This window comes from Pseudonocardia nantongensis (genome assembly GCF_046546495.1).
GTDB lineage: Bacteria > Actinomycetota > Actinomycetes > Mycobacteriales > Pseudonocardiaceae > Pseudonocardia > Pseudonocardia nantongensis.
The window spans coordinates 57,672-169,827 of record NZ_JBKGXT010000009.1 but is presented as its reverse complement, the minus strand read 5'-3'; the positions used below and the strand labels follow the sequence as shown (position 1 = coordinate 169,827).

The 112,156-nt window shown below is 74.7% G+C and carries 111 protein-coding genes, 2 pseudogenes and 1 riboswitch (2 of these 114 only partly in view); of the genes and pseudogenes, 62 read left to right on the top strand and 51 right to left on the bottom strand.

Annotated features, from left to right (window positions below):
- Positions 1–29: the 3' end of an LLM class flavin-dependent oxidoreductase gene (locus tag ACLFMI_RS12225; protein ID WP_410947920.1), read on the top strand. Its footprint begins 1,348 nt before the window's first position; 29 of the gene's 1,377 nt are visible here — the last part of the coding sequence; its start codon lies off the left edge, out of view; its stop codon occupies positions 27–29.
- A 232-nt stretch (positions 30–261) separates the two neighbouring features.
- Entirely contained in the window at positions 262–1,599 is a 1,338-nt protein-coding gene (locus ACLFMI_RS12220; RefSeq protein WP_410947919.1) for a phosphodiester glycosidase family protein, read from the top strand.
- On the opposite strand, the gene ACLFMI_RS12215 is transcribed toward ACLFMI_RS12220, so the two are convergent.
- From ACLFMI_RS12215 to ACLFMI_RS12200, 4 genes are read right to left on the bottom strand one after another with little or no spacing between them, the layout of a single operon-like run.
- The gene (locus ACLFMI_RS12215) at positions 1,580–2,236 is read right to left on the bottom strand and encodes a TetR/AcrR family transcriptional regulator (protein ID WP_410947918.1); all 657 of its coding nucleotides are present in this window, start codon (positions 2,234–2,236) and stop codon (positions 1,580–1,582) included. The two genes, ACLFMI_RS12220 and ACLFMI_RS12215, sit on opposite strands and share 20 nt — an antisense overlap.
- 28 nt (positions 2,237–2,264) lie before the next feature.
- A complete protein-coding gene (locus tag ACLFMI_RS12210) occupies positions 2,265–3,287 on the bottom strand; it encodes a PDR/VanB family oxidoreductase (protein WP_410947917.1) in 1,023 nt (340 codons plus the stop codon).
- Positions 3,284–4,195, bottom strand: coding sequence for a metal-dependent hydrolase (locus ACLFMI_RS12205; RefSeq protein WP_410947916.1), 912 nt, complete (start codon positions 4,193–4,195; stop codon positions 3,284–3,286). The genes ACLFMI_RS12210 and ACLFMI_RS12205 overlap by 4 nt, the downstream gene beginning before the upstream one ends.
- A gap of 55 nt (positions 4,196–4,250) precedes the next feature.
- Entirely contained in the window at positions 4,251–6,080 is a 1,830-nt protein-coding gene (locus ACLFMI_RS12200; protein ID WP_410947915.1) for an SDR family oxidoreductase, read from the bottom strand.
- An 89-nt stretch (positions 6,081–6,169) separates the two neighbouring features.
- On the opposite strand from ACLFMI_RS12200, the gene ACLFMI_RS12195 reads away from it, so the two are divergent.
- Positions 6,170–6,502, top strand: coding sequence for a PASTA domain-containing protein (locus tag ACLFMI_RS12195; RefSeq protein WP_410947914.1), 333 nt, complete (start codon positions 6,170–6,172; stop codon positions 6,500–6,502).
- 12 nt (positions 6,503–6,514) lie between these two features.
- Here the strand turns inward: ACLFMI_RS12195 and ACLFMI_RS12190 are convergent, their stop codons facing one another.
- Together ACLFMI_RS12190 and ACLFMI_RS12185 are read right to left on the bottom strand one after the other, a co-directional pair.
- Positions 6,515–7,801 (bottom strand): ArsB/NhaD family transporter, encoded by a 1,287-nt coding sequence (locus tag ACLFMI_RS12190; protein ID WP_410947913.1) that lies wholly within the window; start codon positions 7,799–7,801, stop codon positions 6,515–6,517.
- Positions 7,802–7,832: 31 nt separating this feature from the next.
- Positions 7,833–8,291, bottom strand: coding sequence for a CBS domain-containing protein (locus ACLFMI_RS12185; protein ID WP_410947912.1), 459 nt, complete (start codon positions 8,289–8,291; stop codon positions 7,833–7,835).
- A 492-nt stretch (positions 8,292–8,783) separates the two neighbouring features.
- Between ACLFMI_RS12185 and ACLFMI_RS12180 the strand changes: the two genes are divergently transcribed.
- From ACLFMI_RS12180 to ACLFMI_RS12170, 3 genes are all read left to right on the top strand, one after another.
- Entirely contained in the window at positions 8,784–9,365 is a 582-nt protein-coding gene (locus tag ACLFMI_RS12180) for a hypothetical protein (protein WP_410947911.1), read from the top strand.
- 101 nt (positions 9,366–9,466) lie between these two features.
- A complete protein-coding gene (locus tag ACLFMI_RS12175) occupies positions 9,467–10,369 on the top strand; it encodes an alpha/beta fold hydrolase (RefSeq protein ID WP_410947910.1) in 903 nt (300 codons plus the stop codon).
- Between the two features lie 26 nt (positions 10,370–10,395).
- On the top strand, positions 10,396–11,172 hold the full coding sequence (locus ACLFMI_RS12170) for a crotonase/enoyl-CoA hydratase family protein (protein WP_410947909.1): 777 nt from the start codon (positions 10,396–10,398) through the stop codon (positions 11,170–11,172).
- Positions 11,173–11,224: 52 nt separating this feature from the next.
- Here ACLFMI_RS12170 and ACLFMI_RS12165 read toward each other — a convergent pair whose 3' ends face one another.
- The 5 genes from ACLFMI_RS12165 to ACLFMI_RS12145 all read right to left on the bottom strand — a co-directional run bounded on the left by ACLFMI_RS12165 (position 11,225) and on the right by ACLFMI_RS12145 (position 15,814).
- The gene (locus ACLFMI_RS12165; protein WP_410947908.1) at positions 11,225–12,487 is read right to left on the bottom strand and encodes an Nramp family divalent metal transporter; all 1,263 of its coding nucleotides are present in this window, start codon (positions 12,485–12,487) and stop codon (positions 11,225–11,227) included.
- Between the two features lie 147 nt (positions 12,488–12,634).
- A complete protein-coding gene (locus ACLFMI_RS12160) occupies positions 12,635–13,135 on the bottom strand; it encodes a GNAT family N-acetyltransferase (protein ID WP_410947907.1) in 501 nt (166 codons plus the stop codon).
- 6 nt (positions 13,136–13,141) lie between these two features.
- Positions 13,142–13,768 carry an IMPACT family protein gene (locus ACLFMI_RS12155; RefSeq protein ID WP_410947906.1) on the bottom strand — a complete coding sequence of 209 codons (627 nt, stop codon included), beginning with the start codon at positions 13,766–13,768 and terminating at the stop codon, positions 13,142–13,144.
- Between the two features lie 28 nt (positions 13,769–13,796).
- Positions 13,797–14,108, bottom strand: a complete 312-nt coding sequence (locus tag ACLFMI_RS12150; protein ID WP_410947905.1) for a hypothetical protein — start codon at positions 14,106–14,108, stop codon at positions 13,797–13,799.
- Positions 14,109–14,128: 20 nt separating this feature from the next.
- On the bottom strand, positions 14,129–15,814 hold the full coding sequence (locus ACLFMI_RS12145) for a sodium:solute symporter family protein (RefSeq protein ID WP_410947904.1): 1,686 nt from the start codon (positions 15,812–15,814) through the stop codon (positions 14,129–14,131).
- A 331-nt stretch (positions 15,815–16,145) separates the two neighbouring features.
- Between ACLFMI_RS12145 and ACLFMI_RS12140 the strand changes: the two genes are divergently transcribed.
- Together ACLFMI_RS12140 and galT are read left to right on the top strand one after the other, a co-directional pair.
- Positions 16,146–16,937, top strand: coding sequence for a DeoR/GlpR family DNA-binding transcription regulator (locus ACLFMI_RS12140; RefSeq protein WP_410947903.1), 792 nt, complete (start codon positions 16,146–16,148; stop codon positions 16,935–16,937).
- A 23-nt stretch (positions 16,938–16,960) separates the two neighbouring features.
- On the top strand, positions 16,961–18,115 hold the full coding sequence (gene galT, locus ACLFMI_RS12135) for a galactose-1-phosphate uridylyltransferase (protein WP_410947902.1): 1,155 nt from the start codon (positions 16,961–16,963) through the stop codon (positions 18,113–18,115).
- A 78-nt stretch (positions 18,116–18,193) separates the two neighbouring features.
- Here the strand turns inward: galT and ACLFMI_RS12130 are convergent, their stop codons facing one another.
- On the bottom strand, positions 18,194–19,327 hold the full coding sequence (locus tag ACLFMI_RS12130) for an NlpC/P60 family protein (protein ID WP_410947901.1): 1,134 nt from the start codon (positions 19,325–19,327) through the stop codon (positions 18,194–18,196).
- A gap of 628 nt (positions 19,328–19,955) precedes the next feature.
- On the opposite strand from ACLFMI_RS12130, the gene ACLFMI_RS12125 reads away from it, so the two are divergent.
- The gene (locus ACLFMI_RS12125) at positions 19,956–21,140 is read left to right on the top strand and encodes a glycosyltransferase family 2 protein (protein ID WP_410947900.1); all 1,185 of its coding nucleotides are present in this window, start codon (positions 19,956–19,958) and stop codon (positions 21,138–21,140) included.
- Positions 21,141–21,162: 22 nt separating this feature from the next.
- On the opposite strand, the gene ACLFMI_RS12120 is transcribed toward ACLFMI_RS12125, so the two are convergent.
- Complete coding sequence (locus tag ACLFMI_RS12120; protein WP_410947899.1) at positions 21,163–22,329, bottom strand: glycosyltransferase family 4 protein; 1,167 nt, start codon at positions 22,327–22,329, stop codon at positions 21,163–21,165.
- A 211-nt stretch (positions 22,330–22,540) separates the two neighbouring features.
- On the opposite strand from ACLFMI_RS12120, the gene cobF reads away from it, so the two are divergent.
- Positions 22,541–23,335: a precorrin-6A synthase (deacetylating) gene (cobF, locus tag ACLFMI_RS12115; protein WP_410947898.1), complete on the top strand. Its 795-nt coding sequence runs from the start codon at positions 22,541–22,543 to the stop codon at positions 23,333–23,335.
- A gap of 59 nt (positions 23,336–23,394) precedes the next feature.
- Entirely contained in the window at positions 23,395–24,378 is a 984-nt protein-coding gene (locus ACLFMI_RS12110) for an SDR family NAD(P)-dependent oxidoreductase (RefSeq protein WP_410947897.1), read from the top strand.
- On the opposite strand, the gene ACLFMI_RS12105 is transcribed toward ACLFMI_RS12110, so the two are convergent.
- Positions 24,368–24,955: a TetR/AcrR family transcriptional regulator gene (locus tag ACLFMI_RS12105; protein WP_410947896.1), complete on the bottom strand. Its 588-nt coding sequence runs from the start codon at positions 24,953–24,955 to the stop codon at positions 24,368–24,370. The genes ACLFMI_RS12110 and ACLFMI_RS12105 overlap by 11 nt on opposite strands.
- A gap of 192 nt (positions 24,956–25,147) precedes the next feature.
- On the opposite strand from ACLFMI_RS12105, the gene ACLFMI_RS12100 reads away from it, so the two are divergent.
- On the top strand, positions 25,148–25,675 hold the full coding sequence (locus ACLFMI_RS12100) for a DUF5709 domain-containing protein (protein ID WP_410947895.1): 528 nt from the start codon (positions 25,148–25,150) through the stop codon (positions 25,673–25,675).
- 21 nt (positions 25,676–25,696) lie between these two features.
- Here ACLFMI_RS12100 and ACLFMI_RS12095 read toward each other — a convergent pair whose 3' ends face one another.
- Complete coding sequence (locus ACLFMI_RS12095) at positions 25,697–26,104, bottom strand: SsgA family sporulation/cell division regulator (protein ID WP_410947894.1); 408 nt, start codon at positions 26,102–26,104, stop codon at positions 25,697–25,699.
- A gap of 180 nt (positions 26,105–26,284) precedes the next feature.
- Positions 26,285–26,965: a hypothetical protein gene (locus ACLFMI_RS12090; protein WP_410947893.1), complete on the bottom strand. Its 681-nt coding sequence runs from the start codon at positions 26,963–26,965 to the stop codon at positions 26,285–26,287.
- 174 nt (positions 26,966–27,139) lie between these two features.
- On the opposite strand from ACLFMI_RS12090, the gene ACLFMI_RS12085 reads away from it, so the two are divergent.
- Positions 27,140–28,843: an AMP-binding protein gene (locus ACLFMI_RS12085; RefSeq protein ID WP_410947892.1), complete on the top strand. Its 1,704-nt coding sequence runs from the start codon at positions 27,140–27,142 to the stop codon at positions 28,841–28,843.
- Positions 28,844–28,892: 49 nt separating this feature from the next.
- Here the strand turns inward: ACLFMI_RS12085 and ACLFMI_RS12080 are convergent, their stop codons facing one another.
- Complete coding sequence (locus ACLFMI_RS12080; protein WP_410947891.1) at positions 28,893–29,522, bottom strand: flavin reductase family protein; 630 nt, start codon at positions 29,520–29,522, stop codon at positions 28,893–28,895.
- Between the two features lie 50 nt (positions 29,523–29,572).
- Here ACLFMI_RS12080 and ACLFMI_RS12075 point away from each other — a divergent pair, with 50 nt between their 5' ends.
- Positions 29,573–30,595: a cobalamin biosynthesis protein gene (locus tag ACLFMI_RS12075; RefSeq protein WP_410947890.1), complete on the top strand. Its 1,023-nt coding sequence runs from the start codon at positions 29,573–29,575 to the stop codon at positions 30,593–30,595.
- Between the two features lie 5 nt (positions 30,596–30,600).
- Here the strand turns inward: ACLFMI_RS12075 and ACLFMI_RS12070 are convergent, their stop codons facing one another.
- Positions 30,601–31,449: an SURF1 family cytochrome oxidase biogenesis protein gene (locus ACLFMI_RS12070; protein WP_410947889.1), complete on the bottom strand. Its 849-nt coding sequence runs from the start codon at positions 31,447–31,449 to the stop codon at positions 30,601–30,603.
- Positions 31,450–31,499: 50 nt separating this feature from the next.
- On the opposite strand from ACLFMI_RS12070, the gene ACLFMI_RS12065 reads away from it, so the two are divergent.
- The 8 genes from ACLFMI_RS12065 to ACLFMI_RS12030 all read left to right on the top strand — a co-directional run bounded on the left by ACLFMI_RS12065 (position 31,500) and on the right by ACLFMI_RS12030 (position 41,599).
- Positions 31,500–33,026 carry a cobyric acid synthase gene (locus ACLFMI_RS12065; RefSeq protein ID WP_410947973.1) on the top strand — a complete coding sequence of 509 codons (1,527 nt, stop codon included), beginning with the start codon at positions 31,500–31,502 and terminating at the stop codon, positions 33,024–33,026.
- Positions 33,023–35,263 (top strand): VWA domain-containing protein, encoded by a 2,241-nt coding sequence (locus ACLFMI_RS12060; RefSeq protein ID WP_410947888.1) that lies wholly within the window; start codon positions 33,023–33,025, stop codon positions 35,261–35,263. Before ACLFMI_RS12065 ends, ACLFMI_RS12060 begins: the two co-directional genes overlap by 4 nt.
- Before the next feature lie 35 nt (positions 35,264–35,298).
- Complete coding sequence (gene cobO, locus ACLFMI_RS12055) at positions 35,299–35,913, top strand: cob(I)yrinic acid a,c-diamide adenosyltransferase (protein WP_410947887.1); 615 nt, start codon at positions 35,299–35,301, stop codon at positions 35,911–35,913.
- A gap of 4 nt (positions 35,914–35,917) precedes the next feature.
- Entirely contained in the window at positions 35,918–37,330 is a 1,413-nt protein-coding gene (locus ACLFMI_RS12050; protein WP_410947886.1) for a cobyrinate a,c-diamide synthase, read from the top strand.
- A gap of 10 nt (positions 37,331–37,340) precedes the next feature.
- Entirely contained in the window at positions 37,341–37,763 is a 423-nt protein-coding gene (locus ACLFMI_RS12045) for a cobalamin biosynthesis protein (RefSeq protein ID WP_410947885.1), read from the top strand.
- A 216-nt stretch (positions 37,764–37,979) separates the two neighbouring features.
- Positions 37,980–39,200, top strand: a complete 1,221-nt coding sequence (gene cobA, locus ACLFMI_RS12040; RefSeq protein WP_410947884.1) for a uroporphyrinogen-III C-methyltransferase — start codon at positions 37,980–37,982, stop codon at positions 39,198–39,200.
- 28 nt (positions 39,201–39,228) lie between these two features.
- A complete protein-coding gene (locus tag ACLFMI_RS12035; protein WP_410947883.1) occupies positions 39,229–40,998 on the top strand; it encodes a chloride channel protein in 1,770 nt (589 codons plus the stop codon).
- A gap of 19 nt (positions 40,999–41,017) precedes the next feature.
- A riboswitch (cobalamin riboswitch) is annotated at positions 41,018–41,191 on the top strand.
- A 36-nt stretch (positions 41,192–41,227) separates the two neighbouring features.
- Complete coding sequence (locus ACLFMI_RS12030; protein ID WP_410947882.1) at positions 41,228–41,599, top strand: hypothetical protein; 372 nt, start codon at positions 41,228–41,230, stop codon at positions 41,597–41,599.
- Between the two features lie 92 nt (positions 41,600–41,691).
- On the opposite strand, the gene ACLFMI_RS12025 is transcribed toward ACLFMI_RS12030, so the two are convergent.
- Entirely contained in the window at positions 41,692–43,161 is a 1,470-nt protein-coding gene (locus ACLFMI_RS12025) for a DNA polymerase IV (RefSeq protein ID WP_410947881.1), read from the bottom strand.
- Positions 43,158–43,865: a 4'-phosphopantetheinyl transferase family protein gene (locus ACLFMI_RS12020; RefSeq protein WP_410947880.1), complete on the bottom strand. Its 708-nt coding sequence runs from the start codon at positions 43,863–43,865 to the stop codon at positions 43,158–43,160. The genes ACLFMI_RS12025 and ACLFMI_RS12020 overlap by 4 nt, the downstream gene beginning before the upstream one ends.
- A gap of 682 nt (positions 43,866–44,547) precedes the next feature.
- Here ACLFMI_RS12020 and ACLFMI_RS12015 point away from each other — a divergent pair.
- On the top strand, positions 44,548–45,699 hold the full coding sequence (locus tag ACLFMI_RS12015) for an NAD(P)/FAD-dependent oxidoreductase (protein WP_410947879.1): 1,152 nt from the start codon (positions 44,548–44,550) through the stop codon (positions 45,697–45,699).
- Positions 45,700–45,733: 34 nt separating this feature from the next.
- Entirely contained in the window at positions 45,734–46,942 is a 1,209-nt protein-coding gene (locus ACLFMI_RS12010) for a cytochrome P450 family protein (protein ID WP_410947878.1), read from the top strand.
- A gap of 16 nt (positions 46,943–46,958) precedes the next feature.
- Here ACLFMI_RS12010 and ACLFMI_RS12005 read toward each other — a convergent pair whose 3' ends face one another.
- The 4 genes from ACLFMI_RS12005 to ACLFMI_RS11990 form a co-directional block, all read right to left on the bottom strand.
- On the bottom strand, positions 46,959–47,585 hold the full coding sequence (locus ACLFMI_RS12005) for a 3-oxoacid CoA-transferase subunit B (RefSeq protein ID WP_410947877.1): 627 nt from the start codon (positions 47,583–47,585) through the stop codon (positions 46,959–46,961).
- A complete protein-coding gene (locus tag ACLFMI_RS12000; protein ID WP_410947876.1) occupies positions 47,586–48,332 on the bottom strand; it encodes a CoA transferase subunit A in 747 nt (248 codons plus the stop codon).
- Between the two features lie 223 nt (positions 48,333–48,555).
- Positions 48,556–49,461: an MOSC domain-containing protein gene (locus tag ACLFMI_RS11995; RefSeq protein ID WP_410947875.1), complete on the bottom strand. Its 906-nt coding sequence runs from the start codon at positions 49,459–49,461 to the stop codon at positions 48,556–48,558.
- 46 nt (positions 49,462–49,507) lie between these two features.
- Positions 49,508–50,155, bottom strand: a complete 648-nt coding sequence (locus ACLFMI_RS11990) for an HAD hydrolase-like protein (protein ID WP_410947874.1) — start codon at positions 50,153–50,155, stop codon at positions 49,508–49,510.
- Positions 50,156–50,195: 40 nt separating this feature from the next.
- On the opposite strand from ACLFMI_RS11990, the gene ACLFMI_RS11985 reads away from it, so the two are divergent.
- The 3 genes from ACLFMI_RS11985 (at position 50,196) to ACLFMI_RS11975 (ending at position 52,719) form a co-directional block, all read left to right on the top strand.
- Complete coding sequence (locus ACLFMI_RS11985) at positions 50,196–51,359, top strand: lyase family protein (RefSeq protein ID WP_410947873.1); 1,164 nt, start codon at positions 50,196–50,198, stop codon at positions 51,357–51,359.
- Positions 51,356–52,162: an IclR family transcriptional regulator domain-containing protein gene (locus ACLFMI_RS11980; RefSeq protein ID WP_410947872.1), complete on the top strand. Its 807-nt coding sequence runs from the start codon at positions 51,356–51,358 to the stop codon at positions 52,160–52,162. The genes ACLFMI_RS11985 and ACLFMI_RS11980 overlap by 4 nt, the downstream gene beginning before the upstream one ends.
- Before the next feature lie 98 nt (positions 52,163–52,260).
- On the top strand, positions 52,261–52,719 hold the full coding sequence (locus tag ACLFMI_RS11975; protein WP_410947871.1) for a pyridoxamine 5'-phosphate oxidase family protein: 459 nt from the start codon (positions 52,261–52,263) through the stop codon (positions 52,717–52,719).
- Between the two features lie 108 nt (positions 52,720–52,827).
- On the opposite strand, the gene ACLFMI_RS11970 is transcribed toward ACLFMI_RS11975, so the two are convergent.
- Positions 52,828–53,262, bottom strand: coding sequence for a hypothetical protein (locus ACLFMI_RS11970; RefSeq protein WP_410947870.1), 435 nt, complete (start codon positions 53,260–53,262; stop codon positions 52,828–52,830).
- A 683-nt stretch (positions 53,263–53,945) separates the two neighbouring features.
- Here ACLFMI_RS11970 and ACLFMI_RS11965 point away from each other — a divergent pair.
- The 3 genes and pseudogenes from ACLFMI_RS11965 to ACLFMI_RS11955 form a co-directional block, all read left to right on the top strand.
- Positions 53,946–54,023, top strand: a pseudogene (locus tag ACLFMI_RS11965) (FAD-dependent monooxygenase); the annotation flags it as partial.
- Positions 54,024–54,060: 37 nt separating this feature from the next.
- Positions 54,061–54,330 carry a type II toxin-antitoxin system Phd/YefM family antitoxin gene (locus tag ACLFMI_RS11960; RefSeq protein ID WP_410947869.1) on the top strand — a complete coding sequence of 90 codons (270 nt, stop codon included), beginning with the start codon at positions 54,061–54,063 and terminating at the stop codon, positions 54,328–54,330.
- Entirely contained in the window at positions 54,327–54,596 is a 270-nt protein-coding gene (locus tag ACLFMI_RS11955) for a type II toxin-antitoxin system RelE family toxin (protein ID WP_410947868.1), read from the top strand. The genes ACLFMI_RS11960 and ACLFMI_RS11955 overlap by 4 nt, the downstream gene beginning before the upstream one ends.
- 507 nt (positions 54,597–55,103) lie before the next feature.
- Here the strand turns inward: ACLFMI_RS11955 and ACLFMI_RS11950 are convergent.
- The 5 genes from ACLFMI_RS11950 to ACLFMI_RS11930 all read right to left on the bottom strand — a co-directional run bounded on the left by ACLFMI_RS11950 (position 55,104) and on the right by ACLFMI_RS11930 (position 59,564).
- Positions 55,104–55,511: a VOC family protein gene (locus ACLFMI_RS11950; protein ID WP_410947867.1), complete on the bottom strand. Its 408-nt coding sequence runs from the start codon at positions 55,509–55,511 to the stop codon at positions 55,104–55,106.
- 11 nt (positions 55,512–55,522) lie between these two features.
- Positions 55,523–56,899: an NAD-dependent succinate-semialdehyde dehydrogenase gene (locus tag ACLFMI_RS11945; RefSeq protein WP_410947866.1), complete on the bottom strand. Its 1,377-nt coding sequence runs from the start codon at positions 56,897–56,899 to the stop codon at positions 55,523–55,525.
- 88 nt (positions 56,900–56,987) lie between these two features.
- On the bottom strand, positions 56,988–57,866 hold the full coding sequence (locus ACLFMI_RS11940; protein ID WP_410947865.1) for an ABC transporter substrate-binding protein: 879 nt from the start codon (positions 57,864–57,866) through the stop codon (positions 56,988–56,990).
- A 49-nt stretch (positions 57,867–57,915) separates the two neighbouring features.
- Positions 57,916–58,662 carry an SDR family NAD(P)-dependent oxidoreductase gene (locus ACLFMI_RS11935; protein ID WP_410947864.1) on the bottom strand — a complete coding sequence of 249 codons (747 nt, stop codon included), beginning with the start codon at positions 58,660–58,662 and terminating at the stop codon, positions 57,916–57,918.
- Between the two features lie 431 nt (positions 58,663–59,093).
- Positions 59,094–59,564: a GbsR/MarR family transcriptional regulator gene (locus ACLFMI_RS11930; protein ID WP_410947863.1), complete on the bottom strand. Its 471-nt coding sequence runs from the start codon at positions 59,562–59,564 to the stop codon at positions 59,094–59,096.
- A gap of 120 nt (positions 59,565–59,684) precedes the next feature.
- Between ACLFMI_RS11930 and ACLFMI_RS11925 the strand changes: the two genes are divergently transcribed.
- Both ACLFMI_RS11925 and ACLFMI_RS11920 read left to right on the top strand, forming a co-directional pair.
- Positions 59,685–61,262 (top strand): GMC family oxidoreductase, encoded by a 1,578-nt coding sequence (locus tag ACLFMI_RS11925; protein WP_410947862.1) that lies wholly within the window; start codon positions 59,685–59,687, stop codon positions 61,260–61,262.
- Positions 61,259–62,221, top strand: a pseudogene (locus ACLFMI_RS11920) (amidohydrolase); the annotation flags it as partial. The gene ACLFMI_RS11925 and the pseudogene ACLFMI_RS11920, both read left to right, overlap by 4 nt.
- Positions 62,222–62,745: 524 nt before the next feature.
- Here the strand turns inward: ACLFMI_RS11920 and ACLFMI_RS11915 are convergent.
- The gene (locus tag ACLFMI_RS11915; RefSeq protein WP_410947861.1) at positions 62,746–63,486 is read right to left on the bottom strand and encodes a DUF1990 family protein; all 741 of its coding nucleotides are present in this window, start codon (positions 63,484–63,486) and stop codon (positions 62,746–62,748) included.
- Between the two features lie 51 nt (positions 63,487–63,537).
- Here ACLFMI_RS11915 and ACLFMI_RS11910 point away from each other — a divergent pair, with 51 nt between their 5' ends.
- The 3 genes from ACLFMI_RS11910 to ACLFMI_RS11900 all read left to right on the top strand — a co-directional run bounded on the left by ACLFMI_RS11910 (position 63,538) and on the right by ACLFMI_RS11900 (position 65,146).
- A complete protein-coding gene (locus tag ACLFMI_RS11910; protein ID WP_410947860.1) occupies positions 63,538–63,759 on the top strand; it encodes a hypothetical protein in 222 nt (73 codons plus the stop codon).
- A 38-nt stretch (positions 63,760–63,797) separates the two neighbouring features.
- Complete coding sequence (locus tag ACLFMI_RS11905; protein WP_410947859.1) at positions 63,798–64,556, top strand: DUF1990 family protein; 759 nt, start codon at positions 63,798–63,800, stop codon at positions 64,554–64,556.
- Between the two features lie 191 nt (positions 64,557–64,747).
- Positions 64,748–65,146 carry an SRPBCC family protein gene (locus ACLFMI_RS11900; RefSeq protein ID WP_410947858.1) on the top strand — a complete coding sequence of 133 codons (399 nt, stop codon included), beginning with the start codon at positions 64,748–64,750 and terminating at the stop codon, positions 65,144–65,146.
- Positions 65,147–65,219: 73 nt separating this feature from the next.
- On the opposite strand, the gene ACLFMI_RS11895 is transcribed toward ACLFMI_RS11900, so the two are convergent.
- The 4 genes from ACLFMI_RS11895 to ACLFMI_RS11880 all read right to left on the bottom strand — a co-directional run bounded on the left by ACLFMI_RS11895 (position 65,220) and on the right by ACLFMI_RS11880 (position 68,399).
- Positions 65,220–65,993, bottom strand: coding sequence for a tryptophan-rich sensory protein (locus ACLFMI_RS11895; RefSeq protein ID WP_410947857.1), 774 nt, complete (start codon positions 65,991–65,993; stop codon positions 65,220–65,222).
- 117 nt (positions 65,994–66,110) lie between these two features.
- On the bottom strand, positions 66,111–66,959 hold the full coding sequence (locus ACLFMI_RS11890) for a formate/nitrite transporter family protein (protein WP_410947856.1): 849 nt from the start codon (positions 66,957–66,959) through the stop codon (positions 66,111–66,113).
- 353 nt (positions 66,960–67,312) lie between these two features.
- Complete coding sequence (locus tag ACLFMI_RS11885) at positions 67,313–67,492, bottom strand: CsbD family protein (protein WP_410947855.1); 180 nt, start codon at positions 67,490–67,492, stop codon at positions 67,313–67,315.
- 130 nt (positions 67,493–67,622) lie between these two features.
- Complete coding sequence (locus tag ACLFMI_RS11880) at positions 67,623–68,399, bottom strand: IclR family transcriptional regulator (RefSeq protein ID WP_410947854.1); 777 nt, start codon at positions 68,397–68,399, stop codon at positions 67,623–67,625.
- A gap of 266 nt (positions 68,400–68,665) precedes the next feature.
- Between ACLFMI_RS11880 and ACLFMI_RS11875 the strand changes: the two genes are divergently transcribed.
- The 4 genes from ACLFMI_RS11875 (at position 68,666) to ACLFMI_RS11860 (ending at position 73,447) form a co-directional block, all read left to right on the top strand.
- Positions 68,666–69,787: an LLM class flavin-dependent oxidoreductase gene (locus ACLFMI_RS11875; RefSeq protein ID WP_410947853.1), complete on the top strand. Its 1,122-nt coding sequence runs from the start codon at positions 68,666–68,668 to the stop codon at positions 69,785–69,787.
- Between the two features lie 86 nt (positions 69,788–69,873).
- Positions 69,874–70,857 carry a helix-turn-helix domain-containing protein gene (locus ACLFMI_RS11870; protein WP_410947852.1) on the top strand — a complete coding sequence of 328 codons (984 nt, stop codon included), beginning with the start codon at positions 69,874–69,876 and terminating at the stop codon, positions 70,855–70,857.
- Positions 70,858–70,953: 96 nt separating this feature from the next.
- Entirely contained in the window at positions 70,954–71,973 is a 1,020-nt protein-coding gene (locus ACLFMI_RS11865; protein ID WP_410947851.1) for a PaaI family thioesterase, read from the top strand.
- A gap of 55 nt (positions 71,974–72,028) precedes the next feature.
- The gene (locus tag ACLFMI_RS11860; protein WP_410947850.1) at positions 72,029–73,447 is read left to right on the top strand and encodes an FAD-dependent oxidoreductase; all 1,419 of its coding nucleotides are present in this window, start codon (positions 72,029–72,031) and stop codon (positions 73,445–73,447) included.
- Positions 73,448–73,472: 25 nt separating this feature from the next.
- Here the strand turns inward: ACLFMI_RS11860 and ACLFMI_RS11855 are convergent, their stop codons facing one another.
- On the bottom strand, positions 73,473–73,781 hold the full coding sequence (locus ACLFMI_RS11855; protein ID WP_410947849.1) for a hypothetical protein: 309 nt from the start codon (positions 73,779–73,781) through the stop codon (positions 73,473–73,475).
- A gap of 323 nt (positions 73,782–74,104) precedes the next feature.
- Here ACLFMI_RS11855 and ACLFMI_RS11850 point away from each other — a divergent pair, with 323 nt between their 5' ends.
- Positions 74,105–74,383, top strand: coding sequence for an Lrp/AsnC family transcriptional regulator (locus ACLFMI_RS11850; RefSeq protein WP_410947848.1), 279 nt, complete (start codon positions 74,105–74,107; stop codon positions 74,381–74,383).
- 89 nt (positions 74,384–74,472) lie between these two features.
- Here the strand turns inward: ACLFMI_RS11850 and trpD are convergent, their stop codons facing one another.
- Together trpD and ACLFMI_RS11840 are read right to left on the bottom strand one after the other, a co-directional pair.
- Complete coding sequence (gene trpD, locus ACLFMI_RS11845; protein ID WP_410947847.1) at positions 74,473–75,528, bottom strand: anthranilate phosphoribosyltransferase; 1,056 nt, start codon at positions 75,526–75,528, stop codon at positions 74,473–74,475.
- A gap of 3 nt (positions 75,529–75,531) precedes the next feature.
- Entirely contained in the window at positions 75,532–75,924 is a 393-nt protein-coding gene (locus ACLFMI_RS11840; RefSeq protein WP_410947972.1) for a response regulator, read from the bottom strand.
- A 309-nt stretch (positions 75,925–76,233) separates the two neighbouring features.
- Between ACLFMI_RS11840 and ctaE the strand changes: the two genes are divergently transcribed.
- The 4 genes from ctaE to qcrB are packed head-to-tail and all read left to right on the top strand — an operon-like array spanning position 76,234 to position 80,632.
- Positions 76,234–76,836 carry an aa3-type cytochrome oxidase subunit III gene (gene ctaE / locus ACLFMI_RS11835; RefSeq protein WP_458788582.1) on the top strand — a complete coding sequence of 201 codons (603 nt, stop codon included), beginning with the start codon at positions 76,234–76,236 and terminating at the stop codon, positions 76,834–76,836.
- Positions 76,837–76,896: 60 nt separating this feature from the next.
- Positions 76,897–77,772, top strand: a complete 876-nt coding sequence (gene qcrC / locus ACLFMI_RS11830; RefSeq protein ID WP_410947846.1) for a cytochrome bc1 complex diheme cytochrome c subunit — start codon at positions 76,897–76,899, stop codon at positions 77,770–77,772.
- Entirely contained in the window at positions 77,769–78,905 is a 1,137-nt protein-coding gene (gene qcrA, locus ACLFMI_RS11825; protein WP_410947845.1) for a cytochrome bc1 complex Rieske iron-sulfur subunit, read from the top strand. Before qcrC ends, qcrA begins: the two co-directional genes overlap by 4 nt.
- Entirely contained in the window at positions 78,902–80,632 is a 1,731-nt protein-coding gene (qcrB, locus tag ACLFMI_RS11820; RefSeq protein WP_410947844.1) for a cytochrome bc1 complex cytochrome b subunit, read from the top strand. Before qcrA ends, qcrB begins: the two co-directional genes overlap by 4 nt.
- 152 nt (positions 80,633–80,784) lie before the next feature.
- Here the strand turns inward: qcrB and ACLFMI_RS11815 are convergent, their stop codons facing one another.
- Positions 80,785–82,560: a DEDD exonuclease domain-containing protein gene (locus ACLFMI_RS11815; protein ID WP_410947843.1), complete on the bottom strand. Its 1,776-nt coding sequence runs from the start codon at positions 82,558–82,560 to the stop codon at positions 80,785–80,787.
- A 128-nt stretch (positions 82,561–82,688) separates the two neighbouring features.
- On the opposite strand from ACLFMI_RS11815, the gene ACLFMI_RS11810 reads away from it, so the two are divergent.
- Complete coding sequence (locus ACLFMI_RS11810) at positions 82,689–84,455, top strand: NYN domain-containing protein (RefSeq protein WP_410947842.1); 1,767 nt, start codon at positions 82,689–82,691, stop codon at positions 84,453–84,455.
- 26 nt (positions 84,456–84,481) lie between these two features.
- On the opposite strand, the gene ACLFMI_RS11805 is transcribed toward ACLFMI_RS11810, so the two are convergent.
- Positions 84,482–84,892, bottom strand: a complete 411-nt coding sequence (locus ACLFMI_RS11805) for a hypothetical protein (protein WP_410947841.1) — start codon at positions 84,890–84,892, stop codon at positions 84,482–84,484.
- 415 nt (positions 84,893–85,307) lie between these two features.
- Between ACLFMI_RS11805 and ACLFMI_RS11800 the strand changes: the two genes are divergently transcribed.
- Entirely contained in the window at positions 85,308–86,501 is a 1,194-nt protein-coding gene (locus ACLFMI_RS11800; RefSeq protein ID WP_410947840.1) for a glycosyltransferase family 4 protein, read from the top strand.
- Here the strand turns inward: ACLFMI_RS11800 and ACLFMI_RS11795 are convergent.
- On the bottom strand, positions 86,471–88,312 hold the full coding sequence (locus ACLFMI_RS11795; protein WP_410947839.1) for an AMP-dependent synthetase/ligase: 1,842 nt from the start codon (positions 88,310–88,312) through the stop codon (positions 86,471–86,473). The two genes, ACLFMI_RS11800 and ACLFMI_RS11795, sit on opposite strands and share 31 nt — an antisense overlap.
- Positions 88,313–88,570: 258 nt before the next feature.
- Between ACLFMI_RS11795 and ACLFMI_RS11790 the strand changes: the two genes are divergently transcribed.
- Genes ACLFMI_RS11790 through ACLFMI_RS11765 form a run of 6 tightly spaced genes read left to right on the top strand, consistent with a single transcriptional unit; the run spans position 88,571 to position 92,929 of the window.
- Positions 88,571–88,972, top strand: coding sequence for a polyketide cyclase / dehydrase and lipid transport (locus tag ACLFMI_RS11790; RefSeq protein ID WP_410947838.1), 402 nt, complete (start codon positions 88,571–88,573; stop codon positions 88,970–88,972).
- Entirely contained in the window at positions 88,973–89,767 is a 795-nt protein-coding gene (locus tag ACLFMI_RS11785; protein ID WP_410947837.1) for a metallophosphoesterase family protein, read from the top strand.
- 45 nt (positions 89,768–89,812) lie between these two features.
- Positions 89,813–90,250, top strand: a complete 438-nt coding sequence (locus ACLFMI_RS11780; protein ID WP_410947836.1) for an SRPBCC family protein — start codon at positions 89,813–89,815, stop codon at positions 90,248–90,250.
- Between the two features lie 59 nt (positions 90,251–90,309).
- Complete coding sequence (locus tag ACLFMI_RS11775; protein ID WP_410947835.1) at positions 90,310–91,557, top strand: ArsA family ATPase; 1,248 nt, start codon at positions 90,310–90,312, stop codon at positions 91,555–91,557.
- A complete protein-coding gene (locus ACLFMI_RS11770; RefSeq protein WP_410947834.1) occupies positions 91,554–91,967 on the top strand; it encodes a hypothetical protein in 414 nt (137 codons plus the stop codon). The genes ACLFMI_RS11775 and ACLFMI_RS11770 overlap by 4 nt, the downstream gene beginning before the upstream one ends.
- The gene (locus ACLFMI_RS11765; RefSeq protein ID WP_410947833.1) at positions 91,964–92,929 is read left to right on the top strand and encodes an ROK family protein; all 966 of its coding nucleotides are present in this window, start codon (positions 91,964–91,966) and stop codon (positions 92,927–92,929) included. The genes ACLFMI_RS11770 and ACLFMI_RS11765 overlap by 4 nt, the downstream gene beginning before the upstream one ends.
- 10 nt (positions 92,930–92,939) lie before the next feature.
- Here the strand turns inward: ACLFMI_RS11765 and ACLFMI_RS11760 are convergent, their stop codons facing one another.
- The gene (locus tag ACLFMI_RS11760; RefSeq protein ID WP_410947832.1) at positions 92,940–93,386 is read right to left on the bottom strand and encodes a DUF308 domain-containing protein; all 447 of its coding nucleotides are present in this window, start codon (positions 93,384–93,386) and stop codon (positions 92,940–92,942) included.
- Between the two features lie 177 nt (positions 93,387–93,563).
- On the opposite strand from ACLFMI_RS11760, the gene ACLFMI_RS11755 reads away from it, so the two are divergent.
- The 4 genes from ACLFMI_RS11755 to ACLFMI_RS11740 are packed head-to-tail and all read left to right on the top strand — an operon-like array spanning position 93,564 to position 97,127.
- On the top strand, positions 93,564–94,319 hold the full coding sequence (locus tag ACLFMI_RS11755; protein ID WP_410947831.1) for a lysophospholipid acyltransferase family protein: 756 nt from the start codon (positions 93,564–93,566) through the stop codon (positions 94,317–94,319).
- 25 nt (positions 94,320–94,344) lie between these two features.
- On the top strand, positions 94,345–94,863 hold the full coding sequence (locus tag ACLFMI_RS11750; RefSeq protein WP_410947830.1) for a polyadenylate-specific 3'-exoribonuclease AS: 519 nt from the start codon (positions 94,345–94,347) through the stop codon (positions 94,861–94,863).
- Positions 94,864–94,873: 10 nt separating this feature from the next.
- A complete protein-coding gene (locus tag ACLFMI_RS11745) occupies positions 94,874–96,271 on the top strand; it encodes a class II 3-deoxy-7-phosphoheptulonate synthase (protein WP_410947829.1) in 1,398 nt (465 codons plus the stop codon).
- Positions 96,272–96,281: 10 nt separating this feature from the next.
- The gene (locus tag ACLFMI_RS11740) at positions 96,282–97,127 is read left to right on the top strand and encodes a ribokinase (RefSeq protein ID WP_410947828.1); all 846 of its coding nucleotides are present in this window, start codon (positions 96,282–96,284) and stop codon (positions 97,125–97,127) included.
- Between the two features lie 83 nt (positions 97,128–97,210).
- Here the strand turns inward: ACLFMI_RS11740 and pknB are convergent, their stop codons facing one another.
- Positions 97,211–99,073 carry a Stk1 family PASTA domain-containing Ser/Thr kinase gene (pknB, locus tag ACLFMI_RS11735; protein ID WP_410947827.1) on the bottom strand — a complete coding sequence of 621 codons (1,863 nt, stop codon included), beginning with the start codon at positions 99,071–99,073 and terminating at the stop codon, positions 97,211–97,213.
- 93 nt (positions 99,074–99,166) lie between these two features.
- Here pknB and ACLFMI_RS11730 point away from each other — a divergent pair, with 93 nt between their 5' ends.
- Complete coding sequence (locus ACLFMI_RS11730) at positions 99,167–99,520, top strand: Rv2175c family DNA-binding protein (RefSeq protein WP_410947826.1); 354 nt, start codon at positions 99,167–99,169, stop codon at positions 99,518–99,520.
- Positions 99,521–99,741: 221 nt separating this feature from the next.
- On the opposite strand, the gene ACLFMI_RS11725 is transcribed toward ACLFMI_RS11730, so the two are convergent.
- From ACLFMI_RS11725 to ACLFMI_RS11710, 4 genes are read right to left on the bottom strand one after another with little or no spacing between them, the layout of a single operon-like run.
- Positions 99,742–100,728 (bottom strand): phytoene/squalene synthase family protein, encoded by a 987-nt coding sequence (locus ACLFMI_RS11725; protein WP_410947825.1) that lies wholly within the window; start codon positions 100,726–100,728, stop codon positions 99,742–99,744.
- 4 nt (positions 100,729–100,732) lie between these two features.
- On the bottom strand, positions 100,733–102,415 hold the full coding sequence (gene mptB, locus ACLFMI_RS11720) for a polyprenol phosphomannose-dependent alpha 1,6 mannosyltransferase MptB (RefSeq protein WP_410947824.1): 1,683 nt from the start codon (positions 102,413–102,415) through the stop codon (positions 100,733–100,735).
- Between the two features lie 11 nt (positions 102,416–102,426).
- Positions 102,427–104,052, bottom strand: coding sequence for a phytoene desaturase family protein (gene crtI, locus ACLFMI_RS11715; RefSeq protein ID WP_410947823.1), 1,626 nt, complete (start codon positions 104,050–104,052; stop codon positions 102,427–102,429).
- Entirely contained in the window at positions 104,049–105,149 is a 1,101-nt protein-coding gene (locus ACLFMI_RS11710; RefSeq protein ID WP_410947970.1) for a polyprenyl synthetase family protein, read from the bottom strand. The genes crtI and ACLFMI_RS11710 overlap by 4 nt, the downstream gene beginning before the upstream one ends.
- Positions 105,150–105,332: 183 nt before the next feature.
- On the opposite strand from ACLFMI_RS11710, the gene metF reads away from it, so the two are divergent.
- Positions 105,333–106,283, top strand: coding sequence for a methylenetetrahydrofolate reductase [NAD(P)H] (metF, locus tag ACLFMI_RS11705; protein ID WP_410947822.1), 951 nt, complete (start codon positions 105,333–105,335; stop codon positions 106,281–106,283).
- A gap of 84 nt (positions 106,284–106,367) precedes the next feature.
- Here the strand turns inward: metF and ACLFMI_RS11700 are convergent, their stop codons facing one another.
- Together ACLFMI_RS11700 and ACLFMI_RS11695 are read right to left on the bottom strand one after the other, a co-directional pair.
- Positions 106,368–107,111 carry an LppM family (lipo)protein gene (locus tag ACLFMI_RS11700; protein WP_410947821.1) on the bottom strand — a complete coding sequence of 248 codons (744 nt, stop codon included), beginning with the start codon at positions 107,109–107,111 and terminating at the stop codon, positions 106,368–106,370.
- 29 nt (positions 107,112–107,140) lie between these two features.
- Positions 107,141–107,770, bottom strand: a complete 630-nt coding sequence (locus ACLFMI_RS11695) for a GNAT family N-acetyltransferase (RefSeq protein ID WP_410947820.1) — start codon at positions 107,768–107,770, stop codon at positions 107,141–107,143.
- 267 nt (positions 107,771–108,037) lie between these two features.
- Here ACLFMI_RS11695 and ACLFMI_RS11690 point away from each other — a divergent pair, with 267 nt between their 5' ends.
- Both ACLFMI_RS11690 and ACLFMI_RS11685 read left to right on the top strand, forming a co-directional pair.
- Positions 108,038–108,364: a hypothetical protein gene (locus ACLFMI_RS11690; RefSeq protein WP_410947969.1), complete on the top strand. Its 327-nt coding sequence runs from the start codon at positions 108,038–108,040 to the stop codon at positions 108,362–108,364.
- 59 nt (positions 108,365–108,423) lie between these two features.
- Positions 108,424–108,936, top strand: coding sequence for an SAV_6107 family HEPN domain-containing protein (locus ACLFMI_RS11685; RefSeq protein WP_410947819.1), 513 nt, complete (start codon positions 108,424–108,426; stop codon positions 108,934–108,936).
- Between the two features lie 30 nt (positions 108,937–108,966).
- Here the strand turns inward: ACLFMI_RS11685 and ACLFMI_RS11680 are convergent, their stop codons facing one another.
- Entirely contained in the window at positions 108,967–109,800 is an 834-nt protein-coding gene (locus ACLFMI_RS11680) for a ParA family protein (RefSeq protein ID WP_410947818.1), read from the bottom strand.
- A 126-nt stretch (positions 109,801–109,926) separates the two neighbouring features.
- Between ACLFMI_RS11680 and ACLFMI_RS11675 the strand changes: the two genes are divergently transcribed.
- Positions 109,927–110,688, top strand: a complete 762-nt coding sequence (locus tag ACLFMI_RS11675) for a class I SAM-dependent methyltransferase (protein ID WP_410947817.1) — start codon at positions 109,927–109,929, stop codon at positions 110,686–110,688.
- Positions 110,689–111,019: 331 nt separating this feature from the next.
- Positions 111,020–111,427, top strand: coding sequence for a DUF3040 domain-containing protein (locus ACLFMI_RS11670; protein ID WP_410947816.1), 408 nt, complete (start codon positions 111,020–111,022; stop codon positions 111,425–111,427).
- A 196-nt stretch (positions 111,428–111,623) separates the two neighbouring features.
- On the opposite strand, the gene ACLFMI_RS11665 is transcribed toward ACLFMI_RS11670, so the two are convergent.
- A protein-coding gene (locus tag ACLFMI_RS11665; protein WP_410947815.1) for a transglutaminase TgpA family protein crosses the window boundary here: on the bottom strand, positions 111,624–112,156 show its end. The gene runs 1,825 nt beyond the window's last position; only the last 533 of its 2,358 coding nucleotides appear in the window; its start codon lies off the right edge, out of view; its stop codon occupies positions 111,624–111,626.

The following is a 112,156-nucleotide window of genomic DNA, read 5'->3' as shown; positions in this document are numbered from 1 at the left end:
GCGATCCGGGAGCCCGCGCCCCGCACTGACTCCCGTCCCGCACTGATTCCGGTCCCGCACTGACCCGGTCCCGCACTGCCCCCTGTGCCGAGGTGCGCACCCGGGGCACCGCCGGTCCGGCCGGTGAGCGCGGTCTCGGGTGGCCGCGGCCGGATGACACACGGCCGGGTGAGGTCCCGCACCGGCCGCGCTGCGGACCCGCGGTCCGGCCCCCCGACATGATCGTCTCGTCCCCGTCCGGAATCGGCGGGAGGAGCGGACGTGACGGGTACGGGACCGGGGCTGCGGCTCGCCGCGCTCCTCGCGACCGTCATCCTCGCCGGGCTGACCCCGGCCGTCCCGGTCCCGGGGACGGTCCACCCGGCCGACTCCGCGGTGACGCAGTCGGCCCCGGTGCGTCCGGCCGTGTACCGCGCCCCGGGCTCGGCCACCCCCGGCTCCACCGTGCACGGCGCCTCCGCGCGGATCCCGGCGGTCGCGTCGCGCGCTCCGGCCACCGGGGCCCGGGAGCCGGCCGTCACGCACCGCGAGGAGCGGATCGACACCCCTGCGGGCCCGGTGACCACCGACGTCGTCGTCGCCGACCTCACCGCGCCCGGCGTGCGGGCCACCCTGCTCACCGGCGCCGCCGTGGGGGAGCGGGCCACCGTCGCCGAGCACGCCGACCGGGCCGGGGCTGCGGCCGCGGTGAACGGCGACTTCTTCGACCTCGGCCGCAGCAACGCCCCGGCCGGCCCGTCGGTGCGCGACGGTCGCGCGCTCACCTCCGCCGTCCCGCCCGGACGGCGGCTCGCCCCGGCCGTCCCGGGAGCGCTGCCCGGGGACGTGCTCGCCGTCGACGCGGGCGGCACCGCTCGGCTGGACCGGCTCACCCTGGACGCCGCGGTCCGCGGGCCGATCGGGACGCTGCCGGTCGACACCCTCAACGCCTACGCCGTCCCGCAGGACGGGATCGGCCTGATCACCCCGGACTGGGGCGGCACCGACCGCAACGCCACGCTCTGCGGCAGCGACACAGACCGGGATGCGCCGTGCGCCGCCGACCGGATCGAGGTCGCCGTCGTCGACGGGCGGGTCACGGCGGTCCGGCCACCCGGGGCGGGGCCGGTCGGCCCGGGCGAGTCGATCCTGGTCGGGCGGGACCGCGGGGCCGCCGCGCTGCGGGAGCTCGCCCCCGGCGACCCGCTGCGGGTCCGGTACCGGCTCGCCGCCGGCTCCGGCGTCGCCCCGCGGACGGCGGTCGGCGGCAGCCCGATCCTGCGCGACGGCGCACCGGTACCCGGCCTGGACGACGCCGCCCGCGACCCGCGCAGCGCCGCCGGCGTGACCGCGGACGGACGGCTGGTGCTCGCCACCGCGGACGGCCGCGAGTCCACCAGCGCCGGCGCCACCCTGGCCGAGACCGCGCAGCTGCTGCGCCGGGCCGGTGCCGTCGACGGCGTCAACCTGGACGGCGGCGGGTCCTCCACGCTGGCCTTCCGCCCGCCCGGCGCGGACCGGGTCCAGGTGGTGAACGCCCCCTCGGAGGACGCCTACCGGCTGGTGCCGAACGCGCTGGGCGTGCTCAGCTCCGGCGGGCTCAGCTCCGGCGATCGGTGACCTCGAGCATCGCCAGCAGCTGGTCGACCAGCCAGTCGCGCAAGGTCTCCCGGTCCGGTCCGGGTCCGGTCCCGCGCTCGCCACCGGCCTCCAGCCAGGACAGCGTCGACCCCTCCACCAGCGCCACCCAGCCGCGCAGCGTCATCAGCTGCAGCGGCGACGGGTCGGGCAGGTCGCCGCGCTCGCACAGCAGCGCCACGATGTGGTCGCGGACCCCGTCCACCAGCGCGTCGGTCGCCCCGGTGGACACCACCGACCCGCTGCGCAGCAACCCGACGTAGGCCCGCGCGTGCCGCTGCGCGACGTCCAGGAAGGCGTCCAGCGCCCCCACCAGCTGCTCGTCCAGCGGGCCGTCGCCGACCAGCGCGACCCGGTCGACCAGCTCGTCGGCGACGCTGCCCAGCGCCGCGACGTGCAGGGCCTCCACGTTAGGGAAGTACCGGTAGAACAGCGCCCGGGAGACGTCCGCGATCCGGGTGACGTCCTCGACCGTCACCTCCTCCGGCGAGCGGGTGCCATAGAGGTCCATCGCGGCCGACACCAGGTGGGCGCGCCGGGCCTGCGGGGTCATCCGCCGTGCGGGCCGGGCCGTGCTGCCGGTGTGGGCGGTGCTGCCGGGGCGGGCGGGCGACGTCATCACCGCAGAGGGTACGAGGCCCATCCGGTCACCCGCCGAGATCGACCACGAGGTCCGCGCCCGCGGACCGGCCCACGCAGAGCGCGGTCCGGCCGGGCCCGGCGGTGTCGGCCACCGTCGTCCCGGACAGCAGCCGCACGTGGCACGTCCCGCAGAACCCCTGCCGGCACGAGTACGGCACGTCCGGGCGTACCGCGCGGACCGCATCCAGCGCCGTCCGGTCGGCGGGCACCGCGACCTCCGGTCCGCCGTCGATCCGCACCGTGAACGGCCGGCCGTCCCGGATCGGAGGCGGGGAGAACCGCTCGGAGTGCAGCCGCTGCCCTGCCGGCAGCGCCCGGCGCACGGCGTCGATCATCGGCGGTGGCCCGCAGCAGTACACCGCCGCCGACGACGACGTTCCGGCCAGCAGCTCCGCGGCGTCCGGCGGCCCGTCCCGGTCGTCGGGACGGCGGCGCACCCGGTCCGGGGCGAGCGCGGCCAGCTCGCCCGACAGCGGCATCGACGCGAGGTCGTGGCCGGTGTGCACCAGCCGCCACGGCCGGCCCGCGGCGTGCACCGCGCGCACCATCGGCGCGATCGGGGTGATCCCGATGCCGCCGGCCAGGAACAGGTACTCCGGCGCCGCGGCCAGCGGGAACGCGTTGCGCGGGCCGCGCAGGATCAGCCGGGTCCCCGGCGTCACGGCGTGCACCTGCGCAGACCCGGTGCCGCCGGGCACCGCGCGCACCGCGATCCGGTAGCACGACCGGTCCGCCGGGTCCCCGCACAGCGAGTACTGCCGCCACAGCCCGGACGGCAGCCGGACGTCGACGTGCGCACCCGGCCGCCAGCGCGGCAGCGGCTCGGCACCGGCCGGGACCAGGACGACCTCGGCGACGTCCGGGCAGGGCCGGTGCACCGCGCGCACCTCGACGGCGAGCGACCGGTCCACCGGCGGCGCCGGGCTGCGCCGGCGGCCGCTGCGCTCGGAGACCCGCTGGGCCAGACCGGTGACCGCCGCCAGGGCGCGGGCGCGGGCGTTCGGGAACGGCGGCGGGGCGATGCTCACGCCGGCTCCCCGGTGCCGTCCGCCGCCCGGGCTGCGGGGGAGAGGGCCAGGTAGGCGACCGCGGCGTCGGTGTCGCCGTGCCGTGCCGGGTGGAACCGCGGGTTCAGGTAGGTCAGCACCGCCTTCGCGATCAGCAGCGGCCCCGGCGTCAGGCCTCGCCGGGACGCCCGCAGCCAGTCCCGCAGCCGCACCCGGGCCCCCGGCGTCCCGGCGAGGCGCGGATCGCGGGCGCACAGCGCGACCACCCCGTCCGCCCACAGCTTGACCAGGATCGGCCCGGCGATCGCCAGCGACCGGATCCGGCGCAGGTAGCGGCCGTCCAGGTGCAGGTAGAGATCGTGCGCGACGGACCGGTGCTCCACCTCCTCGGCGCCGTGCCAGCGCAGCAGGTCCAGCATCACCGGGTCGGCGCCGGCGGCGTCCAGCGCGGGGGAGTGCAGCACCCAGTGCCCGAGCAGCGCGGTCAGGTGCTCGATCGCGGCGACCAGCCCGACCCGCTCCACCAGCCACTCGGCGGCCCGGTCGCCGGACAGCCCCCGCTCGCCCAGCAGCTCACCGAAGATCCACTCGACCTGCTGCACGTACCGGGTGACGTCCACCCCGGCCTCGATCAGGCGGTCCAGCGCCCCCTGGTGTGACGACGCGTGCATCGCCTCCTGCCCGATGAACCCGCGCACGTCCTCGGCCAGCGCCTCGTCGTGCACCAGCGGCAGCGCCCGGGAGAACACGTCGACGAACCAGCGCTCGCCCTCGGGCAGCAGCAGGTGCAGCACGTCGATCAGGTGCGACGCGAACGGCTCGGTCGGGATCCAGTCCGCGGGCAGCTCGGCGAAGTCGAACCGGACGTCGCGGGCCTGCAGGGCCAGCCGGTCGGCGTCCTGGGCTGTGGGGTGGTCGGCGGTACTCATCGGCGGTGTTCCTCTCCTCGAGGCGACGCGGGGTGCGAGACGCGGTGCGGGACGGTCAGCGGGGGCCGAGCTTCAGGCGGGCCAGGGCACGCAGCAGGCCGGGGGACAGCCGGGACGCCAGCAGCGCGGCGTGCGCTTCGGCGGTCACCGGGGCGAGCGGGAGGTCCCGCTCCACCGCCCGGACCAGCCGTGCGGCCACCCGCTCCGGGGTGTAGCCGCGGCGGGCGTAACCGGCGGTCAGGGCGGTGCGGCGGGCCTCCTGGGCGGTGTCGTCCAGCCCGGCGAACCGGGTGCTGCCGGTGATCGGGGTGTGCACCAGGCCGGGGCACAGCGCGGTGACGCCGACGCCGTCGTCGGCCAGCTCGGCGCGCAGGCACTCGGACAGCATCAGCACCGCGGCCTTGGTGGTGGCGTAGGCCGGCAGCACCCGCGAGGGCAGGAACGCCGCCGCCGACGCGGTGTTGACGATGTGCCCGCCCTCGCCGTGCGCGGCCAGCAACGCCCCGAAGTGCCGGCAGCCGTGCACCACGCCCCAGAGGTTCACGTCGACGATCCGCCGCCACTCCTCGCCGGTGGTGTCGGCGAACGGGCCCGCGACGGCGATCCCGGCGTTGTTCACGACCAGGTCCGGGACACCGTGCTCGGCGGCCACCCGGGCGGCCAGGTCGGCCACCGCGGCCTCGTCAGCCACGTCGAGCACCGCGGCGCTCGCCCGGCCGGGACCGTGCCGGCGCTCGATCCGCGCCACGGTCTCCGCGGCGCCGTCGGCCGAGGAGTCCGCGACGACGACCCGGGTGCCCCGGTCGGCGAGCGCGGCCGCGGTGGCCCGGCCGATGCCGCTGCCCGCGCCGGTGACCACGGCCAGGGCGCCCGACCAGCGGACGTCGGGTCCCGGACGGCCGCCGGTGGCGACCAGCGCGCGGCCACGGTCCCGGGCCCGCCGCTCCGCGGGCGCGCCGGTGGCACCGCCGGCACCCGGATCGGTCGCCCCGACCAGCTCGGCCACGCACCGCGCGATCACCCCCGGCCGGTGCCGGACTGTCCAGTGCCCGCCCGGCAGGTATCGCACCCGCAGGTCCGGGGCGAGCCCGGCGGCACTCGTCGAGAGCGCCGGCGTGACGTAGGCGTCGCCGCGCAGCGACAGCACCTGCACCGGTACGTCGGTACGCCGCGGCCGCGGGTCCCCGAGCCGGCGCGGCAGGTTGCGGCGGTACAGCTCCAGGCCGTTCACCGCGTCCCGCACCGCCGGCCGCGGGATCCCCTCCCGCCGGGCCAGCAGGGCCCCGAGGGCCCCGCTGCGGCACGCCAGCTCGGGCAGCACCGGCAGCCGGAACGCCAGCGTGTACCAGGAGTGCAGTGCCTGCCGGACGACGGCGGGCAGGTCCCGCGGCGCGCGGCGGCGCAGGAACAGCCCGACGTGGTCCAGGCACGGCCCGGAGATCGAGGTGAAGGACGCGACCCGGCCGTGCAGCGCGGCCGTGCCGGGTTCCTCGGCGGTCACCGCGTGCCAGGTCTGGATCCCGCCCCAGTCGTGTGCGAGCAGGTGCACCGGGGCGTCCGGGGAGGTCGCGTCGCAGACCGCTCGCAAGTCCGCGGCCAGCAGCTCCAGGTCGTAACCGGCCCGGTCCCGGGGTGCGGCCGACCCGCCGTGCCCGCGGACGTCGTAGGTCACCACCCGGTGCCCGGAGGCGACGAGGGCGTCCGCGACGCCGTCCCAGACGTGCCGGTCGTCGGGGTAGCCGTGCACCGCCACGACGGTCGGCCCGGCGCCGCGTTCCTGCACCGCCAGCGTCAGGCCGTCCGGCGTCCGCACCTCCCGGGTGCCGGCGTGGCCCGCGCCGGAGTGTTGCACCACCTCGTGTTCCTCCACCTCACTGTGAGACACGGTGTCATCGTAGAAAACGTGTCAACAAAGGGGTCGGCCGATCCGCCGCGGCACGCGCGGGCGCGCCCACGAGGTACTAGCCTGCGGGCATGGACGGCAGGTCACAGGTGCCCGAGCTGGTGGGGTTGAGCGTCGAGGACGCGCACGACACGGCCCTGGACGCCGGGCTGCTCGCCGTGGAACAGGACGACGCCGACCCCGACGCGGGGGAGTGGGGCTCCACGGGCGGGCTGACGCCGGTGCGCCGCGTGTACCGGCAGGAGCCCTCGCCCGGCAAGGCGGTGGCGACCGGCGCCCGGGTGGGGATCTGGGCCCGCCGTCCCGACGACCCGGGGCCGGACGACGGCGGCGGCGGCGGGGGCGGCGGCTCCGACCTGACCCCGACCGGTCCGGCGCCCCAGTCCGGGCGGGGCACCAAGTAGGCCCCTCCGGCGTCACACGAAGTAGCGCAGCACGACGTAGACCCAGGCCATGACGGTGCTCAGCAGCGTGACCACGATGCCGTACCTGGTGAACTGCCAGAACGAGATCCGGTGCCCGGTGCGCGCGGCCATCCCGATCGCCACCACGTTCGCGCTGGCGGCCACCGCGGTGCCGTTCCCGCCGAAGTCGGCGCCGAGCGCGAACGCCCACCAGAGCGCCTGGCCGGTCTCCGGGTCCGGGACGCCGGCCACCAGCTCCTCGACGATCGGGGCCATCGTGGCGGCGTAGGGGATGTTGTCGAAGAACGCGCCCAGCACCGCCGAACCGAAGATCAGCGCGGTCGCCGCGGCGACGTAGTCGTTCCCGACGACCTGCACCAGCCAGGTGCCGATCGTGTCGATCACCCCGGTGTTGCCCAGCCCGGCCACCATCACGAACAGGCCGATGAAGAACACCAGCGTGGGCCACTCGACGTCGGCCAGCGTGTCGTACACGTCGGCGCGGGTGACCAGCAGCATCAGTCCGGCCCCGAGCAGGGCGACGATCGAGGGCTCCAGGTGCAGCACGGTGTGCAGGGCGAACCCGGCGACGACCAGGCCCAGCACGCACAGGCAGCGCACCAGCAGCCGCGGGTCGGTGATGGCCCGGCGCTCGTTGAGCGTCATCACCTCGGCGACCCGGTCCGCGTTGTACTCGAAGTCCCTGCGGAACAGCACCCGGGTCAGCAGCACGAAGACCACGAAGACCAGCGTCACGATCGGCGCCATGTGCACGAGGAAGTCGTTGAACGACAGCCCGGCCCGGCTGGCGATGATGATGTTCGGTGGGTCCCCGATCAGGGTGGCCGCGCCGCCGATGTTCGAGGCGAGCACCTCGGCGATGATGTAGGGCTGGGCCCGGACCCGCAGCCGGTCGCACACCACGACGGTGACCGGGACGATCAGCATGATGATCGTGACGTTGTCCAGGACCGGCGAGGCGACCGCGGTGATGATCATCAGCATCACCATGAGCCGGTAGGGCCGGCCCTGGGAACGCTTGGCGGCCCAGATGGCCAGGAAGTCGAACAGCCCGGTCTGCTTGATCACGCCGACGATGATCATCATGCCGAGCAGCAGGAAGATGACGTTCCAGTCGATGCCGTCCTGTTCGGAGAAGAACACGGCCGCGCCGGGGGCCAGCCCGAGCGCCGTCATCACCGCGGCCGCGATCAGGACGGTGCGGACCTTGTCGGCCTTCTCGGTGGCGATGAAGAAGAACGCGACCGCGAAGACGCCCAGCGCGAGCAGCGCGCTCATCGCGGGTGTCCCGGCCCGCGTCCGGCGGGGGTCAGCCCTCGGGGTACGCGCGGGCGAGCGCGCCGAGCAACCGCTCCAGGACGACGCCGCCGACCAGGCGCCCGTCCGCGCCGACGACCGCGAGCAGCGGGCTGCGCACCCGGGCCATCAGGGCCGCGGCCTCCAGCAGGGTCGCGTCGAGGGCGATGACCCCCATCCGCTCCGGGCGCTGCGGCAGGCACTCGCCGACCGTGCGGTCGCCCAGCTCCTCCCAGAACAGGTCCGCGTGCGACTCGTCGATGGTCCGCACCAGCGACGGTTGTGCCTGGTGGGCACGGGGCACCGTCATCCGCAGGACCTGGGTGCCCGGTAGCACGGACGTCGGCACCGACCGCTCGTCGACGACGATCAGGCCCGGCAGCCGGGTGCGGGCCATCAGCCGTACCGCGGCCGCGACCGGCTCGTCCTCGGTGACCGTCGGCACGTCCTCGACGATGTCGTGGGTTCTCATGGCCGCGTTCCCTCGCGCATGTCGGGCCCCCCACGCTCCCGGCGCCGCCGGGCATCGGCGTGCCGGTCGCCGGAAGCATCCTCCCTCCGGGCGTCGCGGTCACCCCCTGGCCGCCTGCCCGCGTGCCCCGGTGCGGCGGCGGGCGCGGCCGGTGCCGGTCGGGGGTCGGGCCACCGGGCGACCGCGGGCCGGGGCCCGGGCCGGGACAGGCGGTCCCGGGAGAGGGTGGAGGTGCCGGCGCGATCGGCCGATTCGGGCGGCTCGCCATGGAGCGACGATACCGGTGTGATCCCGACTTTCCGGTCGGATCCGGCGACCGGATCGGTCCTCGACCGGATGCCTGCCGATCCGTTCGGGCCCCGCCGGGATGCGATGTCCGGCGACGTCGGTCCGCACAATTGGGGAATTCCCGTGGAGTCGGAGGAGCGCCGCTACCGGTCCCGGGGTGTCGTTCCTACCGTTCCGGTTGCACGGCGGACGAGGGGTGCGGCCATGACGGGGACGGGAACGGTGATCCGGGTGCTGCCCCGGATCGGCGCGGGATGGACGACGCCGGCCGGCCGGATCTCGGCGCTGCTGCTCGAGGCCCTGGAGGAACCGCAGCTCGGACCGCTGTGGATCTGCCGCCCGGCGCTGCGGGCGTGGGGCCGGATCGGTGCCCGGGCGCGCGCCGAGCAGGCCCGGCCCGGCTACCCGGCGGGACCGTGCCCGCGGCTGTGCCTGCTCCCGGTCGATCCGGACGACCTGGTCGCGCTCGGCGCCGCGGCTGCGGCGCTCGGAGCGGGGCTGCTGCCCGGCGCCGATCCCCGGATCGCCGCGGTGTCGGCCCGTGCGGCGGCCGGGTGCGGGACGGACCCGGTGACCCCGGTCCGCGAGCTGGCCAGGATGCACGGGACGCTGGATCTGGACCACGGGCCGGACGCCGAGCTGCTCTACGTGCTGGCCGGGGTCGCCGTCGACGACGAGGCGGTCCGGGCGGCCCGGGACCGGATCGCCGTCCGGGTGACGACGATGTGGGCGGCCGGCGCGGACCGGCCCGCGCCGCACCGGGTGGGTCCGCCCGCCGCGGCCTGAGCGTCGGCCGGGCAGGCCGGAGGCCGCCCCGGGCGCGGGCCGTGGCCGGGAGCCGGTAGCGGGTAGGTTCGGCGGTTCCCCGCGGACGAACGGAGACCTGCGTGTCCGAGCATCCACCTGCCTGGTTCACCGACGCGCTCGCCGCCCCGGCCGGGACCGGCAGCACCGAGGTCGACGGCGTGCCGATCGCCTATCGGACCTGGGGCGAGCCGGGCGGGCCGGGCGTGCTCCTGGTGCACGGCGGTGCCGCGCACAGCCGGTGGTGGGACCACGTGGCCCCGCTGCTGGTCGAGGCCGGCCGCCGGGTGGTGGCGCTCGACCTGTCCGGGCACGGCGACTCCGGCCGCGCGCCCGGCTACGACCTGCACCGCTGGGCCGGTGAGGTGCTGGCGGTCGCCCGGCACGCCGGCGTCGGGCCGCGGCCCACCGTGGTCGGGCACAGCATGGGCGGGTTCGTCACGCTCACCGCTGCCCTGCAGCACGGCGACGAGCTGGCCGGCGCCGTCGTCGTCGACTCCCCGGTCCGGGACCGCTCGCCGGAGGAGATCGCGGCCCGGCAGCAGCGGGCGTTCGGCCCGACCCGGGTCTACCCGGACCGGCCGACCGCGCTGGCCCGGTTCCGCACGGTGCCCGAGCAGGACGGGGACCTGCCCTACGTGCGCGCGCACATCGCCGAACACAGCCTGCGCCCGGTCGACGGCGGCTGGAGCTGGAAGTTCGATCGGCGGATCTTCGGTGGGATCGGGCTGACCCCCGGCGAACTGACCCGGCCCGGCTGCCGGGTGGCGCTGCTGCGCGCCGAGCACGGGCTCGTCCCGGCGGACATGGGGGAGATGGTGGTGGACCGGATGGGCCGCGCCGCGCCGGTCGTCGAGATCCCCGGCGCGGGTCACCACGTGATGATCGACCAGCCGCTCGCGCTGGTGACGGCGCTGCGCACGCTGCTCGCCGACTGGGAGTACTCGCTGCCGGTACGCCCACGGGAACCGCTCGGCGTCGAGTGAGGACGTTCCGGTCGTAGGGTGCGGGTATGACTGACGAGGCGACCCACGACGAGGTGCTGGTCGAGCGGCGCGACGGCGTCGCGCTGATCACGATCAACCGGCCGGCCGCGAAGAACGCGCTGAACGAGAACGTCGCCCGGCGGATCGCGCACGCCGTCGACGAGCTCGACGCCGACGACGACTTGCGGGTCGGCGTGCTGACCGGCGCCGGCGGGGTGTTCTCCGCCGGGATGGACCTCAAGGCGTTCCTGCGCGGCGAGCGTCCGTCGCTGGAGAACCGCGGGCTCTGCGGGATCACCCGGACCCCGCCGCGCAAGCCCATGGTGGCGGCCGTCGAGGGCTGGGCGCTGGCCGGCGGGTTCGAGCTGGTGCTCGCCTGCGACCTGGTCGTCGCCGGCCGCGGCGCCCGGTTCGGGGTGCCCGAGGCGAAGCGCTCGCTGGTCGCCGCGGCCGGCGGCGCGCTGGAGCTGCCGCGCCGGGTGCCGCGCGCGCTGGCGCTGGAGATGCTGCTGACCGGCGACCCGGTCGACGCCGCCCGCGCCGAGGCCGCCGGCCTGGTCAACCGGATCGTGGACGACGGCGGCGCGGTGGACGCGGCGCTGGCGCTGGCCGCGCGGATCGCGCCCAACGGGCCGCTCGCGGTCGCCGCCACCAAGCGGGTCGTCGTGGAGGGCGCGGACTGGGGCAGCGACCGCTGGGACCGGCACGACGAGGTCGTCGGGCCGGTGATGACCTCGGACGACGCCAAGGAGGGTGCCCGGGCGTTCGCCGAGAAGCGGGACCCGGTCTGGCGCGGGCGCTGAGCGGCCTCAGCGTCGATGTGAGCTCCGCAAGCTCCGCTCAGATGCCTGCCGCTCAGATACCTGTGGTGAAGGTCTGCCAGAGCAGCACGCCGTTGAGCGCCACCACCACCGCCGTGACGCCGATCGCGGCGGCGGTGGTGGCCCGGCTGTTGGCCAGGTCGCCCATCACGTCGCGGCGTGCGGTCAGCCAGACCAGCGGCGCCAGCGCGAACGGGATGCCGAACGAGAGCACCACCTGGGACAGCACCAGCGCCTGCGTCGGGTCCACCCCGAACCCGAGCACGACCAGCGCCGGGGCGAGCGTGAGCAGCCGGCGGACCAGCAGCGGGATCCGCCGGTGCAGGAACCCGGCCATGATCACCTGCCCGGCGTAGGTCCCGACCCCGGACGAGGCGAAACCGGACGCCAGCAGCGCGATCGCGAACCCGTACGCTGCGACGGTGTCGAGCCGGGTCCCGAGCCCGTCGAAGATCCCTTCCAGGGTGTCGGTGCCCGGCACCCCGGAACCGAAGAACAGCGCGGCCGCGATCACCAGCATGGAGAGGTTGACCAGCCCGGCCAGGCCCATGCCGAGGACGATGTCGGTGCGGCCGGTGCGGAGCAGGTAGCGGGTGTCCTCCGGCGAACGGGCGACCAGCCGGCGCTGGGTGAGCGCGGAGTGCAGGTAGATCACGTGCGGCATCACGGTCGCGCCGAGGATCCCGGTGGCCAGGACCAGGCTGTCGATCCCGGAGAAGGCCGGCGCCAGCCCGCCGGCCAGCGCGCCGGCGTCGACGTCGAGCCGGAACAGTGTCGAGACCAGTCCGACCAGGATGATCGCGAGCAGGAACACGATCGCCCGCTCGAACGGCCGGTGCCCGCGCGACTGCAGCGCCAGCAGCCCGAACGCGATCACCCCGGTGATCAGGCCGCCGTGCAGCAGCGGGATCCCGAACAGCAGGTTCAGCGCCACCGCGCCGCCGATCACCTCGGCCAGGTCGGTGGCGACCGCGACCAGCTCGGCCTGGCCCCACATCAACCGGGCGCCCCAGCGCGGCATCCGCTCCCGGCACAGCTCCGGCAGGTTCGATCCGGTGGCCACCCCGAGCTTGGCCGAGAGCGCCTGGATCAGCATGGCCATCAGGTTGGCCACCACGATCACCCACACCAGCAGGTAGCCGTGGCCGGCACCGGCCGAGAAGTTGGTGGCGAAGTTGCCCGGGTCGACGTAGGCGACGGCGGCCACGAAGGCCGGACCGAGCACGACCAGCCGGCCACGCCAGCCGCGGCGCCGCAGTTCCTCGACCGATGCTGGGCCCTGCTGCACCGCCGTCATTCCTGCACCGCCGTCATACCTGCACCGCCGTCATGAGCGATCTCCCGGCCCTTCCGCGCCCGAGCCTGCACGAACTCGACGTGTAGGCGAGGCTAACTCTGCGCGGCGCCCTGCGACCGGGTCAACCCCGCCGGGCGGCGGACCGGGTCACAGGTGGCGGTGCATGACGTGCAGGCCGGTGGTGCTGCCGTCGGGCAGGGCGAACGCGTCCGGGACCACACCGATGGTGTCGAACCCGAGCGCGTGCCACAGCGCGACGGCAGGGGTGTTGGTCGCCACGACGGCGTTGAACTGCATCGCCGAGTAACCGGCCGTCCGGGCCAGGTCCAGGACGTGCTCGCCGAGCGCCCGGCCGGTGCCGCGGCCGGCGCGTGCCGCGTCCACGGCGAAGCTCGCGGTCGCCACGTGCGAGCCCGGCCCGGGCTGGTTCGGGCCGGTCTTCGCGGTCCCCACGACGGTGCGGCCCCCGTCCGGCCCGTCATCGACCGCGACGACCACCCGGCCCGGCGGCTCCAGCATCCACATGCCGTGCGCCCAGGACTCGTCGACGTCGACCGGCACGGTATACGTGCGGCCCTCGGCGAAGATCGGGCGCAGTACCGCCCAGATCGCCGGCCAGTCGTCGTCGTGGGCGTCCCTGATCTCCATGAACGGTCAGGGTAGGTAGAGGTCGCGTGCCCCGGCGTCGAGGGCCTCGACCGCGCCCGCGGTGCGCTCGGCAAGCCAGGCGTCGAAGCCGTCGACGGCGCCCTCCTCGACGGCGACGGTGAGCGTCACGTCGGCCCCGTGCGCGACGTCGCGCAGCCGGTACGGCGAGGCCCGCAGGTCGTGTTCGAGACGGCCGGCCCGGTCGTGCGGGACCGCCAGCAGCAGCTCGCGATGCCGGACCCGGCGCAGCGTGCCGACGGCGTCCAGGGCCTCGGCCAGCACCCCGGAGTAGGCCCGCACCAGGCCGCCGGCGCCGAGCTTGGTGCCGCCGAACCAGCGGGAGACGACGGCGACGACGTCGGTCAGCTCCCGGCGGGTGAGCACCTCCAGCATCGGGACGCCCGCGGTGCCGGAGGGCTCGCCGTCGTCGTTGCTGCGCGCGGTGACGTTCCCGGTGCCCGGGTCACCGATCCGCGACGCGGTGCAGTGGTGGGTGGCGTCCGGGCCGGCCCGGCGCACCCGGGCGATCACCGCGCCCGCCGCGTCGGCGTCGGCGACCCGGGCCACCGTGCAGGCGAAGCGGGAGCGGGCGATCTCGATCTCGTGGGTGCCGTCCCGGCCGATCACCTGCACGCGGCCCCGTCCCGGGGTCCCGGTCCCGTTACCGGTCCTCCCGTTCGTCGGGGTCGGAGGGCTCGGGGGCCGCCAGCTTCAGCGGGCGCAGCCACACCCAGACCACGAACAGCACGCCCACGACGAGCATGCCGATCCCGGTGTCCAGGTTGAGGTTGGTCCCGCCGGTCTTCGCCAGGTTGGCCGGGTCGTTCCCGGACACCAGGCCCATGATCAGCAGGACGATCCCGTAGACCCCGAACAGCAGCGCGATCACCGATCGCAGGTCGAACAGGTTGCTCGCGGTGGTCGATGCCGGGGCGCCGGCGGGGCCGCCGGTCGTGTCGTCGATGTCGGACATCGTTCTCTCCTTCTCCGGTCTCAGCCGACCACGATGTACAGGACGACGGTCAGCACCAGCACCGCGATCCCGAGCACGGCGGGCGAGCGATACCAGCCCGCGTCGTCGCCCTCGGTGGAGTGCATGCGCTGCTCCTTCGGTGTGAGGCTCCAGACGAGGCCGGTCAGCTGCGCCTCCGGCTTCGGTGTGCTCACCAGCGACACCGCGCCGGCCACCCCGACGCCGAACACGAACGCCGCGATCGCGCCCAGGAAGCTGCCCGCCTGGCTGGACATCGAGAGCACCCCGAAGCGGACCAGCATGTCCACGACGATCGCCGCGGCGGTACCGGAGAGCAGGCCGATCCAGGCCGACGGTCCGGTCATCCGCTTCCAGAACAGACCCAGGATGAAGATCGCGAACAGCGGTGCGTTGAAGAAGCTGAACAGCGACTGGATGTAGTCCATCAGGTTCTCCGAACCGGAGGCGATGAACGCGGTGCCGATCGCCAGCACGCAGCCGACGATCGTCACCATCCGGCCGACCTGCAGGTAGTAGCGGTCCTCGCGGTCCGGACGGACCCAGTCCTGCCAGATGTCGTAGGTGAACACGGTGTTGAACGAGCTGATGTTGGCCGCCATGCCCGCCATGAACGCGGCCAGCAGGCCGGCGATCGCGACACCCAGGATGCCGTTCGGCAGCACCTCCTTCATCAGCAGCGACAGCGCGTTGTTGTAGGTGATCCCGTCGACGTCGTCGACGCCGGTCGCCTTGATCTGGCTGATCTGCGGCACCAGGATCCCGGCGATCATGCCGGGGGTCACGATGACCAGCACGACCAGCGCCTTCGGGAACGCACCGATGATCGGGGTGCGGCGCGCGGCGGACATGCTCTTGGCCGAGAGCGCGCGCTGGACCTCGGCGAAGTTGGTGGTCCAGTAGCCGAAGGAGAGCACGAACCCGAGGCCGAACACGATGCCCAGCACCGACAGGAACGGGTTCGCGATCTCGGTCAGCGGGGTGCCCGGCCAGGCGTTCAGGTCGGCACCGCCGCTGGGGCCCTCGGTGACCGCCTGCGTCAGGCCGTCCCAGCCGCCGATCCGGTTCAGGCCGGCCACGGTCAGCGGGATGAGCAGCGCGAGGATCACGAAGAACTGCAGGACCTCGGTGTAGATCGCGGCCGAGAGCCCGCCGAGGCTGATGTAGCCGAGCACCACGACGGCGGCGACCGGGATCGCCACATACAGCGGCCAGCCGAGCAGCGCCTCCAGGACCAGGCCGAGCGAGAACAGGTTGACGCCGGCGATCAGGATCGAGGCGACCGCGAAGATCACCGCCTGCACCCGCTGGGTGGTCTTGTTGAACCGCTTGAGCAGGAACTCCGGGACGCTGCGGGCCTTGGAGCCGTAGTAGAACGGCATCATCACGATGCCGAGGAACACCATCGCCGGGATCGCGCCGAGCCAGTAGTAGTGCACCGTCGGGATGCCGTACTGGGCACCGTTGGCCACCATGCCGATCAGCTCGATCGCGCCCAGGTTGGCCGAGATGAACGCCAGGCCGGTGATCCAGGCCGGCAACGACCGGCCGGACAGCAGGAAGTCCAGGCTGGACGACACCGAGCGACGGGCCGCGAAACCGATGCCCAGCACCAGCACGAAGTAGAACGCGACCAGCAGGTAGTCGACCAGGTTCGGGTCGAGCCGGAGGATCTCGGCGGTCGTCATGCCGTGCCCCCCTGTCGTCCTCCCGTGGCCCGGCCGGGGGCCGTCTCGCCGTGATCCATCTCGGGTCGCTCCTCGGCGTTGAGTCGGTCTGTGCGGAGTGCTCGCGGTTCGATGTGGCCTGTGCCACAGTTGTGCGAGCCAACGAACAAGGTAGCCCGAAGTCGGACAGAAGTGAACACGTTCGCGCGATTCCGAGACCGGACGGTGATCTGTCACTCGCGCCGTGCGCGTCCTGCCCGGGGCGGTGGGCAGGCGTTATTGCTGTCCGTTCGGATTTGTTGCATTCTGTGCGGGTGATCGCGTGCAGCGGGTCGGCCGGGGCGGTGCGGGCATGAGTCTGCTGGCCGAGCAGCGCCGTGAGGTGATCGTCGAGCAGGTCCGCACCCGCGGCGCGGTCCGGGTGTCCGAGCTGGCCGAGCACCTGGACGTCTCCGAGATGACCGTCCGCCGGGACCTCGACGTGCTGGCCCGGCGGCGGCTGGTCGACAAGGTGCACGGCGGGGCGACCGCGGTCGGCGAGCACCCGACCGAGGAGCCGGCGTTCTCCGCGAAGGCCGTGCGCGAGCTCGACGAGAAGGAGGCGATCGCCGCCGAGGCGGCGGCGCTGGTCGAGCCGGGCGCGGCCGTCGGGCTCTCCGCCGGGACGACCACGTGGCGACTCGCGCACCTGCTGGCCCGGGTGCCGCGGCTGACCGTGGTGACGAACTCGCTGGCCGTGGCCGAGGCGCTGCACGCCGGGGGCGCCGAGGGCCGGGGCAGTACGGTGATCCTCACCGGCGGGGTCCGGACGCCGTCCGAGGCCCTGGTCGGGCCGGTCGCCGTCGCCGCCCTGCGCTCGCTGAACCTGGAGATCGTCTTCCTGGGCGTGCACGGGATGAGCGCCGCGGCCGGGTTCTCCACCCCGAACCTGACCGAGCGGGACACCAACCGCGCACTGGTCGACGCCGGGCAGCAGCTCGTCGTCGTCGCCGACCACACCAAGTGGGGGACCGTCGGCATCTCGACGATCGCCGAGCTCGGTGAGGCCGACGTGCTGGTCACCGACGACGGCCTGGCCGGCACCGACCGCGCGGTGCTGGAGGGCGAGGTGGACCGCGTGATCATCGCCCGGAGCGGGAGGTAGACGACCAAGGTGGAGACGACACGGTGCAGAAGCTGACGACCCGGCTCGCCGACGGGCGCGAGATCCTCTGGTTCGACGAGCCGGGCCGCGCCCCGCGCGATCCGGCGGCGCTGGTCGACCAGCGGGACATGCCGCCGGTGGAGCCGGCCTCCGAGCTGCGCTACGACGCCCTGCTCGGCGAGTGGGTGACGATCGCGGCGCACCGGCAGAACCGGACCTACAAGCCGCCGGCCGACCAGTGTCCACTGTGCCCGAGCCGGGACGGCCGGCACACCGAGGTGCCCGCACCGGACTACGACGTCGTCGCGTTCGAGAACCGGTTCCCCTCGTTCGGCTCCGCACCCGGCGCCCCGCCGCCGGCGGTGACCGGCGACGACCCGGTCGCCGCGGCCGGGCGCTGCGAGGTCGTCTGCTTCACCTCCGACCACACGACACCGTTCGCGCGGCTGAGCCCGGAGCGGGTGCGGCTGGTGCTGGAGGTGTGGGCCGAGCGCACCGCCGAGCTGGGCGCGCGGCCGGGCGTGCGCTACGTGTTCCCGTTCGAGAACCGGGGCGCCGACATCGGGGTCACGCTGGCCCACCCGCACGGCCAGATCTACGCCTACCCCTACGTGCCGCCGTTCCCGCAGCGGATGCTGGCGCAGGTGGCCGCGCACCGGGAGGCGACCGGGGAGAACCTGTTCGACAGCCTGCTGACCGCCGAGCGGGCCGGCGAGCGGGTCGTCGCCGCGGGGGAGCACTGGACGGCGTTCGTGCCCACCGCCGCGCGCTGGCCGGTGGAGGTGCACCTCTACCCGCACCGCCCGACCCCGGACCTGCCGGCGCTCGACGAGGCCCAGCGCGCCGAGTTCGGCCTGATCTACCTGGACGTGCTGCGCCGCCTCGACGCCCTCTACGACGACGAGCTGCCCTACGTCGCCGCCTGGCAGCAGGCCCCGGTGCGCGAGGCCGACGGCCGTTTCGACGCCCGGCTGCACCTGCGCGTGCACTCGATCCGGCGGGCGCCCGGGAAGATCAAGTATCTGGCCGGGTCGGAGGCCGGCGCCGGGGCCTTCATCTCCGACGTGCTCCCCGAGGCGGCCGCCGCCCGGCTGCGCGACCTCGGACCCGGGGCCGCGGACGGTGGTGTCGGGCGTGGCGGGATGCCGGGCGGGACCTCCCCGGAACCGGGCCGGTGAGCGCCGAGGCCGGTCGCCCCTCCCCAGGGGTGACCGGCCTCTACGTTCTCAGGGAGTCGGCTGTTCTCCGGAGTGGGCTCAGAGCCGCAGCGCGTTGTGGAACGGCATCGCGTCGACGTCGGAGTACTTGACCGGCTCGCCGCTGGTGGACGCGTGCAGGATCTTGCCGTTGCCGTCGTAGATGCCGACGTGGCTGACCGGGGAGTAGAAGAAGACGATGTCGCCGGCCTTCAGCTCGTCCTGCGAGACGTCCTGGCCGTCCACCTGGGACTGGGCCTTGGAGTTGCGCGGCAGCTCCTTGCCAGCCTGCTCGAACACGTACTGCATCAGGCCGGAGCAGTCGAAGGAGCTCGGGCCGGTGGCTCCCCACTCGTAGGGCTTGCCCAGGTGCTTCTTGGCCTCGGTCAGCGCCTGGGCCCCGACGGACGAGCCGGTCGAGGCACCGGCGCCCTCGCCCACGCCGTCCCCGGCACCCTCGCCCGCGCCGTCCCCGGCGCCGTCCCCGGCGCCCTCGCCCGCGTCCTCTGCGGTGCTCGCGCGCTCCTCGGCGGCCTTCTCGGCCTTCTCCTGGGCGACGGCGGCGATCCGCGCGGCGTCGGCCTGCTCGAAGGCCTGCGGCACGGCGGCGGAGACGCTCTCCAAGCCCTGGTTGAGTGAGGTCGCGGCGTTGCTGGTGCCCGGGCCACCGCCGGCCTCGGAACCGGCGGCCGGGACGGAGAGCCGCATCGTGTTCTCGGTGGCCGCGCCTGCGAGGTCGACGCCCTGCTCACCCTCCTGGGGGCCCGGCTCGCCGAGGGCGGTCACGACACCCATGACGGCGGTCGCGCCGACGAGGGTGGCCGACATGGTGGCGGCGACCGCGCGCGGGTTGCGGCCGAACGAGCCGGTCGCCGAGCCGCTGTTCTGGATCAGGCCGATCGCGCCGGTGGCGCCCGCGGTGCCGGCCGGGACGTCCCGGGTGATCATGGTCTGGTCGTCGCCGGGCGGACCGGTGGGCGCCGGGGCGAGCCGCTCCCGGTCCGGGGCGTGTGCGCCGCCGGTGCGGGCGGCGCGGCGGCCACCCGGGGCCGGGGTGTCGAAGCCGGCCTCGGAGTAGCGGGCGAGCAGCTCCGCGGCCGAGATGCCGGCCGTGGCGTCGCGGTCGCGCCGACGTCGGGGGGCCGCCTGGCCGGAGTCGGGGGTCTCGGCCGGATGGGTCAGTGCAGTGGTCATGAGTGAAGTCCTCGCCGCCCCGGGGCCGTCACGGCCGGGGAGCCGCACGTTCCCGTCCCGCCACCTGCTGGGTGGGCGCCAGGGGGAGTGTCGGCGGGCGGGCTCGGACGGCCGACCAGGCGCACCAGCCGGTGTGTCCCGGCCAGCGTGAAGGACCGTAACCGGTCCGTGATGGGCTTGCTCGGATCACCCCGGCCGCTGCGACGAGCGGGCGTTCCTGCGCGATTCGCGTGCGAACAACGGGGCCGGACGGTGTACGTGGTGCCCCGTTCGGACGCGGTGACCGGTGCCCTGCGCGACGAACGGTCGGGCCGGGTGGGTGACGCGAGGACGATCCCGGCGGTGTGACCGCCGAACGGCGCAGCAGCCGGACGGGGTGTGGCTCGACGCCCGGCCTCCCGACACCGCCCGCATCCGTTCTGCGACCATCGACGGGTACGTGCGCTCCGGCGCGCGGAGGACGACAGCGTCGCCGGACCGGGCCCGACCGGGCCGGAACCGCACGAGGATCCGGGAGGGCGAGTCCGTGCCGGAGCGACCATCCGGCCCGATCTGGGTCGGCGAGATCGCCCACCGGTCTGTCCCCGGGCCCTCCGGCGGTGCCGGCAGCCGGGCGGCCGACAGCCGGGTGAGCGGCCTCGAGGTGCCCGCCCGGTTCGTGGCGGCCCGCCTGCTGGTGACCGACGGCGGGACGCCGGTCGGGCAGGTCGACCTCTCGTTGCGGTCGGGCCGGGCGACCGCGGCCGAGCTGGCCGCGGCGACGGCCGCGGTCGCCGGGGCGGAGCCGCCCGCGCGGCCACCCACCTCGGACCGGCCGCTGACCGTGGTGATCGCGACCCGCGGGCGTCCGGAGAGCGTGCGGCGCTGCCTGGCCGCGGTGCTGGCCGGCGACCACCCCGCCGTGACCGTGCTGGTGGTGGACAACGATCCGCCGGACGACCGCACCCGCGAGGTGCTGGCCGGGGTCGGCGACCCGCGGGCCCGCTACGTCCGGGAGCCCCGGCGCGGGGCGTCGGTGGGCCGCAACCGGGGACTTGCCGAGGCGCAGACCGAGATCGTCGCCTTCACCGACGACGACACCGAACCCGACCCGGGCTGGGCGTCCCGGATCGCCGGTGCGTTCGCCGACGACCCGCAGCTGACCGGGCTGAGCGGGCCGGTGCTGGCGGCGCGCCTGGAGACCCCGCAGCAACAGGCCGCGGACGTCGCGCTGGCCTGGAACAAGGGGTTCCTGCCGCGCCGGTTCCGGCTGGACGACCCGCCGTCCGAGTCGCCGGTGTTCCCGTTCTCGCCCGGCCTGTTCGGGATCGGGGCGAACATGGCCGTGCGCGCGGCGCCGGTGCGCGCGCTGGGCGGGTTCGACGAGGCGCTCGGGCCGGGCCGGCCGACCCGGGGCGGCGAGGACATCGAGTTGCTGGTGCGGATCGTGCTGGCCGGCGGGACGCTCGGTTACCTGCCCGCGGCGCTGGTGTGGCACCACCACCGCCCCTCCGACGGCGAGCTGCGGAACCAGCTCGGCGGGTACGCGCTCGGGCTCGGGGCCTTCCTGGGCAAGGTGACGCAGGACCCGCGGGGCCGGCGGCTGGCGCTGCGCCGGTTCCCGGCCGGAATCGCCCGGCTCCGCGAGATCGTGCGCCGCGAGTCGGCCGGTGCCGGGGAGCCGGGGCCGGCCGCCGGTAGCGAGACCGCGGCACTGCCGACCGGCGCGGGCGCGCGCAAGGTGCGCGGGCTGGTGACCGGGCCGGTGCTCTACCTGCGCACCCGGCGTCAGGTGCGCGCCGAGGGCGGGACCTGCCCGCCGCTCACCCGCTGATCACGGCGGGTCCCCGGCGCCGTCAGACCCGGCCGGCGTGCAGCGGTTCCGGGGTGTCGAGCTCGGCGGCCGCGGGCGCGTCGGAGTGGCCGAGCGCGCTCCGGTAGACGTCGGCGAGCCGGCCGGCCCAGCCGGCGGCCTCGAACCGGTCCAGGAAGCGCGTCCGGGCCGCGGCCCCGCGCCGGGCCCGCAGCTCGGGGTCGCGGACCATCCGCAGCAGGTCGTCGGCGATCCGCGACGACGTCACCGGCGTCAGCGCGCCGGTGTCCCGGGTGACGATCTCCGGAATCCCACCCACCCGGGTCGCGACGGCCGGGGTGCCGGTGCCCTGGCCGAGCACCAGCACCCGCGGCATCGTGTCGTGCCGGGTGGTGTGCAGTTGCAGGTCCGCGGCCCGCAGCAGCGCCACGGGGTCGGACCGGCGCCGGAACGCCACCCGGCCGGACAGCGCGTCGTCGGCGGACACCCGGGACTCCAGCCACGGCCGCAGCGGCCCGTCGCCGCCCAGCACCACGGTCAGCGGCTCGTCCTCGGGGATCTCGGCGATCGCGTCCAGCAGCATGTCCTGGCCCTGCCCGCGGCGCATCGGGGCGACCGACACCGCGACGACCTCGTGCTCGTCGACGCCCAGGCCGCGGCGCAGCCGGCCGGCCTCCTCCGGGGTCCCGACGCCGGGGTCCGCGGCCCCGTCCGGGATCACCGACAGGCCGGTTGTCGAGCCCGCGACCCGGTGGTACCAGTCCCGCTGCAACGCCGACGTGGCGATCGTGCGGGTCATGAAGCGCTTGCGGGCCAGCGTCTTGGCGGTCCGGCGGAGCCGATCGGCGCGGTCCGCGGGCTGGTCGTGGATGTGGTGCAGGGTCGAGACCGCCGGTGTCCGGAGCCGGGCCGCGGCGGCAGCCCCGACGACGTCCGCCCGGGCTCCGTGGGTGTGCACCAGGTCCACGCCCTGCGCGCGGAACGCCTCGACCACCTTGCGTACCGCGCGCGGGTCCCACGGCGCGACGTTGAGCTCCACCGACGTCGCGGCGGCGCGGTCCAGCCCGGCGGCGACGGCGGGGTCGCCGGATGGGGCCAGGGCCACGACGACCAGCTCGATCCCGGCGGGGGGCCCGGCCGCGGCCAGGTCGACGAGCGCGGCGGTGACCCCGTGGGGGTCGAGGGACTCGACGAGGTGTCCGATCTTCACGGTGCTTCGGCCTCCCGGATGGCGGGCGTGGAGATGTCGGTCGGCGTCGGGCCCGACACTACCGAGTGACGGGGGCCGGTGACGGGTCGTGGCGCCGCACGCCGCGGGGGTCTGCGCCGGACGGGTGCGACGGTGGCCCGTCCGGGCCGGTGGGCGGCGGCCGGTCGGGGGATCCGGCCCGGGGCGGGCCGCGTCCATTACGGTCAGTGGCGTGCGGACGGTGCTGGTGATCGGGATCGGCGCGGGCGACCCGGAGCACCTCACGCTCCAGGCGGTCGGCGCGCTGCAGCGGGCGGACGTCGTCTTCGTGATCGACAAGGGCGACGCGAAGGACGACCTGCTGGCGCTGCGCACCGAGATCCTGGACCGGCACCGCTCGGACGGCGGGTACCGGCTGGTCACCGCGCCCGAGGTGGACCGGGACCGCGGGCCCGAGGTGGCCGGGGACGACGCCGCCTACCGGGACGTCGTCGTCGACTGGCAGGACCGCCGCGCCCAGCTCTACCGGGACATGCTGGCCGGCGAGCTCGCCGACGGCGGGACCGGCGCGTTCCTGGTCTGGGGCGACCCGTCGCTCTACGACGGCACGCTGCGGCTGCTCGAGCGGGTGCTGGACGGTGCGCCCGGCGAGTGGCGGCTGGAGTCGGTCGCCGGGATCTCCAGCGTCGCCGCGCTCGCGGCCGCGCACCGGCTGATCCTGAACCGGGTCGGGCGGCCGGTGCTGATCACGACCGGGCGCCGGATCGCGGAGGGGATGCCGGACGGCGTCGACGACGTCGTCGTGATGCTCGACGGGCGGACGGCCTTCACCGCGCTGCCGCCCGAGCAGCGTGCCGAGCTGCACGTCTACTGGGGTGCCTACCTGGGCACCCCGGACGAGCTGCTGGTCGCCGGCCCGCTCGACGAGGTGGCCGACGACATCCTCCGGGTGCGGGCCGAGGCGCGCGGGCGCAAGGGCTGGATCATGGACACCTACCTGCTGCGCCGGGGCGCCGAGGAGCGTTAGCGGCCCGGTCCCGGGGCCGTCGCCGCGCGGACGCCGGTGAGCTGTGGTCCGATCGGCCGGTGCTGGACCGCGTGCTGGACACCGTGCTCGACCGCAGCCTGGTCGGCGGCTACTCGAAGCTCGGGTACCTGGCCCGCCGGCGGACCTGGGCCGGATGGCGGGCCGATCCCCGTGCCGGCGCCCTGAGCGGACGGACCGCGCTGGTCACCGGGGCCGGTGGCGGGCTCGGCGAGGCGACCGCGACCGGGCTGGCCCGGCTCGGCGCGACGGTGCACCTGCTGGTGCGCGGTGAGGAGAAGGGCCGGGCCGCGCAGGACCGGATCCTGGCCGCCCTCCCGGGCCTGGAGCGGGAGCGGCTGCCGATCCAGATCTGCGACCTCGGCGAGCTGGCGCAGGTGCGGGCGTTCGCGACCCGGTTCGCGACCGAGGTCGAGGGTCTCGACGTGCTGGTGCACAACGCGGGCCTGCTGCCGTCCGAGCGCCTCGAGACTTCGGAGGGCAACGAGCTCACCCTCGCGGTGCACGTCCTCGGTCCGCTGCTGCTGACCCGGCTGCTCACCGACACCCTCGCCGCCGGGGCGGAGCGTTCGGGAAGCGGGTCCCGGGTGATCTTCGTGTCGTCCGGGGGCATGTACGCCCAGCCGCTGCGGGCCGACGACCTGCAGTTCCGCGACGGGACCTACGGCGGGACCGCCGCCTACGCCCGCACCAAACGGATGCAGGTGGTGCTGACCGGGCTGCTCGCGGACGAGCTGGCCGACCGGGAGATCGGCGTGCACGCGCTGCACCCGGGCTGGGCCGCGACGCCCGGGGTCACCGGGTCGCTGCCGGCGTTCGACAGGGTCGTCGGGCCGGTGCTGCGCACCCCGGAGCAGGGGGCCGACACCGCGGTCTGGCTGGCCGCGGCACCGGCCGGGATGCTCGGCACCGGCCGGTTCTGGCACGACCGCACGGTGCGCCCGCAGCACTACCTGTCGCGGACGCGGGAGACCGCCGCGCAGCGCGAGCGGTTCCGCGCCGAGCTGGACCGGCTCACCGGCTGAGCAGCGCCGCCGCGGCCCGGGTCACGTGGCCGGTGACGGCCTCCGGCCCGGCCCCGGCGACGGCGTCGGTGTGCAGCACGTTGCGCAGCAGGTGGATGCCCAGCAGCCAGCCGAGCAGCAGCTCGGCACGCAGCGCCGCGCCCTGCGGGTCCCCGCCGTCGCCGACGACGTGCGTGGTGAACGCCGAGATGAACGCCGTCGCGAGCTCGTCCCGCGCGGCGCGGGTGGCCTCGGAGCTCCCGGCCGAGCGCAGCACCGACTCGAACAGGTCGTGCTCCGGTCCGGGGCCCGGGCTCAGGATCGACCTCAACGTGCGGGGGAGCAGCTCGTCCTGCGGGCCGCCGTGCAGCACCGCCAGCGCGCGCTCCGCGGCGACCCGGGCGAACACCGCCTCCTTGTTGCCGAAGTAGCGGAACAGCAGCGCCTGGTTCACCCCGGCCCGGTCCGCGATCGCCCGCACCGTCGTCCGGTCGTAGCCCTGCTCGGCGAAGAGCTCGGCCGCCGCGGTGAGCAGGGCCCGGCGGCTGGTGTCGCCGGACGGCGGGGAGTCGGGCAGCGGGCCGGCGTCGGCGGGCACGGGGAGCCTCCGGTCGGGGTCGGGTGCACGTGGTAGGGGTGGCGCGGACCCGGTCGGGGATCCGTCGGGCGGACGGTAGCGCCCGACGGGTGGCGTGTGCCGGGCCGCCGCGCGGGGTATCTCGTGGGTACCCCGGAGAGTGCGGGGACCCGGAGAGCGGGGAGACCCGGAGAGCAGGAGGACACGCTTCCCATGACCGCAGGCGATGAGACCGACTTCCAGCCGGAGGCACCGGACATGGCGTCGGCGTTGCAGCTGGACACCGACGAGGCGCTGACCGGTCCCTCCGGCACCGACCCGCTGGATTCCGGATACGTGCCGCCGGACCGGCCCTACGGTGTCGACGACAACGCCGTCACCCCGGCCGGTGAGCGCGCGGGTGAGGACATCGAGGACCGGCTGGACCAGGAGCGCCCGGACGAGGAGGCGACGACCGACCCCGGCCGGGCGGGCCGGCTGGTCGAGGTCGCGGACGGCCCGGACGGCGCGCCGGGTGTCGACGGGGCTGCGTCCGAGGTGGGCGTCGACGGCGGCGCGGCCAGTGCCGAGGAGGCCGCGGTGCACGACGTCGACCCCGGTTACGAACCGGTGCCGGACGAGACCCCGGTCGGTGATCCGGAGGTCACCCGGCAGCTCGCCGACGACGACCACGCCGCGCAGGCGCAGGCCGATGCGGAGTGGGACGCCGAGACCAGCTTGCAGAACGAGCCCGAACGCTGAAACCGAGCGCTGGGGGCGGCGTCAGGCGGCGCTGGTCAGCCGGGCGATCGCGGCGTCCAGATCGAGGTGGTCGATCTCCTCGCCCAGGTCGACGATCTCCAGCGTGGCGTCCACGAACTGGGCGAGCAGGTCGCGGTCGACCTCCAGGACCGCGGAGCCGTCGTCCGACCGGATCTCGATCTCCACGACGTCGTACCCGTCGACCCGGCGCGGGCCCATCCGGATGTCGCCGATCCCGGTCGGCGTGGTCAGCCCCTCGATCACCAGGTCACGGGCGACCAGCCACTCGATCCAGCGGTCGGCCGAGCGGCGCACCGAGAACGAGATGGCGAACGGGTCCGCGGCACGGTAGGCCCAGCGGCTGACGATCGGGGAGGCCTGCCCGTGCAGAACGGTGAAGACATCCTGCTGGATCGAGTCGCTGGTCATCTCGCTGTCGCCTCTCCCGCACGTCCGTGACGGCCCGCCGCCGATGCGGCGGCCTTGTCCGGAACATCGTTCTGGCGACCCCGGATGCTGCACCTTCGGTCCGGATTCACCCGTTCGCGCCGTTGTCGTTCACCTCACGCTACCGAGATGGCGGTGGTGGACCGGCGCTCAGTCCCGGGGTCAGCGCTGATCGACCTCGGTCACCAGCCAGATCCCGCCCTGCCCGCTGCGGACGGTCTGCTGCAGCGTGACCAGCGCCTGCGCGCTGCTGCGGCCGTCCTGCAGGTCGACCCGGCCCGGAGCGAGCACGACGACCTTCGGGTTCCGGTACCCCAGCTCGGACCCGGCGAAGGAGATCGCGACCTCCTCGGGGTCGAGCAGCCACGGGTCGCTGCCCCGGTCGACCTGCTGCTGCAGGTTCCGGGCGGACGCGGCGTCGGTGGCCGGCCAGATCGGCCGGGCCGGCTGTGCGGCGGGGGCGGGGGCCGCGTTCCCGCCGGGCCTGCCGTCGCCCGGTCCTCCGGTGCGGGCCGGGTCGCCGGACTCCTCGCCGGAGGTGCTCCCGGAATCCCCTGTGGACTTCTGCTCGGACGGGGTCGTCGGGGTGGGGGAGTCGGTCGTGGAGGGTGCGGTCGTCGGGGACGGCGGGGCGGCGGGTGCGGTCGTCGGGGCCGGGGTGCGCATCGCCGCGGGCAGCTCGGCGTTCCCGCAGCTCGCCAGCAACACGGCCAGCAGCAGGAGGGCCCCGCCGACCAGCACGCCGCGCAGCACCAGCCGCGGACGCACCGCCCCGAGACGCACCCGCGCCGGCCCGCGCCGTCGTGTGGCGGGCGGGACCTTCGGCAGGTGCGGTACGGACACGCGGGCACCCTAGAACCGCGAGGCCGCCCGGAGCTCGACACACCGCCGTCCGGGGCGCAGGATCCCGTCGTCCGGGTGACGCGGGACCACTAGGGTGCGCGATGACGGCCGGGGACCGCCTTCGTGGCTGACGGGGGTCCCGCACTACCCACGAGCCAACGAGGTGCACGCACAATGGCGTCCGCTACCGGCACCGCCGCGACCGAGAAGTTCCTCGCCGCGCGCGACTTCCTGCTCGCCCACCGCGAGGACTACGACACGGCCCACCGGGACTTCCGCTGGCCAGAGCTGGACGAGTTCAACTTCGCGCTCGACCACTTCGACGTCGCCGCCGCCGACCCCGAGCGGGGTGCCCGCCGCGCGCTCTGGATCGTCGAGCAGGACGGCTCGCAGGCGCACTGGACCTACGCCGAGCTGTCCGAGCGGTCCAACCGGGTGGCGAACTGGCTGCGCGCGCAGGGCGTCGGGCGCGGCGACCGGATCATCCTGATGCTGGGCAACCAGCTGGAGCTGTGGGAGACGCTGCTCGCCGCGATGAAGCTCGGCGCGGTCGTCATCCCGGCGACGACCCTGCTCACCCCGTCCGACCTGCAGGACCGGGTGGACCGCGGGCGGGCGCGGCACGTGGTCGTCGGAGCGGCCGACACCGCGAAGTTCGACGACGTCGCCGGCGACTACACCCGGATCTCGGTCCGCGGCGCGGTGGACGGGTGGCGGGACTACTCCGGAGAGGCGTACGACGCCGACCCGTCGTTCACCCCGGACGGCGTCACGAAGGCCTCCGACACGCTGCTGCTCTACTTCACCTCCGGCACCACCGCCCAGCCGAAACTGGTCGAGCACACGCACGTCTCCTACCCGGTCGGGCACCTGTCCACGATGTACTGGATCGGGCTGGAGCCCGGTGACGTGCACCTGAACATCTCCTCGCCGGGCTGGGCCAAGCACGCCTGGTCGAACGTGTTCGCCCCGTGGATCGCCGAGGCGACCGTGCTGGTGATGAACTACGCGAAGTTCGACGCCGAGTCGGTGTTCTCGGTGCTCACCGACTGCGGCGTGACGAGCTTCTGCGCCCCGCCGACCGTGTGGCGGATGCTGATCCAGGCCGACCTGTCGACGTTGACGGCCCCGCCGCAGAAGGTCGTCGGCGCCGGTGAGCCGCTCAATCCCGAGGTCATCGAGCAGGTCGAGAAGGCGTGGGGACTGCGCATCCGGGACGGGTTCGGGCAGACCGAGACCAGCGTGCAGATCGCCAACCCGCCCGGGCAGCCGGTCAAGCCGGGGTCGATGGGGCGCCCGATCCCGGGCTTCGTCGTGGCGCTGGTGGACCCGGCGACCGGCGAGGTCGGCGACGAGGGCGAGATCTGCCTGGACCTGAACCACCGCCCGACCGGGCTGATGGTCGGGTACGCCGACGACCCGGAGCGCAACGCCGAGGCGATGGCCGGCGGCTTCTACCACACCGGCGACGTCGGCGCCCGGGACGAGGCCGGCTACATCACCTACGTCGGCCGGTCCGACGACGTGTTCAAGGCCAGCGACTACCGGATCAGCCCGTTCGAGCTGGAGAGCGTGCTGATCGAGCACCCGGCGGTGGCCGAGGCCGCGGTGGTGCCGTCGCCGGACCCGCTGCGGCTGGCGGTGCCGAAGGCCTACGTGGTCCCGGCCCAGGGGCACGAGCCGAACGAGGAGACCGCCCGGTCGATCCTGCAGTTCGCCTACGACAACCTCGCGCCCTACAAGCGGATCCGCCGCCTGGAGTTCTTCGACCTGCCGAAGACGATCTCCGGGAAGATCCGGCGGGTGGAGCTGCGCGGGCGGGAGGGGGAGCTGCACGGCGATCCGCAGGTGCAGCCTGCCACCGAGTACACGTTGTAGGCGCTGCGCGCCCGTGAGTGGTTATCGCGGTCAGGACCGCGATAACCACTCACGAGTCGTAGTGGCCGGGCCAGTCCCTGTACGGGATCCGGGAGATCTCGATGACCTCGCCGAGCCGGGACCACTCGTTGCGGCCGAGCCGGGCCAGCGGGGCGAGCCTGCGGACGTCGGGGAGCGAGTTGCCGCGCGCGTCGGTGACGAACACGCTCTCGTCGATCGCGGCGTGCGTGACCCGGCCGATCACCACGGTCGAGTTCCCCAGTTCGATGTTGGCGTGCAGCGTGCACTCCAGCGCGACCGGGGACTCGGCCACCCGGAACGGGGTGACGGTCGCGCTCGGCTCCGGAGTGAGCCCGACCGAGGCGAACTCGCTGATCTCGGAGGGGAAGTCGGTCGACGTGGCGTTGATCTTCTCGAACATCGGCTCGCCGGCCAGGCAGACGACGAACTCCCGGGTCGCCGAGACGTTGCGCAGCGAGTCCTTGATCCCGACCGAGGTGAACTGCACCATCGGCGGGTCCACGCAGGACACCGTGAAGAACGAGTGCGGGGCGAGGTTGTCCACGCCCTCGGCCGAGCGGGTGGACACCCAGGCGATCGGCCGGGGGACGACGACGCTGGTCAGGAGCTTGTAGAACGGGCCGGTACCCATCTCGTCCGGCGTGAGGTCCGTGCGCATGCACTGATCCTCCCCTCTCCGGCTCCGGGGCGCCGTCCTACCGTCCCGGTATGCGCTCTCGCGCCCGGTCGGCCGGGCTGATGATCGGGATTCTGGCCGACGCGGTGCTCGCCGATCCGCGGCGCGGGCATCCGGTCGCCGGGTTCGGGGCGCTCGCCGGGGCCCTGGAGCGACGGCTCTACCGGGACTCGGTACCGGCCGGCGCCGGATACGCGGCGATCCTGGTCGGGGCCACCGTGGGCGCCGGGGTCCTCGTCGAACGCGCCCGGCTGCCGCCCGCCGCGCGGGTGGCGGCGACCGCGGTCGGCACCTGGGCGGTGCTCGGCGGGACGTCTCTGGTGCGCGAGGGGGAGGCGCTGGCGCGTGCCCTGGACGCGGACGACCCGGTGTCCGCCAGGGCCCGCGTGTCGCACCTGTGCGCGCGCGACCCGGAGCTGCTCGACGTCGCCGGGATGGCCCGCGCCGGCGTGGAGTCGCTCGCCGAGAACACCTCGGACGCGGTCGTCGGACCGTTGGTATGGGGTGCGCTCGCCGGGCTGCCGGGGCTGCTCGGGTACCGCGCGGTGAACACCCTGGACGCGATGGTCGGTTACCGCTCGCCCCGCTACCACCGCTTCGGTCGGATCCCGGCCCGCCTCGACGACCTGGTCAACCTGCTCCCGGCCCGGGTCACCGCGCTGGTCACGGTCGCGGTCGCGCCGCTGGTCGGCGGCTCGCCGCGGGCCGCGCTGCGGGCCTGGCGCCGGGACGCGGCCGGTCACCCCAGCCCGAACGCCGGCCCGGTCGAGGCCACCGTCGCCGGCGCGCTCGGCCTGCAGCTGGGCGGCTCGACGAGGTACGCCTACGGCACCGAGGAACGCCCGTCGCTGGGGGAGGGGCCGGTGCCCGCGGTGGCCGACCTGCACCGGGTGGCGCGGCTGTCCCGGCTGGTCGCGGGGGCCGTGGGGCTGCTGGCCGTCGGGGCGGTGGCACTGCGAGACGCTGCGTGCTGCCCGGCACCCGCCGTTGACCACGGGTGGCGTCGATGGCGGGATCGTGTGGGTGGCACCGCGCTGCCACGGGCAGCTCGCTGAGGTGCTCAGGTGCCGCTGGTGGTGTGCTCGTCGCGGAGGGGGGCGTCGTCCGCGCCGGGGCCGGGGGCGTACCCGTCCCGGCCCGAGAGCTGGTCCCGCAGGCTGCCGCGGGTCTCCCGCTTCCCGCGGCGCTGGAGCAGCTCCAGCCGGATGAAGATCCCCAGCGCGACCAGGGCGACCGCGCCGAAGGTCAGCCACTGCAGGGCGTAGGAGAAGTTGCTGAACGGGGCGCCGCCACCGGGCGGGGTGACCGGGATCGCCCGCAGCACGCCGGGCTGGCCCTCCTCCAGCGCCACGACGCCCTCGACGGGACGCAGGCCGGTCGCGTCGGCGAGCGACCGGGAGTCCGCGGCGTAGATCTGGCGCGTGCCGTTCTCCAGCAGCGGCGGCCGCGCGGACGGGTCGGTCTCGTTCGTCTTCAGCCGTCCCTCGACGGTCACCGTCCCGGCCGGGGCGGGGGCGAACGCCGGCACCTCGCTGCGGTCGGTGGCCGGCACCGACCCGCGGTTCACCACCACGGTCCGGCCGTCGGTCAGGCGCAGCGGGGTCAGCACCTCGAACGCCGGGGCGCCGTCGACCACCCGCAGCCGGACCAGGGCCTCCCCGGCCGGGTCGAACTCGCCGGTCAGCGACACCCGCCGCCACTCGTCGCCGTCGTTGATCGCATCGTCCGGCACGAGCTGCGCGAACGGCACCGCCGGCGTCGCATCGGCCTCGGCGATCGCCCGGGCTTGCCCCTCCCGCTGCGCCTCGCGGGAGAACTGCCACGGGGCGAGCAGCGTGTAGCAGGCCACCACGAACGCGCACACCGCGACGATGAACGCGATCCACCCGGGCCGGAGCAGGAATCGCACACCCTCAGGGTAGCGACGACCGACCCGGCGATACTGGAGGCGTGGGTGAGCTGCGGGGTGCGGTACTGATCGCCGGGACGACGTCGGACGCGGGCAAGAGCGCCGTCGTCGCCGGGATCTGCCGCTGGCTGGCCCGGCGCGGGGTGTCGGTGGCGCCGTTCAAGGCGCAGAACATGAGCAACAACTCGGTCGTCACCCCGGATGGTGGGGAGATCGGCCGGGCCCAGGCCGCGCAGGCGTTCGCCTGCGGGATCGCGCCCAGCGTCGACCTCAACCCGGTGCTGCTGAAGCCGGGCAGCGACCGGACCTCGCAGGTCGTCGTGCGCGGCCGGGCGGACGGGCAGGTGTCCGCGCTGTCCTACCGGCACCGCACGGCCGCGCTGGCCGAGGTCGTCACCGCCTCGCTGGCCGACCTGCGGTCCCGTTACGACGTCGTCGTCTGCGAGGGCGCCGGATCGCCCGCGGAGATCAACCTGCGGGCCACCGACCTGGCCAACATGGGGCTCGCCCGCCGGAGCGAGCTGCCGGTGCTCGTCGTGGGGGACATCGACCGGGGCGGGGTGCTCGCGCACCTGTTCGGCACGCTCGCCGTGCTCGACCCGGCGGACCAGACGGCGATCGCCGGGTTCGTGATCAACAAGTTCCGCGGCGACCCGCGGCTGCTCGACCCCGGCCTGGAGCAGCTCCGCGGGCTCACCGGGCGGCCCACCCTCGGCGTGCTGCCGTTCGCCGACGGGCTCTGGCTCGACGCCGAGGACTCGCTGTCCGCGGTCGGCGACGGCGTGCTGGGCCGGCCCGCGCCGCCGCGTGGCGAGCAGTGGCTGCGCGTCTCGGTGGTGCGCTTCCCGCGGATCTCGAATGCCACCGACGCCGAGGCGCTGGCCTGCGAACCGGGCGTCGCGGTGCGCTACGTGACCGAGCCGTCCCGGATCGCCGACACCGACGTCGTCGTGCTGCCGGGGTCGAAGGCGACGGTGGCGGACCTGGCGTGGCTGCGCTCGTCCGGGATGGCGGACGCGGTGCTGGCGCACGCGGCGGCCGGCCGGCCGGTGCTCGGGATCTGCGGCGGGTACCAGATGCTGGGGCGGACGATCGCCGACCCGGACGGTGTCGAGGCCGCGCCGGGTACCCGCGTCGACGGGCTGGGGCTGCTCGACCTGGAGATCGCCTTCGACCCGAACAAGCACCTCGGGAACCCCACGGGGACCGCCTGGGGCGAGACCGTGACCGGCTACGAGATCCACCACGGACGGGTGCGGCGCTCCGGTGAGCCGGGTCTGGTCGGGGACGAGGGCTCCGACCGGGGCCACGTGCTCGGCACGCACTGGCACGGGATCGCCGAGAACGACGGGTTCCGCCGCCTGCTGCTCACCCGGCTGGCGGCCGAGGCCGGCCGGCGGGGGTTCGCGGTGGCGGAGGACACGTCGTTCGCGGCCGAACGCACCAGGCAGGCGGATCTGCTCGCCGACCTGGTCGAACATCATCTCGATACGTCGTCACTTGAACATGTGATCCGACACGGTGCGCCCGCCGACCTCCCGGTGCTGGGTTCCGGTCTGGCAGCCTCACGGCCGTGAGCACGACCAGCACGTCCCCGAGCAGTACCCCGCGGTTCCCGTTCTCCGCCGTCGTCGGGCACGACGACCTGCGGCTGGCGTTGCTGCTCAACGCCGTGCACCCGGGCGTCGGCGGGGTGCTGGTGCGCGGGGAGAAGGGCACCGCGAAGTCGACCGCGGTGCGCGCGCTGGCGGCGCTGCTGCCCGAGCTCGACGTCGTGCCCGGCTGCCGGTTCGGCTGCGACCCGGCGGCACCCGACCCGAACTGCCCGGACGGGCCGCACCGGGCTGGGGCCGGGGCCGACGCCCGCCCGGCACGGCTGGTCGAGCTGCCGGTCGGCGCCACCGAGGACCGCCTGGTCGGGTCGCTGGATCTGGAACGGGCCCTGTCCGAGGGGCGCCGCGCCTACCAGCCCGGCCTGCTCGCCGAGGCGCACCGCGGTGTGCTCTACGTCGACGAGGTCAACCTGCTGCACGACCACCTGGTCGACCTGCTGCTCGACGCCGCCGCGATGGGCCGCGCGCACGTCGAGCGGGACGGCGTCTCGGTCTCGCACGCGGCCCGGTTCCTGCTGGTCGGGACGATGAACCCGGAGGAGGGCGAGCTGCGCCCGCAGCTGCTCGACCGGTTCGGGCTGACCGTGGAGGTGCGGGCGTCGCGCGAGGTCGGCACCCGGGTCGAGGTGACCCGGCGCCGGATGGCGTTCGAGGACGACCCGGCCGGGTTCGCCGCCCGGTTCGCCACCGACGAGACCGCGACCGCGGACCGGCTGCGGGCCGCGCGGGAGCGGGTGTCCACGGTCGTCACCGACGACCGGGAGTTGCGCCGGATCGCGTTCGTCTGCGCCCGATTCGAGGTCGACGGCATGCGCGCCGACCTGGTCATCACCCGGGCCGCGGCGGCGCACGCGGCCTGGCAGGGCCGCGACGCGGTGACCGAGGACGATGTCCGGGTCGCCGCCCGGCTGGCGCTGCCGCACCGCCGGCGACGGGACCCGTTCGACGAGCCCGGGCTCGACGAGCAGGAACTCGAGCAGGCCCTGCGGGACGCCGCCGAGCACCTCGACGACGACCCGGACGAGGACCCGGACGACGACCCGGACGACCCGGACGATGATCCCGACCCCGGCGGCCCGGGCTCGCCCGAGGACGCCCCGGACACCGGTCCGGACGGCTCCGACGGCGGCGAGCGCGGCGACGGTCCCGACGGCCCCGACGACGCGGCCGGCTCCGACAGTTCCGGCACCCCGCCATCCGGCCCCGCGGGCGGGCCGGCCGATCAGCAGGACTTGGCCGACGGAGCCGCGGACTCCGAAGGCACCGAGGAGCCGCAGGCCACCGACGGGCCGCCCGACCCACCCGGGGACCAGGACGATCCGACGGCCCGGGGCGGCGACGGCGGGGAGGGACGCGCCGTCGTGCTCGGCGAGGCGTCGCGGCTGCGCTCCTCGACGGTCCGGAAGTTCACCGTGCCCGGCCTGGGTGCCGGCGCACCCGGCCGCCGTTCCCGCGCCCGCACCGACACCGGCCGGGTGGTCCGCCCGACCGGCGGCGGCACCACCCGCGCCGCCGACCTGCACCTGCCGGCCACCGTGCTGGCCGCCGCCCCGCACCAGCGCGACCGCGGGCGACGCGGCGCCGGCCTGCTGGTCCGGCGCACCGACCTGCGGCGCGCCGAGCGGGAGGGCCGGGAAGGGAACCTGGTGCTGTTCGTCGTCGACGCGTCCGGGTCGATGGCCGCCCGCAAGCGGATGACCGCGGTGTCCGGCGCCGTGCTTGGCCTGCTCCGGGACGCCTACCAGCGCCGGGACAAGGTCGGTCTGGTGACGTTCCGGGGCCGCACCGCGGAGCTGGCGCTGCCGCCGACGTCGTCGGTGCCGACCGCGCAGCAGCGGCTCGCGAAGCTCCGCACCGGCGGGCGGACCCCGCTGGCCGAGGGGCTGCTGAAGGCCCGCACGGTGCTCGCCGCCGAGCGGCGCCGCGACCCGCGCCGCCGCCCGCTGCTGGTGCTGCTCACCGACGGCCGCGCCACCGTCGCGGCCCGCCCCGGCGGCGACCCGGTGGCCGACGCCCGCCGGGCCGCCGGGCTGCTGGCCGCGGCCGGGGTGCACACCGTCGTCGTCGACTGCGAGACCGGGTACGTCCGGCTCGGGCTGGCCGCGCCGCTGGCCGCCGCGGCCGGCGGCGAGCACGTCACCCTGGACGAGTTGACCGCCGGCAGCGTGGGCGACCTCGTGCGCACGGCACGAGCGGCCTGAGCGCAGCGAACATCAGCACTGAAGGGAGAAGCGCAGTGCCGCAGGGACAGGTCACCAGCACCCCCGACGACGGGCTGACCACCCGCCAGCGCCGCAACCGGCCGCTGCTGGTGGTGCACACCGGCGTCATGAAGGGGAAGTCGACGGCGGCGTTCGGGATGGCGTTGCGCGGCTGGAACCAGGGCTGGCCGATCGGGGTGTTCCAGTTCGTGAAGTCGGCGAAGTGGAAGGTCGGCGAGGAGGAGGCGTTCCGCGCGCTGGACCGGGTGCACGCCGAGACCGGCCAGGGCGGGCCGGTGGAGTGGCACAAGATGGGCTCGGGCTGGAGCTGGTCGCGCAAGCGCGGCTCGGAGACCGACCACGCCGCGGACGCCGCGGAGGGCTGGGCCGAGATCCGCCGCCGGATCGAGAACGAGCAGCACCGGGTCTACGTCCTCGACGAGTTCACCTACCCGCTCAAGTGGGGCTGGATCGACGTCGAGGAGGTCGTCGAGGTGCTGACGAACCGGCCCGGGCAGCAGCACGTGATCATCACCGGCCGGGACGCTCCGCAACCGCTGATCGACGCCGCGGACCTGGTCCTGGAGACGGGCAAGGTCAAGCACCCGATGGACGATGGCCAGAAGGGGCAGCGGGGGATCGAGTGGTGACCGCGTGAGCCCGCCACCGGCGGTGGTGATCGCCGCGCCGTCGTCGGGGAGTGGGAAGACGACCGTCTCCACCGGCCTCATGGCCGCGCTCGCCCGGCGCGGGACCCGGGTCGCGCCGTTCAAGGTGGGCCCGGACTACATCGACCCCGGCTACCACACCCTCGCGGCCGGGCGGCCCGGCCGGAACCTCGACGTCGTCCTGCAGGGGCCCGAGCGGATCGCGCCGCTGGCCCGGCACGGCGCCGGGGGCGCCGACGTCGCGGTCGTCGAGGGCGTGATGGGGCTCTTCGACGGGCGCATCCCGGACGGGGCCGGATCCACCGCGCAGGTCGCGGCCGCGCTGGGCGCCCCGGTGGTGCTGGTGGTCGACGTCCGCGGGCAGTCCCGGTCGCTGGCGGCGCTGCTGCACGGGTTCCGGTCGTTCGAGGACACCGTCGGGGTCGCGGGCGTGATCCTGAACCGGGTCGGGTCGGAGCGGCACGCCGAGGTGCTCCGCGCCGCCGCCGACGAGGTCGGCCTGCCGGTGCTGGGCGCGGTGCCGCGGCGGGCCGAGCTGGCCGTGCCGTCCCGGCACCTCGGGCTGATCACCGCCGCGGAGCACGGTGTCGCCGCGACGGCGGCCGTGGACGCGATGGCCGAGCTGGTCGCGGCGCACGTCGACCTGGACGCGGTGCTGGCCCTGGCCCGCCCGCTGCCCGACGGCCCGGCCTGGGACCCGGCCGCCGAGATCGCCGCCGCGGCGGGCCCGGGCGGCGGTGCAACGGGCGGCGCGGGACCGGGCGGCGCGGCGGCGAGCAGCGGAGGACCGGGTGGCGCTGCGCGCCCGGTCGTGGCGCTGGCCGGGGGACCGGCGTTCGGGTTCGGGTACGCCGAGCACGCCGAGCTGCTGCGCGCCGCGGGCGCCGAGGTCGTCGCGCTGGACCCGCTGCGCGACCCGGGCTTGCCCGAGCGGACCGCGGCGCTGGTGCTGCCCGGCGGGTTCCCCGAGGAGCACGTCGGGGCGCTGGGGGAGAACGCGCCGCTGCGGGCGGCGGTGGCCCGGCTGGCCGCGTCCGGGGCGCCGGTGCACGCCGAGTGCGGCGGCCTGCTCTACCTGTGCCGCGACCTCGACGGGACGCCGATGTGCGGGGTGCTGGACGCCGCCGCTGCGATGAGCCCGCGGCTGACCCTGGGCTACCGGGAGGCCGTCGCCGTGTCGGGGTCGCCGCTGTTCCCGGCGGGGAGCCGGACCGGGGCGCACGAGTTCCACCGCTGCGCCGTGAACCCCCGCGCCGGTGCGGCGCCCGCCTGGGCCTGGCGCGGCGGCGAGCCCGAGGGCTTCGTGCAGGACGGGGTGCACGCGTCGTTCCTGCACACCCACCCCGCCGGCGTGCCGGACGCGGTGGCCCGGTTCGTCGCCGCCGCCCCGGTCGCATGATCGACGGCCCGTGATCGACGGTTCTGGAGCGGAACGTTCGGTGGGCGAACGCCACGCTCCACGACCCTCGATCACCGTAGGGATCGGGCTGCGACCGGGGATCGGGGCGGAGCCGGTGCGGACGCTGCTGGACCGGGTCGCCGCGACGCACGGGCTGGACCTGACCCGGGCGACGTTCGCGACCCTCGACGTCCGGGCCGCCGAGCCCGGACTGCTCGACGCGCTGGCGCCCGCCGTGCCGTGCGGGTTCACCGCCCCCGCGCTCGCCGGGGTGGCCGTCCCGCACCCCAGCGCCCGGGTCGCCGCGGCGACCGGCACCCCGGGCGTCGCCGAGGCCGCCGCGCTGCTCGCCGCCGGGCCCGGCGCGATGCTGATCGTGCCGAAGACCGCGGGCGACGGCGTCACGGTCGCCGTCGCCCGCCGGGCCCGCTGAGCCCCGACCCGCCGAGACCCCGGCCGGCGCGCCCCCACACCACGCGCCACACCGCGGGGCCGGGGCTGTCGTGGTGTGGGGTTGGCCTCCGCGGTCTCGGACAGCCGGGCACCGGTCGTTATCCTCGATCGTCGCCGTCGAGCGGGACCCCGGTGCGACCCGGGGCTCCCGCCGCCGTGTCCGGGCGCGGACGGACACCCCGGGAGAGGAACGTCGTTGAGCGCGCAGCACGAGCAGTACCTGGTCGGCCTGGACCTGTCCGGACGCCGGGCGGTCGTCGTCGGCGGGGGGCAGGTCGCCCAGCGCCGGACCGCCCGCCTGATCGCGTCCGGCGCGGTCGTCGAGGTCGTCTCGCCCGAGGTGACCCCGGCCGTCGAGGGGATGGCGTCGGCCCGGGAGGTCACTTGGACCGCCCGCCGCTACACCGACGGCGACCTGGAGGGTGCCTGGTACGCCATCGCGGCCACCGACGACCCGGCCGTGAACGCCGCCGTCACCGCCGAGGCCGAGCGGAACCGGATCTTCTGCGTGCGCGCCGACGACGGCGCCGCCGGCAGCGCGGTCACCCCGGCTACCGGTGCGCACGACGGGCTCACCGTCGGCGTACTGGCCCGCGGCGCGCACCGCCGGTCGGCCGCCGTGCGGACCGCGCTGGTCGAGGCGCTGCAGTCCGGTGCCGTGGACGAGGACGCGGAGCCCCCGCAGGCCGGCGTCGCGCTGGTCGGGGGCGGTCCCGGCGACCCCGAGCTGATCACCGTGCGCGGCCGGCGGATGCTGTCCCGGGCGCAGGTCGTCGTCGCCGACCGGCTGGGCCCGCGGGACCTGATCGACGAGCTCCCGGCCGACGTCGAGGTCGTGGACGCCTCCAAGATCCCCTATGGCCGCGCGATGGCCCAGGAACGGATCAACGAGCTGCTGATCGAGCACGCCAGGGCCGGCAGGTTCGTCGTCCGGCTCAAGGGCGGTGACCCGTTCGTCTACGGCCGCGGGTTCGAGGAGGTCCAGGCCTGCGCCGCGGCCGGGGTGCCGGTCACCGTCGTCCCCGGGATCACCAGCGCGTTCGCCGCCCCCGCCGTCGCCGGGACGCCGGTGTCGCACCGCGGGGTGGCGCACGAGATCGTCGTGGTGTCCGGGCACGTCGCCCCGGAGGACCCGCGCAGCCTCACCGACTGGGCGGCGCTCGGCCGGATGCGCGGGACGATCGTGCTCATGATGGCCGTCGAGCGGCTCGGCCGGTTCGCCGAGGTGCTCGTCGAGCACGGCCGGGACCCGCAGACCCCGATGCTGATCGTGCAGGACGGCACCACCCGCATCCAGCGCAGCGTGCGCGGCACCCTGGCGACGGCCGCGCGGGTCGCGGCCGAGCACGAGATCAGCCCGCCGGCGATCGTGGTGATCGGGCCGGTGGCCGGCCTGGAGGCACCCGTCGGGTCGTGAGCCCGGCAACAGGTTGCACACTGCAATCGTGCAATATGCAACCCTCGGCGGCATGCCGGAGGAGATGACCGGCGGCGCCCTCGCGGGCCCGCGCGGTGCCGGCCGCGCCCTGCACCGCACCCTGGTCGGCACCCGTCCCGGCCTGGTCGGCCTCGCGCTGATCATCGGCCTCGGGGCAGGCCTCGGATCGGTGCTGTTCCACGAGCTGATCCTCGGGGTGACCTGGCTGGTCACCGGCCGCGCGGACTTCTCCGACGCCGGCCGGGTGGCCTCGACCCACCTGCCCGTACTGGGGTTCTGGTTCCTGCTGGTCGCTCCGGTGCTCGGCGGGCTCGTGTACGGCCCGCTGGTCCAGCGGTTCGCGCCGGAGGCCCGCGGCCACGGCGTCCCCGAGGTGATGGTCGCCGTCGCCCGCAACGGGGGCCGGATCCCGGCGACGGTGGCCGGGGTGAAGGCGCTCGCCTCCGGGATCTGCATCGGCACCGGCGGCTCGGTCGGCCGGGAGGGCCCGATCGTGCAGATCGGCTCCGCGCTGGGCTCGGCGATCGGGCAGTGGCTGCGGGTGCCCTCCACCCGGATGGTGCTGATGGTCTGCTGCGGCGCCGCCGGCGGGATCTCCGCGACGTTCGACGCGCCGATCTCCGGTGTGGTGTTCGGGCTGGAGCTGATCCTGCGCTCGTTCAGCGCCGAGGCGTTCGGCGTCCTGGTGATCAGCTCGGTGACGGCCAACGTCGTCGCGAAGCTGATCGCGGGCGACACCGCGATCCTGACCCTGCCGCACTTCGAGCTCGGCAGTGCCGCGAGCCTGCCGCTCTACGCCGTGCTCGGCCTGCTCGCCGGGCTGCTCGGCTGGGCCTTCGCGCGGATCCTCTACGTCGTCGAGGACGCCTGCGACCGGGTCTGGCGCGGCCCGGAGTGGCTGCGCCCCGCGGTCGGTGGCCTGCTCCTCGGCGCCCTGCTGCTCGCGCTGCCGCAGATGTACGGGGTCGGCTACCCGGTGCTGGAGAACGCGATCGAGAGCCGGTACGCGCTCGGGTTCCTGCTGCTCCTGGTCGTCGGCAAGATCCTCGCGTCCAGCCTGACGATCGGGATCGGCGGCTCGGGCGGGGTGTTCGCGCCGTCGCTGTTCGTCGGCGGCACCGCCGGCACCGCGTTCGGGATCGCGGCGAGCGCGGCGTTCCCGGCGCTGGACCTGAACCCGGGCGCGTTCGGCCTGGTCGGGATGGCGGCGGTCTTCGCCGGGGCCGCGCACGCGCCGATCACCGCGGTGCTCATCGTGTTCGAGCTGACCGGCGACTACGCGCTGATCCTGCCGCTGATGGCGGCCGTCGTGCTGGCCACCGGGCTGAGCAACCTGGTGTCGCGGGACACGATCTACACGCTCAAGCTGTTGCGGCGCGGGATCGACATCGCCGCCGACACCCCGGTGGACGAGGCGCTGCGCCGGGTCACCGTCGGCGAGCTGATGCGGCCGGTCGAGGGCGCCCTGGTGCCGCGGGGCACGCCGCTGGTCGACGAGCGGCCGGCCGCCGGGACCGGTGTCGCGAGCGACGGCCCGGGCCCCGCCCCGGCCGATCCGGGGCCGTCCGTGCTCGGCGCCGACGCCGCCCCGGCGGATCCGGGGCTGCCGGTGCTCGGCGCCGACACCCCCGTCCGGGACGTGCTGGACCTGCTCGCCCGGCACCGCGGCACCCGGCTCGCGGTCCGCGACACCCCGGACGGCCCGGTGCGCGGCACCCTCGCCGAGCACGACGTGCTCGACCACCTGCGGGGTGTGGGGTCGGCCGGGATCGGTTGACCGTCGTCAGTCCGCGTGATGGGCTCGACCCGACGACGGTGGCAGGAAGCCGGTGCGAGTCCGGCGCGGTCCCGCCACTGTCATCGGGGAGCGTGTCCCCAGCACACGGTCACCGCCGCGGACGCGGACGGGAAGGCCGGGGGCGCGTGACGATCCGGGAGCCAGGAGACTGCGCCGTCGTCGCACGATTCCCGCGCTGAGGGCGAGGACCCCTCGAGGAGGACCTGCGATGAACCCCGTCCTGTCGGTGCTCGGCACCGCAGCCGACCCCGCCACCGGCCCCGCCGACCCGCTCGCGGAGGCCGACACCGTGTTCACCTTCCCGCCCCGGGCCGACGATCCCGAGTCGGTCGCCCTGTTCTACGCCGAGGCGTGGCGGGTCGAGCGGGTCACGCCGCGGGACGCGGTCGCCCGGGTGTCGGCGTGGGCGGCGAGCCGGTCGGCCGGTGCCGCGGTGCTGCTGGTGTCCGGCGACCCCGCCGCCGACGCCGCCCTCGGCTCGGTGCTCGACGGCCTGACCCGTGCCGTCCCGGAGCTGGACGTGCGCGTCCCGGCCGGGGCCCGGGTGGCCCCACCGCACCGCAGCCCGCTGATCGGCTGACCCCCGCCCGCCGCGCCGGGTGTCCGCCGCCGCGCCGGGGTGTCCGCGCGCACGTGCTGGCACGCCCGGGCCCGGCCGGCGGTGCGGCGTGCTCACGGCCCAGGGCGCCAGCTGTCCAGCGGGTCGGCCCGGGTCAGCTCGGGGTCGGCGGCGTCCAGCGTCCGGGTCCGCCCCGGCCCGGTCACCGCGGTCTCGAAGCGCACGGTGACCCGGCCGTGCCCGGCGCCCTGCACCCAGCCGTGCCCGTGCTCGGGGTGCCGCACGTCGTCCCCGGCCCGCCACGGGCGCTCCGGCTCCGGCGGGCCCTCGCCGTCCGGCCGGGTCGGACCGGGGGCGATCCGGGCGCCGTTCGCGTCCTCCGGCGGGCCGAAGCCACCGTCGTCGACGGTCACCTGGTCCGGCTCCACCGGCTCCTCGACCGGGGTGCGCGGGAGCCCGTTCGTGGTCGGGTCGACCGGGGCCGCCGCCCAGCCCTGCTCGGAGGGGACGGCGTCGAACAGGGCCAGCGGTGGCTCGTCGTCGAACCCGGACACCGACACCCCGAGCAGCCGCACCCCACCCTCGCCGACGGCGGCGTCGGCCAGCCGGCGGGCCATCGCGGACAGCGTCGAGAGCTCCCGGCTGGCGAACGGCGTCGTCTCCGACCGGGTCGCCGTCACGAAGTCCCCGGTGCGCGCCTTGACGGTGACGGTCCGGGCGGCCCGGCCGTCGGCGACCAGCCGCCGGTGCACCGCGGCGACGATCGTCCCGATCGCCTCGTGCACCGCGCTCATCGCCGTCAGGTCGGTGTCGAACGTGGTCTCCGCGCTGATCTGCTTCGCCGCCCCGCGCGGGGCCACCGGGCGGTCGTCGATCCCGCGCGCCAGCCGGTGCAGCTCGGTGCCCATCGCGGTGCCGAGGATCCCGGCGACCTCGCGGGTGTCCATCGCGGCCAGCTGCCCGATCGTGTCGATCCCGATCTTGCGCAGGGCCTCGCCGGACACCGGTCCGATGCCCCACAGCGACCGGACCGGCAGCGGCGCGAGCACCGCGTCCTGCTCGGCGTGCGCGACGACCAGCAGCCCGTCCGGCTTGGCCAGCTCGGAGGCGATCTTGGCGACCTGCTTGCCGGACCCGACCCCGACCGAGGCCGGCAGGCCGGTCCGCTCCCGCACCGCGGCCCGCAGCTCGGTCCCGAACCGGTGCACCTGCTCCGGGTCCGCCCCCGCGAGGTCCGGCGGCTCGAGGAACGCCTCGTCCACCGACACCGGTTCCAGCACCGGGGACGCGCCGGACAGCACGCCCATCACCTCGTCGGAGATCGCCTTGTAGAGCGGGAACCGGGGCGGCAGCACGGTGGCGTGCGGGCAGCGGCGCCGGGCCTGGCCCATCGGCATCGCCGAGCGGGCCCCGAACACCCGCGCCTGGTAGCTCGCCCCCGCGACGACCCCGCGCGGCCCGAGCCCACCGACGAGTACGGGCCGATCGGCCAGTGTCGGGCGGGTGAGCTGCTCGACGGAGGCGAAGAACGCGTCCATGTCCAGGTGCAGCACCCAGCGTGCGGGGGCGGCCGGACTGCTCACCCCCGCATTGTCGCCCGGCGCACCGACAGCACCGCGTCGCCGTCCGCGAGCTCGACCGGCGGCGTGGCCGGACCGGGCCCGGCGACCGCGCCCGGGTGGTCGTCGTGCGGGGTGGCGACGTCGGCGACCCACCAGTCGCCCGCGACACCGGACCACTCCAGCACCCGTGGCGGACCGTCCGGCGGGCTCAGCGTGAGCGCGTCCATCGGCAGCGTCAGGCCCTCACCGGTCGCCTTGAGCAGCGCCTCCTTGCGGGTCCAGGTGACCAGGAACGACGCCGGCTCCAGCGGGTGCGCGGCGCGCTCGGCTGTGGACAGGGCGTGCTCGGCCAGCCCGTCCAGTCCGGACAGCGGGCGGTGCCGGTCGACGTCGACGCCGACCGGGCCGGTGCCCACCGCCACCCCGACCAGGTCGCCGGAGTGGGTCAGCGAGAACCCGGGGTCGTCGCCGCGCGCCGCCAGGCGGGGCTTGCCGTGCGGCTTCCCGCAACGGCAGGTGCGGTCCATGTCCAGGGTGACCGGGTCGGCGTCCAGGCGGCCGGCCAGCACCAGCCGGGCCAGGGCGTGCGCCGCGAGGTAGCGGTGCCGGTCGTCGTCGCGGCGCAGCGCAGCCATCCGCTGCTGCTCGTGCGCGTCGAGCAGGGCGGCGAGATCGGGCCGCGCCGACGGGTCGATCGGCCGGGCCCACCAGACGGTGACGGTCACCCCGCCACCCTGGCACGCCGCAGCCCCGCCCCGCGCTCGCCTGCTTGCCGCACCCCGTTCCCGGGTGCCGCACCCCATGCGTGGGGTGCGGCACCGGGTCGTAGGGTGCGCGGCCGGTCAGCCGGAGCGCCGCGCCGCGAAGTCCGTGCGGATGTGCGCGGGCTTGGCGTGCGGGGTCGGCCCGTGTTGCGGGGCGCTACCGGGCCGGACGCGTGGTCGGCGGTGCGGCCCCGGCGGGCCGCCCGCCGTTCCGCGCGGTTGGCCGGGCGATCCGCAGCCCCGGTGGGCTGCTCGCCGACGGCCTGCGTGTCGAGGCCGGCCGGGGCCTCGGCGGCCGTGGTCGTGGTCGTGCTGGGTCGGGTGGTGCGCATACGGGCCTCCTGCGTGGCTGGTCGCACCCGCTCGGGTGCTGGTGACGGTGGGACGCGAGGGGCCGGCGACGACGTGCGGGTCCGGAGGCGTGCCGGTGCGCGGGGCGCGCATGCGGGCGCGGTCGGTTCCGGGCCGGGACGGACGTCACGGGCCGGCGGCGGGATGCGGGACTCCCCGGCCGCGACCCGCCCACGGCAGGTGTCGGCGCGGGCCCCGCGGGCCGCTCAGAGGAACCGGATCAGCATGGCCGGAACGGTAGGACCACCGCAGCGGGCGGCGCCACCGGTTTATCCGGCTACCGTCGTGGGTGATGGACGGGGACACGGATCTGGTGGTGGTCGGCGGCGGGATCGCCGGCGTCTCGGTGGCCTACGAGCTCGCGGCGCACGCCCGCGTGACGCTGCTGGAGGCCGAGCACGACCTGCCGGTGCACTCCACCGCCCGCTCCGCGGCCACCTACATCCCCGGGCACGGGGCGGGCCCGTTCCGGGCGTTGATCGACGCGTCCGGGCCGCGGTTCGCGGTGCTGGAACGCGAGCTGGACACCCCGCCGCTGCTCGCCCCGCGCCCGGTGCTGACCGTGGCCGAGGACGACGAGGCCGTCGCCGCCCTGGCCGCGACCCTGGACGAGCAGCGCGGCGAGCCGGGTGCCCCGGTGCCGCTCGATCCGGACGAGGCCGTGGCCCGCTGCCCGGTGCTGCACCGGCCGCGGGCCGCAGCCTGGACCCCCGGCGCCTGCGACGCCGACGCGATCGCCCTGCACGACGGCTACCGGCGCGGCCTGCTGGCGCGCGGCGGCACCGTGCTGCGGGACGCCCGCGCCGTCGCGATCAGCCGGGACGGGTCGGGCTGGACGGTGGACACCGCGGGCGGGCAGCGGGTCCGGGCCGCCGAGGTGGTCGACGCGGCCGGCGCGTGGACCGAGCAGGTCGCCGCGCTGGCCGGCGTCCCGGGCGCGGGGTTGCGGCCCTACCGGCGCACGATCGCCGCCTGCCCGGCGCCCGACCCGGCACGGCTGCGGGTCCCGGACGGTGCGGGCGGTTCCGCGCCGCTCCCGCTGACCGCCGACGCCGCCGAGCGCTGGTACCTCAAGGCCGAGACCGACGCGGTGCTGGTCTCCCCGGCCGACGAGACCCCGGCCGAGCCCGGTGACGCCCGCGCGGACGAGCTCGACGTCGCGCTGGCCCTGGACCGGGTCGGCGCCGCGACGACGCTGGGCCTGCGCTCGGTGCGCACCGCGTGGGCGGGCCTGCGCACGTTCGCGCCGGACCGCGGCCCGGTGCTGGGGGCCCGCCCGGAGCACCCCGGCTTCCACTTCGTCGCCGGGCAGGGCGGGTCGGGCATCGAGTCGGCACCGGCGCTGGCCGCGGTGGCCGCCGCCGTCGTCCTCGGGAAGCCGCTCCCGGACGACGTCGCGCTGGACCCGGACGTGTGCTCGATCACTCGGTTCGCCGCGGTGTAAGCGCGCGCTTACCGCCGCTGGCATGATGGTGTCCATGGCGCTGACCACCACCGGCACCGACCCGCACGAGCTGTTCACCGGCGGGTTCTGGAGCGATCCCTACCCCGCCTACGCCGCCCTGCGGGAATCCGAACCGGTTCGCAAGCTCGCCCTCCCGGACGGCGAGATGTGGCTGCTCACCCGGCACGCCGACGTCCGCGAGGCGTTCGTCGACCCGCGCCTGAGCAAGGACTGGCGGTACACGCTGCCGGAGGAGCAGCGCGCGGACATGCCGGCGGCGCCGACCCCGATGATGATCCTGATGGACCCGCCGGACCACACCCGGCTGCGCAAGCTGGTGAGCCGGTCGTTCACCGTGCGCCGGATGTCGGAGCTGCAGCCACGGGTCGAGGAGATCGCCGCGGATCTGCTGGCCCGGATGCCGGAGGACGGCACCGTGGACCTGATGCGCGAGTACGCGTTCCTGGTGCCGGTGCAGGTGATCTGCGAGCTGCTCGGGGTTCCCGCCGAGGACCGTGACGACTTCTCGGCCTGGTCGTCGGTGCTGGTCGACGAGTCCCCGGCCGACGACAAGAACGCCGCGATGGGCAAGCTGTACGGCTACCTGAGCGAGCTGATCGCGCGCAAGCGGACCGAGCCGGACGACGCGCTGCTGTCGTCGTTGATCGAGGTCAGCGACACCGACGGCGACCGGCTCTCCTCCGAGGAGCTCGTCGCGATGGCGGTCATGCTGCTGATCGCCGGGCACGAGACGACGGTCAACCTGATCGGCAACGGCGTGCTGGCCCTGCTCACGCATCCCGACGAGCTGGCCCGGCTGCAGGCGGACCCGTCGCTGATCACGAGCGCGGTGGAGGAGTTCCTGCGGTTCGACTCACCGGTCGCGCAGGCGCCGATCCGGTTCACCGCCGAGGAGGTGACCTACTCCGGCGTGACGATCCCGGCGGGGGAGATGGTGATGCTCGGCCTGGCGGCCGCCAACCGGGACGGTGACTGGGTGGAGCGTCCGGACCAGCTCGACCTGGGCCGGGACACCTCGGGTGGCGTGTTCTTCGGGCACGGCGTGCACTTCTGCCTGGGTGCCCAGCTGGCCCGGATCGAGGGCCGGGTGGCGATCGGCAAGCTGGTCGCCGACCGCCCGGACCTGGCGCTGGCGGTGGATCCGTCCGAGCTGACCCACCGCCAGTCCACCCTGGTCCGAGGCCTGACGAACATGCCCGTCGCCCCCGGCCCCCGCGCCTGACGCTCCGCCTGCACGGTCAGTGCAGTGGGGCGGCGGTCTGGTCGCGGACGTCGTCTTCGGTGACGCCGGGGGCGGTCTCGATCAGGGTGAGGCCGTCGGGGGTGACGTCGATGACGGCGAGATCGGTGACGATCTTGGTGACGCAGCCCAGGCCGGTGATCGGCAGGCGGCACTTCTCGACGATCTTCGCCGTACCGTCCTTGGCGACGTGGTCCATCATCACGATGACCTGCCGGGCACCGTGCACGAGGTCCATCGCCCCACCCATACCCTTGATCATCTTGCCGGGGACGGCCCAGTTCGCCAGGTCCCCGTTCACCGCGACCTCCATCCCGCCCAGGACGGCGACGTCGAGTTTCCCGGCCCGGATCTGGCCGAACGACTCCGCCGAGCCGAAGTAGGCGGCGCCGTCGTTGACGGTGACGGTCTCCTTCCCGGCGTTGATCAGGTCCGGGTCGACCTCGTCGTCTGTCGGATAGGGGCCGACGCCGAGGATCCCGTTCTCCGAGTGCAGGATCACGGTGCGCCCGGCCGGGATGTGCCCGGGCACCAGGGTCGGCATCCCGATACCGAGATTGACATAGGAGCCGTCGGGCAGCTCCCGGGCGACCCGGGCGGCCATGTCGTCGCGTGAGAGCGCCATCTACTTGCTCACCGTCCTGAACTCGACCGGCTTGTCCGCATCGGGTACGTGCAGTACCCGGTGCACGTGGATGCCGGGGGTGTGCACCGCGTCGGGGTCGATCTCGCCGGGCTCGAGCAGGTGCTCGACCTGGGCGATCGTGACCCGCCCCGCCGCGGCACTGTCGGGGTTGAAGTTCCGCGCCGAACGCCGGTAGACGAGGTTGCCGTGCCGGTCACCCTTCCAGGCGTGGACCAGCCCGAAGTCCGGCGTCAACGCCCGCTCCAGGACGTAGGAGGCGCCGTCGAACTCGCGGACCTCCTTCTGCGGGGAGGTGATCGCGACCGTCCCGTCCGGGTGATGCCGCCACGGCAGGCCACCCTCGGCGACCATCGTGCCGACCCCGGCCGGGGTGTAGAACGCCGGGATCCCGGCACCCCCGGCCCGCAACCGCTCGGCCAGCGTGCCCTGCGGGGTCAGCTCCACCTCCAGCTCCCCGGCCAGGTACTGGCGGGCGAACTCCTTGTTGTTGCCCACGTACGAGCCGATCGTGCGCCGGATCCGCCCCGCCGCGAGCAACGTGCCCAGCCCGAACCCGTCCACACCCAGGTTGTTCGAGATCGTCTCCAGGTCCGTCGCGCCCTGCTCCAACAGCGCCGCGATCAACACCGTCGGAACCCCGGACATCCCGAACCCACCGACCGCCAACGACGCACCGTCACCGATATCGGCGACCGCCTCCGCGGCGGACGCCACCACCTTGTCCATCACGCACCTCCGTCGAGCCCAGGCTACCGGATCGTTCGCCAAACGTACAGACGTTCGCTCTGCGAACACCGAGGCGCGCACCGGCGCGCATGCCGAGGGGCACCCCGGGGCCCGGTGGAGGCGAGGGTGCCCTTCGGGGCCGAAGTCGGCGCCGGCGCACCTGCCGCCGTCGGCGCGGGCGGCACCGGCGGCGCGGGTCGCACCGGCGACGGAACCGGCGTCGTCAGGCGGGGTCGGTGTGCTCGTCGCCGACGGCGATCTCACCGTCGGCCAGGACGTCGGCGTAGACCCCTGCGCAGGCCCAGACGCCGCCGACCTGCGGGATCTCGATCCGGTTGTGCTTGGCGACGGTCCGCAGCGTGTTCCGGTCCTCGGGCACCCCGGAGGCCTTCGGGCCCTGCGCCAGGGTGGTCATCACGCAGCGCATGGTCGCGAAGGAGTACCGCAGGTCGACCGCGCCGATCCGCGCCTCGGAACCCGGCCAGTCGTTCTCGACGAAGCCGGGGGCGGTGCCGTCCAGGAGCACGTTGGGCCGGTACCGGCGGGGGTCGAAGTCGGCGTCCGGGGCCAGCTCCCGCAGCCGGTCCAACGTGGAGTCGGTGAGCACGTGCAGGGTTGACAGGTCGAAGAAGGTGCCCGGGGCGCCGAAGGCGGAGACGTCGAACCGGCTCACCCGCTCGCCGGAGTCCTCGCGCCGGGCGGTCGTGCCCTCGATCAGTCCCTCGGGGGCCAGCTGGTCGACCGGCAGACCGTCGAACTCCGGCCAGACCTCCTCGAACTGGCTGCCCTCCGGCGGCTCGGCGATCAGCCGCACCGCGCGGCCCAGCGCCGCGGACAGCGCGGTGTCGACCCCCTCGTCGTCGGAGCGCAGCATCGACCCGTCCGGGAACCTGATCTCGACCTCGGGCAGCGGGCGGCCGGGCTCGGGATCGGCGGCGAACCGGGCGGAGAACTCCAGCAGCCCCGCCCACAGCCGGGGCACCTTCGCACTGGCGACGGTTCCGGACTCCTCGTCGTAGATCGCGAACGCCCGGTCGCCGAGGAGCCCGCGGGCCGTCACCGTCGAGCGCTCGACCGACTCGCCGAGCATGGACTTCACGGGATAGCGGTGCAGGGAGAGGACCGTCATGCCCCCGGTGTCTACCGGGCCCTGCGGGCCCTTCGCGAGGAAGACCTCAACCGAGGAGCGCGACCCGGAGTTCGTCCGCGGATGCGTACACGGGCGTGACGCCGGCGGCGGCCAGCTCGCCCGGTTCGGCGTAGCCCCAGCCGGCGCCGACACAGCGCAGGCCGTGTTCGGCCGAGCCGTGCGCGTCGTGCAGGCGGTCGCCGACCATCAGCGGGGTATCCGGTCCGGACGGGTGCCCCAGCCGGTGCAGGGCCTCCGCGACGACATGCCCCTTGCTGGGCCGGTCGGCGGTCCGGGTGTCCCCGACGATCTCGGTGAACAGGTCCGTCCAGCCGTGCTGGGCGAGGATCTTGCGGGCCGACACCTCGGCCTTGCTGGTGGCCAGTGCCGTCGTGATCCCGGCCGCGGCCAGCGCCCGCAACAGCTCCTCGACGCCGGGATACGGCGTCGAGTCCAGGTGGCCCCCCTCGTCGCCGTAGATCCGCCGGTAGACCGGCAGTACCGTCGCGGCCCCGTCGGCACCGAGGATCGACGGGAGCGACTCGTAGAGCGGCGGGCCGAGCAGGTGGGTGCCCAGGGCGCCGTCCGGGACGTCCAGGCCGACCTCGTCGACCGCGCGGCGCAACGAGCCGAGGATGCCGGGTGCGGAGTCGACGAGGGTGCCGTCGAGGTCGAGCAGGATGTGGGTCAGCACGGCTCCATCATCCCTTTGCGCCATCCGTACACTCGTGCGCATGGCGAACGAGCTGTTCGGTCCGCTGTCCGGCACCGATCGGGTGGACGGGTTGCTCGACGACGCCGCCTGGATCGCGGCGCTGCTGGAGGTCGAGCTGGCGCTGTCGGCCGTCGCGGCCGAGCAGGGCGCAGTGTCCGACGACGACGCGGACGGCGTCGAGCGGGCGGTCGCGGCCGTCGCCGGGCTGGACCCGCACACGCTGGCCGCGGAGTCGGTGGAGGGCGGCAACCCGGTGATCCCGCTGGTCAAGCGGCTCAGGGCGGCCGCGGCCCGGATCCAGCCCGGCGCCGAGCGCGCGGTGCACCCGGGCGCGACCAGCCAGGACGTCCTGGACACGGCGCTGGTGCTGCTCACCCGCCGGGCCGGGCACCGGATCGTCGAGGATCTGCGGGCCGGTGCCGAGGCCGCGGCCCGGCTGGCCGCCGAGCACCGGGACACGCCGTGCGCGGCGCGCACGCTGGGCCAGCAGGCGTTGCCGACGACGTTCGGCGCGGTCGCCGCGTCCTGGTGCGCCGGGGTGGACCGGGCCGGTGCCCGGCTGGCGGGCCTGCTCGACGACCTCCCGGTCCAGTACGGCGGGGCCGCCGGGACGCTGGCCGCGACCCACCCGCACGGCCCGGCCGTCGCCGACGCGCTGGCCGCCCGGCTGGGGCTGGCCCCGCAGGGCACGCCGTGGCACACCGAGCGGACCCGGATCGGCGAGCTGGCCGGGGCGCTCGGCGTCGCGGCGGGGGCGTGCGCGAAGCCCGCCACGGACGTCGTGCTGCTGTCGGCCACCGAGCTGGGGGAGGTGTCCGAGGCGGCGCCGGGCGACTCGTCGTCGATGCCGCACAAGCGCAACCCGGCCGCGGCCGTCACCGCCCGCGGATCGGCCCGGCGCGCCCCCGGCCTGGTCGCGACGCTGCTGGCCTCGATGGAGCAGGAGCACCAGCGCGCCGCCGGGGCATGGCACGCCGAGTGGGAGACGCTGACGACGCTGCTGCGGGTGAGCGCCGGGGCCGCCGCGCGGCTGCGGGTATGCCTGGCCGGGTTGGAGGTCCATCCGGACGCGATGACGCGCAACCTGGCCCTGGCCGCCGGGGCTGGCACCACGTCCCACCCGCCCGGCGTCGGGCACGCGCCGGACCTGGTGGACCGGGTGCTCGCGGGACGGCCGTGGTGACCGCCGATCCGGCCGACGCCGGGGAGCGCCGGGAACAGGTCCGCTCGCTGGCCCGCGGCCTGGCCGTCATCCGGTCGTTCGGCGCAGGGCGTCCGGCGCAGTCGCTGTCCGACGTCGCCCGCGCCACCGGCCTGACCCGGGCCGCGGCCCGCCGGTTCCTGCTCACCCTGGCCGACGAGGGGTACGTGCGCACCGACGGGCGGCTGTTCACGCTCACCCCGCGGGTGCTGGAGCTGGGCTGGTCCTACCTCTCGGCGATGGGCCTGCCCGAGGTCGCGGCGCCGCACCTGGAGCGGCTGGTCTCCGCGGTCGGCGAGTCGGCGTCGGTGTCGGTGCTCGACGGCGACCCGGAGACCGGTTACGACGTCGTCTACGTCGCCCGGGTGCCCACCTCCCGGATCATGGCGGTCACCATCACGATCGGTACCCGCTTCCCCGCCTACGCGACGTCGATGGGCCGGGTCCTGCTGGCCGCGTTGCCGCCGGCGACCCTGGACCGCCACCTCGGGCACCTGGCCCCGGAGGCGCTGACCGCGCACACGGTGGCCGCACCGGCGGCGCTGCGGGCCGAGCTGGAACGGGTCCGTGCGGACGGGCACTGCGTCGTCGACCAGGAGCTGGAGGCCGGGCTGCGGTCGGTCGCGGTGCCGGTGCACGATCGGGCCGGACGGGTGGTGGCCGCGGCGAACGTGTCCACCCACGCCTCGCGGCGGGACGCCGGCTCGCTGCGCACCGAGATCCTGCCCGAGCTGCGGGCCTGTGCGGACGGGATCGAGGCGGACTTCCGCGCCGGGGGCGCGTAGGCGGTGCAGCGCCGGGGGCCGGGCCGGTGGCACCATCTCCGGATGGACGTCGTGACCCCCGTCACCCGATCGCTCGCCACCGACGCCGGTACGGAACCGTGAGCGGGCCGTTGCTGGACCCGGCCGACCCGGCGCACGCCCGGGTCGCGGACCGGCTGGCCGCCGAACCGATCCTGTGGTTCGGCACCGTCTCGGCCGACGGCCGCCCGCACTCGGTGCCGGTCTGGTTCCTGTTCGCCGACCCGGTGGTGCTGGTGTTCAGCCGTCCGGACACCGCGAAGATCGGGCGGCTCGCGCAGCGGCCGGGGGTGGCACTGTCGCTGGACACCGCGGCCGGCGGCACCGACGTGGTGATCGCCGAGGGGACCGCCCGGCCCGGCACGGGCGAACCTGCGGACGAGCTGGTGAGCGCCTTCGCCGGCAAGTACGCGGCGACCCTGGGGGAGGGTTTCGCTAAGTGGCGGGAGACCTTCTCCCGGCCGGTGCCGGTCGACCTGGACCGGATCGTCGCGTGGTGGCAGGGGCCCTGCGGTCTGGACCGGGTCGCCGTCCGCTGACCACGTCCCCGCCGGCCCGGTGGCCCGCGGGCCAGCGCCGGGTCCGGGGCACGCCGTCGTCGTCGGCGGAGGCGTGGTGGTCGCGCTCGATCGCATGGGTCGCAGCGGTCAGTGCCGCCGCGAGTTCGGGAAGCATCCGGCGGATAGCGCGCGGTGGGCATGGCGGTCGGTGTCGGGCGCAGCCCGCAGCGGCTCCTGCAGCCCGGCGAGGAGCTGGTCAGCTGGATCGAGGGCCTCGGCGAGATGCGCCAGACCTTCGTCGCCGACTCGCGCACCACAGCCCGGACGGAACGGGGGCCTGAGATGGGCATGCACCGGCTCACCCGGGTGACGATGGGTGTCCCGAACGTCGCCGAGACCATCGCCCACTACACCGAGTTCGGCCTCGAGCACGGAGACCGGCTCGGTCGCGGTCAGCGCACCGGCGTCGAAGTCGCGGGCCGTCCCGAACCGTTCCAAGCGGGCCGCGATACGGGCGATGTCGTCGGTGTCGTCGACTCCGACACCGAGCTCGACGAGCTGCCGCCGGGGTGCGTGCACCACGCGCAGCTGCTCGCCGCCGTCGCGGGGCGCCAGCGATCCGGTACTACTCCGACATGGACTACATCCCGGAGGACGAGCTCTGGGAGCCGGAGGTGTTCGAAGGGTGGTCAACTGGGGCCCGCCACCGCCCCCGTCGTTCCTGGAGCCCGACGACCTGGCCGCCCTGATGACCGGCCAGCACGCGCCGACCTGATCTGACGGGACGATCGAGCTCCCACGCGGCGACACCGGCACCGACCGCATCAGGCTCTGATCGCCCCGGTGATCGCCGATCCGGAACGAATCCGGCCATCTGTGGCCGGATTCGTTCCGAATCGGCGATCACTCGCGCCGCTGGGCGTGCCCAGCCCCAGCTCACGTCGCGCGGGACATGGCCCGGGCCACGGCGATGACGGCCGGCTCGCCGTGACCGACGATATCGGCTCCGGCAGGCGGCGGGTGTTCGTCACCACATCTACGGCGCCAGCACCTGGCTGCCCACCCTCATGGTCAACGCCGGGTACGACCTGAGCTCCTCGCTGGAGTTCCTGATCGTCTTCAACGTCGACGCATCGGCGCCCCCGAGGACGCGTCGACGGAGTGGGTGACCGCGACGCTGCGGACCATGACCGGCGCCACGACCCCGATCCGGGAGCGCTCGCGCGATCCGGTGACGGCCCGGATGCTGGTCGCCGACCGGGTACCGCGCCGGGCGGTGCTTCGTGGCCGGCGACGCCGCGCACCTCAACCCGCCGTGGGGCGGTTTTCTGTGCGACATGTAGCTGGGTTTTTGCCCTTGGTTTTGGCTAACATGGCACCATGACTGCCGTGCCCCTAGGCGAAGCCCGTGACCGGCTCTCCGAGTACGTCGCCGATGTTGAGCGCACCCACGAGCGGGTCACCATCACGCGCCACGGCAACCCCGCAGCCGTGCTCATCTCTGCCGATGATCTCGCCTCGATCGAGGAGACCTTGGCGATCCTCGGTACGCCCGGTGCTGTGCAGGCGGTCCGGGAGGGACAGGCCGACGCCGCGGCTGATCGAGTTGCCGACAACGACGAGATCAAGGCCCACTACGGGGTCACGTGAGCGAGCAGTACCACGTCCAGGTCACTGTCCGTGCCGCCCGCGACCTGGAGCGGCTGCCGGAGAAGATCGCGACGGCCTGCGTCGAGTTCATCTTCGGGCCCCTGGCGCAGACCCCACACCGGGTGGGCAAGGCCCTCCGGAACGAGCTGATCGGCCTGCACTCTGCCCGCCGCGGCGACTACCGGGTCGTCTACGCCATCATCGAGGACCGACACCGGGTAGACATCTTGCACATCGACCGGCGCAGCGACGTCTACCGACAGTGATGGGCTGACGACCGCTGCCTTCGCCGGCTATTAGTACTGCAACGGCACCTGGTTCATGTGGGTGGGCGTTCGCCGCGGCGCCGGTAGCGGCAGGTTCGGGCTTGGTGTCGGCGTCGCCAGGTCGACCAGCGCAGTACGTGCTCGAGGCAGGTGATCGGAGCGAGGGCGAGGGTCGCGAGCAGGTAGCGGATCTCGTTGGCCGACAATGGGATCAGATGTCGCTGCCGGCGCCGGCGCCCCCTTCTCGGTGGCGTGTTCGCCTGCGCGGGTGGCGGCGAGGTAGCCGGCGGCGGGCATCGCAAGCGTGATGTGGGGGCGCACCACGACCGATAGGAGCGGACCTGGTAGTGGTCCAATCCGGCTTCGTTCTTCGCGGTCTGGAAGGACTCCTCGATAGCCCTCGGGCACCGGCGAGCCCGGCCGCGTCGAGGGCCACCGCGGAACGAGTGGACCGAGATCGCCCCGACCGGGAGTACCGACCGAGCTGGCCCCGAGCCGATGGCGGGCTCAGGGTGTGGGCAGCCAGATCTCCCACGCGATGTCGTCCGGGTCACCGAACGACACGAACTCGGCGTATCCCGCGTCGCGCACCGGGGAGTGCCCGACGCCATGCGCGTCGAGGTGGGCCACCCACGCGTCCAGCATCGACCGGTCGACCACCGTGACCGCGAGGTGGTCGAGTCCGGTGCGCTGCGGGTCGAACCGGTCGTGCGAGCGCTCGTAGGGCTCGTGGATCCCGAGGACGAGCGCGGAGTCCGGGTGGCGCAAGAGCTGGCGCGGGTGCCGCGCCTCGGGCGGCCCCTCGCGTCGCTCGCTCGCCTGCTCGAACCCCAGGACCCGCTCGTAGAACGCCACGCTCGCCGCCATGTCGCGCACGACGAGCGCGACATGAGCGACCTGTGTGAAGGTGGGCATGCCGCTCCCGATCACTGGACCCACACCGTCTTGGCATTCACGAACGACAGCGTGCCGAAGCTCGCGAGCTCGCGGCCGTAGCCCGAGTTCTTGGCCCCGCCGAAGGGGACCTCCGGCGTCGAGGCAGTGATCTTGTTGATGTTCATCATGCCGGTCTCGACCTCGTTGACCAGGCGCTCCGCCTCGCCCGCGTCCTGGGTCCAGGCGCTCCCGCCGAGGCCGAAGCTCGAATCGTTGGCGATCGCGATCGCCTCGTCGAGGTCCGTCGCCCGGAAGAAGAGCGCCACCGGGCCGAAGAGCTCCTCGTAGTAGGCCGGCGCCTCCTTCGGGATGTCGGCGAGCACCGACGCCGGGTAGAAGTTGCCCTTGCCGCCCAGCGGCGTGCCTCCGGTCAGGAGCTTCGCGCCCGCGACCACCGAGTCCTGCACCTGCCGGTCGAGCTCCTCGAGGCCCTGCGGTCCCGACAGCGGCCCGAGATCGGTGTCCTCGGCCATCGGGTCGCCGACCTCGAGCGCCTCCATCTTCTCCACGAGGAGCTGCTGGAACTCGTCGGCGACCTGCTCGTGGACGATGATCCGCTTGGCGTTGATGCAGGACTGGCCGTTGTTGAGGGTGCGCGACGCGACGGCCGCGTCGGCGGTGGCGTCCAGATCGGCCGAGGGCATCACGATGAAGGCGTCGCTGCCGCCGAGCTCGAGCACGCTCGTCTTGACGTTCTTCCCGGCGCGGGCGCCGACCTCACGTCCGGCGGGCTCGCTGCCGGTGAGGGTGACCGCACGCACACGGTCGTCGTCGACCATGGCCTCGATCATCGAGGAGCCGATGAGCAGCGTCTGGAACACATCCCGCGGGAAGCCGGCCCGCACCAGCACGTCCTCGATGGCCAGCGCGACCTGCGGCACGTTCGAGGCGTGCTTGAGCAGGCCGACGTTGCCGGCCATCAGGGCCGGGCACAGGAAACGAAAGACCTGCCAGTAGGGAAAGTTCCACGGCATGATCGCCAGCACCGGACCCAGCGGCTGGTACCGGGTGAAGACCCGGGCGTTCGACGGCGCGTCCGCGGGATCCCACGGGTGGTCGGCGAGGTGCTCGACGGCGTGGTCGGCGTACCAGCGGCACCCGAGCGCACACTTGCCGACCTCCGCCTTCGCCGCAACGAAGGTCTTGCCCATATCCAGGGTCGCGAGCTCGGCCAGGCGGTCGGTCTCGGCGTCGAGGATGTCGGCGGCAGCGCGCATCCACCCGGACCGCTGCTCGAACGTCGTGGCGCGGTAGTTCTGGAACGCCTCCCAGGACCGCTGGATCCTGTCCTCAAGCTCCTGCTGGGTGAGGGAGTCGAACTCCCGGACCGTCTCCCCGGTGGCGGGATTCGTCGTCTCGATGGCCATACCCTGGCCTACCCTTCTCACCGAACTACACACGCTGGACCGGTGTGGGAAGTAATGCGGCGACTGGCCGGCCCGGCGAGAAGCGGGGTCAGGGCGTGACGAGTCCGGTGCGGTAGACCTCGGCGGCCCGGGGGACCTGGGTGACGCCGAGCTCGGCGGCCACCGCGGCGAGGCCCTCCTCGGCTCCGGCGAGGTCGACCTGCCCGTCGGCGGTGAACCACGGCGCGACGAAGCGGGCGTGGTAGCGCCGGACCTCGGCCGGGGTGTCGCGGGCCAGGAACCGCTGCAGGTAGGCGACGGCGGTCTCCGGGTCGGCAGCGAGCAGGGCCAGGGCCCGCCGCTGCGCACGCACCGCGGCGAGGACCGCAGGGTCCTCGAGCGAGATGACAGCGGGATCGACGGCGAGCCCGACGGTCGGGACGGCCAGGTGATCGCCGACCCAGGCGAGCTCGTGGAATCCCTCCTCGGCGGCGACCTGTGCGGGGTCGAGGGTGCTACCGAGGTAGGCGGCGTCGACCTCGCCCGCGCGCAGCCGTCGCAGGTCCATCGCGTAGTCCCCGGGCGGGCGGATCACGCATTCCAGGTCACGGTCGGGATCGAGGCCGTGACGGCGCAACACGATGCGGGCGAAGCATCCCGGCGCGGTATGCGGGGCGTGGACCAGCAGGCGACGTCCCCGCAACGCTTCCATCGAGCTCAGGTGCCGGCCGCCGACGAACCAGAACAGCGGCCGATGGGTGCTCACCGACAGCGCGGTCCACTCGACGCCGTCGGTCAGCCGCGCGAACACCGAGCGCCCCAGCCCGATGGTGGCGCCGCGACGTAGCCGCTGGTCGTTCCAGCTCACCCCGTCGCGCACCGCGAGGTGCACGCCCTCTTGCTCGGGGAAGCCTTCCTGATCCGCCACGTACGCGACGAGCTCTTCATGCAGGCCGTGGCCGACGTAGGTCATATCGAGGGTGTGCATGCGGTGCTCCTGGAACGGATCGGGTCGTCGTTGCGGTCACGACACGGGGTCACGGCATGATCAGGCCACCGTTGACCGGCGCCCAGCTGCCGGTGGTGAAACCGCCGTCGTCGCCGGCGAAATAGGCCACAGTGCGCGCGACGTCCTCGGGTCGGGCGAGCCGACGCATCGGTGTCGCCGCGGCGAGCTGCTCCTTGAGCTCGTCGGAGAGCCGCCCGCTCACTGCGGTGTCCTCGACCGTGGAGGGGGCGACGACATTGGCCGTGACGCCGTGCGGTGCCACCTCGTCGGCGACGTAGCGCACGAAGGAGTCCAGGGCGGCTTTGGCGACACCGAGCGCGATCATCCCGGCTCGAGGGCGGCGTGCCAGGCCGGTGGACAGATAGACCAGCCGTCCGTACCGACGCTCGATCATCCCCGGCACCACCGCGTGGGTGAGCAGGTACGCCGCGCGCATCTCCTGGTCGAGCTTGCTGCCGAGCTGCTCCCAGGTCAGCTCCGCAAACGAGGTGACCGGGAACGGCGTCATCGCGTTGTGGACCATCACGTCGAGCCGGCCCCACTGTGCGGCGACCGTGTCGACGAGCCGCGTGACCTCACCCGGGTCGGTCACGTCGCCCTGAGCCACCAGCGCGTGCCCGCCGGCCGCGCGGACGTCCTGCGCGACGGCATCGGCCTCGGCCGCGCTGTCACGATGGTTGACCACCACCCGGTGACCGCGTCCGGCGAGTTCGCGCGCGCTTGCGGCCCCGATACCGCGGCTGGCTCCGGTCACCAGGCACACTCGATCAGTCATCCGCCCTCTCCCCCGCTGTCGATCTCGAGGACAGTGTTCCCGTGGACATCCGCCGCCGAACCCTGCGGCGCCTACCGGTACGCGGCGGTCAGCACCGCCGGACACCAAGGCCTCGGGACCTCGAAGGAAGCCGCGGGCGAACTGTGGAACGACGGTCGAGTGACAGTGCTCGGCAATGGCCAGGTGGTGTGAGCTCTCTGAGCGACGGCCGACCGCTCGTGAAGTGCTGACCGTGGGTCCGATTCAGGATTCATCGGGTGGGGCGGCTAGGAGCTGTTCAAGAAGGTGCGCGATGTCCCCGAACGTTACGGGCACTGGCGGTCGATTTACGAGCTGTTCCGGCGCTGGCAGCGCGAGCGGGTGCCCCCGCACGGTGGCCACGACGGTCGCGCCGAGCACACGGGGTGGTCGGCGGCGACCGTCACCGCGGCTCAGGGTCGCGATCGGTAGTCGTCGAGCACCGCGGTCAGTTGCACGACGATGAAGTCGTAGTAGCCGGCCATGGCGCGCAGGCGCGCCTGCTGGGTCTCGGGCAGCGTCGCGCCCAGCGCCTGCGTGCGGTGGGCGAGGTCGCGCAGCTCGACGGTCTGCTGGAGCTGGTGTTCCAGGCAGCCCGCCCAGGCGTCGGCGCGCCACTCGTAGACGAAGTGCCGGGTCCCGGGTTGCTTGAACCGGCGGACGACGCCGTTGCTGATCAGCAGTCGGGTGATCTCCGAGATCGATCCCCCGCTCGCGCCGGTCTCGGCCTGCAACTGGTTCGTGGTCATCGGTTGCGCGCTGAGCAGGAGTGCCGCCGCGGTGCGGCCGGCCAGTGGCGGCCAGCCCATCGTCTGTCCCATGACGGTGGCGAAGTCCTCGGTCACGGCGTGCCCCGCAGGGGATGCGGTACGGGTGTCGGCCACTCGGGTTCCTTCGCGTTGCGATGAACTTTCGGTATTGACTGAGAGTTGGGGCACAGTGAGAGTACCTGCCACCGGCAGCCGTACCCGGCGAGCTGCCCCGGTCCCTCGGAGGTCGAACCCGTGACGAGCGCGTGGGATGTCATCGTGATCGGAGCCGGGTCGTCCGGCGCGCCGCTGGCCACCCGGCTCGCGGAACGGGGGAGGCGGGTCCTGCTCCTCGAGGCCGGTCCGGCGTTCCGGTCGGCGGAGATGGCCGAGGTGTGGCGCTCGCCGAACCCGGTGCGGGCGCTGATCGACCCCGAGGCGAGCGCGCCGCTGGTGTGGCCGGACCTGCTCGCGACCCGGACCGACAAGCAGGAGGCCGCGCTGTACTGGCGCGGCCGGGGCACCGGGGGCAGCTCCTCGATCAACGGGCAGATCGCGATCCGGCCGCCGACCGACGACTTCACCGACTGGGCCGGCCAGGGATGCACCGGGTGGTCACCGGAGGACGTGCTCGGCTACTTCGCCCGCTCCGAGGACGACGAGCAGTTCGGCGACGCGCCCTACCACGGCCGCGGCGGCCCGACCCCGATCCACCGGATGCGCCGCGAGGACTGGGGTTCGGTGGACACCGCGCTGGCTGCCGCGGCGCTGGCCGCCGGGCACGGCTGGGCCGAGGACGTCAACGCGCCCGGCGCGGGCGGGGTGTCGCCGTACCCGATCAACTCCCGGGGCGGCCGGCGGGTCACCGTGAACGACGGGTACCTCGAGCCCGCGCGCAACTCGGATCTGCTCACGGTGCGCGGGGGAGCCCTGGTCGAGCGGGTACTGATCGAGAACGGGCGGGCGGTCGGGGTGCGCTACCTCGACGGCGCGTCGGTGGTCGAGGAACGGGCGGCGGAGGTGGTGCTGAGCGCGGGTGCGGTGCACTCGCCCGCGGTGCTGATGCGCTCGGGCATCGGCCCCGCCGCAGCGCTGCGCGCCCTGGGCGTCGACGTCGTCGCCGACCTCCCGGTCGGGCACGGCCTGCAGGACCACCCGATGGTCGGCGTGGCGATCGCGCTGAACGAGCCCTCGGCCAGCCGGACCGCCGACGACCGGCACACCAACGTCTGCGTCCGCTACACCAGCAACCTCGCGGGCGCCGGCCCGCACGACATGATGTTCGTGTCGCTCAACCAGAACGTGCTGTCCATGGAGAGCGCCGACCTGCGGTTCGGCGCGGGCGCGTTCGGCGTGTGGGTCAACCAGGCGTTCTCCCGCGGGTCGGTCACGCTCACCTCGACCGACCCCGCTGTCCAGCCCGAGGTCCGCGAGTCCATGCTCTCCGACGAGCGGGACCTGGTCCGGCTGCGGGCGGGGATCCGGGCGCTGGTCGACATGGCCCGGGGCGACGACGTCGCGGCAATCTCGGAGGGGCCGGTCGAGCGGGTGAACACGCGGCTGCTGTCGGTCCTCGACGACGACGCGCAGCTCGACGACCACCTGCTGGCCACCGCCGCCGACGCCCAGCACGCCACGAGCACCTGCCGGATGGGCGACCCGGCCGGCGCCGACACCGTGGTCGACCCGCAGTGCCGGGTCCTCGGCGTGGAGGGCCTGCGGGTGGTCGACGCGTCGATCTTCCCGTCGGTACCCCGGGCCAACACCAACCTGGCCGCGATCATGACCGGCGAGCTGATGGCCGACCGGATCGACCACGCGGCCGCGCCGTGACCGCCCCGTCCCCGCCCGCCGGCCCCGGCGCCGTCAAGCGGGCGGTCGCCGACCGGATCCGGTCGGCCGGCGACGACCTGGTCGGGCTGTCCCACCGGATCCACGCCCATCCCGAGCTGGCCTTCGCCGAGATCCGGGCCAGCCGCTGGGTCGCCGACGCGCTCGACGCCGGCGGGTTCTCCGTCGAGCACGGCTGCTACGACCTGCCCACCGCCGTGCGCGCCACCGTCGGTTCCGGGCCGTGTCACGTCGCGATCTGCGCCGAGTACGACGCCCTGCCCGGGATCGGCCACGCCTGCGGGCACAACGTGATCGCCGCGGCCGCCGTCGGCGCCGGCCTCGGCCTGGCCCGGTTCGCCGACGACCTCGGCCTCACCGTCACCGTGCTGGGGACCCCGGCGGAGGAGGGTGGCGGGGGCAAGGTGCTGATGCTCGAGCGGGGCGCGTTCGACGGGCTCGACGCCGCGATGATGGTGCACCCGGCGGCCGTCGAGACGGCCGCGATGCCCGGCTCCGCGATCGCGATGTTCGACGTGGCCTACCGGGGCACCCCCGTCCACGCCGGCGCCTACCCGGAGCTCGGGGTCAACGCCGCGGACGCGATGACCGTCGCCCAGGTCGCGATCGGGTTGCTGCGCCAGCAGACCACCGGCTCCGACCGGATCCAGGGGATCGTCACCGAGGCCGGCGCCGCGCCGAACATCATCCCCGACGCCAGCCGGGGCCGCTGGATCGTCCGCACCGAGACGGTCGAGGCCCTGGCCCCGCTCACCCACCGGGTCCGGCGATGCTTCGAGGCCGGTGCGCTGGCCACCGGGTGCGAGCTGAGCACCGACCCGGCCTGCCCCGACTACGCCGACCTGCGACCCGACCCCGGCCTGCTGGCGCTCTACCGGGCCAACGCCGAAGCACTCGGACGGACGTTCCCCGAGCTGCCCGCCGGCGGGATCGTCGGCGCCGCCACCGACATGGGCAACGTCTCGCACGTCGTGCCCACCATCCATCCCATGCTCGGCCTGGACTGCGCCCCGCGGTCAATCACCAGCCCGAGTTCACCGCGGCCTGCATCACCCCCGCCGCGGACCGGGCCGTGCTCGACGGCGCGATCGGAATGGCGTGGACCGCGGCCGACCTCGCCGCATCGCGGACGGAGCCTGCCCGATGAGCACCGACCCGGCCCCCGTCGACGCGCCCCACGAGGCCCCGGCCGCACGGAGCCGGGTGATCGACGAGCTCAGCGATCCCCGGACGTGGGAGCAGGCCGGACGCGAGTTCCGCACCGTGGCGCCCACCCTGCGGTCACTGCCCGCGACGATGCCCGCGATCCGGTCGTCGGGATCGTCGGAACCGCGGCGGCCGGGGCGGCCGAGCGCCGGGAACGGTCGATGACCCGCACCGTCTACGAGGCCTGGCTCCCCACCCTGCCCGACGGCCGGATCATCCTGGCCCGCCACGCCGCCCTCGGACGGGTGCGATGGCGAACTCACCGGGGGTCGGGCCGGTCTGCGGTGTCGCGCATGTCGACCCGCCTGGTGTGCACGGTGACTCCGCCGTCCGGGCGCCCGTCGGCCAGCACCGCGGCCCGGATGCAGGCGTGCGTCCACATGTTGAGCTGGACCTCCTTGGCCACCCGGAGCCGGTTGTAGAGCAGGTGCGAGAGCCGGTCCCCTGGCCGGGCCCAGGACTCGATGTCGAACCGCAGCCGGCCGTCGTCGTCCGCAGCCGCGCGGAACTCGATCCGCCCGGCCTCCAGGTGCCCGTGCAGGGTGACGAAGGCGAACCCGGTCGGGTCCGCGGAGACCACCCGCACCGGCCCGTCCCAGGGCCCGGGCATCCGGACCAGGAACTCGTCACCGACGGCGATCGTGCCGGGGTCGCCGCGGGTACGGCGGAACACCGCGAACTCCGGCGACCACCGGTCCGGGTCGCGCATCAGCCTGCTCATCAGCTCGTCCGGACGGAGCCGGGAACCCGTGATCCGCACCGCGTAGCGACGATGCAGCAACGGGCCGTACCCGTCGCGTACCTCCTGCACCCGCTCGTCGCCGTCGGGCACCGGGCCCGGAGGCAGGTCCGAGCGGTCCCCCGCACGGTCGCTGCGGTGCACCGGGGTGGTGCGCCAGAAGTACCGCCAGGACACCACCGCGATACCCAGCGGCCAGCGCAGCAGCGCACCGACCCGGCGTGAGCGGATGGTGCCGGTGACCGGTTCCCGACGCGGCATCCGACGATGAGAGCACGGGTGTAGCAGCGGCGCTCGCGGGAACACCCGCTCATGACCGTCGGAAACGTGCTGCGCCGGACCGGCGCCCGGGAGGGGCACCTGCAGGCCCTGTCCCTGTCCACGATCGTGCTGGCGATCGGCCTCTGGCTGCGCGCCAAGACCGTCGACCAGGACGAGCGGGGCAACGCCGAGCGGCGCGCGATCTTCGTGGGCCTGTGGCCGCCGATGTTCTGGCTGATCGGCGACTCGGTGCGCAAGGGCGGGAAGCGCTGAGACGGCCGGCGCAGTGGCCGGGAGCCCCCGGCACCCGGATGTCGGTCGGGAACGACCGGGACACCGCGGCGGGCAGGACGGGTGTCGACGACCGTGACCTGGCCCGGCAGCTGGACGAGCTCGCCCAGTCGGCGGTGAACTACGACCCCGCCGACGCCCCGGTCTCGGCGGCGGATCCGCGCTGGCACGTGGACACCGGACGGGCCCTGCTCGGTACCGAGCGGCCCGGCCCACCGGAGCCGGGCGGGCTCTGGGAATCCGCGTGCATCCTGGTGCGCGACTACGAGTTCACCGACCACCGGCGGTTGCGCGGGATCTACCGGCCCGGCGATCCGCTACTCGGGCGGAACATGCTGCTGCAGGGACGGTTCACGCTGCTCCGCTTCTATCTCGGAGTCCGGGTCACCGACGTCGTGGACACCGAGCACGACGGTCGGCGCGTCTGGGGCTGGGCTTACGAGACGCTGTCCGGGCACCTCGAGCAGGGCCGGCTGAGCTACGAGGTCGTCAAGAACCTGGCGAGCGGCGAGGTCATGTTCTGGATCCGGGCCTACTCCCGCCGCGCACCGGTGCCCAACCCGCTCTACCGGTTCGGCTTCGCCCTGTTCGGACGGCCGATCCAGCTGGAGTTCTACCACCGGGCCGGGCAACGGATCCGGGACGCGGCCCGGGCGCACCGCGCGGGGGCCCCGCTGCCGCGGGCGCCCACCGACCGGCAGGTGGTCGTGGCCCCGCAGGGTAGCTCGCGGCACTGGTGGGACCGGCTGGTCGTTCACGTGCACCACCCCGGAGCCTGAACCTGGCACGGCCGACCTCCGGGTGGCAGGGACTCGGCCGGTCGCGCGCCCGCGGCCGATCGGCATTCCCCGCTCGCCGGCGAAGCCGTCCACCCGGACCACCTGGCCGGGGGTGCCCGCCCGTAGCGTGCAGTGCGGGAAGATGAGCCCGCGGAACTGTACAGAGGCGCAGTGCCTGGACGAGTGCGGCGGTGGGTAGGACCGTCTTCATGCAGACCTCGATCAGCGCGATCGGCTCGGCCCGGCCGGCCACCGCGTGGGAGCGCTACGCCGACCTCGACCGCTGGCCCCGCTGGGCACCTCAGATCACCGGGGTGGAGGCGCCGGCGCGCCGGCTCACTCCCGGCTTGCGCGGCAGCGTCCGCGTCTGCGGCGTGGTGGGCGTGCCGTTCGAGGTACTCGCGGTGGACGAGACGGCCCGTACCTGGAGCTGGAAGGTGCGAATCGGTCCGGTGCGCCTGCACCTCGAGCACGGCGTCGATGCGGAAGGCCTGGGCTCACGATCCTGGCTGCGCATCCGCGGGCCCGCTGCCGTGGTGCTGCCCTACACGCCGGTGGCCTTCGTCGCGCTGCACTGTCTGGTTCTGTGACCGGCGGACACGCCGTACCGGGAGCCGGACTCGGCACGGAACCGGCACGGGAGTGGCATATCGGCGACCCTGCTCAGCCGAACGCGGCTCGCACTCCCTGCCTGGCCCGCAACACCGCAGCCACCGCAACCGCAACCGCGCCGACAGCGGCCACCACGGATACCGGGCCAGGCGCCTCGACGGTGATCCAGAACAGCGCCCAGACCGCCGTCGCGGCGTAGGGCACCGCGGCCGCCGTGCGGAACGTCGCGTACCCGACCACGACGACCGCCACGAGCAACAGCAGCGCACCCTCCACCGGGCCGAGCGCGGCACCCCAGTAGGTCAGCGTCACCGAGAACCCGGCCAGCGTCGCCAGCGACACCCAGCCGGCGTAGAACGCCAGCGGTCCGTGGACCAGCACTCGGTCGGCCACGCCGGCCGCCGGGACCGCGGCGAGCCGCCACAGCAGCACCGCGAGGGTCACCAGCAGCGCGACGATCACCAGCTGGGCGGTGCCGAGGAGCTCCTGCGAGAAGATCACGATCCAGCCCGCGTTGAACGCCGCCGTCGCGACGAACGACCAGCCGACCGCCCGGTGGACCGGGCGGGACCGCTGCCCCGGCAGCGACTGGTACACCGCGTACAGCAGCAGCCCCAGATAGATCACCGACCAGACGGAGAACGCGATCGTCGCGGGCGCCAGCACGGAGGGGTAGCGGTCGGACAGCACCCGCTGCGACTCCCCGAACAGGCCGCTGCCACCGAGCGAACCGGCCACCGTCTGCAGCACGGCTGCGGCGAGCACCACCCAGGCCCGGACCGTGTCGGCGCGCGTGGCCGGACCGGTACTCCGGATCGTCGTCATGCCAGGGACCCCCTGCGATCGAAACTCTCTCGATCATAAAGGCACTTCGCCGGTCCCGCTTCCCGAGCGGTGGTGGCGAGCAGCGGTACCGCGCGGCTGGTCGACCACGCGACCGGACTACGTGTTGCTCGCATGAGGGCCGGGCGCGTCGGTCGCGCGCCACTCGCGGAGACGTTCGTGGCTGCGCACCAGCCGCAGCATCGTTGTTACCCCGATCCCGCCGACCATGTTGCCCAGGACTGTCCACCCGAAGAACACGATCCAGTCGCCGTACCCGTAGGGGCCCCCGGCGTGGATGCCGCCGAAGATGAACAGTGTGTCCAGTACCGAGTGATACATCGACAGCCCGGCCACCAGGAAGGCGACCGCGATCGAGGCGAGCACCTTGGCGACGTCGTTGTCGGTGCCGCTGCGCATGCGGGTCAGCAACGTCATCGCGACCCCGGCCAGCACGCTGAGCAGGAACGTCGACAGGCCCAGGGTCGCGGTGGCATAGGTCTTGCCGTTCGTGACCGCGATCGGATCCAGCGCCGGGAACGCGGTGACGATCGCCCACATCCCTACCCACGCGCCGATCAGGTTGCCGAGCAGGGTCAGTGCCCAGAACCGGACCAGCCGGAGGTAGGTGGCTTCCTTGGCGACGACTACCGCGATCGGGACGAGGAAGCCTTCGGTGAACAGTTCGCTGTTGCCCAGCAGGAGGATCACGAAGCCGATCGAGAACGCCAAGCCGGCGAGCAGCTTCGATCCGGTCGCCTGCTCGACGGCGAGGAAGGCCAGTACGCCCAGCGCGATCTCCACTCCGGCGATCGTGCCGCTGGCCAGTAGCTCGGCGACGGAGCGGAACAGCCGGGGGCGCCCCCGCTCGACGATCTGGTCCAGCGCGCGCTCGACCTCGTCTTCTCGTAGCGAGGCCGGTCGGCCCTTGGCGTCGGCCTCGGTCGAATCGTCCGGTTCGGTGTCCACAGGATGAAGTGTGGGTGCGCAGCCCCGCTCCGGCACGTCGTGCTGCCGGGCTTTACCTGGCGTCCGCGCAACTTCTCGATCGACCGGGCCCTCGCTGCTCGGGGGGCGAGGCGTGGGCCGGGCTGGCGCGCGCTCGGCTGGGTTGGCCCGGCGCGCCCCGACCGGTGTCCGCCGGGCGCGTTGTCATGCGCGAACTCGTCGTGGGCGGCCAGCCGGGCAGCGCTGCCCGCGTGGTCTACGGCCTCTGCGCCGCACGGTGGGCAGCAACGAAGCGGGCGCGCCGGGTGCCGGGCGCCCCACCGTCCCGGGGGGCGAAGTCGACGTAGTTTCGACTACCCGGCAATGAACGACGTTCAGTCGTCGTCCGTGACGGCGTCCTTGAGCTTCTCGCCCGCCTGTTTGAGGTTGCCCTTGGTCTGGTCGCCCTTGCCCTGGACCTCGAGCTCCTCGTCGCCGGTGACGTCGCCTACCGTCTCTTTGATCTTGCCCTTGACCTCGTCGGTCTTCCCGTCGGACTTCTTCTCGTCGGCCATGTCAGCAGCCTTCCCGCAGGTGATGTGCCCAAACGTCGATACGATGCGCGCCGGCCCGTGCCGGAGTGGCCGCGCCGGCACAACCACGGCCACGGTGTCGGTCAGGACGTCTCTGCCAGTGCCCGGCGGGTCAGCGCCGGGCCCTGGCCACGCCGGCGTCGTCGGTCGAGGCGTGGAGATCGCGCTCGATCGCATGGGCCGCAGCGGTCAGTGCCGCCGCGAGTTCGGGAAGCATCCGGCGGTGATAGCGCGCGGTGGGCATGGCTATCGAGAGGGCCGCGGCGGGCGTGCTCCGGGTGTCGCCCACCGCGTGCCCGACGGCCGTGAGTCCGGCCTCGGTGCCCTGGTCGTTGATCGCGAACCCGCGCCGCCGCGTCTGGCGGACGACGCGTTCCACGGCCTCGCGGGAGACCCCGGTCCGGGACTCGTCGGCGTAGCGGGCGTCGAGCTCGGCACGGCTGAACCGGGCGAGTACGGCCCTCCCGCCGGAGGCGAGATGCGCCGGGAGGATCCGCCCCTCCCGGTCGCCGACGCGCAGGATGTGGGCGCACTCGACGGTCGCCACCATCTGGACCTGCGTGCCGAGCAGGACCATCACGTTGGCGGACTCACCCGTCCGCTCGACGAGCGTGCGCAGGTGCGGGAGCGCGATGCTCCGCAGGTGGGTCACGGGTTCGACGCCGTTGAACGAGCGCATGACGGGGCCCGCGGCGTACCGGCGGTCGTCGTCCTGCTCGGCGAAGTCCCGGTAGACGAGCATCGTGAGCAGCCGGTGTGCCGTCGACCGGGCGACCCCGAGCCGCCGCGCCGCCTCCGTCACGCCCAGTGGCCCCTCCTGCTGCAGCAGGACCGCCAGTCGCAACGCGTGGTCGACCGAGTCGATGCTGTACGTCGGCTTGTTCTTCACCGAAGAAAACTACCTGCCGCTGGCAAGAACGTTCTGACGTCCTCGCCGGACGATCGACCCGGTCGTTGGAGCTGGTCGTTCGAACCGCTGGTCGCGGAGCTCGAGGAGGAGATCCTGGGGATGCCGGACGAGGTCGACGACGACCCGGCCCGCGGGAACACCCCTGCCCGGGGTGGTGTTGGCTCGTGCGAGAGGCCGAGGGCGAGGAACCGAGGGCGAGGAACCGAGCGCGCGGGGCGGGGCGTCGCGTGAGGAGCGGAGGCGATGTGAGCGGGCGGCTGCACCTGGCGGTGGAGATCGGTGGCGCGGGACGCCATCCCGGCGCGTGGCGGCTGCCCGGCGCCGGTGACCTGTTCGCCGCAGGCACCCACGTCGAACGGGTCCGCACCGCCGCGCGTGGCGGCCTCGACCTGGTCGTGCTGCCCGACACGTTCGCACCGCCGTCGGCCGACCCGGACGCGCTCCCCGGCACCCTGGACGCCGTCGCGCTGGCCGCCCGGATCGCCCCGGCCGTGCCGGGGATCGGCGTGGTCCCGGTCGCGCCGGTCACCCACACCGAGCCGTTCCACCTGTCCACGGCGATCGCCACCCTGGACTTCGTGTCCACCGGTCGCGCCGGCTGGCAGCCCGACGTGTCCCGCACCCGGGCCGAGGCCGACCTGTTCGGGCGCACCGGCCCGGCACCGGCCGACGCGCTCTGGCGGGAGACCGGCGAGGTGATCGAGGCCGTCGCTCGGCTCTGGGACTCCTGGGAGGACGATGCCGAGATCCGGGACGAGGCGACCGGCCGGTTCGTCGACCGGGAGAAGCTGCACTACGTCGACTTCGCCGGCGAGTTCTTCTCGGTGAAGGGCCCGTCGATCACCCCGCGCTCGCCGCAGGCGCAGCCGCCGACCGTGCTGCGCGGTGACGAGGCCGCGGCGCTGCCGGTGGTGGGGCGCCACGCCGACGTCGTGCGGGTGGCCGCGGACACCGTCGCCGGGGCCGCGGAGGCCCGGGACCGGGTCCGGGCCGCCGTCGCGGACGCCGGGCGCGACCCGGAGCGGGTCGCGGTGCTGCTGGACGTCGAGACGCTGCTCGGCGACCGGGTCGGGGAGGCCCTGCGGGAGCTGGACCTGCTCGCCCCGGCCGGGGCGGGCACCGCCGCGCGCACGCTGCGCTACGTCGGCGACCCGGCCGGGCTGGCGGAGCTGCTCCGGGGCGCCGTCGAGGAGCGGGCCGCAGACGGGTTCGTGCTGGCCCCGCTGGCCCTGCCGTCCGGCCTGGACGCCGTGGTGGACGGCCTGCTGCCGGCACTCGGCGACGCCTGGGTCCCCGCCCCGTACGACGGTTCGCTGCGCGCGCGGTTCGATCTCGCGCGCCCCGCGAACCGGTACGCGACGAGCTGAGCGCCACGGACCCGGCGTGCCGTCACGCGTCTTGAACGGGGCAGGAATCCCTGGACCGTCGAGTTCCTGCCAGCTACCGTGAGCGCGTGCTGCGCAGCGTCTCGGTCCTGGTCCTCGACGAGCTCGCCGTCTTCGAGTTCGGGGTGCTCTGCGAGGTGTTCGGCCTCGACCGCTCCGACGACGGGCTGCCGGTGCTCGACTGGACGGTCTGCGGCGTCGAGGCCGGGCAGCCGGTGACGACCCGCAACATCGGCGTCACGATCACGCCGGACCGCGGGCTGGACGCGCTGCCCGGCGCCGACCTGGTCTGCGTGGCCGCCACCGGCCTGCGCGAGTACCCGCCGGAGGCACTGGACGCGCTGCGCGAGGCCCGGGCCCGTGGCGCGATCCTGCTGTCGGTCTGCTCCGGCGTGTTCGTGCTCGGCGCCGCCGGGCTGCTCGACGGCCGCCGCTGCACCGTGCACTGGAAGCACGCCGCCGAGCTGCGCGCCGCGCATCCCGGCACGGTCGTCGAGGAGGACGCGCTCTACGTCGACGACGGCGACCTCATCACCGGTGCGGGCACCGCCGCCGGGATCGACGCCTGCCTGTACCTGGTCCGCCGCGAGCTCGGCGGTTCGGTCGCGAACGGGATCGCCCGCCGGATGGTCGTGCCGCCGCAGCGGGAGGGCGGCCAGCGCCAGTTCGTCGAGCTGCCGGTGCCCGAGTGCACCGGCGACTCGCTGGCCCCGGTGCTGAGCTACCTGATCGAGAACCTGGACCGCGAGCACACCGTGACCGGGCTGGCCCGCCGGGCCGCGATGTCCGAGCGGACCTTCGCCCGCCGGTTCGTCGCCGAGACCGGCACCACCCCGCACCGGTGGATCTCCGCGCAGCGGGTGCTGCACGCCCGCACCCTGCTGGAGGAGACCGACCTCGGGATGGACGCCATCGCCACCCGTGCCGGGTTCGGCACCGCGGCGCTGCTGCGGCACCACTTCCGGCGGGCCCTCGGCGTCGCGCCGGCGGACTACCGGGCCACGTTCCGCTGCGAGCGCGAGTGCGGGGAGGACGCCGCGGTCCCGGCGTGAGGCCCGCCCCGGCGTGAGGGACTCGCACCCGGGCGTGAGGGACTACACAGCCGTCGGGAACGCTGCGCAACGCGCTCGTATCGCACGATGAGCGGTATGCCCACCACACCGTCGTCCGCCCGAGCCACGTCGCCCGGGTCGACCCGGGAGCGGATGCGGCGGGCCCCGGTGGAGACCGGGCTCGGGATGCGCCCCGCCCCGGACGCCGCGCGCGGCGTCGCCCGGATCCAGGCCCCGATCGGCCCCGGCGTCCGCACCGCCGGTGGCGGGATCGCCCCGGTGCTGCCCGCGCTGCTCGCCGACTCCGGGATCGGTTACCTGGTCTTCTCCACCGCGAAGCTGACGGCCGGGGCGCCGACCCTGGACCTGCGCCTGGACCTGGTCGGGGCCCCGGCGCCGGAGGCCCGGTGGCTCACCGCGGGCCTGACCCTGCTGCACCTCGACGACGAGATCGGCGTCGGGCGGGCCGAGATGCGCGACGACACCGGTGTCCTGGTCGCGCACGCGGTCGTCACGATGGCGCTGAGCGGTGTGCCCGCCCGGCCCGGCGGTCTCGCGACCGGCGGTGGCCCGGTGGACCCGGACGCCCGCGGCACCCGGGACGGCGACTCCCCGGACGCCGGGGAGCCGGACTTCCGGTCCGCGCTGCCGCCGTTCGACCCGTCCCGGCTCGACCCGGCGGCGCTGGAGGTCGCCGACGTCGGCGGCGACGTGCTGTTCACCCCCGGTCCCTCCACCGCGAACCTCAACGGGACCACGCACGGTGCCGTGCTGAGCGGGCTCGCCGCGGCCGCGCAGGCGTCGCACCTGCGGCGCGGCGACGGTGCAGCTGCTCGTTCCGCTGGCGCTCCTCATGGCGCGGATGCTCGTTCCGCTGGCGCTCCTCTCGGTGGCCCGGTCCGCCCGCTGTCGCTGACCGTCGAGTTCCTGCGCCCGGTCCAGGTCGACGCGACGCTGCAGGCCCGCAGCGAGACCGTCCGGGACGGCAGGCGGTTCTGGTCGGTACGCACCGAACTGCTGCTGCCCGACGGGCGGCCCGCGGTGCGCGCGGTGGGTGGCGGGCTCCGGTCGGCGGGATCCGGAGCGCCGGGTGACCGGGTGCGCACGGCGGGGTGATCGTCGGCACCCGGCTGTTAGCGTCGTCACCACCCGTTCCCCGGAGGTGTGCATCGTGTCGAACCCGTCCCCGTCCGTACCGGACTCCCGCCCGTACCGGGTGGCGGTGATCGGGGCCGGCCCCTCCGGGCTCTACACCGCCGAGGCGTTGCTGGCCGGGGACGAGAACGTGCACGTCGACGTCTACGACCGGCTGCCCGCGCCGTACGGCCTGGTCCGCTACGGCGTCGCCCCCGACCACCTCAAGATGAAGTCGGTGATCCGCGCGCTGGTCTCCACGTTCGACGACGCCGAGCGGGTCCGGTTCCTCGGCAACGTGACCGTCGGACCGGACGGGGAGTCCGGCCCGGCGATCCCCGGCGAGGTCCTGCGCGAGCACTACCACGCCGTCGTCTACGCCACCGGCAGCGCGAACGACCGCGACCTCGGGGTCGAGGGGGAGGACCTGGCCGGGTCGGTCGGGTCCGGGGCCTTCGTGGCCTGGTACTGCGGGCACCCGGACGCCGCCGGGCCCGGGCCCGCGCTGGACGCGACCGGTGCGGTCGTCGTCGGTGCCGGGAACGTCGCGATCGACGTGGCCCGGATGCTGGCCCGCCCGGCCGAGGACATCGCCGCCACCGACGCGCACGACGTCGTGCTGGAGGCCCTGCGCGGCAGCGCCGTCACCGACGTGCACGTGCTGATCCGGCGCGGCCCGCAGCATGTCCGGTTCACCCCGGCCGAGCTGCGCGCGCTGGCCAAGCTGGACGACGTCGAGGTCGTCGTGCACGACGACGGCGTGCTCGCCGCCGGCGTCGAGGAGCCCGGGGAGCGCCGGATGCGGCAGGTCCTCGAGAGCCTCACCGAGTGGCGGACCGACCCGCCCGGCCCGGGCGGCCGCCGCCGGATCCACCTGCGATTCCTGCGCTCGCCGCTGCGGCTGGTGGGCCGGGACGGCCGGGTGAGCGGGGTGCAGGTGGAGCGCAACCAGGTGACCGACGACGGGCGCGTCCGGGGCACCGGGGAGACCACGACTCTGGACGCGGGGCTGGTCGTGCGGGCGATCGGCTACGCCGGCGAGCAGATCCCCGGGCTGCCCTTCGACGAGGCCCGCGGCACCGTGCCGCACGAGCAGGGCCGGGTCCTCCTCGGGGCGGAGCCGCTGCGCGGCAGCTACGTCACGGGCTGGATCAAGCGCGGCCCGACCGGCGTGATCGGCACCAACAAGAGCGACGGCACGGAGACCGCGGCGTCCGTGCTGGCGGACCTGCCGGACCTGGCGAACCCGTCCCGGCCGAACGGGGACGCGGTACTGGACCGCTTGCGGGAGTTCGGGATCGAGCCGGTGCTGTGGGACGACTGGCTCCGTGTGGACGCCGCCGAGATCGCCCTGGGCGAGCAGCGCGGCGGCACCGAGCGGGTCAAGATCGCCGACCGGCGGCAGATGCTGGACGCCGCGCGCGGCACGGCCCCGTCCCGGGGCCGCACCCGGTAGCGCGCAGGGGCGGGGGCGTCAGCGCTCAGCAGGGGTCGACGGCCAGGACGCAGGGCATCGCGAGCATCCGGGTCTCGAACTGCTCCGCCTCGCCCGGGGTCATCGACATCGTGCAGGTGACCGAGCCGTAGCCGACGCCCTCGCGGACGTCGACCGCGAACTCCCGCAGCGGGCGCCCGCAGGTCTGCAGCGCGGTCGCGACCTGCATGGCCCCGTTCAGGCCGTCGTCGGTGACGACGGTGTGCCGGCGCGGCATCCGGGAGGCGATGTCGGCGGCGCCGCCGGAGGAGGCGGGGAAGGTGAAGGTGGCCGGACGGTCGACGGTGATGCTCATGATGGGTGGCTCCATGCGTTGCGCGAGAAGAAGCGGGAACGCGAGCCAGGTCTCGGAAACCTCGCCGCAGTGTGCGGGAGGGAGAGCGCCGGTGATTCGGCGCGGGCGCGTCGGCGGCCTGGATCAGCCGACGCGCAGCGCTACTACCGCGAGAAGTCGTGCGGGCAGCGCTGCGCTGTGTCCGAAGACAGTCGGACGAGCAAGGGTGTGCTCGACGGGGCGCATGGCGATCACCGTAGCAACCGGGTGCGGCCTGCGCCACACGGGCCGCCACGACTAGCCTGGGCGCGCCGCACCGGCCCGACCCGAGGGGGAGTCCTGTCGTGATCACCGCGATCGTCATGGTGCACACCGCTGCCGACCGGATCCCCGAGACCGCGCAGGCGATCGCGGACCTGGACGGGGTGGCCGAGGTCTACTCCTGCGCCGGGGACGTCGACCTGGTCGCGATCGTGAAGGTGCGCGAGCACGAGCAGCTCGCCGACGTGATCGCCGGCAAGCTCAGCAAGGTCCAGGGCGTGATCGGCACCGACACGCACATCGCCTTCCGCTCCTACTCGAAGGCCGACACCGACGCCGCCTACGCCATCGGCCTGGACTGAACTGCCCCCACCCACCTCGCGTTGTGGAGCCGTGACGCGCTCCCACGCCTCCGACAGCCGCGTCGAGGCCTCCACGACGCGGGGTGGGGTCAGGAGTCGGGGGTGGCGAGTTCGGTGGAGCGGGTCGCCCAGCGGGCCAGGAGGTCCGCGGCCGCCCCGGAGTCCACGGCGGTGGTGACCGTCTCCAGCGCGTCCGCGATCGCGGGGGTCGGCTCTCCGGTGATCCCGCGGTGCGCCGCGAGCGCGCCCGCGGCGTTGAGCAGGACGGCGTCCCGCACCGGGCCGGTCTTGCCGGCCACCAGGTCACGGACCGCGGCGGCGTTGACGTCCGGGCTGCCGCCGCGCAGGTCCTGCGCGGTCGCCGGGCGGACGCCGAGCGCGGCCGGGTCCAGCCGGGCCTGCCGGACCCCGCCCGTGTCGGCGATCCACACCGTGCTGGTGGTCGTCGTGGTGAGCTCGTCCAGGCCGTCGTCGCCGCGGACGACCAGCGCCGACTTCCCGCGCCGGGCGAAGACCTCGGCCATGATCGGGGCCAGCCGCCGGTCCGCGCAGCCGATCAGCCCGGTCTCCGGCTGGGCCGGGTTGGACAGCGGGCCGAGCACGTTCATCGCGGTCGGGACGCCGAGCTCGCGGCGCACCCCGCCGGCGTAGCGCATGGCCGGGTGGAAGGCCTGTGCGAAGCAGAAGCCGATGCCCAGCTCGGCCACGCACCGCTCGACCGCGGCCGGGGACAGCTCGATCGCGACGCCGAGCGCCTCCAGCACGTCCGCCGTCCCGGCCTGGGAGGATGCCGCCCGCCCGCCGTGCTTGACCACCGGCGCGCCGGCGGCCGCGACGACGATCGCGGACATGGTGGAGATGTTGACGGTGTGCGCCTGGTCGCCCCCGGTCCCGACCACGTCGACGGCACGACCGGCGACCCGGACCCGCAGCGCGTGCGCCAGCATCGCGTCGGCCATCCCGGAGATCTCGGCGGCGGTCTCGCCCTTCGCCCGCAGCGCGACCAGGAAGCCCGCCAGCTGGGCGGGGGTCGCCTCCCCGGCGAAGACCTGGCCCATCGCCCAGGTCGTCTCCTCGGCGGAGACGTCGCCGCCGTGCATCAGCCTGCCGATCACCGACGACCAGGTGGGGGCGCTCGCGGTCACGCCTCAGTCCCGGGTGACGGTGCCGGCCCGGGCGTCCCGCAGTACCTGCGCGACGACCTCGGCGGCCTCCAGCGGGTCCAGCGGGTGCACCAGCACCGCGTCCGCCTCGGACCAGGTGGCCAGCCAGCGGTCGTCGCGGCGGCGCACCGTCAACACGATCGGGGGGCAGTCGGTGACCTCGTGCCGCAACTGCTTGGCCACGCCCATGCCACCGGTCGGCTGTGCCTCGCCGTCCAGCACGATCAGGTCGGCCCGGCCCGCGTCGCACGCGGCGAGGACCTCGGCGATCCCGGTGGCCTCCAGGTACTTGACCCGCCCGACGTCCGGCGCCGGCCGCCGGCCCACCGCGTTGATGATGCCCTCGCGCACCTCGGGGCGGTGGCTGTAGACCAGCACCGTGCTGGTCCCGGTGGCCACGCCGGGGGTGCTGCTGCCGTCGATCCCTGCCGCTGCTCCGCTCGCCACGCGCCGGATACTAGTGCCCCGGTCGAGGGGGCCGGCCGAGACCGACGAACGGCGAGCCGGTGTCGGTCGGCCGGGCCGCCGCGCCCGGTCGCGGTGCGGTGCGGCGCCGGTCACGTCCCGGCCGCCGGTGAGTCGATCACCTGCGGGAAGGCGGTTCCGCGGACGACCGTCCGCCGATCGTGATGCAGGAAGGGGTATCCCGACACGCTGTAGAAGTTCGCATGGGGTCATAATGCCCGCGTGACGACAGCGGCACCCAACATCAGCGCGCGGATCCATTCGCTGAACCGCCCGAACCTGGTCAGCATCGGCACCATCGTCTGGCTCTCCAGCGAGCTGATGTTCTTCGCCGGGCTGTTCGCCATGTACTTCACGGCGCGGGCTCAGAACGACGGTCCGTGGCCCCCGCCCCCGACCGAGCTCGACGTGCCCTACGCGCTCGTCGTGACGATCGTGCTGGTGGCGTCCTCGTTCACCTGTCAGTTCGGCGTGTTCGCGGCCGAGCGCGGTGACGTGTTCGGTCTGCGCCGGTGGTACCTGCTGACGCTGGCGATGGGGACGTTCTTCGTGCTCGGCCAGGGTTTCGAGTACTTCACGCTGGTCACCGAGCACGCGACGACGATCGCCTCCAGCGCCTACGGGACGGTCTTCTACATGGCGACCGGCTTCCACGGCATGCACGTGATCGGCGGGCTGGTCGCGTTCGTCTACCTGTTGATCCGGACCAAGCTCAGCAAGTTCACCCCGGCCCAGGCCACCGCGGCGATCGTCGTGTCGTACTACTGGCACTTCGTGGACGTGGTGTGGATCGGGCTGTTCGGTGTCATCTACTTCATCCGCTAGCCCGCTACGCCCCGAAGCGCCCCACCCGCCACGACGTCGAGGTTGGAAGACCCCCAAGCGATGACCGAGAACCCCGAGGGCACCGCCCAGAACCCACCACCGGAGCAGCCGGTCGGCCGCAGCCGGGCCGCCCGGCCGCACGGCAAGTTGCGCCGCCGCATCGCGGGCGCCCTGGCCATCGGGCTGGGCCTGTTGTCGGTCGGGTTCCTCTACGCAGCGTTCGCACCCCAGCCGCAGGTCGCGAACGCCCAGCCGGACACCGCGCTGATCGCGAAGGGCGAAGAGCTCTACAACAACACCTGCATCACCTGTCACGGTGCGAACCTGCAGGGTGAGCAGGACCGCGGCCCGAGCCTGATCGGCGTCGGCGACGCGGCCGTGTACTTCCAGGTCTCGTCGGGCCGGATGCCGATGGCCCGCCAGGAGGCCCAGGCCGTACGCAAGCATCCGCTGCCGATCTTCGACCCGGAGACCCAGGAGGGCCGGGCCAACCTCGAGGCGCTCGGTGCGTTCGTGCAGGCCAACGGCGGCGGCCCGGTCACCCCGGCGCAGAGCGGCGAGGCACTGCAGGGCGACGACCCGGGCCGTGGCGGCGTGCTCTACCGGCTGAACTGCGCGTCCTGCCACAACTTCACCGGTGTCGGTGGCGCGCTGTCGTCGGGCAAGTTCGCTCCGGCGCTGGCCCCGGCGTCCGAGGAGCAGATCTACACCGCGATGCTCACCGGGCCGCAGAACATGCCGCGCTTCTCCGACCAGCAGCTCACGCCGGAGGAGAAGAAGGACATCATCGCCTACATCGAGCAGGTGAACGAGGAGAACAACCCGGGCGGCAACGAGCTGCTCGGCCTCGGGCCGACAGCCGAGGGTGTCTTCATCTTCACCGTCGTCATGGCCGGGCTGGTCGGGTTCGCGATCTGGTTGGGGGCGAAGAGTTGAGCAGCGACGTGACCACCGGGCAGGGCGGGCGTCCCAGCCGGGAGGAACTCGACGCGATGTCGCCCGAGGAGCTGGCCCGGCTGGCCGGCGACCTCGACGACGTCGAGGTCGTGCACAACACGCCCCAGTACCCGATCGAGGGCACCCGGGCGGAGAAGCGGGCGGAGCGCTCGGTCGCGCTGTGGTTCGCCATCTCGGCGCTGTCCGGGCTGGCGTTCGTGGTCGCGTTCATCGCGTGGCCCTGGGAGTACGTGAACGTCGGCGAGCCCGGACACGAGATCTACTCGCTGTACACCCCGGTCGTCGGCCTCACCTTCGGGCTGTCGATCCTGGCGCTGGGCATCGCGGTCGTCCAGGCGGTGAAGAAGCTGTTCCCGGCCGAGGTCTCGGTGCAGCAGCGGCACGACGGCCCGTCCGACGACGTCGACCGCCGCACGATCCTCGCGCAGCTGGCCGACACCGGGCAGAAGACGACGCTCGGCCGGCGCAAGCTGATCCAGCGCACCGCGGGCCTGGCCGCCGGCGTCCTCGGCATCGGGACCGGCGTGATCGCGCTCGGCGGCATCATCCGCGACCCGTGGGCCGCGGGTGAGGATGCGCCGCTCTGGCACACGGGTTGGCGGCCGGAGAACGGCGAGACCGTGTACCTGCGCAGCGACACCGGTATCGTCGGCGAGATCGCACGGGTGCGGCCCGAGGACATGGAGCCGGGATCGATGATGACCGTCTTCCCCTTCCGGGAGAGCGAGCGCGGCAACGAGGAGGAGCTGCTGCACGCGCAGCGCGCCTCCGACGCGCCGGTCATGCTGATCCGGCTGCGGCCCGGCACCGAGGTGACACCTCGGCCGGGGCAGGAGAATTTCAACTACGGTGACTTCTACGCGTGGTCGAAGGTGTGTACGCACCTCGGCTGCCCGACGTCGCTGTACCAGGCACAGGACAACCGCATCCTGTGCCCGTGCCACCAGTCGCAGTTCCTGGCGACGGAGGACGCCGAGCCGGTCTTCGGTCCGGCCGCCCGCCCGCTGCCGCAGCTGCCGATCCGGGTGAACGAGGAGGGCTACTTCGTGGCGGAGAGCGACTTCGTCGAGCCCGTCGGACCCGCCTTCTGGGAGAGGCCGAAGACGACATGAGTGCGATCACCACACCCACGACCTCCTCCGGGGGCATGCAGGAGAAGGGCGCCGAGGCCCTCGACCAGCTCGACCAGCGTTTCCATCCGGCGGCGGGGCTGCGCAAGCAGTTCAACAAGGTCTTCCCGACGCACTGGTCGTTCATGCTGGGCGAGATCGCGCTCTACAGCTTCATCGTCCTGCTGTTGTCGGGCACCTACCTCGGCCTGTTCTTCGACCCGTCGATGTCTGAGGTCGTCTACAACGGGCCCTACGACCCGCTGCGTGGGGTGCACATGTCGCGGGCCTACGAGTCGACGCTGGAGATCTCGTTCGAGGTCCGTGGCGGGCTGTTCATGCGCCAGCTGCACCATTGGTCGGCGCTGCTGTTCGTGGCCTCGATGATCATCCACATGTTCCGGGTGTTCTTCACCGGAGCGTTCCGCAAACCGCGGGAGGCGAACTGGACGATCGGGATCGTGCTGATCCTGCTCGGCACGTTCGAGGGCTTCACCGGCTACGGGCTGCCGGACGACCTGCTCTCCGGCGTCGGCCTGCGGATCGCCTCGGGTATCACGCTGACCGTGCCGATCATGGGCACCTGGGTGCACTGGGCGCTGTTCGGCGGTGAGTTCCCGGGCACGGAGATCATCCCGCGGCTCTACATCATCCACGTGCTGGTGCTGCCGGGGATCATCCTGGCGTTGATCGCGGTGCACCTGGGCCTGGTCTGGTACCAGAAGCACACCCAGTTCCCCGGCCCGGGCCGGACCGAGCAGAACGTGGTCGGCGTGCGGATCATGCCGGCGTTCGCGGCCAAGGGCGGCGCGTTCTTCGCGGTCGTGGCCGGCGTGCTGGCGCTGATCTCGGGGCTGTTCCAGATCAACCCGATCTGGCACCTCGGCCCGTACGACGCCGCGCACATCTCCGCCGGGTCGCAGCCGGACTTCTACATGCTGTGGTCGGAGGGGATGGGCCGGATCTTCCCGCCGTGGGAGTTCTACCTGTTCGGCGAGTACACGATCCCGGCCGCGTTCATCCCGACCGCGGGCTTCCTGCCGGTGCTGTTCGTGCTGGCCGGCGCCTACCCGGCGATCGAACGGCGGTTCACCGGCGACGACGCGCTGCACAACCTGCTGCAGCGCCCGCGGGACGTGCCGGTCCGCACCGCGCTCGGCGCGATGGCGATCGCGTTCTACCTGTGGCTGGTGCTGTGCGGGTTCAACGACTGGATCTCGTACTTCTTCCACATCTCGCTGAACGCGACGACCTGGGCAGGCCGGCTGGGGCTGATGATCGTCCCGCCGATCATCTACTGGGTGGCCTACCGCTGGTGCCTGGGCCTGCAGAAGGCGGACCGCGAGGTGCTCGAGCACGGCGTGGAGACCGGCGTCATCAAGCGGCTCCCGCACGGCGAGTTCATCGAGGTGCACCAGCCTCTCGGCGGTGTCGACGAGCACGGCCACGCGATCCCGCTGGCCTACCAGGGTTCCTCGGTGCCGAAGCGGATGAACGAGCTGGGGTCGGCCGGCGAGCCGGTCCCGGGGTCGTTGATGAGGCCGGACCCGCCTGCCGAGTCGCTGGCCCTGGCCCGGGCGCGGCACGAGGCGCACGAGCGCGAGCTCGCCGAGCGCGACGAGCGGGCCGCCGCCCGTCGCGAGCTGGAGTCGTCGCGCGGCGAGCTGGAGTCGTCGCGCGGCGAGCTGGCCGGCCGTCCGGACGACGGCGGCCGTCCGCAGCAGCCGTGACCGCCTGAGCTGGAACCGCAACACGACGAGGGCCCCGGTCCGGAGACGACACCGTCCTCCGGCCCGGGGCCCTCGCCGTTCCCTCCCGCTCGCGTTGTGGAGTCGACGTGCTGCTGACGGGTGGCGTCCGGGCGCGTCAGGGCTCCACGACGCTAGGGACGGGGTGGCTCGTCGGGGGCGCGCTCGCCGGTACGGGTGGCCGCGTCGCGGGCGCGTTCGGCCCACTCCCGCCAGGGCCCGCCGCCGTGCACCGCTTCCGACCAGGCTGGGTCGCTGCGCACCAGGCGGGTCCCGCCCTCGGTCAGCCAGCGGTAGAGCAGCCGGACCTCCTCGGCCGGGGCCCCGCGCAGCGGTCCCGGCTCCGGCAGCACGGTCTGCGCGCCCGCGCGGAGCGCCTCGACCACCGGCATCGGCCGGACCCCGCGCGGTGCGTTCCCGGCAGCGGCCAGGCGGCCGTGCCGCAGCACCGCCAGCTGCCACCCGCCCCGGCCGTCCGGACGTGCGCCGACGACCTCGTCGAGCCCGGCCAGCCCGGCCAGCGAACCGGCCCGGTCCAGCCCGGACGCCAGCGCCGCCAGCCGGTCCCGGGCGCGGGCGGCGGACTCGAACCGGCCCTCGCCGGCCCGCGCGTCGACCTCGGCGGCGAGCGTCCGCAGCGGGGTGTCCGAGCGGCCGCCGACCAGGTCCCGCCAGGCGTGCACGGCAGGGGCGTAGTCGTCCGGGCTCTGCAGGCCGGCGCAGGGGGCGGCGCAGCGGCCCAGCTCGTGCAGCGCACACGGTGACGCCGACGGGTTCCGCGCCGGGTTCCGCGCCGGGATCCGGACCGTGCACCGGCGCAGCGGGACGGCGTCGAGTGCCGCGTCCAGGACGTCGGTGGCGGCGCGTTGCGAGCCGAACGGACCGAGCGCCCCCGCACGCGGGGAAGCGACCACCGACAGCCGGGGGAAGATCTCGTCGGTCGGCGCGACCCACCAGGTACGGCCGGGGTTGCGGGAACGGCGGTTGTAGCGGGGCTTGTGCGCCGAGATCAGCCGTAGCTCGCGTACCGAGGCCTCGAGCGGGTGCGCGCAGACGACGGTGTCCACCTTCTCGGCGCGGTCGAGCATGTCCCGGACCCGGCGGCGTCGTTCACCGGCGGTGAAGTAGGACCGCACCCGCCGGTGCAGGTCGCCGCTGGTGCCGACGTAGAGGACCTCACCGTCACCGGCCCGGAAGAGATACACCCCGGGAGCCGCGGGGACGTCGTTCGCCAGGTGCCGGCGGCGCCGCTGCGCGGTGCTCGGCCGGTGCGGTGCCCGGTCCCGGAGAAGCCCCAGCAGCTCCTCCAGGGTCTGGACGCCGAGGTTCCCGATCCGTTCCAGCAGGTGGTGCAGCACCTCGACGGTGGCCCGGGCGTCGGTGAGTGCGCGATGGTCCGGGACGGTGGCGCAGCCGAAGTGCGCGGCCAGCGCGCCGAGCCGCATGCTCGGGCACTCCGACCGGGGCAGCACGGCCCGGGCCAGCCGGGCCGTGCACAGGACCGGTGGCCGCGGCCACGGCCGTTCCTGCCGCTCGCAGGCGGCGCGCAGGAAGCCGGTGTCGAACGGGGCGTTGTGCGCCACCAGCACCGACCCCGACAGGAAATCCAGCACCGAGGGCAGCACCGCGCCGATCGGCGGCGCCGTACCGAGCATCGCGTTCGTGATCCCGGTCAGCCGGGTGACGTCGGCCGGGACGGTGACGCCCGGGTCGACCAGCGTGGCCAGCTCGCCGACACGGTCGCCGCCCTGCACCTTGACGGCGCCGACCTCGGTGATCGCGTCGGTCCGGTTGCTGCCGCCGGTCGTCTCGAGATCCAGGACGACGAACGACACGTCACGCAAGGGGGTGCCGAGCTCGTCGAAGCTGAGCTGCGGGGTGGACCGGGGTGCGGGGGAGCGGGTGGTCACGGCGCGCACCGTAGGGGCGGGGACCGACAGTTCCGGCCGGACGACGGCGGCGCACGATCGGGGCCGGGAGCGGATGGGTGCGGCGCGGGGCGGCGGCGGCCCGGAGCGGTCGGGGATACCCTCGACCGATGGCGCGGAACGACGGAACGCGACCGGAGCAGCCCGGCTCCGGCGTCCCGTCGCGAGGGGCCGCGGAGACGCCCGGACCGGGCCCCGCCGGGCTGAAGGGGGCCGGGCCGGGCGCCGCCGGGCTCGAGAAGGCCGGGCCGGACGCCGCCGGGCTCGAGGAGGCCGGGCCGGACGCCGCCGGGCCGTGCCCTGCCGGGATGGACGAGGACGGGCCGTGCCCTGCCGGGATGGACGAGGACGGGCCGTGCCCTGCCGGGATGGACGAGGACGGGCCGGCGGCCGCCGAGCGGGATGCCGTCGGGGGCGGGGACGTGCCGGATTGGCCCGCGCTGAGCGGGCCGCTGCGCACCCGGCTGGCCGAGATCGCCGGTGCCGCGGTGGGCGGCATGCCGGCCCGCGATGTGCCGGCGCCGCTGCGCCGGCTGGCCCGATTCACCCCGGCCAAGCGGGCCCGGCTCGGCGCGGGGCCGCTGGTGACCCGGCTGGAGCAGGACACGGCGTTCCGGGCGGCCGTCGTCGCCTGGTGGGCCGAGCACCGGCCCGGCGAGCTGGAGCTCCCGGACCGGTGCGCCCCCAGGGTCGATCCGGCCTCCGATGCCGCCGGGACCGCCGCCGCTGGGAACACCGCCACCGGGAGTGCCGCCACCGGCCCGGCGGGCGCCGGCGCACCCGCGCCCGGCGCCGGTGACGCCGCTCCGGCGGACGGTCGACTCCCGGCACCGGTGGACAAGCTGGACGCCGCCGCCGTCGCACTGCTCACCGGCGACCCGCAGGCCGCACACCGGGTGGCCGAGGCCGAGCAGAGCGGGGACCTGGCCGCCCTGCGCTCGGAACGGGACGAGGCACTGGCCCGCGCGGAGAAGGCCACCGCGGAGCTCGAACGGGTCCGCGCCGAGCGTGACGAGGCCCGCGACCGGATACTCGCCGCGGAAGCGGACCGGGACTCGGAGTACTACCAGATGCGCCGCCGGGTCAGTGACCAGGGCGCCCGGCTCCGGACCGCGCTGGACGCCCGTGCCGAGCTGGAGGCCGAGGTGCAACGCCTGCGCGCCGGCGTCGACGACCGGCTGGTCGCCGCCCGCGCCGAGTGCGAGTCCGAACGGGAGCGGGCCGACCGGGAACGGCAACGGGCCGACGCCGCCGCCCGCGAGGTCGCCGCCGCCCGGCAGACGGCGCGGGAGGCCCGCCGCGGCGACGAGGTCCGGCTCGAGCTGCTGCTGGACACGATCGGTGGGGCGGTCTCCGGGCTGCGCCGGGAGCTGGACATCGGCGCCGGCGGACCGCACCCGGCCGACCTGCTGGCGGGCAGGTCGGACGACGCCTCCGAGGTCCGCGGGCGCGCCGGGATCCCGGTCGACGGGCTCGCGGCGCTGGACACGCTGCTCGCCATGCCCTCGATGCACCTGGTCGTCGACGGCTACAACGTCAGCAAGACCGGCTACCCCGACCTGCCGCTGGCCGACCAGCGCTCCCGGCTGGTCACCCAGCTCGGTGCGCTCGGCGCCCGGACCGGAGTCGAGATCACCGTGGTCTTCGACGGGGCGGCGGTCACCGCGGCCCCGATGCGGGGCGGCCGGGGGGTACGGGTGCTGTTCAGCGACCCCGGGGTGCTCGCCGACGACGTGATCCGGGACCTCGTCGCCGCGGAACCGCGCGGGCGCCCGTTGCTGGTGGCGACCACCGACCAGGAGGTCGTGCGGTCGGTCCGCCGGCGCGGCGCGCACTCCGTGCCCTCCGCCGTGCTGCTGCGCCGCCTCGGCGGCTGAGGCTCCCGAGCCCCGGGGTCCGCGGGTCAGCCGGCATCCCGATGGCGGGCCTCCCGGCCCGGGACCGTGGGCACCGGCAGCAGCGGGGCCGCGGCCGCCCCTTCGGGCCCGGCCGGGCCGGTCTCGACCAGCCGCAGGTGCGGGATCAGGCCCTGCTCGGCCAGCACCTGCAGCGCCCGGCGTTCCGGCTCGGCGAACTCGACCGGCCCGGACGCGGGGCCACCACTGGCCGGACGCAGGACCGGCTGCGGCGCCGCCGTGGGGACGACCCCGGGCCCGCCGGCACCGGCCCGCGCGTCGTCGAGGTCGGCGCCGGGCCGGTCGACCGGCAGGTAGGGGATCGGTCGGTCGTCCTCGTGGACGTCCATCAGCACCCCGATCACGCAGCTGCCGCAGGCATCGCCGCGGGCCTCGCAGCGGTCACAGTCGATGATCATTCCGCCTCCTCCATGGAGCTCTCGTCCGATCACCGCGGACGGTAGGGGAGGGGACCGACAAGAACGTCCGGGTCGAGCTCGCGGGGAGAGCCGGCGGAGAAATCCGTTGCGGATCCGTAACCACGGGTGCCGGTGGCTCGTTCACCTGAACAGCAGCACCTCCTCACCGGTCGTACCGATGGGTGGTCCCCCGCCACCCGGACGGCGCAGTGCGTGCCGACCCGACCCCGACGGGCGTCACGGACCGGTGCGGACACGCGGTATACGTCCGCTCCCCACGGTCCGGACGGCGGCCCGCATCCCCGGCGCGTTCCCCCGGACGCGCGCGGGCCGCCGTCCCGGATCCGCCCCCCGGGCGGCACCGCCCCCTCGTAGCACCCGGGGCGGGCTGCGCGCTGCCCGTTACGGTCGGACGGTGGCCCGGACGCTGCTGGTGACCAACGACTTCCCGCCGCGGCCCGGCGGCATCCAGAACTATCTGCACGCACTGGCCCGCGCGCTGCCGCCCGACGAGCTCGCCGTCTACGCCCCCGCCTGGCACGGTGCTCGTGAGTTCGACGCGGCGCAGCCGTTCCCGGTGCATCGACACCCCGGGTCCCTGATGCTCCCGGTCCCGGCGGTCGCCCGCCGGGCCGTGGAACTGGCCCGCGAGCACGGCGCCGACACGGTCTGGTTCGGCGCCGCCGCGCCGCTGGCCCTGCTGGGCGGCCACCTGCGCCGCCGGGCCTGGGTCGCCCGCGTCGTCGCGAGCACGCACGGCCACGAGGTCGGCTGGTCGATGCTGCCCGGGGCACGCCGGACACTGCGCCGGATCGGGACCGACGCCGACGTCGTCACCACGGTCTCCCGGTGGACCCGCGACCGGCTCGGGGCCGCGTTCGGCCCGGACGCCGCCCTGGAGCCGCTGCCGCCGCCGGTCGACACCACCCGGTTCGCTCCGGACCCGGCCGCCCGGGCGGCGGTCCGCGCGCGGTACGGCCTCGGCGACGCGCCGGTCGTCGGCTGCGTGTCCCGGCTGGTCCCGCGCAAGGGACAGGACACGCTGATCGCGGCGCTGCCGCGGATCCGGCGCCGGGTGCCCGGGACCCGGTTGCTGCTGGTCGGTGGCGGTCCGTACCGGGACCGGCTGCGGAGCCTCGCCGCGTCGCACGGGGTGGCCGACGCCGTTGTGATCACCGGCGGGGTGCCCGCGGACGAGCTCGCCGCGCACCACGCGGCCGGGGACGTGTTCGCCCTGCCCTGCCGCACCCACCTGGGCGGCCTCGACGTCGAGGGGCTGGGGATCGCGTTGCTGGAGGCCGCCGCGTGCGGCCTGCCGGTCGTCGCGGGGGACTCCGGCGGAGCCCCGGAGACCGTCGAGGAGGGCGTCACCGGGCACGTGGTCGACGGCCGCGACGTCGGCGCGCTGGCCGACCGGGTGGCGACGCTGCTCGCCGACCCGGTGCGGGCGGCCGGGGCTGGCCGGGCCGGGCGGGCCCGGGTGGCCCGGATCTGGGGCGGGCCCGCCCCCGCCGCCCGGCTGCACGCGCACCTGCGTGGCCGCCCGCTGCACGCGCGGCCGGCCACTCCGGCGGAGGCTCAGCTTCGGTCGGCGGTGCTCCCGGAGTAGATCGTCTCGATGTCGTCGGCGTAGGTCTCGAGGACGACCTTGCGCTTCACCTTCAGCGTCGGCGTCAGCTCGCCACCGGCCTCGGAGAAGTCGCTGGGCAGGATCCGGAACTTGCGGATCTGCTCGGCCCGCGAGACGGCCTGGTTGGCCTCCTCGACCGCCGAGGCGATCTCGCCGCGCAGCTCCGGGTCGTCGACCAGGTCGGACGCCGAGCCGCCGGCACCGGCCGGCTTGCCGTTGCGCTCCCGCCAGCCCGGCAGCACCTCCGGGTCGATGGTGACCAGGGCGGAGATGAACGGCTTCTGGTCGCCGATCACCATGCACTGCCCGACCAGCGGGTGCGCCCGCAGCCGGTCCTCGAGCGCCGCCGGGGCGACGTTCTTGCCACCGGCGGTGACGATCAGCTCCTTCTTGCGACCGGTGATGGTGAGGTAACCCGCGTCGTCCAGCTCGCCGATGTCGCCGGAGTGGAACCAGCCGTCGTCGGTCAGGGCGTCCTTCGTGGCGTCGGCGTAGTGCCAGTAGCCGCGGAACACGATGTCGCCGGACAGCAGGATCTCGCCGTCCTCGGCGATCCGGACCGCGCAGCCCGGCACCGGCCGGCCGACCGAGCCGATCCGCTGCGCGTCGAGGGTGTTGAGCGTGATGCCGGCGGAGGTCTCGGTGAGGCCGTACCCCTCCAGCACCGGCAGGCCGATGCCGCGGAAGAAGTGCCCGAGCCGCTCGCCCAGCGGGGCGGAGCCGGACACCGCGGCCTTGACGTGGCCACCGACCGCCGCGCGCAGCTTGCCGTAGACGAGCTTGTCGAACAGCGCGTGCCGCGCCTTGAGCAGCAGGCCGGCACCGCCGCCGTCGAGCGCCTTCGAGTAGGCGATCGCGGTGTCCGCGGCCGCGTCGAAGATCTTGCCCTTGCCCTCGTTGTGCGCCTTGAGCCGGGCGCCGTTGTAGACCTTCTCGAACACCCGCGGGACGGCCAGCAGGAAGGTCGGCCGGAACTCGGCCAGGTCGGGCAGCAGGTTCTTCACGTCCGGGCTGTGCCCGACGGTCGTGCGCGTGTTCAGGGCGCCGCACTGGATGACCTTGCCGAACACGTGCGCCAGTGGCAGGAACAGCAGCACCGAGTCACCGTCGGCGAACAGGTCGGGGATCGCCGTGGAGACCGTCCGGATCTCGGTGACCAGGTTGCGGTGGGTCAGCTCGCACCCCTTCGGACGGCCGGTGGTGCCCGAGGTGTAGATCAGCGTGCACAGGTCGTCGGCGCGGACCGCGTTGCGACGCTCGTGCACCACGTCGTCCGGGGTGTCCTGGCCCAGCCCGGTGAGCTGCTCGACCGCCGACGGGGCGTCCGGCGCGGCCGCGGCCGGCTCGATCTGCCACAGCGTCCGCAGGCCGGGCAGGTCGGCGCGGACCTTCTCCACCGACGCCACGTGCTCGGCCGTCTCCACGACGATCCCGACCGCGCCGGAGTCGGACACGATCCAGGAGATCTGGTCCGGCGAGGACGTCTCGTAGATCGGGACCGTGACGCCGCCCGCGGCGAGGATCGCGTAGTCGAACAGCGTCCACTCGTAGCGGGTACGGGACAGCAGCGCGACCCGGTCGCCCGCCTGCACCCCGGAGGCGATCAGGCCGGCGGCGACCCGGGTGACCTCGTGGGCGAACTGCTCGGCGGTCACCTCCACCCAGGTGTCACCGGAGCGGCGCCGGTAGACCACGTCCCGCGGATGCTCCGCCGCGTTGACGAAGACGGCGTCGGAGAGCGTCTCCTCGGCTCCCACGGACACCGAAGCGGGAACGCTGTACTCACGCAAGGGGATCGACCTCCTGGCGACCTCGGCAGGCTTCACGGCACGTCGGTGCCGGGCCCGGGCGGCGCGGGCCGCCCGGGCGGCGGACCGGCTCGGCTCGAACCTACCGCCTGGTAGGGGGCGAGTACATCGAGACGGTCATAACGGATGCAGAACGAGGTCACGGCGGTCGTTCGGCGCGCGCCGGGAGGTACCTCCGGGGCCCAGGGGCGGCGAGGGTGCCCCTCGGGGCGCCGGGGGACCGGATGGCACGCTCATCGTGTGCCCGCGGTGGACGTGATCGACGAGACGTTCCTGGCCGTGCCCCGTGCCCGGGTGGCGGCCGAGTTCGCCGACCCCGCGCGGTGGCCGGCCTGGTGGCCGCGACTGCGCCCGGAGATCGCGCACGACCGCGGTGCCGACGGCATCCGCTGGACGGTCACCGGCGCGCTGGCCGGGACGATGGAGGTCTGGCTGGAGGAGGTGCTCGACGGCACCGTGCTGCACTTCTTCCTGCGCGCTGATCCGCCGCACGACGCGCAGCCGCGCGGCCGGTTCGCCCGGCGGCGGTGGGCCCGGCGGGAGTCGGACCGGTGGCACCTGGGCTTCAAGACCCGCGCCTTCACGCTGAAACGACGGCTGGAGGACGGCCGTCCCGCCGGCGTCGCTCCCGGGGAGGGCTGAGTGCGGCTGCACGTCGTCTCCGACGTCCATGGCAACGTCGCAGCGCTGTCCCGCGCCGCGGACGGCGCCGAGGGCCTCCTGGTCCTCGGCGACCTGCTGGAGTTCATCGACTACCGGACCCCGGAGAACGGGATCGTCGGGCGGCTGCTCGGCGCGGACGTGAGCGCCGAGTTCGCCCGGCTGCGCCGGACCGGCGCGCCGCGCGAGCGGATGCTCGGGCTGATGGAACGCGGCTGGGCCCGCCTCGACGACCCGGCGGCCGCGGTGGTGGAGGCGGTCTCCGCCCAGTACGACGAGCTGTTCGGCGTGCTCGGGAAGCTGGACGTCCCGGTGTGGGCGATCCCCGGCAACGTCGACATGCCCGAGCTGTGGCCGGCGACCGAGAGCGTCACCGCCGCCGACGGGCAGGTGGTCACCCTCGGCGGCCGCCGGCTGGGGTTCCTCGGCGGGGTCCCGCTGCCGCCCGGGATCGACCCGCGCCGAGCCGGGCCGTGGCAGCCCTACTTCCTGCGGCACGAGGACTACGCGGCGCGGCTCGCCCTGCTCCCCGCGGTGGACGTGCTCTGCACGCACGCCCCGCCGGCGGTCCCGGTGCTGGCCTACGACGTCGTCGCCCGCCGGACGGAGGCCGCCAGCGACACGCTGCGGGAGCGGCTCGGCACCCACCCGCCGAGCCACGCGCTGTTCGGTCACGTGCACCAGCCGCTGGCCCGGCGCGCCCGGCTCGGCCGTACCGAGTGCGTCAACGTGGGGCACTTCCGGACGCTCGAACGGCCCTACGCGCTCGTCCTCTGACTCCGGGCGGCGCACGGCGGGAGGGCACCGGATAACCTCGCCGCCATGGCCGACGCGACGACGTCCTCGATCTCCATCGACGCACCCCCGGACCGGGTCATGGCCGTGATCGCGGACTTCGGCTCCTACCCGGAGTGGACCGACCAGATCACCGCAGCCGAGATCCTCGACCCGGGCGACGGTGCGCGGGCGAAGCAGGTCCGGTTCACGATGGACGCCGGTGCGATCAAGGACACCTACACGCTCGACTACACCTGGGCCGCCGACGACCGCTCGGTGTCCTGGACGCTGGTCAAGGGCGGGATCCAGAAGGCCCAGGACGGCGCCTACACGCTGGAGTCCGACGGGTCGGGCACCGTGGTGACCTACGAGCTCTCGGTCGAGGTCAACATCCCGATGATCGGGATGCTCCGCCGCAAGGCCGAGAAGATGATCATCGATGCCGCCCTGAAGGGGCTGAAGCGGCGGGTCGAGCGCGGCTGACGGGCCGCAGCGACGGGTCCGTCGGGACCGGCCGGACCACGATCGTTAGGCTCCGCGGCGTGCGCGTCGTGCTGTTCACCGGCAAGGGCGGGGTCGGCAAGACCACTCTCGCCGCGGCGACCGCCGCGCTGCTCGCCGGATCCGGCCGGACCGCGCTGGTGGTCTCCACCGATCCTGCGCACTCGCTGGGCGATGCGCTCGACGTCGATCTGGGACCGGAACCCATCGAGGTGGCCGAGAACCTGTCGGCCGTGCACATCGACGCCCGCACCCTGCTGGAGGGCGCCTGGGGCGAGCTGCAGGGGCACCTGCGGACGATGCTCGCCGGTGCCGGAGTGGACGAGCTGGTCGCCGACGAGCTGACCGTGCTGCCCGGCGTCGAGGACCTGCTCGCGCTGGTCGAGGTCCAGCGGCTGGCCGACACCGGGGACTACGACGTCGTCGTCGTCGACTGCGGGCCGACCGCCGAGACGCTGCGCCTGCTGACCCTGCCGGAGGCGCTGTCGGGCTACCTGGAGCGGCTGTTCCCGGCGCACCGCCGTGCGGTGCGCGGCCTGGTCGCCAACCTGGCCGGGGCGAAGAACGACGGCGCCGGCTGGGAGCGCACCGTCGAGGCGCTCGGCTCGCTGGCCGACCAGCTCGCCGGGCTGCGCGCGATGCTCGTCGACCGCAGCCGGACCTCGATCCGGCTGGTGCTGACCCCGGAGCGGGTGGTCGCCGCCGAGACCCGCCGCACCCTCACCGCGCTGGCGCTGCACGAGCTGCGGGTGGACGCGCTGATGGCGAACCGGGTGATGCCCGGCCCGCCGCCCTCGTTGCGCGGCCCGGCCGCGCGCTGGCTGCGCGAACGGGCCACCGAGCAGCAGGCCGTGCTGCGCGAGCTGACCGAGCTCGGGGCGGACGTGCCGGTGGTGGCGGTGCGCTACACCGCGGCCGAACCCACCGGCGTCGGGTCGTTGCGCGAGCTGGGCCGGTCCATCTACGGCGACACCGACCCGGCCGGCTCCGAGGAGACCGCACCGCACCGGCCGCTGATGGAACTGCGCCGCACCGCCGGGCGCGGGGTGTCGGCGGACACCGAGTTCGAGCTGGACGTCGCGCTGCCCGGCGCCGAGGACGCACCGCTGGATCTCGCGAGGGTCGGTGACGACATGGTCGTCGGACTCGGGCTGACGCGGCGGGTGGTGTCGCTGCCGTCGGTGCTGCGCCGCTGCGAGGCGACCGGCGCGAAGCTGGAGGGCACCGGCCACGGTGCCCGGCTGGTCGTGACGTTCACCCCCGATCCGGGGACCTGGATGACGTCATGACGGGTACGGACGGCTCCTGCGGCGCGCACGCCGGGATCTCCGACGACCTGCGCGGGACCGCGCTGCACCTGCTGGAACGGCTGCGTGTGGCGGTGGAGCCGCTGCGCGCCGACACCGCCGCCGGCGATCCGGAGGCCGACGGCACGCCGCCGTCGGGCTCGGCCGGGGCGTGCACCGCGTGCCCGGTGTGCGCGCTGGTCGCGGTGCTGCGCGGCGAGCGCTCCGAGCTCGCGACGAGGCTCGCCGAGCACGCCACCGGCCTGCTCGCCGTGCTGACCGCGGTGCTGGAGGAGACCGGCGAGCACGCCGCCCGTCCGTCCGGACGGTCCGGCACGAACGGTGCCCGCCCGCACGGTGCCCGCCCGCACGGCGGCCGATCCGTGCAGCGGATCGTGGTGCACCGGTCGTGACCCGCGACCTCACCATCGGGGTCGACGTCGGCGGGACCAGCGTGCGGGCCGGCGTCGTCGACGTCCACGGCGAGATCCTGGACAGCGCCTCCGCGCCCACCCCGGGCACCGACGACGCGCTGGAGGCGGCCATCGCCGGCGTGGTCGGTGAGCTGACCGGACGGCACCCGGTGCGCGCGGCGGGCCTGGCGCTGGCCGGGTTCGTGGACGCGCCCCGCGGGCTGGTGCGCTACGCCCCGCACCTGTCGTGGCGGGACGCCCCGGTCGCCGAGCGGATCGGCGACCGGTTCGGCGGGCTGCCGGTCGTCGTCGAGCACGACGCGAACTCCGCGGCGCTGGCCGAGCGCCGGTTCGGCGCCGCCGCCGGTGCGACGACCGCGGTCCTGATCGCGCTCGGCACCGGCATCGGCGCCGCGCTGCTGCAGGGCGGCGACCTGTTCCGCGGTGCGCACGGCGTCGCCCCGGAGCTGGGACACCTGCGGGTGGTGCCTGACGGTCGCGCCTGCCCGTGCGGCAAGCGCGGCTGCTGGGAGCGCTACTGCAGCGGGACTGCGCTGGCCGCCACCGCGTGCGAGATGATCTCCGCGGTGGACGCGCCGGGCCCCTCGGTGCTGGTCCGGGAGGCCGCCGAGGACCCCGGCCGGGTCACCGGCCGGCGGGTCGCCGCCGCGGCCCGGGAGGGGGACCCGATCGCCCGCGCCGCGGTCCGGGACCTGGGCCGCTGGCTGGGGGAGGGGCTGGCGCTGGTCGCCGACGTGTTCGACCCGGACCTCGTCGTGATCGGCGGCGGCGTCTCCTCGTCGGCGCCGCAGTTCCTGGACGAGGCCCGCGAGCACTACGCGCGGGTGGTCACCGGCGCCGGGAACCGGCCGCCGGCCCGGATCCGCGCCGCGCAGCTCGGCGCCACGGCCGCGGTGGTCGGGGCCGCGACCCTGGCCCGCGAGACTCTCGCGGCCCGTTGAGCCGCGGGCGTCAGAGCCGGGAGCCGTCGTCGGAGGGGTCGGGGCCCTCGTCGTCCGGGTCGGTGGTCCACAACCGCAGCACCAGCCAGGTCAGCCCGGCGGCGATGAGCACCAGCCCCAGCGGCAGCGGCCAGGTCCCACCCACCCCGATCAGCGCCGGCGCCACGCACAGCACCAGCCCGACCAGGATCAGCCCGGCCCCGACGACCGCGGGCGGGCCGGGGCGGGGCAGCGGCGGGGGCTCCGGCGGGTGGTAGTGGTCGTCGTCGGCCACCTCGGCGGAAGGCCCGGGACGGTGCACGGGCCGGTCCTCGGCCGGACGGCCGGCGTCGGGTTCCGGCTGGTGCTCCGGCCAGTCCGGCACGGACCCCTCGCGGCGCCAGCTCGCGACGATCGACTCGAACGTGTCGTCGGGGCCCTCGTCCGGCCCGGAGCCGCGCCCGCGTGCTGGGTCCATCCCCGTCCTTCCCCCGCGACGTCGGCGACGCCCGCGACGGGCCATCCTGTCACGCCGGTCCGGCCCGTCGCACCGGACGGTCCGGCGACCCCGGGCCGAGGAGATCACGGCCCCGTTGTCGGATCGCCGAGCCCGTCCGTAGGCTTGCGCCCGAAGTAGGTAGGGAGGCAGCGCAGGGTGCTGTACTGGTGGTCCAAGTTCGTGCTGCTCGGTCCGCTGATGCGGCTGTTCTGCCGACCCTCGATCGAGGGGGCGGAGAACGTCCCGGTGCGCGGTGGGGCGATCCTCGCGAGCAACCACCTCGCGGTGGCCGACTCGTTCTTCCTCCCGCTGATGCTGCCGCGGCGCGTGACGTTTCTCGCCAAGCGCGAGTACTTCACCGAGCCGGGGATCCGCGGCTGGTTCAAGAGGCAGTTCTTCTCCGGCGTCGGGCAGGTCCCGGTGGACCGCTCCGGCGGTTCGGCGGCCCGCGCGACGATGGACACCGCGGTCCGGCTGCTGGGTGAGGGCAAGCTGCTCGGGATCTACCCGGAGGGCACCCGCTCACCCGACGGCAAGCTCTACAAGGGCAAGACCGGCGTAGCCCGGATGGCGCTCGAGGGCGGCGTCCGGGTGGTCCCGGTGGTGATGGTCGGCACCGACAAGGTGAACCCGATCGGCTCGAAGATGTGGCGTCCGCGCAAGGTGCGGATCGTGATCGGCGAGCCGCTGGACTTCTCCCGCTACGAGGGCATGGCCGGCGACCGGTTCATCGAGCGCTCGATGACCGACGAGATCATGTACAACCTCATGGAGCTGTCCGGGCAGACCTACGTCGACCTGTACGCGGCGTCGGTGAAGGAGCGCGCGGCGGCCGGGGCGCCGCCGCCGGCCCCGGCCCGCGGCGCCGGTCAGCGGCCGGACGCGCACGTGCCCGACTCCCGCGCCAGCTGAGCGCACGGGTAGACAGGACCGCACCATGCGCTTCTTCTACGACTGCGAGTTCATCGAGGACGGCACCACGATCGAGCTGGTCTCGATCGGCGTCGTCGGCGAGGACGGCCGCGAGTTCTACGCCGTGTCCACCGAGTTCGACCCGGAGCGGGCCGGCAGGTGGGTGCGGGCGAACGTGCTTCCCAAGCTGCCCTCGCCGTCCGACCGGGCGTGGATGTCTCGGTCCCGGATCCGCGAGGAGCTCCTCGACTTCTGCACCTCGGCGTCCGGCGACGTCGAGCTCTGGGCCTGGATCGCCGCCTACGACCACGTGGCGCTGTGCCAGCTGTGGGGGGCGATGCCGGCGCTGCCGCGGGCGATGCCCCGGTTCACCCGGGAGCTGCGCCAGCGCTGGGAGGACGCCGGCCGGCCCACTCTGCCCCCGCCGCCGCCGGAGGCGCACGACGCGCTGGCCGACGCCCGGCACAACCTGCGCCGCTGGGAGGTCATCTCCGAGGTGCTCGGCACCGGGGCCGGGACCGGGGCGTCCGGCGCACGGGCCTAGTCTGGTCGTCGTGAACTGGTCCGTCGACGCGCCGATCGATGTCCTGCCGGAACTCCCGCCGCTGCCCGCCGACCTGCGCTCCGGGCTGGACGGCGCGCTGTCCCGGCCCGCCGCTCAGCAGCCCGAGTGGCCCGACCCGGAGCAGGTCGGGCACGTCCGCACGGTGCTCGAGTCGGTCCCGCCGGTCGTCCTGCCGCCCGAGGTGGACCGGCTGCAGGGCCGGCTGGCCGACGTCGCGAACGGCGAGGCCTTCCTGCTGCAGGGCGGCGACTGCGCCGAGACCTTCGTCGACAACACCGAGCCGCACATCCGGGCCACGATCCGGACCCTGCTGCAGATGGCGGTCGTACTGACCTACGGCGCGTCGCTGCCGGTGGTGAAGGTCGGCCGGATCGCCGGCCAGTACGCCAAGCCGCGCAGCAGCGCCACCGACGCGTCCGGGCTGCCGTCCTACCGCGGCGACATCGTCAACGCGCTGGCGCCGGATCCGGCCGGCCGGACCCCGGACCCGTCCCGGATGATCCGCGCCTACGCGAACGCCTCGGCCGCGATGAACATGGTCCGCGGCCTGACCGCGACCGGCATGGCCGACCTGACCAAGGTGCACGACTGGAACAAGGACTTCGTGCGCACGTCCGCGGCCGGCGTCCGGTACGAGGCCGTCGCGGCCGAGATCGACCGCGCGGTCCGGTTCATGGACGCCTGCGGGGTGCAGGACCACAACCTGCACCAGGTCGAGTTCTACGCCAGCCACGAGGCGCTGCTGCTGGACTACGAACGGGCCATGCTGCGGCTCGACATGGAGCGGGCCGGGGACGCCGACCCGCGACTCTACGACCTGTCCACGCACTTCCTCTGGATCGGTGAGCGGACCCGCCAGCTGGACGGTGCGCACGTGGCGTTCGCCGAGCTGCTGGCCAACCCGATCGGGATGAAGATCGGCCCGACGACGACGCCCGAGCAGGCAGTCGAGTACGTCGAGCGGCTCGATCCGTACAACCGGCCGGGCCGGCTGTCGCTGATCTCCCGGATGGGCAACGACAAGGTCCGCGACGTGCTCCCGGCGATCGTCGAGAAGGTGACCGCGTCCGGGCACAAGGTCATCTGGCAGTGCGACCCGATGCACGGCAACACCCACGAGTCCTCCACCGGCTACAAGACCCGGCACTTCGACCGGGTCGTGGACGAGGTCCAGGGCTTCTTCGAGGTGCACCACACGCTGGGCACGCACCCGGGCGGCATCCACGTCGAGGTCACCGGTGAGGACGTCACCGAGTGTCTCGGCGGCGCGCAGCGGATCTCCGACACCGACCTCGCCGGCCGGTACGAGACCGCCTGCGACCCGCGGCTGAACACCCAGCAGAGCCTGGAGCTGGCGTTCCTGGTCGCGGAGATGCTGCGCGGCTGAGGGGCTCGTCGTGGGGCGGATCGTCGTCGTCGGGTCGCTGAACGCCGATCTGGTGGTGCGGACCGAGCGGTTCCCGCGGCCGGGGGAGACGGTCGCGGGTGCCGACCTCGTCGTCGGGCCCGGCGGCAAGGGCGCCAACCAGGCCGTGGCCGCCGCCCGGTTGGGCGGGGACGTGACGATGGTGGGCGCGGTCGGTGACGACGCGCACGGCCGCCTGGTCACCGGCGCGGTCGCGACCGCCGGGGCGGACGTCACCCGGGTCGCGGTCCGGGACGACACGGCCACCGGCACCGCGGTGATCACGGTGGACGCCGCCGCGGACAACACGATCGTCGTCTCGCCGGGGGCGAACGGCACGCTTCACGGCGCCGACCTGCCCGCGTTCGGGGCCGGGGACGTGCTGACGATGTCACTGGAGATCCCGACCGGCACCGTGCTGGCCGCCGCGCGCGCGGCCCGCGCGGCCGGGGCGACGGTGCTGCTCAACCTCTCCCCGTACGCCGAGGCCCCGGCCGAGCTGCTGGAGCTGACCGACGTGCTGGTGGTCAACGATCACGAGGCCGAGCTGCTCGGCGAGCATCCGGTCGCCCGGTCGGTGGTCACCATGGGCGCGGCCGGCTGCCTGGTCGACGACGCCGGCACCGTCACCCGGGTCGCCGCCATGCCCGCCGACCCGGTGGACACGACCGGCTCCGGGGACACCTTCCTCGCCGCCGTCGCCGTCCGGCTGGGCGTCGGGGAGGATCTGGCCGCCGCGGCCCGCTACGCCGTCCGGGCCGGCGCGTTCGCGGTGACCCTCCGGGGTGCGCAGCTGCCCGGGATCACCGCGGCGGACCGCAGCCGGTACCGGCTCTGATCCGGCTGCCGCCAGGCCGTTCGCCGCGGGACTCGGACCCCGCAGCCGTGACCGGACGGGCAACACGGATCGCCGGGGTCGGATCAGAGCACCTTGAGGGTGACCGTGTCGCCCTCCTCGGCGGAGTCCCCGGGGGACGGGTCCTGGCTGATCACCTGGCCGTCCCGGCGGCCGAACGGGAAGCTCCGTTCGACGTCGACGTCGTAGCCCTGGGACTCGAGCAGCTCCGTGGCCTCGTCCGCGTCCATCCCGATCAGGAACGGGATCGACCCGCCGGTGTCGGGCTCGGGAGCGGGTGGTGGTGGTGGTGGTGGCGGCGGGGCCGGCTCGACGCCCCGGCTGGTGACCAGGGTGACCGCCGCGTCACCGGGCAGCCGGGTGCCCGCGGCCGGGTCGGTGCGGATCACCGCACCGGACGGGACGGTGTCGCTGAACTCCTCGGCATCGGTCGAACGGACCGGGGTCAGCCCGGCGCCGCGCACCGCCTCCTCGGCGGTGGCCACCGCGCTGCCCGCGGGGACGTCGGGCACCGCGGGCCGGCCGGTCGACACGATCAGCGTGACCGTGCTGCCGCGCAGCACCCGGGACTCGGCAGCCGGGTCCACCTGGGCGACCAGGTCCGGGCGGATGCGGTCGTCGGCCCGCTCGGTCACCGACGGCGTCAGGTCCGCCTCGGCGACGAGCGCCGTCGCCTGCTCCCGGTCCAGCCCCGCGACGGCGGGCATCGTCGTCCAGCGGCCCGAGCCCAGCCACCAGGCGCCGGTGCCGGCCAGGGCGGCGAGCAGCACCAGCAGCACCATCCAGAGCGCGAACGTGCGGCGGCCGCGGCGGCGGTCGGCGCGCAGCTCGGTGCGGGAGCGGCCCTCCGGCTCGGCGGCCGGCGTGACGGCGGTGCCGTGCCGCGGCTGCACCCGGGTGCCGGAGTGGCCGACCGGTGCCGCCGCGGCGGCGTCCGGGCGGATCCGCTGCGGGCCGGCGGGCAGCGTCTCGGCGTCCTCGATCGGGCCGGGCGGGCGGGGCACGGCGGCCCGTGGCAGCCCGAGCCGGTCGGCGACGGCGAGTAGTTCCTGGCGCAGCTGCTCGGCGTGCGCAGGCCGCTGCGCGGGGTCACGGGCGGTGGCCCGGGCGACCAGCGCGTCGACCTCGGCGGGCAGCCCCGGCACCGACGCCGACGGCGGCGGCACGTCCTCGTTCACGTGCCGGTAGGCGACCGAGAGCGGGTTGTCCGCGGTGTAGGGCGGGACGCCGGTGAGCAGCTCGTAGAGCACGATGCCGGCGGCGTAGACGTCGCTGCGGGCGTCCGCGCGACCGGTCTCCACCTGCTCGGGGGAGAGGTAGGCCATCGTCCCGAGGATCATCCCGGCGTGGCTGACACCGGCCTCCGCGGCTGCGGTGAGCAGACCGAAGTCGGCCACCTTCACCTCGCCGGACGAGGAGATCAGCACGTTCTCCGGTTTCACGTCCCGGTGCACCATGCCGAGCCGGTGCGCGCGGGCCAGTCCGGCCAGCACCGGGTCGAGCGCCTGCACGGTGGCGGGCAGGCCGAGCGCGCCGCGGTGCCGCAGCACGTCGCGCAGGGTGCCGCCGTCCACCAGCTCCATGACGACGAACAGGCTCGGTTCGCCGAGCGGCCCGGCCGGGACGGTGCCCCGGTCGTAGACCGCGACGACCGAGGGGTGGTCGATCCGCGCGGCGAGCCGGGCCTCCCGGTCGAACCGGGTGCGGAACGCGTGGTCCCCGGCCATCCGCGGGTCCATCACCTTGATCGCGACGGCGCGCTCGAGCCGGGTGTCCGTACCGTGATGGACGGTGGACATCCCGCCGCGGGCCAGGACCGGCCCGACCCGGTAGCGGCCGTCGAGCAGCACCGGGTCGAGGCCGTCGGCAGCGATCCGTCCGGCCCCACCCGCCGGGCCACGATCGGCCGGTCCGGACGGTGCGCTCACGTACCGAAGGCTACTTCGCCCGATCGGTCGCTCCGGGACCCACCCGGCGCGGCGGGTGAACCACGACGGAGTGATGTGGGACAGTGTCCCGCTGTGAGTGAGCCCCTCCCCGCGGCGGTCACCGAGGACACCCTCCCGGTCTCCGAGGTCGCCGCCCGGCTGTCGATTCCTGCCTCCCGCGTGCACCAGCTGGTCCGTGAGGGCCAGTTGCTGTCGATCAAGATCGGGCACGACGTGGTCGTCCCGGCCGCCTTCCTGACCGAGGACGACGTCGTGCGCGGCCTGTCCGGCACCATCATGGTGCTGCGCGACGGCGGCTACGACGATCCGGACATCCTCCGCTGGCTGTTCACCGACGACGAGTCGCTGTCCGGCAGCCCGGTCGCGGCGATCAAGGCCGGCCGGCACAAGGAGGTCAAGCGCCGCGCCCAGGCGATGGCGTTCTGAGCCGTTCCGTCCGCGCCGCCGCCCGGCGCCACGGCGCCACCACCGGGCTGCCGGCACCACCGGGCCGCCCGCACCGTCCGGCCACACCACGCACCACGCACCCCGTACCCCGCAGACGCGCACCGGATCGGAGAACGCGCATCCGATCGGGCGCGCGTTCTCCGAAGTCGTGCGCGTTCTGCGGGTGTCCGGGGCGGTGACGCCGTGGGCAGCGGCGCTCGTCAGCGCCCGGTCGTTCGTGGGGCGCGGGCACGGGCGGTGAGGGCGCGGGCCAGGCCGGATGAGGCGACCGCGAGCCGGCGCCGGTTCGGCACGGCGACCCGGCGGTGCAGCACGTCGTAACCGGCGTCGGCGATCTCGTCGAGGATGCCGGCGTAGAGCGTGCGGGCCGCGCCGACGCAGGCCCGCGACACCGGCTCCAGCATCGGGATGCCCGGGTCGGCGCGCCGGTAGGTCGCCCGGGTGCGGGCGCACAGGTGGGCCAGCGCCCGCCGCACCCGCGGGTCGCCGCGGCCGGTGCGCCGGCACCAGGCCAGCAGCTCGCGGTCCACCCCGAACGCGGCGAGCTCCTCGGCGGGCAGGTAGACCCGGCCGCGGTCGAGGTCCTCGCCGACGTCGCGCAGGAAGTTGGTCATCTGGAACGCGACACCCAGCAGCGCCGCGTGCGGCTCGGCCTCGGCGCGCGGCACGACCGTGCCCAGGACCGGCAGCGTCTGCAACCCGATCACCGCGGCCGAACCGTGCACGTAGCGAGCCAGTTCGGCGTCGTCGGCATAGCCGGTGACGGTGAGATCCATCCGCATCGACGCCATGAAGTCCCGGAACAGGCCCGGGTGCAGGTCGTAGCGGCGGGCGGTCTCGGCGACGGCGACGACCTCGGGCCGGGCTCCGGGCGGCGGCGCGCCGTCCAGCGCCGCGGTCAGGTCGGCGTCCAGGGCGTCCAGCCGGGCGCCCGGGTCCCCGCCTCCGGCACCGTCCGGGTCGTCGACGATCTCGTCGGCCTGCCGGGCGAAGCCGTAGAGGGCGTGGATGTCCACCCGCCGTGGCGGGGGCAGCAGCCGCGTGGCCAGGAAGTACGTCCGGCCGTGCGCCGCGTGCAGGCCCCGGCAGGCAGCGTACGCCGTGCGCAGCGCAGGATCGGTCAGTCCGGCGGCGTCCAGCTCCGCGCGTGCCGCCGCCGACGCACCTCCCTGCCGGGTCGTGCGCACCGGGTCAGCCGCGGCCGGCGGTGCCGTCGACCAGGGACGCGGGGGTGGCCGGGACCAGCGGGCCCGGGCCCTCACGAGTGCCCGGAGCGGGCGAACCGGTCGGCGGGGTGTCGCCGTCGGCGCTCCGCCGGCGCAGCCGCAGCGGGTCCGGGTGCAGCAGCGAGACCGCCGCCAGCACACCGCCCGCGGCGCACAGCGCCAGGAACGGCCAGTTGTAGAGCGCGGTCTCCCCGGTCGGGTAGTAGACGATCATCATCCAGACCGAGCCGAACACCACCCACTGCAGCCCGCGGGCACTCCAGGCCGCCATCGCCAGCAGGGAGAAACCCCAGCTCACGTACCACGGCAGGGTCGCGGGGGAGAGCACCGCGGCCAGCGCCAGCGCCACCCCGGCGTGGTGCACCGCGGTGGCACCGCCGCCCCGGGCCCTCCACCACAGCCCGGCCACCAGCAGCACCAGCAGCGCGGCGCCGACCACCCGGGCGACGTCGACGAACGCCTGCTCGTTCAGGTCGTCGAGGAACATGCCGAGCACGCCGTGCAACGCCTGACCGGCCCCGGTGGGCCAGGACAGCCAGTTCACGATCAACGATGGCGACTTGAGCGCGGGCAGCCAGCCCAGCCCCAGCCCGGTGAACACCGTGACGGCCCCGAAGAGGACGCCGAACACCGCGACCGAGGGGAGCCCGGTACGCACCAGCCGGGACCAGAACGACCCGCGGAGCTTCGCCGCCCAGAGCAGCACCAGGAACGGCAGGATCAGCCCGGCCGAGGCCTTCACCGCCATCGCCAGCGTCGCCACGACGATCGCGGTCAGGAACCGGCCGCGCAGCGCGAGCAGCGCCGCCAGCGGCAGCATCCCGACGACCAGCAGATCGTTGTGGATCCCGCCGATCATGTGTACGACCATCACCGGGTTCGCGACCGCCAGCCACAGCGCCACCGCCGGGCGTCCACCCAGGTGCCGGGTCAGTGCCGGCAGCACCGCGACCAGCAGCACCAGCCCGGTCGCCAGCGTCAGCCGCATCAGGACCACGCCGAGCAGCAGGTTCTTCCCGGCCAGCAGCACGATCCCCTGTGCGAGCGCGATGAACAGCGGCCCGTACGGCGCCGGGGTGTCCTGCCAGAAGAAGTGCACGTTGTCGGTGAAGATCCCGCCCATCGAGTCCGGCCCGACGACGTACGGGTCGAACCCGGCCAGCGGCAGCGCGCCCTGGGCCAGGTAGCTGTACGGGTCGCGGGTGAACAGCGGCGGCGTGACCAGCATCGGGATCAGCCAGACCCCGGCCACGGTCAGCACCGCGCGGCCGCCGGCCCGGTGCGCCAGCACGTCGCGGCCCAGCCGCACCCAGGCCCACACCATCAGCGCCAGGCCCAGGTAGATCAGCGCTCCGGCGATCAGCGCACCGTGTCCGTAGCGCCAGAACGACAGCGCCGAGTTCCCCAGCACCGGGTCCCGCATCGGGATGCCGCCGCTGCCGGGGGCCCCGACGAGCATCAGCAGCGACGCCGCCAGGCCCAGCAGCAGGGTGCCGCGCGGCGGCCGGCCGAGCCGGTCGGCGATCCGGGAGGTGCGGCCCGCCTCCGGCGTGCCGACCGGTCCCCGCGCGGGCGGGAGCACCGGCTCGGCGGTCACCGTGGCGGGTGCCTCCGGACGGGGGAGCGGCGTCGAGGGCTGCGCGGTCATCGTGGGGTGAATCATTCCACGGGCGGGTTGTACGCCTGTTCCGGCCCTCGGCCGCCGGTTGCTCGGTGCACCGCCGCCCGGGGGCCCGCTCCGGCGTGCGCCGATCGGGGGCCGGTGATCCGTTCGGCGGCGAGCCGTCCGGAGATCAGCACCGGCGGGATGCCGACGCCCGGCGTGGTGCCGCAGCCGGCGAGCACCGCGTTCGAGACCCCGCGCACCAGGTTGCGCGGCCGGAACGGCCCGGTCTGGGCCAGGGTGTGCGACGCCGAGAACGGTGTCCCCGCGGCCATCCCGGCGGCGGCCCAGTCATCCGGCGTCCACATCCGGGTCCAGCTCGGTGTGGCGCCCGGAGCCACCAGCCCGCGGTCGACGAGCACCCCGAACAGCTCCTCGGCGTAGGCCGGGCCGACCCGGTCCCAGTCGATGCCGGAGACGGCGGTGTTCGGGCACGGCGCCAGCACGCTCAGCTGCTCCCGGCCGCTCGGTGCCGACCCCGGGTCGGTCCTGCCGGGCCGGGTGACCAGCAGCGACGGGTCGCTCATCAACCGGCCCTCGTCGATGATCTCGCGGAAGGTGCCCTCCCAGGCCCCGCCGAACGAGATCGTGTGGTGGTGCTCGGCCGTCCCGGGCCGCGGCGCGGGCAGGCCCGCGTGCACGACCACCGCGGACGGCGACCAGCGCAGCGACACCGGGCGACGCGGTGCGCCGCCGAGCAGGTCGTAGGCGACCGGCAGCTCCGGGGTGAGCACCACGGCGTCGCACGCGACCTCGGCCGCGGTGTCCCCGGTCTCGCCGTGCGCGCGGTGCCGGACCGCGCGGACCCGGTCGCCCACCCGGTCCAGCCCGACGACGTCCCGGCCGTAGAGGATCTCGGCGCCCGCGTCGGCCGCGGCGCCGGCCAGCGCGGTGCCCAGCTCCCGCATCCCGCCGCGCGGGAACCAGACCCCGGCGACCGTGTCCATATAGGCGATCACACCGTAGGCGCCCAGCGCGCGCTGCGGCGCCACGCCGGCGTAGAGGGCCTGGAACGAGAAGATCCGGCGCAGCCGCTCGTCGGGCAGCAGCCGGGCGATCCGCGGACCGAGCCGGCCGAACCCGCCGAGCGCCACCAGCCGGGCCAGGTCCGGGCCGACCAGCGAGAACGGCGAGTCCAGGTTGGCGTCGATGAACGAGCCCATCTCGGCCCGGTACAGCTCGGTCAGCCAGCGGCGCAGGCGCCGGTAGCCGGCCGCCGACTCCGGGCCGCAGGTCGCCCGGACCTCCTGCTCCATCGCGGCGGCGTCGGTGTGCACGGCGATCGCCGAGCCGTCGGCGAACTCCGCCCGGTAAGCCGGGTCCAGCCGCACCAGGTCCAGCCGGTCCGCGGTGGACTCGCCGACCGCGGCGAACGCCGAGTCCAGCAGATCGGGCATGGTCAGCACGGTCGGCCCGGTGTCGAGCCGGTACCCGCCGTGCTCGTCGGTCACGTCGAGCCGCCCGGCGCGCCCGCCGGGGAACGACTCGCGTTCGACGATCGTCACCCGGCGTCCGGCACCGAGCAGGTGCAGCGCGGTGGACAGGCCGGCCAGCCCGGCCCCGACCACGACGACGTGCCCGGTCGGCCCCTCGACCTGCCGCGGGCTCCCGGCGCGGCTCACCAGGCCCGCCGGGTGGCCCGCTCGGCCAGCTCGAACAGCGCGGACCGCCCCGGCTCGGCGACCGGCTCCGCGTCCAGCGCGTCCAGCGCGGACCCGGTCAGCGCGGCGATCCGCTGCTCGACGACCTGCACCGCGCCGAGGTCGGACAGCACCGAGCGGACCCGGTCCAGCCCCGCGCCGTCCAGGTCCGGATCGCCCAGTGCCGTGCGGACGGCGTCCTGGGCGGCCCGGTCGCCGCGCTGCTCGGCCCGCTGCAAGGCGGCGGCGACCAGCAGCGTCCGCTTGCCCTCACGCAGATCGTCCCCGGCCGGCTTGCCGGTGACCTGCGGGTCACCGAACACGCCGAGCAGGTCGTCCCGCAGCTGGAAGGCCACTCCGATGTCCGCGCCGTAGCGGCGGTAGGCGGAGAGCACCCGCGGGTCGGCTCCGCCGATCGCCGCGCCCAGGTGCAGCGGCCGCTCCACGGTGTAGGCGGCCGTCTTGAACCGGTCGATCCGCAGCGCGGTCCCCTCGCTGGCGTCCCCGGACGCCTGGGCCTGCACGTCCAGGTACTGCCCGGCGAGCACCTCGGTGCGCATCGCCCGCCAGGGCTCAGCCGCCCGGGCGTGGGCCCCCTCGGGCAGCAGCGCGGAGTGGAACATGTCGTCGGCCCACACCTGGGCCAGGTCGCCGACCAGGATCGCCACCGCGGCGCCGAACCGGGCAGGCGGTCCGGACCAGCCGCGGGCCGCGTGCGCGCGGGCGAACTCGACGTGCACCGTCGGGCGGCCGCGGCGGGTGGAGGAGGCGTCCATCAGGTCGTCGTGCACCAGGGCGCAGGCCTGGATCAGTTCCAGCGACGCGATCGCGGTCAGCACGCCCTGGGCGTGCTCGCCGGACGGGTCGCCGCCCGCGCCGCGCCAGCCCCACCAGGCGAACGTGGGGCGCAGCCGTTTCCCGCCGCCGAGGACGAACCCGGCCAGCGCGTCCACGGCCTGGGCCACCGCCGGGTCGACGCCGAGCACCTCGGTGCGGCGCTGATCCAGGTAACCGGCCAGCACCCGCTCCACGTGCTGGGGCAGCGCGTCGTCCAGCGGGGTGGGAGCGGCCTCGGTCAGGCCGGTCACACCGGGCGATCCGGGCGATCCTGACGGCTCGGCGGCGGTGCTGTGCGGGTCGGCGTGATCGGCTGGATCGGGCACGGACCCAGGCTATCGGTGGGGTACGACACCGGCCCGCCAGCCGGTGACGCACGCCCTTTCGGTCTTCTGTTCCGCCCTGAGCAACGTAAGGTGCGATGCGTGACGACGACTACTGCATCCACGGTGACCGAACGGATCAGCGTCGAGCGCCCCTTCTTCGCGGTGGAGTTCTTCCCGCCGAAGGACGATCAGGGCGAGGCGGACCTCTGGCGGGCCATCCGCCGGCTCGAGGTGCTCGACCCGGCCTACGTGTCGGTGACCTACGGCGCGGGTGGCTCGAGCCGCGACCGGACCGTGCGCACCGTCGAGCGCATCGCCACCGACACCACGCTGTGCTCGATGGCGCACCTCACGGCCGTCTCGCACTCGAGGGACGAGCTGCGGCACGTCATCGGGTCGCTGGCGGCGGCGGGCGTGCGCAACATCATGGCGCTGCGCGGTGACCCGCCCGGGGACCCGCTCGGTGAGTGGGTGAAGCACCCCGAGGGCCTCGAGTACGCCGACGAGCTGGTGAGCCTGATCAAGCGGTCCGGCCCGTTCTGTGTCGGTGTGGCCGCGTTCCCCTACGGTCATCCGCGCTCGGCCGACCTCGAGTCCGACACCGAGAAGCTGATCGGCAAGTTCCGGGCCGGCGCGGAGTTCGCGGTGACCCAGCTGTTCCTGGAGCCAGAGGGGTTCCTGCGGCTGCGCGACCGGGTGGCCGCCGCCGGGTTCGACCAGCAGATCATCCCCGGAATCATGCCGCTGACCTCGGAGAAGACCTTCCACAAGGGGCCGGAGCTGTCCGGCTCGCCGCTGCCGGAGTCGCTGATCGAGCGGCTGTCGCCGTACTCCGGTGACCCGAAGTCGTTCCGGCCGGCGGGCATGGAGGTCACCGGTGAGCTCTGCGAGCGGCTGATCGCCGAGGGCGTCCCGGGGATCCACTTCTACTCGCTGAACCGCTCCACGGCGACGACCGAGCTGGTCGAGCGCCTCGGCCTGGCCGATGGCGGGCCGGGGCCGACGGCCGGTGAGCCCGTGGCGGCGATGCCGGCGGCCGTGCGGGCCTGACCGGCCGCACCTCCCGTTCCCCGACGACGGCGGGTCCCGCTCCGGGGCCCGCCGTCGCCGTGTCGGTGTGGGGTAGGTGTGGGGTCAGCGGCGGATCGGCGGGTTGCGGTCCCGGCGGGCGAGCAGCACCGCCGCGCCCGAGGCGAGCGCGACGAGGCCGACCAGCAGCAGCGTCCAGCCCACCACCGACGGCGCGTTCGGGTCCGTGGAGATCGCCGACGCGTTCAGCTGGGTGACCTCGCCTGGGGCGAAGTCCCAGGTCACGGTGCCGCCCTCGGACTCGCCGTCGGTCTCGATGACCTCGCCCGGGAAGCTGATCGCGAGCCGGACGTCGGCGCCGTCCACCGGCATCGTCGTCAGATCCGCCCGGCCCTGCACCCCGATCCGCTCGCCGGCCCGGCGCAGCTCCAGGTCGGCCCGCGCGGCCGCACTGCCGCCGAGCAGGTTGAGCTCGGAGACCTCGGCGAAGCTCAGGTCCGAGAAGCTCACCGACGACCCGACGAAGCCGTCCTGGTCGTAGGAGGTGACGTCGACCCGGTCCTCGAGCTGCGGCGGCACCGTGATCTCCGGCCCGGACCCCTCCGGGGCGCCCTCCGGGGTGGCGATCACGATGTTGCCGTCCACCGTGTCGTCGGGCTGGACGGCCAGCCCGGCCTGCACCCGGGTGCACCCGGTCAGGGCGAGCAGTGCCAGCACCGTGAGCAGCGCGGCGGCCCGTCCGCGGCGGCCGCTCCCGGTCCGCCGGCGCGCGGCGGGGACGTCGGCGGCGGCGGTGTCGGGCGCGTCGGCGGCGGCCTCGTCCGGGCGGGGGAGCGGCATGGTGGTCATCGTGCCACCCGGCACCGACGCTCCCGCCGTCACGCGGGGGCGTGTGTCGGGTGATCCGTTCCGGGGTCCGGTCCGCGTCCGGCGAGGGGCAGCTTCCGGCCCAGCACGGCGAACGGCCGCGGGTCCCCGGTGAACAGGTGCTCGCGGAGCACGTCGCGGAACCCGGTGCGCCGGTAGAGCTGCCACGCCCGGCCGGGCGGCGCCTGGCCGTGCTCGGGGGTCGAGAGCAGCATCCGGGCGCGGTGCGCGTCCGCGGCCAGCGCGCGCAGCAGGCCCTCGCCGAGCCCGGCGCCCTGCGCCTGCGGGTGCACGTGCAGCTCGGTGAGCTCGAAGTAGTCGTCCAGCCATTCCTGGGCGACGGCGTCGGGGTCCCCGCGGCGGGCTCGCAGCCCGCGCCGGACCTCCTCGAACCACCACTGGCCCGCACCACCCCAGTAGCCGTACCCGATCCCGACCAGCCGATCCCGGTCGTCGACCCACCCGACGGCCTGCCAGCCCGGCCGGTAGGAGTGTTCGAGCCAGAGCGAGCGGCGCTGCCGGGCGGTGGACCGCGGATAGCCCATCGCGGTGACGTAGACGTCGATGGCCTCGGCGAGTCGGTCCGCGAACTCGCTGCGGCTCAGGCCGACCAGCCGTGGCTGCGCCGGCGCCGATGTCACGACGGCCTCCGGGCCGCTCCGGGACGGACGGGCTGGTGCATGCCTCCATCACATCACGCGGCGGCCCGGCGCGCGGCCCCGGACGGTGCCCACGACCACCCGGGCGCCGACTTGACGACGGGTCGAACACGCGTTCTACTAATGGTGTCGAACACGCGTTCGACATCCGGCCGTCCGGTGTGCGGGGTGGGGGAAGCACCCCGGCACCGGGCGTCCGGTGGAGACCGGTGCCGGGAGCCGAGGACCCGGGCCCGGGGAAGGGGCGTGATGGCAGTGGGCGGCTTCACCCGATTGTTCCGGTCGCGGCAGCCGGCGGCCATCGACGTGCGCTGGCAGAACGGCGAGCCGGTGGAGTTCCAGCGGCGGCCCTCCCGCCGTGGGGAGCGTTTCCTGGTCACCGGCGTGCGGGACCAGTGGATCGAGGAGTCGCCGTGGCCGTTCCCGTCGCCGATGCCGGTCGGCGGGGACCGGCTGAGCTGCTGGCGGGTGCTGGCCCGCTCGGTGGAGGAGCCGCACGAGCCGCCCCGTGAGGTGGTGCTGCGGATGCGTGCCGGGCCCGGTGTCTGGGACCTGGTGCGGTCGGCGGACCGATGAGTGACGTGCGGAGCGGGGCCCCGGTGGGACGAGCGGTGACCGAGGAACGGAGGCGGGCGATGGGCAGGACGATGCAGCTCGACCTGGAGGTGCCGGCGACGCGGCAGAGCGCCGACGGATGCCGGAGCGCCGGGCGGCGCACCGGAGCGGTGCCCGCCCGCGGTCGCGGGGCTCCGCCGCCGGCCCGGGGTCACGGGGTCCCTCCACCCTCGCGGGACGCGCTCGCGCTGCTGCGGCAGGCCGCCGACCAGCTGGCCGAGGCGCACCGGGAGCCCGACCCGCTGCGCCGCTACCCGGCCGCGTACCTGGCCGCGCTGCGGGCGGGAGCGGCGGTACTGGCGATGCGGGCCCGTCCGCGGACCCGGCGCGGCGCCCCGCGCGACGTCTGGCGGCTGCTCGCCGAGGTCGCGCCGGAGTTGGGGGAGTGGTCGGCGTTCTTCGCGTCCTGCTCGCGGACCCGGGCCGCGGCCGAGGCGGGGATCGGCCGGCTGGTCGGCCGCCGGGACGCCGACGACCTGCTCCGGCAGGCCGAGGAGTTCGTCGCCCGGGTGCAGCTGCTGCTGCCGCGCTGAGCGCGCCGCAGTGGGGCCCGGGCTCCCGGGTCAGGCGGAGGCGGCCGGACGGTCCCGGGAGCCGCTGCGCAGCAGCCGGCCGAGCAGGGAGGTGAACACCGCGGACACCTCGCGGGCACCGGGGGTGTCCCAGGACTGGATCGGCAGGCAGGCGCCCTGCGCCTGCTGGACCGCCGACCGGTCGGGCAGCACGTTGCCGAACACCAGCGGCCCGAACAGTTCGCGCAGCTCGCTGATCCGGAACTCGTGCTCGGTGTTGCGCGGGCGGACCCGGTTCACCAGGACGCCGAGCGGCTGCAGCCGGTCGTTCGACCGCTCGCGCTCGGTCTGCACCGCGTCGAACGCCCGCTGCACCCCGGACACCGAGAACATCGTCGGGTCGGTCACCAGGATCGCCCGGTCCGCCGCGGACAGCGCGCTGCGGGTCAGCTGGCCCAGCGAGGGCGGGCAGTCGACGATCACCAGCCGGTACCGCTCGGCGCCGGGCCCGTCGGCGTCGTCGGGGGTGATCAGCTCGCCGGCCATCCGCTGCAGCGCCCGGTCCAGCCGGTGCAGCTGCGCCGCGCCCGGATCGGGGTGGTTGTGCCGCTCGGTCTGCTCGGCGCCGACCAGCACGTCCAGACCCTCGCCCCAGGCCGACGGTGCGATCGCCCGCTCGACGACCGCTCTGCGGGGCTCGTCGAGGACGTCGGCGACGGTGGCCGTGGTGGGTTCGGGGTCCAGCGCGGTGGTGGCGTTGGCCTGCGGGTCGAGATCGACCACGAGCGTGGACACACCGTGCCGCTGCGCCGCGCCGGCGAGACCGAGCGCGACGGTGGTCTTCCCGACGCCGCCCTTGAGACTGAGCGTGGCGACGACCTGCACCCGTGCAACCTACCGTGCTGTCCGCGCGCTGCGCGGGCGCCCGTCGTGCTGCGATCCGGGTCCGGATCCGGCCGGTCCCCGGTGCGCCCGCCCGGGGCCACGGGCACCGACCACTAGGCTGCGGGCGTGGAATCGCCGACACGGGAGCAGGCCGGAGCAGCGCGCGGTGCGGCCGTGTTCCGGGCACTGGACGCCGAGATCGACCGGTTCCGGCGGGAGTCCGGCGGTAGCGCGCCCCGGGTACTCGACGTCGGGGGTGGCAGCGGCATCTGGGCGGTGCCGCTCGCGTCGGCGGGCTGCCCGGTCGCGGTCGTGGACACCAGTCCGAACGCGCTGGCCACGCTGGCCCGCCGGGCACGCGAGGCCGATGTCACCGAGCGGATCACCCCGCTGCACGGCGACGTCGACACCCTCGCCGACGTCGCCCCGCCCGACGGCGCGGACCTGGTGCTCGGTCACGGGCTGCTCGAGGTCGTCGACCGGCCCGGCCCGGTGCTGGCGGCGCTGGCCGCCGCGGCGGCGCCCGGCGGTGCGGTCTCGGTGCTGACCGTCGGCCGCTACGGCGCCTTCATCGGCCGGGTCGCCGGCGGCCGGCTGGCCGAGGCGCGTCGGCTGCTCGCCGATCCGGACGGTCGCGACGGTCCGGAGGACCGCCTGCAACGCCGGTTCGACATCGCGCAGCTGCGCGAGCTCGCGGTGGCCACCGGGCGGCTGGAGGTGGAGGTCCTGCAGGGCGACGGGACCCTGGAGGCCTGGCTGGCCGGGCCCGGTGCCGAGGGCGAACAGGTCGGCCGGGAGGAGCAGGACGAACTGGACGCGCTGGCGTCCGCGGTCCCGGCGCTGGGCGAGGTCGCCCCGCGGTTGCATCTGCTCGCCCGACGGTCCTGAGCGGGGCGAGGGCGACGCCACACGGCCGCCGCATCGTCGCCACACGGTCGCCCGCCGGCTGCTGGTGGTGACCGTTCCATCCGCCGTTCACCCGCGCGCCACCCCCGTTCCGGTGTTGCCGCTCGGGCCGTCGTGACCGACGACACGCCGCGCCACGCCGCCCACTCGACGATCAGCCGCACGGGTTGGCCGGTCCGGGTGGTCGCAACCCGGTTCGCCTCGTACTCTTGGTCCCAGACGCCCGGGCTGGGCGCCCGTCGCGTCGGATTCGGCCAGGGAGGCACGGACCGACACGACCTACCGTCCGATTTCGTGTGCCGGAGGTGAAGGCATGCCGCTCTCCGAGCACGAGCAGCGCCTGCTCGAACAGATCGAACGAGCCCTCTACCAGGAGGACCCCAAGTTCGCTTCCTCGGTGAGCGGCGGGCGTATGAGCAAGCCCGCCCGCCGGCGCCGGATCCAGGGAGCCCTGCTCTTTCTGCTCGGTCTGGTCCTGCTCGTCGTGGGTGTCGCCGTCCAGGCGCTCTGGATCGGGGACGTGCCCGTCGTCAGCATCGTGGGCTTCCTCGCCATGTTGGGCGGGGCGCTCCTCGCGGTGACCTCGATCGGGTCCCGCGGCAAGAACGGTCAGCCCGGGGAAGGCGCCGAGGAGTCGTCGTCGAAGGAGAAGCCCGGCGACAACGACGGCTTCACCGGTCGCATGGAGGAGCGCTTCCGGCGTCGCTTCGAGCAGGAGTGACCGCGGCGGCCCGGGGCCGCACGCACGACCATCCCGCGGGGTGGGACGCCACACGGTGTCCCACCCCGCCGTCGTGTGTGCGGCCCCGGGCACCGTGCCGTCCGAGGGGCACCGTGCCGTCCGAGGGGCACCCTCGGGGCCCTGGCAGAGGCGAGGGTGCCCCTCGGGACATCCGGGGCGCCAGGGGAGGAGCGGCTCAGCGGCCGGTGGTGTCGGCGGTCTCGGGGTCGGAGCGGCCGGGGTCGGAGTGGCCGGGGTCGGAGTGGCCGGGGTCGGAGGTGACTGTGGTGGGGTCGTCGGTGCGGCGGCCGGCACGGCGGACCTCCGGCACCACCGAGGGCGGTAGCACCCGGGCCCGCAGCGACGTCCCACCGGCGGCGATGGCGGTCCGGATCTCGTCGACCAGGCCGTCCAGGATCCCGGCTGCCGGGAGCAGGCCGCCGTACCAGCTGGCCTCGACCCGCCCGGCGAGCTCGTGCAGCGCCTCGGCGGGCCGGCCCGCCAGCCCGTGCTCCTCGACGATCCGCGCCGCGGCCGCCCGCACGGTGTCCCCGGGTGGCACCGGCACCCCGTGGTCCCGGGACGCGGCGAGCACCTCGTCCCAGGCCGCCGCGGCGGCCCCGGTCCCACCGGCCCGGGCCAGGCCCGCCCGGCGGGCGTACTGCCGGCGCCGCCACAGCGCCGGCACCAGGGCCAGCAGCGCCAGACCGGCCAGCACGGCGGCGGCCG

What these genes read in the sequence shown, in the direction of transcription:
- ACLFMI_RS12215 (WP_410947918.1), bottom strand. Translation starts at nt 2,236, where the DNA reads ATGACGTCGCCCGCCCGCCCCGGCAGCACCGCCCACACCGGCAGCACG.
- ACLFMI_RS12205 (WP_410947916.1), bottom strand. Translation starts at nt 4,195, where the DNA reads ATGAGTACCGCCGACCACCCCACAGCCCAGGACGCCGACCGGCTGGCC.
- ACLFMI_RS12195 (WP_410947914.1), top strand. Translation starts at nt 6,170, where the DNA reads ATGGACGGCAGGTCACAGGTGCCCGAGCTGGTGGGGTTGAGCGTCGAG.
- ACLFMI_RS12190 (WP_410947913.1), bottom strand. Translation starts at nt 7,801, where the DNA reads ATGAGCGCGCTGCTCGCGCTGGGCGTCTTCGCGGTCGCGTTCTTCTTC.
- ACLFMI_RS12185 (WP_410947912.1), bottom strand. Translation starts at nt 8,291, where the DNA reads ATGAGAACCCACGACATCGTCGAGGACGTGCCGACGGTCACCGAGGAC.
- ACLFMI_RS12180 (WP_410947911.1), top strand. Translation starts at nt 8,784, where the DNA reads ATGACGGGGACGGGAACGGTGATCCGGGTGCTGCCCCGGATCGGCGCG.
- ACLFMI_RS12170 (WP_410947909.1), top strand. Translation starts at nt 10,396, where the DNA reads ATGACTGACGAGGCGACCCACGACGAGGTGCTGGTCGAGCGGCGCGAC.
- ACLFMI_RS12165 (WP_410947908.1), bottom strand. Translation starts at nt 12,487, where the DNA reads ATGACGGCGGTGCAGCAGGGCCCAGCATCGGTCGAGGAACTGCGGCGC.
- ACLFMI_RS12160 (WP_410947907.1), bottom strand. Translation starts at nt 13,135, where the DNA reads ATGGAGATCAGGGACGCCCACGACGACGACTGGCCGGCGATCTGGGCG.
- ACLFMI_RS12150 (WP_410947905.1), bottom strand. Translation starts at nt 14,108, where the DNA reads ATGTCCGACATCGACGACACGACCGGCGGCCCCGCCGGCGCCCCGGCA.
- ACLFMI_RS12145 (WP_410947904.1), bottom strand. Translation starts at nt 15,814, where the DNA reads ATGACGACCGCCGAGATCCTCCGGCTCGACCCGAACCTGGTCGACTAC.
- ACLFMI_RS12140 (WP_410947903.1), top strand. Translation starts at nt 16,146, where the DNA reads ATGAGTCTGCTGGCCGAGCAGCGCCGTGAGGTGATCGTCGAGCAGGTC.
- ACLFMI_RS12130 (WP_410947901.1), bottom strand. Translation starts at nt 19,327, where the DNA reads ATGACCACTGCACTGACCCATCCGGCCGAGACCCCCGACTCCGGCCAG.
- ACLFMI_RS12100 (WP_410947895.1), top strand. Translation starts at nt 25,148, where the DNA reads ATGACCGCAGGCGATGAGACCGACTTCCAGCCGGAGGCACCGGACATG.
- ACLFMI_RS12095 (WP_410947894.1), bottom strand. Translation starts at nt 26,104, where the DNA reads ATGACCAGCGACTCGATCCAGCAGGATGTCTTCACCGTTCTGCACGGG.
- ACLFMI_RS12085 (WP_410947892.1), top strand. Translation starts at nt 27,140, where the DNA reads ATGGCGTCCGCTACCGGCACCGCCGCGACCGAGAAGTTCCTCGCCGCG.
- ACLFMI_RS12080 (WP_410947891.1), bottom strand. Translation starts at nt 29,522, where the DNA reads ATGCGCACGGACCTCACGCCGGACGAGATGGGTACCGGCCCGTTCTAC.
- ACLFMI_RS12075 (WP_410947890.1), top strand. Translation starts at nt 29,573, where the DNA reads ATGCGCTCTCGCGCCCGGTCGGCCGGGCTGATGATCGGGATTCTGGCC.
- ACLFMI_RS12030 (WP_410947882.1), top strand. Translation starts at nt 41,228, where the DNA reads ATGAACCCCGTCCTGTCGGTGCTCGGCACCGCAGCCGACCCCGCCACC.
- ACLFMI_RS12015 (WP_410947879.1), top strand. Translation starts at nt 44,548, where the DNA reads ATGGACGGGGACACGGATCTGGTGGTGGTCGGCGGCGGGATCGCCGGC.
- ACLFMI_RS12010 (WP_410947878.1), top strand. Translation starts at nt 45,734, where the DNA reads ATGGCGCTGACCACCACCGGCACCGACCCGCACGAGCTGTTCACCGGC.
- ACLFMI_RS12005 (WP_410947877.1), bottom strand. Translation starts at nt 47,585, where the DNA reads ATGGCGCTCTCACGCGACGACATGGCCGCCCGGGTCGCCCGGGAGCTG.
- ACLFMI_RS12000 (WP_410947876.1), bottom strand. Translation starts at nt 48,332, where the DNA reads ATGGACAAGGTGGTGGCGTCCGCCGCGGAGGCGGTCGCCGATATCGGT.
- ACLFMI_RS11995 (WP_410947875.1), bottom strand. Translation starts at nt 49,461, where the DNA reads ATGACGGTCCTCTCCCTGCACCGCTATCCCGTGAAGTCCATGCTCGGC.
- ACLFMI_RS11985 (WP_410947873.1), top strand. Translation starts at nt 50,196, where the DNA reads ATGGCGAACGAGCTGTTCGGTCCGCTGTCCGGCACCGATCGGGTGGAC.
- ACLFMI_RS11960 (WP_410947869.1), top strand. Translation starts at nt 54,061, where the DNA reads ATGACTGCCGTGCCCCTAGGCGAAGCCCGTGACCGGCTCTCCGAGTAC.
- ACLFMI_RS11950 (WP_410947867.1), bottom strand. Translation starts at nt 55,511, where the DNA reads ATGCCCACCTTCACACAGGTCGCTCATGTCGCGCTCGTCGTGCGCGAC.
- ACLFMI_RS11945 (WP_410947866.1), bottom strand. Translation starts at nt 56,899, where the DNA reads ATGGCCATCGAGACGACGAATCCCGCCACCGGGGAGACGGTCCGGGAG.
- ACLFMI_RS11940 (WP_410947865.1), bottom strand. Translation starts at nt 57,866, where the DNA reads ATGCACACCCTCGATATGACCTACGTCGGCCACGGCCTGCATGAAGAG.
- ACLFMI_RS11935 (WP_410947864.1), bottom strand. Translation starts at nt 58,662, where the DNA reads ATGACTGATCGAGTGTGCCTGGTGACCGGAGCCAGCCGCGGTATCGGG.
- ACLFMI_RS11915 (WP_410947861.1), bottom strand. Translation starts at nt 63,486, where the DNA reads ATGCCGCGTCGGGAACCGGTCACCGGCACCATCCGCTCACGCCGGGTC.
- ACLFMI_RS11910 (WP_410947860.1), top strand. Translation starts at nt 63,538, where the DNA reads ATGACCGTCGGAAACGTGCTGCGCCGGACCGGCGCCCGGGAGGGGCAC.
- ACLFMI_RS11905 (WP_410947859.1), top strand. Translation starts at nt 63,798, where the DNA reads ATGTCGGTCGGGAACGACCGGGACACCGCGGCGGGCAGGACGGGTGTC.
- ACLFMI_RS11895 (WP_410947857.1), bottom strand. Translation starts at nt 65,993, where the DNA reads ATGACGACGATCCGGAGTACCGGTCCGGCCACGCGCGCCGACACGGTC.
- ACLFMI_RS11885 (WP_410947855.1), bottom strand. Translation starts at nt 67,492, where the DNA reads ATGGCCGACGAGAAGAAGTCCGACGGGAAGACCGACGAGGTCAAGGGC.
- ACLFMI_RS11865 (WP_410947851.1), top strand. Translation starts at nt 70,954, where the DNA reads ATGCCCACCACACCGTCGTCCGCCCGAGCCACGTCGCCCGGGTCGACC.
- ACLFMI_RS11855 (WP_410947849.1), bottom strand. Translation starts at nt 73,781, where the DNA reads ATGAGCATCACCGTCGACCGTCCGGCCACCTTCACCTTCCCCGCCTCC.
- qcrC (WP_410947846.1), top strand. Translation starts at nt 76,897, where the DNA reads ATGACCGAGAACCCCGAGGGCACCGCCCAGAACCCACCACCGGAGCAG.
- qcrB (WP_410947844.1), top strand. Translation starts at nt 78,902, where the DNA reads ATGAGTGCGATCACCACACCCACGACCTCCTCCGGGGGCATGCAGGAG.
- ACLFMI_RS11810 (WP_410947842.1), top strand. Translation starts at nt 82,689, where the DNA reads ATGGCGCGGAACGACGGAACGCGACCGGAGCAGCCCGGCTCCGGCGTC.
- ACLFMI_RS11805 (WP_410947841.1), bottom strand. Translation starts at nt 84,892, where the DNA reads ATGATCATCGACTGTGACCGCTGCGAGGCCCGCGGCGATGCCTGCGGC.
- ACLFMI_RS11780 (WP_410947836.1), top strand. Translation starts at nt 89,813, where the DNA reads ATGGCCGACGCGACGACGTCCTCGATCTCCATCGACGCACCCCCGGAC.
- ACLFMI_RS11770 (WP_410947834.1), top strand. Translation starts at nt 91,554, where the DNA reads ATGACGGGTACGGACGGCTCCTGCGGCGCGCACGCCGGGATCTCCGAC.
- ACLFMI_RS11760 (WP_410947832.1), bottom strand. Translation starts at nt 93,386, where the DNA reads ATGGACCCAGCACGCGGGCGCGGCTCCGGGCCGGACGAGGGCCCCGAC.
- ACLFMI_RS11750 (WP_410947830.1), top strand. Translation starts at nt 94,345, where the DNA reads ATGCGCTTCTTCTACGACTGCGAGTTCATCGAGGACGGCACCACGATC.
- mptB (WP_410947824.1), bottom strand. Translation starts at nt 102,415, where the DNA reads ATGACCGCGCAGCCCTCGACGCCGCTCCCCCGTCCGGAGGCACCCGCC.
- ACLFMI_RS11700 (WP_410947821.1), bottom strand. Translation starts at nt 107,111, where the DNA reads ATGACCACCATGCCGCTCCCCCGCCCGGACGAGGCCGCCGCCGACGCG.
- ACLFMI_RS11690 (WP_410947969.1), top strand. Translation starts at nt 108,038, where the DNA reads ATGGCAGTGGGCGGCTTCACCCGATTGTTCCGGTCGCGGCAGCCGGCG.
- ACLFMI_RS11685 (WP_410947819.1), top strand. Translation starts at nt 108,424, where the DNA reads ATGGGCAGGACGATGCAGCTCGACCTGGAGGTGCCGGCGACGCGGCAG.
- ACLFMI_RS11670 (WP_410947816.1), top strand. Translation starts at nt 111,020, where the DNA reads ATGCCGCTCTCCGAGCACGAGCAGCGCCTGCTCGAACAGATCGAACGA.